Origin of the sequence: Niastella vici, assembly GCF_002077945.1 — a bacterium.
GTDB lineage: Bacteria > Bacteroidota > Bacteroidia > Chitinophagales > Chitinophagaceae > Niastella > Niastella vici.
The window spans coordinates 288358-403700 of sequence record NZ_LVYD01000013.1 but is presented as its reverse complement, the minus strand read 5'-3'; the positions used below and the strand labels follow the sequence as shown (position 1 = coordinate 403700).

Below are 115343 nucleotides of genomic sequence, written 5' to 3'. Positions count from 1 at the left end.
CACACCAATGTTTGCGGCATAGCTTCAAGAGATACAGTAAAGGCTGCCTGGGATGCTGCCCTGGCCGGCGACCCCGAAAGCGCCTTTGGCGGTGTACTGGTTTGTAATAAGACCATAGATAAAGCAACTGCCGATGCCATCAATGAAATATTCTTTGAAGTATTGATTGCCCCCGCTTTTGCTGATGACGCCCTGGCGGTATTAAAATCAAAAAAGAACCGCATTCTGTTACAGCAAAAAACAACGGCAAGCCGTCCCAATCAATATAAATCGGTGCTTAATGGTGTGCTGGCGCAGGGAGAAGATAAAGGCAATTACCTGGAATGGAAGGAAGCTGGCGGCCGTGAAAGCAATACTGCCGAAAGAACTGACCTGGTATTCGCCAACATCGTTTGCAAACACCTGAAGTCAAATGCCATTGCCCTGGTTAAAAACAAACAACTGATCGGTAAAGGTTGCGGACAAACCAGCCGTGTTGATGCATTACGCCATGCGCTTGAAAAAGCCCGTCAGTTTGAATTTGATCTGAATGGCGCCGTGCTCGCCAGCGATGCATTCTTCCCGTTCAATGACTGTGTTCAACTGGGTCATGCGGCCGGTATCACTGCCTTTATTCAGCCCGGTGGTTCCGTACGCGATAAAGACTCTATTGAATATTGCCAGCAACATCAGTTAGCGATGGTAATGACCGGCATCAGGCACTTTAAACACTAGCATTTCTGTTTAAACCTACATACACGTTCCAGGCTTCAGGACATATTTCCCGAAGCCTGGAATTTTTGTTTACGGCAGTAATTACACCTCATCATAATACGCATCCCAGTACACGGTCTCTTTCATAAACAATTCAAATAGCTCGCGCCAACCGGCAAATAATGGATCGGTGCCTAAAATATAGTTGTGCCAAATGGGAATAAAAACGCCTTTACAGCCTTTTACCCGCTCATAGTACTGGATGAGCTCGTTATAGGTTTGCTGCGGGTTTTGCTTTTGCTCAAACAGGGAGTTGGCATCCATAAAGCAAAACGGATAGATCATCAGCGAAGTAGCTTCTTCTTTTTCCAGGTCGTACCAGTAAAACGGGGAACATACCGAGGCCCTGAACCCGTTTATACTGCCATACCCCATGGAGAAATCTTTTTCAATACCCGCCTGTATGAGTTGCCTGTAGGTAACAGGGAGGGAGAAACGAATATAATGTTGCCGGCTATGTACTATCTTTTTATCACCCACCACTTCCAGCCATTCCAGCTCTTCTTTTAACAGCCTGGCATCGTCGCCGCTTTGCCACGAAGGATGCGCCCCCAGGTGATAGGCATCGGCATAATAGCTTATGAGATCACGAAAGGCTTTACTTTGACAGGGCGTGTTCTTATCGTAGCGGGCCGTTCTTTTTGCGGTCAGAAAAAAGAAATAAGGCTTCAGCCGGCAGTACAAATGCCAGGCATCGAGCCATTCAAAACAATCGTATGGATCTCTTTTCTTCCCTTTTAATACCAGCCACCTTTCCTTTACCCTTGCCCACTCTCCTTTACAGATCGAATTCACAAAACCACCTAAAGTTCGCATCCATCCTTTATGCAGGTACGACCAGGCAATGTCGATATCATACGTTAATACGCATTTGAACTGGTTCTGTTTAAAAACCAGGTCAGGAAATTTGAATTGCAAGACTTTTTTGAATGATTGCAGCCAGTAATTAACCAATGGTTGCGGTAAGAAGTGTTCGCGAAAGGCCAGCGAATTGGTATGCGCATAACGGCCATACTCATCTTTTTGATGGGGCAGGTATTCCTCGTACCGGCTCAGCAGGTAAAATGATGCGGCAAAAATGTCGAACGGGAAATCGCCCTGCGTTTCAAAAAATGCTTTATGAAAATTGATCTCAAAACATTCCACTGGCAGTTGCCGGATACCCGTTTCAAAAAGCAGGGGTGCATTGCGTAGGAAGAATTCTCCTTCAGAAAACTCCTGCTGTGAATAGTTTAAACGGGGCCTGGCTGATGCTTTGAAATACGCCTCATCGGTAGTTATTTCTATCGCTTCATCAAATAGCTCCTTCCCAATAAAATCAATAATATATTGTAGCCGGGAGGTATTGGTATGGGTATAAAGAAGTAGCATCAGATATATGCAAAATAAAAAAGTCAACTGTAAAAGTTGACTTTTAGAAATTATTTTTAAATGGTCACTTTTTACTTTCTTCCTTCTCCCGCCACATTTGATTAAACGTTTTCCCGGCAAAGTTCAGGTCGGCCCGGTTGGTGGTCCAGCCCTTAAAGACCTTATTTACCATCCAGTTCTTTAATTTCTGATTGCCCATGTTCATCATGCCCCGGTGCAGGCTGGCCTGTTTCCAAACCTTCCAGGCTACTTTTTCGCCCCAGGGGGCGGTGCCTTTCTCCACGGCATCGTGCCGGTTCTCGAGCAATATTTCATGCAGGTTGATCTTTACAGCGCACACTTCGGTACAGTTTCCACATAATGAGGAAGCGTAGCTCAGGTGTTTCCATTCGCCCATGTCTTTCAACTGAGGCGTAATAACTGCACCAATGGGACCGCTGTAGGTGGTTTCATACGCATGACCGCCAATGTTCTTATACACGGGGCAGGCATTTAAGCAGGCGCCGCAACGGATGCAGTACAAACTTTCCCGGGTTCTTTCATTGGCCAAAATGTTGGTACGGCCGTTATCGAGCAGTATCACATACATTTCGTCGGGCCCATCGGGCTCGCCCGGCTGGCGTGGACCTGAAATAATGGTATTGTACGAAGTGATCCACTGACCGGTACCGTAGGTTGCCAGCAATGGCCAGAACAAAGCCAGGTCATTCATGGAGGGTATCACCTTTTCAATACCGGTAATAACTATATGCGTTTTAGGAAAAGCATTGCTCAAGCGGGCATTTCCTTCATTTTCACTAACAGCTATACCGCCAATATCGGCCAAAATGAAATTGGCGCCGGTAACGCCTACTTCAGCCTGCACATATTTTTCGCGCAATACATCCCGGGCTACCAGGGTCAATTGCTCGGCCGATAAATTAGAGGGCACGTGCAATTTCTCGGCAAATAATTTGGCGATGTCTTCCCGGCTCTTGTGCATGGCCGGCGTAACAATGTGATACGGCGGTTCGCCATCCAGCTGTTGAATATATTCTCCCAGGTCAGTCTCCACGCTTTCAATGCCATGCTCTTCGAGGTGATCGTTGAGGTGAATTTCTTCGGTCACCATACTCTTGCTCTTCACGACCGTTTTGCAATTCTTCGCCTTGCAGATCTTCAAAACGGCTTCCACAGCCTGTTTGGCATCCTCGGCCCAGATCACTTTTCCGCCGCGTTTGGTTAAATTGGCTTCAAACTGCAGCAGGTGCTCATCGAGCTTTTCAATGGCCCGCCATTTTATATTCTTGGCCCGCTCACGCGCCAGATGCACATCAGTAAACTGTTTTTTACCCAGTGGCACACTGGCATTATACTTACCTATATTGAAATTTACTTTCCGCCGGTGATCCAGATCCGCAGCCTTAATGGTGCTTTTTGCCATGAAAGAGGAGGAGTGCTCGCTCATGCTAATTCGTGGTTTTAAGTTCGTAGTTCAGAGTTTCTTAATTCCGGTATCTTATTTTTCCTTCCCGGTATAATATTCAGTGGCCGCTTTTTCCAGGGCTTTATAAAAATCTTCGCCGTATTTGCGAACAATGGGTTCTTTCAGGAATTTGTATACCGGCACTTTTAATTTTTTCCCCAGGGAGCAGGCGGGGCTGCATAAGGTGGGGCGGGGTTCGTAGTTCATACGGTCGTATTCGCCCCTTTTGCCGGTTTTTTGAATGATGGGAAAGAAATGGCAGCTTATGGGTTTCTTCCAGCCTATAACTCCATCATTATAAGCCTGTTCAAAGGCGCATTTAATAATGCCTTTTTCATCGCGCGACCCGTATACACAGATCTCGTTATCGCCACCCAGGGTGGGCGTTACCCAGCCAAATTCTCTATGATAAACATATTTACCCTTTCGCTCAATTTCTGCAATTGCGGCCGGGGTGAGGTAGGGTTTTACTTTTTCGAACAGGTCAACCATGATATCGAGCTCGGCATCTTCGAGCGGTGCGCCGGCATCGCCTTCCTCACAACACCCGCCTTTACATTTGTTAAGGTCGCACACAAACTGGGCCTCGGCTATTTCATCACTGATCAACACTTTGTCTACTACTATCACGTAAAAATGTTTTAAAGCGCAAAATTAAACATAAAGAAGCATATTGGGGGTTCATAACTTTCCTGCCATAAATCGCCATATGGCGTTTTTACGCAGAACGGCAACTATTTCCACCTGAATGTGCTAATGAGGTGCTTCATATCGTCCTGTAAAAAGTTGTTTACCACGTTGAGCGAATCTTCATTGGGACTGGCATCAAAATATAAAGCGCCCCGTAAAAAATGCTTAACCGAGTCGGTAACGAAAAACTGTTTGGCAGTGGCGGCATTGCCACCTACTGAAAAAAATACTCCACTTACCCCGTTGGCGGTATGCATGGGCGAATCAACGATCTCGGTAGCCCGGGTAGTGTGTTTGTAGGTCATATTGTAGGCGTCGTTCACCAGCTTGTTCAGCTGGTTTTTCCCAATTTCTTTATAACTGATATAGATCTTTCCGTTAAACCGGGGAAAGTCGATATTGATCCAGTAAGGATTTTCGGGCCTGGCCTCAAAGAAGGTAGAATCCTTTAAAATGGAAGCATATACCGGGTATTCAAAGGTGTAGGGGTAGCCGGGCTGCTCGAACACCTTGTATTCATGTTTGGGAAAGTCAATTTTAAAATATCCTTTGGGCCTGGGCGAATACGGACTGTTACAGGCTGCCACTAAAATCAGCAATACAAAAAAGGAAATGTTCTTTATCAGCGATGTTTTCATTCGAAATATACTATTAGGCCTTCCCTCGGTTCCTCTTGTTTCGCCCTCGGCAGCAAGCCAACCGGCAAAAGAGGTGACGACAGGATAGCGTCTTTATTTAACTGGTTAACCTTCTCCCCAATTGCTAGCTCACCTGCTTATCCTGCTTTATATTGATGGTCACTTTTATTTTACGAATGCGGTTACGGTCAACCTCCAGGGCTTCAAAATCAAAATCGCCCACACTGGCGGTGTCGTTCACTTTGGGAATTTCACCAACCAGTTCAAGCATTAAACCGGCCATTGAATCGCTGTCGCCTTTTACCGCATCAAATGTATCTTCCTGCAGGCTCATCATTTTGCAGGCATCATGTATCATGGTACGGCCTTCAAAAATGTAGGTATGGTCATCTACCTTCTTGCTGCCGGTCTCTTCTTCATCAAATTCATCCCTGATGTCGCCAATGATCTCTTCAAGAATATCTTCGAGGGTAACAATACCGCTGGTTCCGCCAAATTCATCAACAACCACGGCAAAGTGGATGTGCCGGGTTTGAAATTCTTTCAGCAGGTCTTCAATATGTTTTTGCTCATGCACAAAGAATGGGGGCCGAACCACAATATGCCAGTCGAAATTATCAGGCTCGTTCAGGTGTGGCAACAGGTCTTTTGTATGTACAATGCCAACAATATCGTCGAGGCTTTTGCGGTAAACCGGTAAACGGGAATAATGCAGTTCTTCTACTTTTCTTTTCAGCGCCTGAAAACTGGCCTCGTATTCAATTCCGTTCACATCGAGGCGGGTGCGCATGATCTGCTTAACGGTAATATTGGGAAATTTATAAATACCGGCCAGGATGCGTTGTTCTTCTTCTTCGTGTATGGTGCTTTTGATGGCCTGTTCCAGTTGCTGGTGGGTGTAAGCGCGGGATGCCTTGCCCCCAAACAACGATTCAACGGTATCGGATACCTTCAGTAACCATACCGAGATACGTTTGAACATATAAAAGACCACTTCAACCAGGAAACTGGCTTCATAGGCCGAGCGCAGGTTATTTTGCGAGGCGCGTACTTTAGGCAGTATTTCGCCAAATAAAATAATGAGGAAAGAAATGATGACCAGTTTAATGCCATACCCTACCCACATGGATACGTTACCGGGTTTTATGATGAGCACCTGGTCAATAAAGAAGTTGGTGAGTATGATCACGCCTATGTTCACCAGGGTATTGGCTATCATTAAAGAAGTCTGTAAGGCCCTGGGTTCTTCGAGCAGGGAGGCAATCCTTTTCCAGCCGGTGTCCTGCTTGGTCTTAAGCATGTTAATATCCCGGTAAGTAAGCGAAAAGAAAGCCATTTCGGCGCCGGAAATAAAAAAAGATAGCAGTAATAACACCAGCACTGCAGCAGCCAGCAGCGTGGTAGCCTGTACATTGGTCACCATCAACAGTAGCTTATTCACATACTCTGATCCAAAAATCAACAAAGGCTTATCCAAAATCGGGGGTTTTCATGAAAAAAATGATCGTCATCTCGAATTATATCCCTGCCATTACATCATTACCCAACAAAGTTAATCAGAAAGGGGCCGGTTAAAAGCAATCTACAAACCTTTTAATCGGCCCCCTGCTGAACTTATTTTTGAACTGCAAAAATAATAGTATGAGTTAGAATGGCAAATCCTGGGATGGGGTATCACTTATGGGTGGTATATCGGCACTGTTAAAACCTTCTATATTTTCACCATGCGGTGTTGTAGTACCATGCTGGCCATGGGTAGCATCGGCCCTTTTATCCAACATTATAAGATTATCTCCTACGACTTCTGTTGCAAATTTTTTATTGCCTTCCTTGTCTTCCCAGCTGCGTGTACGAAGCCTTCCCTCAATATATACCAGGCTGCCTTTGTGTAAATATTTCTGCGCCAGCTCTGCCAATCCTCTCCAAAGCACCACAGTATGCCATTCTGTTTGAGAAATGAGCTTGCCCGATCTGTCTTTAAATGTTTCGGTGGTTGCCAAAGGAAATTTTGCTACGGCAATATGTCCCTCAAGGTGCTGTGTATCCGGGTCCTTTCCTAAATTACCAATTAGCATTACCCTGTTTACTCCTCTCATAGATGGGAAATTTGATGTTAATAATCGTCTGCGCCTTATTATTCCTTTTTAAAGTTAAATTTTTTAATAGAAAAAAAGAGAAGTTTTTTAGGCTATTATGACCGGGAAACCCATTGGTAGCGCCTTTCACAAATAGTATGGTTTTTACCATGTATGATTGCCACCCATAAATGTGCTGGCAGGGGAATATGATCGGTTATAAAGATTCCTAACGGCGTTAGAACAGTTGGGCCGGGGCGGCCGGTTCGCCCAAAAAGGTAGTAATAAACCGGGGGAAAGCATATTTTGCCAGCTGTTTCTTATCAATCAATAGGTAATCTTTCAGGGAAGGCAATGTTTCGGGCGCTTTTATTTTAACAAACCGGCCATGAATAGTTTGATGTGTAAGCTGCTGCCGGTAAAGCCGGCTGATGCTTTCTATTTGGCAGGGCTGCCCGTTCACCAGTTTTTTCAAAAAAGGAAGCTTTATGGTAATATCGTCAACAGCGGCGGTCGATTCAAACAATACAAACTCAAACAAATTTTCCCATATGTCCTTACCCGTTCTTTGCCGTATATACCATTTGCCTTTGCATTCTATGATGAAGTAATAGAACCAGCGTTCTTTGCGTATAATGGCTTTTTGCTTTACCGGTAGCTGGCTTACCGTATTTTGTTTAAGTGCCGCACAATCTTTTTTCTGAACACAATCATTGCACAACGGGTTCTGCGGTTTGCAGATCACGGCGCCAAAGTCCATGATGGCCTGGTTATAAATGCCGGGCGCATCTTGCTGTAACAATGACTGGGCAAGCGTTTGAAACTCCTTCTTACCTGCAGTTGTATCAATAGGTGTGGTTATACCAAAATAGCGGGCCAGTATACGTTGCACGTTACCATCTACTACTGCATGCGGTGCATTGAACGCAAATGAAGAGATCGCTGAAGCGGTATAAGGCCCTATGCCGGGCAATGCTTTTATTTCATCATAAGTAGCAGGAAACTTTCCTTTATGATCACTGGCAATTTTACGGGCTGTTGCAATAAGATTCTTACAGCGGCTGTAATAACCGAGCCCTTCCCACATCTTAAAAACTTTTTCTTCGTTTGCTTTTGCCAGATGAAGAATTGTTGGAAACGCAGCAATGAATTTTTCATAATAGCTCCATCCCTGTTCAACTCTTGTTTGTTGCAGTATAATTTCACTCAACCATATTTTGTATGGATCTTTCTCTCCTTTCCAGGGCATTGCTCTTGTGTTACTGCTTTTATTCCACTGTAATAACCTACGCGTAAAATCAGGTTTCATCTGAAAATTCTAATTTTTTTTTGGCCAGATAGAACTTACCATCCCGATGTATCGGGATGGCCGTTCCGGCTGAAAATTCCTTGTTTTTTTACCATTCCGGTCGACCAGGAGGCCTTTTTTCATCCCCGAATGGCCGTATGGAAGCTGGTTTTATCAAAACTGAAAAAAATTGCTAATACTTGTTTTGCGGCCGTTTAGCTTCATAACAAAATGAAAATGAACAACTTTGGTATAAAAACGGGCACGAAAATTGTTTAAAATTCATTTTCAATTGTTTATACTTTTCTTGCAAATGTGAAAATTTACCGTTAATTTCATTAAAGAATTGATTTAGTGTAGATTGCCTTTGACATTCCTATGAAAATTTTTTTCGAAAAATAAAAATTTGTAAACCCGTAAAAATTCATGCGACATGAGAAAGGCAGACCTCGTTAACCAAATATCGGAAAAAACAGGTATACCGAAGGTTGATGTGCTGGTTACGCTGGAGACCATGTTCAAGGAAGTAAAAGACACCTTGTCCCAGGGCGAGAACATCTACATTCGTGGATTCGGCAGCTTTATCACTAAGAAGAGAGCTGCTAAGATCGGCCGTAATATCAAGAAGAATATTGCGGTGCACATACCTGAACATTTTATTCCTGCGTTCAAGCCAGCTAAAGAATTCGTTGCAGAAGTTAAAAAACTGCAATCTGTAAAAGAAGATCAGCCAAACCCGGATGATGAGATGTAAATTTGCTGCTTAAATGATTTGATTCTTGAAAAAGCAGCAATTGATCCTGGTAGGCAGTGGAGTTACACTCCTGTGTCTGATCTACTTTTTTGGCAAAACCATTCCCCCTAAAAAAAACCCTGGTGCTGTTGCAGCAGCAACCGGTGCGAAGGAAATAAGTTTTAATACCATCCTGGAGGCATCCAAACAGCAATTGAGCGCTGCCCAGCAAGCTTATGTTGCCCAGTTGGAAACAGCTGTAGTGCGCGGAGATGTAAAAGAACAGCAGGTTAAGGTTTATAAACAGCTGGCTGAATTCTGGAAAGATTCGGCTCATTTACTGCTTCCCTACGCTTATTATTCTGCACAGGCCTCTAAATTGGAAAATTCTCAAAAAAGTCTCACCTTTGCTGCCCAATTCTTTTTAGAGGGTATACGCCGACAGGATAACCCTGAGTTACAGCGGTGGATGGCAACAGAGGCTAAAGAGTTATTTGAGAGAGCTTTACAGATTGCGCCAAATAACGATTCGTTGAAAGTTGGGTTAGGTAGCGCGATCCTTTTTGGCAACCTCGGCGAAGGCCCCATGGAAGGAATTATGAAGATCAGGGAAGTGGCAGAACGGGACCCGGAAAATATGTACGCACAATTTATGCTCGGGTTGGGCGGTATGGTATCGGGGCAGTTTGATAAAGCGATCGACCGCCTGTTGAAGGTGGTGCAACACCAGCCAGATAACGTTGAAGCGATCTTAATGCTGGCCGACGCCTACGAACAACATAAAGACAAGGCAAATGCAGTGAAATGGTATCAGGAGGGCAAGAAGCATATCAGCAATGCCGATGTTGTGAAAGAAATTGATGAACGGATAAAATTACTTGGTAATAAATAATTAAACCTTTCCGGTAAAAGACATTTTAAACAGTATTATTTAATCTTAAACTCATTGGTGTTATATGCCTTGTGGTAGAAAAAGAAAGCGTCATAAAATAGCAACGCACAAGCGTAAAAAAAGACTTAGAAAAAACCGGCATAAGAAGAAGAACCGCTAGTTTTATCTTCTTGAAAAAGGTCGCGCCAAACGGCGAGGCCTTTTCCTTCTTTCGCTGAATCTAGTTATGTTGTCATTTATTACAGGCTACCTGCATTAATGATGTTTCTGATACCTGACAACTAATTCCTCTTCAGCACCTTTCCTTGTAGTGATGAGAATGGTTTAGACGGTATAAAGACAGTACGCTTGAATAAGGAACTAATTATAAATGCAGCGCCTCAGGGGGTGGAAATCGCCCTATTAGAGGACAAAAAGCTCGTGGAATTGCATCATGAAAAAGCTGATGCAAGTTTCGCGGTGGGAGACCTATATCTTGGAAAAGTTAAAAAACTCATCCCCGGCTTAAATGCTGCATTTGTGGATGTAGGTTTTGAAAAGGATGCCTTCCTCCACTACACTGACCTCAGTCCATATGCCCGCTCATTATTGAAGTTCACCCAAATAGCTATTAACGACAATAGCCCGCAGGGTTTTAACTTCGCTACCTTCCAGGTTGAGCCGGAGATCATAAAGACTGGTAAGATCAATGAAGTACTGAGCGGCAAGCCGAACATCCTGGTGCAGATCTTAAAAGAACCCATCGCAGCCAAAGGCCCCCGCCTTAGTTGCGAAATTTCGCTGCCCGGACGTTTCGTTGTCATTACTCCATTTAATGATATCGTAGCCGTTTCGCGCAAGATCCACTCTGCTGAGGAACGGAAACGGTTACAGAAAATAGTGGAAGCTATTAAACCAAAGAACTTTGGGGTAATAGTACGTACAGCTGCTGAAGGAAAGAATACCGCCGAATTGCACGAAGACCTGGCCGAACTTGTTGAAACCTGGCAAACCATTCAGGGAAACCTGAAAGGTGCAGTAGCCCCCGCCAAAATATTGAGTGAGCAAACCAAGACCACCAGTATTTTACGCGACCTGCTGAACGAAGATTTTAACCGCGTGGTGGTGAACGACCGCAATATCTATAACGACACCCGCAACTATATTCAGCGTATTGCCCCCGAAAAAGCCGACATCGTTTCCTATTATCATAACGGACTGCCCATATTCGACCAGTATGGTATTACCAAACAGGTAAAAGCTGCTTTTGGTAAAACCGTTAACCTGCCCAGCGGCGCCTACCTTATTATTGAACACACAGAAGCCTTACACGTCATTGATGTGAACAGCGGTTACAAGAGCGTTGGCAACAACCAGGAACAGAATGCCCTGGAAACCAACCTTGAGGCAGCCGCCGAAATTTCGCGTCAGTTACGCCTGCGCGACCTGGGTGGTATTATCGTGGTTGACTTTATTGATATGAAGCTGCCCGATAACAAAAGGAAGCTGCTGGAGGCTATGGAAGAATGTATGCGCCCCGACCGGGCAAAGCATGCTGTACTGCCCATCTCCAAATTCGGGTTAATGCAAATTACCCGGCAGCGCATGAAACCTGAGGTAAATATCAATACCCAGGAAGTTTGTCCCAGCTGCGCCGGTACAGGTAAAATCTCTTCTACCCTGCTGCTGGAAGATGAAATTGAAAAGAACCTCAGCTATCTTATTACCCATCAGCACAAAGATCTTACGCTGGTTGTACATCCCATTATGCATGCCTACCTTACCAAAGGTTCCATGTTTAAATCGAAACAATGGAAATGGCGATGGAAATACGGCCAAAAGGTCAAGATCAGGGAGAATACCAATTACCACCTCACTGAATTCCATTTCTTCGACAAGCACGATGATGAAATAAAGCTTTAAAGGTGAATGGTCAATGGTGAGTGCCCGCCCGGATGATCCATTCCGTCGGGATCAATAACTGCTCAATGCGGTTTGTCCTGCCTGTTCATCCTTTCCAGGGTCTTGTTAGCCCAGGACCAGGGAGGGTTATGCCCTGTAGCAAATAAACATTTGCTGTTGCCCATTAACTCTACCAGCCGGTGAAGGCCGGTAAAAGTTCCTCATATATAAAAAAGGTATATTAAAGTATTGTGGGAGATTCCGCCCTTGGGGTACCTATATAAAAAACAGGATCGGGTAAGAAATTACCCGATCGAAATATAAAACCAGAAAGGCGTAGGGAAAAAAGTGAATCAGACAAGTCAAATCTACCTCTTAAACACATACGGCAAAGTATAAATTGATAAGTGTGCAGTTTTGGCAATAACTGCGTAGTTATGGTCGATAAGTGTGCAGCCGAAATTCCAAAATTACCTAGATCGCTGCTTTTTGTATTCGCTCAACAGCCCCTTGGGCGCCTTTTCAGCCTCTTTAATTGATGCCGCGTAAATGTTAATGTTTGTTAAAATAAAAAACCCGCCGCGCCTGGCGAAGCTTCAGCGAAGCAAGGCCATTGAACGGCGGGGTTCATCATAACCCACATAACCAATCTTACATTTTTATGGTAGAGACCTCATTTTCCGCTTCTGGCGAATATTGAGGCCGGATAGCTGCATTTCCCCGCCAGCTGGCGGGGTTGGGGTTAATCCCTGCTCCTGCTTCCGCCCAGGAATATAAATATATATTGTACCAGGGTAGCTATAGAAGCCAGGGCAGCCACCACATACGTTAAGGCAGCCCATTTTAGCGCGTCCTTTGCCTGCGGGTATTCCCGGTCGCTGGTAATGTTCGACCGGTTTAACCAGGCAAGGGCACGGCGGCTGGCATCGATCTCAACGGGCAGCGTAATTACTGAGAATAAGGTAGTTAGACCAAAAAGTATAATACCTATCAGCAGTAAGGACGGAAAGGCCTTTATCATAATTACCCCCAGCAGCAATATCCATTGCACAATACCGGAGCTGAACATCACTACCGGAACCAGCTTGCTACGAAGCGTTAACCATTGGTAGGCAGAGGCATGCTGCACGGCGTGGCCGCACTCGTGGGCTGCTACAGCCGCAGAAGCCACTGATATACCATTATATACGTCAGCACTCAGGTTTACCGTTTTGGTAGTTGGGTCGTAGTGGTCGCTCAAAAAGCCGTCGGTTGATACCACTTTAACATCATATATACCGTTATCACGTAACATTTTCATTGCCACTTCGCTACCCGTTAAACCGGCCGATATGGGCACCCGGCTGTACTTCGCAAACTTGCTTTTCAGTACACCGGACACCAACATACTGATCACTAAAAAGAGGATGGAAATCACAAAAATTGATGGTGTCATTTTTCTCGCTTATTTATTAAATAGTAACAATAATCTATCAAATCAGTTACCAATTAATTTGAGTAATTTTTACGCCATTTTTAGTCAGAAATCGGGGGCCTTTTTGTCATTCTGTTAGCGTATAATCGCAGTGGGCTGACATTTTATCACGAGGCTTTTGGCAATATTCTTAAAATTCCTTTAAAATTTGATTATCAATGCCTTATGGCACTAAAATGCTAAACATGCTATTCATTATTAAGGCGTTGGAATTTATTCACAACCCCAAAAAATAATTTTGTTATGTGGCGCTTATTTGTAATTTAGTGCAAGAATTTAATGGGTTAGTAAGTAAAGGGTCAACAGCAATGTTGGCCTTTTTACTTTTAAAAAAATCCCCCTGTTTTTACCCCCCTTTTTGCCGCCTTTTTCCATCATTTTTTACCGCAAAAAAATCGGCGTTGTAATCACCGGTTGTTCATCACTACCACATACCCTCAACGCTGTTTTTCAGCTTCATCAATTTTTACAACATGATACTTTGTATTAAAAATCATCCATTATCAACATCCTCATCACATCAATGACTATTTTCAATGCACTACTTTAATTACCGGTGTGGTTTTCATTAACTTTATCGCATGGCTAAAGTTAAAACAGCATTCTTTTGTTCGAATTGTGGATATGAAAGTGCCAAATGGGTTGGAAAATGTCCATCATGTGGTACATGGAATACGTTCGTTGAAGAAGTTCTTTCAAAACCCTCATTAAAAAAAGAGAACGGATGGGATGATTACAATGAAGAAACAAAATCAATACGCACCATTGCATTACACACCATCACCAGCAGTGAACAGATACGCATCACTACAACAGATGCAGAATTAAACAGAGTACTAGGCGGCGGCATTGTACCGGGCAGCATAGTATTGATCGCCGGTGAACCTGGCATTGGTAAATCAACGTTGTTCCTGCAAAACGGATTACAGTTAAAAGATAAAAGAGTGTTATATATCAGCGGTGAAGAAAGCGAGCAACAAATAAAAATGCGCGCCGACCGGCTGAAGATCCAGAACGATGACTTCTACCTGCTTACTGATACATTAACACAGACCATTTTTCAGGAGATCAGGAAATTAAAACCACACCTGGTCATTGTTGACTCCATTCAAACCATTCAATCGCCTTATATTGATTCGTCACCCGGAAGCATATCCCAGATCAGGGAATCGGCTGCAGAATTCCAGCGCTTTGCCAAGGAAACCAATACGCCTGTGTTCCTGATAGGTCATATTACAAAAGACGGCAGCATTGCCGGCCCCAAAATACTGGAGCATATGGTTGATACTGTGTTGCAGTTCGAAGGCGACCGTCATTATGCCTATCGTATTTTGCGAACGATCAAGAACCGGTTTGGCAGCACATCGGAATTAGGGATCTATGAAATGACCGGCGCCGGCATGCGTGGCGTAAATAATCCGAGCGAAATACTGATGACGCAAAAAGAAGATCAACTCAGTGGTATTGCCATTGCAGCCACCATTGAAGGTATGCGTCCTTTACTCATTGAAGTGCAGGCACTGGTTACCCAATCGGTCTACGGTACTCCGCAACGCACGGTATCGGGTTTCGATCTGCGACGTTTACAATTGCTGCTGGCAGTACTCGAAAAAAGAGGAGGCTTCCATTTCGGCGTAAAAGATGTTTTCCTGAACATTGCCGGCGGGTTGAAGGTAGAAGACCCTTCCATCGATCTCGCCGTTCTTTGCGCTCTCCTGAGCTCCTATGAAGATGTTCCCTTACCGCCTCATATTTGTTTTGCCGGCGAAGTGGGGTTGAGTGGCGAAGTGCGGGCCGTTCACCGCATTGAACAACGGATAGCAGAAGCCGAAAAGCTGGGCTTTGAAAAGATCATTGTTTCGCGGTACGGACAAAAATCAATTGCGCAGTCGGGCGCCAATATTGAAGTAGTGCCTATGGGTAGGGTTGAAGAAGTTTATCAATACTTATTTTAAAGAAATTGAAAAGGCCTGAGGGGTAGCAGTGAAACAACTGCTTATGCTTAAAAACCCATTACATCCCTTATTACATCTTTTTATTCCACATTGCTGCCCGGGCTGCGGCAGTGATATCATGAGCCGGCAACAGGTGTTATGCATGCATTGCATTAACCAGTTGCCGGTAACAGGTTTTCACGATCACGCAGGCAACCCGGTGGAGAAAATTTTCTGGGGCCGCATGCCGGTGACCAGTGCAGCCAGTTACCTGTATTTTTCAAAAGACTCGCTGCTGCAACACATTGTTCATGAATTGAAATATAAAGGCAATAAAGAGCTGGGACTTTTTATGGGCCGTAAAATGGGCGCAGCATTGTTGCAGACCCATCGTTTTAGCGGCATAGGCGTTCTGGTGCCATTACCGCTGTTTAAAGCCCGGGAAAGAAAACGGGGGTATAACCAGGCACAGGTGTTGTGCCAGGGCATGGCGCAGGTATTATCGCTTCCTGTGCTTGATAAGGCGATCGGCCGGCAGCAATCGAGCGAAACGCAAACGAACAAGAACCGCATTAACCGCTGGCTGAACATGCAGGGAAAATTTGAATTGCAGGATCCCAATGCTATTGCCGGTAAACATATCTTACTGGTCGATGATGTAATAACCACGGGTGCCACCCTTGAAGCATGCGGCCAGGAACTGTTAACTGCCCCGGGTACGCGATTAAGTATTATGACAATGGCTTATACGGTAAAGTGAACACATATATTGAATGGTGAGTGGTGAATAGCTCGCGAATATTGAGACTAATACCCAATCTTGCGCCGTCTGATTTTTTTTGCCGATTGCCCCTGCCCATGAACCTTCCGCAATATTGTGTTTATCGCAACGTTAAGTCAAACGATATGGCCAACCGGCCGGTTTTATGTGTATCTGAAAACGTGTATTTTTACAGGAACATGAAATATATACTTGTTGCCATACTGCTTACCAGCATTTTGATATCCTGTAAAAAGGAATCATTTATTACCAGCAGCACGGCAAGGCTGTATACCAGCGCCGATACCCTGCATTTTGATACTGTTTTTACCACAACCGGTTCAACCACCCGGTTCTTCCGCATATATAACGATAATAACCAGAAGCTGCGCCTGAGCAAAGTATCCCTGCGCGGCGGCAGCGCTTCTTTTTTCAATATCAACGTTGACGGCACACCCGGACCCGAAGTAAGCAATATTGAAATGGATGCCAACGACAGCATTTATGTTTTCGTGACTGTAAAAATAAACCCTACCGCTGCCGACCTGCCATTCGTCGTGCAGGACAGCATCCTGATCGATTATAACGGCAATGAACGATGGGTGCAACTGGAGGCCTGGGGACAAAACGCCAACTTCTTTCGCTCAAAGGTGCTTACTGGTAACGTAACCTGGACCAACAACAGGCCCTATGTTATTACCGGTGGTTTACTGGTTGATCAAAACGCCACCCTTACCATTGAAAAAGGTTGCCGCGTTTATATGCATGCCGATGCACCCCTGGTGGTTGACGGAACCTTAAAGGTTACGGGTGAAAAATACGACAGCACCCGGGTGGTATTTAAAAGCGACCGGCTCGATGATCCTTACCGCGACTTTCCCGGCGGCTGGCCAGGTATTTATTTCCGCGAAACAAGTAAAGACAATACCCTTCAATATGCAAAGATCCTGAACGCCTATCAGGGTGTTATAGCCGCAAAACCATCGGTGAACAGCAATCCCAAAGTACTGCTCAGCGAATGTGTCGTTGATAATTGTTACGATGCCGGCATTCTGGGTGTACAATCTTCTATAAAAGCGCAAAACTGTTTGGTGAGCAATTGCGGTAAAAATGTATTGCTGGGTTATGGCGGCACTTATGATTTCTCCCAATGTACCATTGCCACTTATTCAAATTCTTACCTGCTGCATAAAGATCCCGTTCTTGTTGTAACCAATTACACCAAAAGCGGGAACACTGTATTGACCGACAACTGTACGGCCAGTTTTACAAATTGTATTTTCTGGGGTGAAAATGGAACAGTAGATGATGAAGTAGTGACCGATAAACAGGGCAGCACACAGTTCAATGTTACGTTCGCAAACTGTTTGTGGAAGATAACAAAAAACAAACCAGCCAACGTAACTACCAGCGGCACCATTCTTCAAAATAACCCGCCTTTATTCGACAGTATCAATACCCAATTGAGAATTTACAATTTCCGCCTGCGCGAAGGATCGCCGGCCCTCGACAAGGGAACCATTACAGGCCTTACCATTGACCTCGATGGCGAGCTGCGCAATGTGGGGGCGCCTGATCTGGGTTGTTATGAAAAACATTAAGCCGGTGCGTATGAATGCCTGCCGGCCGTAGCGAAACGAATATGGAATGAGTGGGTTCACGAAATCCGGCGGTTTGCTTCGGGTAGCGTATTGCCATTTGCTGCAATTTTCCTGTTGGAACCGGTTCCTGTATTAACGGTGTTTCTTTTCCAATTCCCTTTCTGAATTTTTCCCCCGCCTGCCATTTGTCTTATAATAATTCCCCGTCTTAGCCACCTGCCTGCAACGCAGAATGGCTCGCATCCCGTCTTATAACTGCAATCTGTTGCAAATGGCGTTATTGGCTATTGCATTAGCATAGCCTGTCCCAACTTGGTCGGGATAGCTTCCTGGCAAACCCTGGCCTTACCGTTAACCATTATTTTGCATGGAAGCAACCAATTTAGCAGCATCTTTGTATAGTACAAAGCAGCCAGATCTTACACTATTACTTTAAATTTTATCAATTATGATACGTTTATTGCTTGTTTCCCTGCTATTTATTGCCGCGCCTTCTATTTACGATTTCAAGGTTCCCGCCCTCGATGGCAATGGCACCATTGATTTCAGTAAGTACAAAGGAAAAAAGATCATGATCGTTAATACGGCTTCCAAATGCGGTAACACCCCCCAATATTCCGACCTTGAAAAATTATACGAGCAGTATAAAGACAAACTGGTGATCGTGGGTTTCCCGGCCAATAATTTCGGCAGCCAGGAGCCAGGTAGCAACAGCGAGATCGGTGAGTTCTGCAAAAAGAATTATGGCGTAACCTTTCCCATGGCCGAAAAGGTTTCTGTAAAAGGCGACGATATTCATCCCCTTTTCAAATACCTGGTAGCCGAAGCAGAAAAGAAAGGTTTTACTGATCCAATTAAATGGAACTTCACTAAATTCCTGCTCGATGAAAAAGGTAACCTCATAACAGTGATCCATAACAAAACAAAAGTGACCAGCGAAGAGGTGACCAAATATCTTAACTAAGATTATTGTTTATAGTTAGGCTGATCAAAAAGGGTATACTAACAGGATAGATGTTGAAACTTATGCCATTAGCGGGTTTCAGCATTTTCTAACCTTTTTGGTCAGCTTATTTTTTTGGGTTGAACCGGAGCGCCTGCCAGCTGCAATACCCATACGCCCCGGCTAATAGTTTAAGCCATAATACACTTAAGGGTTTACCCTAATATTTCATCTGGCAAATCAGGCACAAAATCGATTTTAAGTGTCGTTTGAACGAATAAAGTTCCCGTTGCGGCTTTATATGAGCAATTTTGAGCCAACAATCCAATATCAGTTTAAACATCCGGTATCCGAAGAGAACCAGTCCAATATCCGAAAAGCTGATCCAATATCCGTTGCAGGAAGGAAATGCCTGCATGAAAGATCCGTTAAGGAACGAATCCTAATCCGATGAAAACCAGATCTATCCACTTTTCCTGAACTCTTATGAAAGTGATCCTGTTCCTTAGAAAACTATTAAGAGTTTAGCCGTCAAAAGTATTTGGAGAGCCCGCCCACCGGTGGGCTTTTCTATTCTCTACCCAGCCCGCCAGCTGGCAGGGGCAAACAGTACCGGCCGACTGGGGATTTGTTGCAGTTTACAGGCTCCCGGTTTCACCGTTTCACCTTTCACATCCCCAGCTTTGCTGCGGGCAGGCAAGCATTCACCGTTTCAACATTCACATCCCCAGCTTGCTGCGGGCTGGCAATCATTGACCCTTTCACCAATTACCATAGTGCCGTGCTGCGGGATTAGTTTATTATCAAATTAGCACATTCCGCATTCTACAACATGTCCCCACTTTGTCGGGATTCTGCTTAACTTCGCCCCGCATGTTATTCAAAAATGTTATCGGTCAGGCAGATGTAAAATTGCATCTGGCAAATATGGTTCAACATAACCGGATCAGTCACGCCCTTTTATTTCTCGGAAAAGAAGGATGCGGCGCCCTGCCCCTGGCTATTGCATTTGCCCAATATGTTGTTTGCGAAAAGGTGAACCGTAAGGCAGCCGCGGCCCCGGCCGGTGCTTCGCTGTTTGGGGAGGAACCGCCAGCGCCCGCGCAAAGTGGTGCCGGCCCGCTCGATTCCTGTGGCGAATGTCCTTCCTGTGTGAAGATGCAGCAGCTCATGCACCCCGATATCCATTTTTCGTACCCCGTAATTCCCCGCAAATCGGGCGACAAGCCGTTGAGTTCAGATTATATCAGCGAATGGCGGGAGTTTATTGCCAAATATCCCTATGGTAATTCCTACGACTGGCTGCAATTCATTGGGGCCGAAAACAAACAGGGGAACATTACCGCCTATGAATGTAATGATATCATTCGCAAGCTTTCGCTCAAAAGTTTTGAAAGCGGCTTTAAAATACTGGTGATGTGGATGCCCGAATACCTGGGCAATGAAGGAAATAAGTTATTGAAACTCATAGAAGAACCACCACCCAATACCTTATTTGTGCTGGTGGCTGAAAATGAATCGCTGATACTGCAAACCATTTTATCGCGCACCCAGCTGGTTAAAATACCTGCCCTTACCCACCAGGATATTTCCAATGCTTTGATTACCAGAGGTAATGTAGCCGAAGGCACGGCGGGGCAGATCTCCCTCATCGCCGAAGGTAATTACCGCGAAGCCCTGCAGCTGATGCAACATGCCGATGAAGACTGGCAATCGCTGTTGCGCGAATGGCTCAATGCCATTTTAAAGAACGGTCCCATAGCCCAGGTAAAATGGATTGAAGAAGTGAGCAAGCTGGGCCGCGAAAAGCAAAAGCAATTTCTGCGCTATTTCACCCACCTGCTCGAACAGGCCATTCGCCTGAACGCCATGGGTCCCGAAAATGTTCACCTGCCCGAAAAGGAAAAGGACTTCGCCGGCCGGCTGAACAAGATCGCCGCCTTCAACCAGCAGCAGGCCATTATTGAAGAACTTGATAAAGCCTCCTATTATATTGAACGGAACGCCAATCCCAAAATGCTGTTCCACGCCCTTACCATTAAATTATACCACATTATTGCCGCCAAAGAAGTAATTACGGTTATTTAGTAGGTCAAAAACCAGCTGTCAACAATCTGATTTTCATTGTACCCGCTCATTAAGCGGGGGCATTGGCTTGCGCCTGCCGCGTTTTCAACCCAAATCATTCGCATAGTAATTTTCGGCCCATCGATCAATAATGGGGTTAGTTTGGCGTGTATTTGGGGTAGATCCTGAAAAAGATCAAATAAGGAATAAACAAAGACCACACAGGGACCTGATAAAGGAAATGTTCTTATCCTGTCTTTGTTTAGTCTTTGTCAGGTCTTTGGTTGGTCTTTGGTTGATTACTTCTCAAATACTCCACAAATAGAGCCTGACCCAGGGGCCAGGCTTGCATTAATTTTCCACCTCATGACTCTTTGACTTATTTGACTTTTTGTCCTATATCATAACGAACCCCTTTTGACGTTAATAACTTATATTTGTAAATCGGCCTGTTAAGCAGGAAGCAGAAATAGTGTGTGGTTGGGGTTGCATGCGAGCAGGATTTCTATATTATATAAGTTATCTTATTTCGCTATATTATTCATAAATGCGTCTTATTCAGTTCGTTATACTTTTATAACGGGTAGCTGAACGAGTATTGGCGCACGCCGGTTTGCCCCGGAGTAATGTATAATACCCTGCCTTTATTTCTGCATGCGTTTTCCGGCCGACAATTAATAAATTATTGTAAATCGTTAATCCTAAATAGAGAATGGGATGTAGTTCATGCGGAACTGGCGGCAAGGTAGCCGGCTGTAAAAGCAATGGCGGATGCAGCACGGGCGGTTGTAACAGGATGAATGTGCACGACTGGCTGAGTAACCTGCCATTTAGCGATCCTTCGGGAAGCTGTAAGATCGTGGAAATAACCTTCAATAACGGAAGCCGGAAAGACTTCTTTCGAAATACCACTGTTCATGTTTTCGAAAAAGGCGACCTGGTTGCCGTGGAAGGCGTCAGTGGGTTCGATGTAGGCACTATAAACATTACCGGCGAAATTGTTCGCCTGCAAATGAAGAAAAGGAATGCCGACGAAACCGACCCCGACATCAAGAAGGTTTTACGCCGCGCCACCGATAAAGACATTGAGATCTGGCAACAAAATAAAGACCGCGAAAAAGAAGCCCTCATCAGGGCCCGGGCCATTGCCCGCCAGCTGAACCTCGAAATGAAGCTGACAGAGGTGGAAATTCAGGCCGATGGCCGCAAAGCCACCTTCTTTTATATCGCCGATGACCGGGTCGATTTTCGCGAATTAATTAAAGTATACGCTAAGGAATTCAGGGTTAAAGTAGAAATGCGGCAAATTGGCGCCCGTCAGGAAGCTGCTAAAGTGGGTGGAATTGGCAGTTGCGGCCGCGAACTGTGCTGCAGCACCTGGTTAACTGATTTTAAATCGGTAAACACCACTGCCGCCCGCTATCAGAACCTGTCGATCAACCAAAGCAAACTCAGCGGCCAGTGCGGCCGGTTGAAATGCTGCCTCAATTACGAGCTCGATATTTATCTCGATGCCTTACAGCATTTCCCCGATAATGCCGACACCTTACAGGTACAAAAAGGCACGGCCATCCTCATAAAGAAAGATATTTTCAAAAACCTCATGTGGTATACCCTGCCCGATAGCAATAAGCAGTATCCGCTGACCATTGAACGGGTAAGGAAAATAAAACAGGCGAATGACCACAACCAGGTGCCCGATGAACTGGAAGCGGTTGATGTAACCACCCAGAAACCCAAAGAGGTGGAACCCGAATTTGTGGATGTGGTTGGGCAGATCAGCTTACGCAGTCTGGAAAGGGCCGAGAAAAAGAAACGGCACCATCACCATCAACAGAAGGAACAACCGCGTCAGGGTGGTGGCGGACAACAACAGCAAAAAGATCACTCCCGCCAGGGTCAGCAACAAAAAGAACAGTCACGCCAGGGTGGTGGACAGCAACAGCAGCAACACCGCCGCGATAACCGCCCAAATGATAAAAAAGGGGGTGGCGACAGAAGACCCAATCAACCCAGGAATCAACAACGGGATGACAGGGGGAAGAAGGACTAATTTTACCAATTTGGTAATGCCTGCTCACCTTTTTCGCCGGGTTGGCGGAGAAGGGGCAATAATGGATAATGGTGAATTTGATCATCCGCCGTTAACCTCTTGCTAATTGGCTATTGACTATTGACGTGTTTTTGTATTTTGCTACTAAATTTTAACTCTATAACTATGGCTCTGTTTAAGTCCGGTAACCCTGTATTAAATGAAGATACTTTCTCGAAAAGCTACTCCTATACAGATAACCAGGTGATGACCGTAAAAGGAACACTGAACAAATTCGGTATCCTTTTCCTGCTTACTTTGGCTAGCGCTGGTTACGCCTGGAAAATGGTTTATTCGGGTGTTGATATTATCACATATATGTGGGTAAGCGTATTTGGTGCATTAGGCTTGGCCCTGGTCACAAATTTTAAAAGAGAATGGTCACCTTACACTGCCCCGGCATACGCCCTGGTAAAAGGTTTTGCAATAGGTGGCATTTCAGCTATATATGATTTTTCGTTTCAGAAATATGCGCCCAACCTTATATCAAATGCCCTTATGATAACATTTGGTGTGGTGGCCGCCATGTTCCTGTTGTATAAATTCAACATCATTAAGGCTACCCCGCTCTTCAAAAAAGTAATTATAACAGCATCACTGGGAATATTCTTTTTCTATTTAATAGCTATCGGCCTGCACTTTGGCGGTATAGATATTCCCTTTTTGCATGAAGGCAGCACATTCGGAATCATCTTCTCTTTAGCGGTGGTAAGTATCGCCGCACTGAGATTGATACTTAATTTCGACCTCATCGAAAACGGTGCTAACATGGGCGCTCCCAAATATATGGAATGGTTTGGCGCCTTCGGGTTACTGGTAACCATAGTATGGTTGTACCTCGAAATTTTGCAATTGTTGGCTAAATTGTCTAAGAGAAATTAAACTTCCGCGAAAGCGCATTAATATTAAAGGCCGTCCGGGTTGAACCGGACGGCCTTCTTATTTATAGCGAACTTCTTATATCCTATTTCTTACATCCTACTTCGCCTTCTTCTACCAACCATCACCATCCAGCATATTCCCTAAACCTCCCAATATACTTCCTTCTTCTTTACGGCCACCAGCTGAACCATAAGTTAAGATGCGGCTGGCCAGGCGGCTGATGGGCAGGGTTTGGATCCATATCTTACCGGGGCCACGCAGTGTGGCAAAGAACAAACCTTCTCCACCAAACAGGGTGTTTTTTATACCACCTACAAATTGAATATCGTAATCAATGGTTTGTGTATACGCTACTAAACAACCGGTATCTATACGCAGCAATTCGCCCGGCTGCAAAACTTTTTCAAATACGTGACCACCGGCATGTACAAAGGCAAAGCCATCACCTTCCAGCTTTTCCATAATAAACCCTTCCCCGCCAAATAAACCGGTACCCAGTTTACGCTGAAACTCTATACCTACACTAACTCCTTTGGCAGCGCACAGGAACGCATCTTTTTGTGCAACGACCTTTCCTCCCAGTTCCATTAGATCAAGCGCAATGATCTTACCGGGATAAGGTGAAGCAAAGCTCACCCGCTTTTTGCCCTGACCCGCATTGGTAAAAGCAGTCATGAATAAACTTTCACCGGTTAACATCCGCTTGCCGGCCGACACCAGCTTACCCAATAAACCCTGCTGGGGCTTTGAACCATCACCAAACATGGTTTGCATTTGAATGCCATCATCCATCATCATAAAGGCGCCGCTTTCAGCAATGGCGGTTTCACCGGGATCGAGTTCCACTTCCACATATTGCATCTCTTCCCCGTAGATCTTGTAATCTATTTCGTGATTTGTACGCATGTCAGTCTGTTTAAAGTTTTATTAATTAGGTTATAGTTGTTTTTGCCGACTGTTGATTAGGTTAGTCGCAATTTAATAATAATCGTTTCACAGCAACCTGATAATTTTTTTGGGTAGAATCGCCTCCCGATAGCTATGGGACGCAAGCCCCACCAAATTGATAAATGGTTTGGAACCTCCATAACAATTCCTTTACCTTGTACCTTACTTAACAAAAATTACATATATGAAAAGAGCCATATTTTTATTGGCTACCACCCTGCCCTGCCTGTACAATGAGGTGATAGCACAGGCAAAACTGGTTGAAAAGATCACCCGGCAGGGTACCGAGCTCGTTATTCCTTATGAAAAATATATGCTGGCCAACGGCCTCACGGTGATAGTGCATGAAGATCACAGCGATCCCATTGTGCAGGTTGATGTTACTTATCACGTTGGTTCGGCCCGCGAACAGATCGGCAAATCGGGGTTCGCCCATTTCTTCGAACACATGATGTTCCAGGGCAGCGATCACGTAAAAGATGAAGAACATTTTAAAATGATTACCGATGCGGGCGGAACCCTGAACGGTTCTACCAACCGCGACCGCACCAATTATTACGAAACAGTTCCTTCGAACCAACTCGAAAAAATGCTCTGGCTCGAAGCAGACCGTATGGGCTTTTTGCTCGATGCTGTTACCCAAAAGAAATTTGAAGTACAACGGGCTACCGTAAAAAATGAGAGAGGACAGAACTATGATAACCGCCCCTATGGTTTGGTAAGTGAAGTGGCCGCCAAAAACCTGTACCCGTACGGGCACCCCTACTCGTGGTTAACGATCGGGTATATTGAAGACCTGAACCGCGTTGATGTAAACGACCTCAAGAATTTCTTCCTGCGTTGGTATGGCCCTAATAACGCCACCGTAACTGTAGGCGGTGATGTAAAGACTGCCGACGTTATTAAGCTGGTTGAAAAATATTTCGGTTCCATTCCCCGCGGTCCCGAAGTAAATAAAGCAGTAGTGCCGGCAGTAACGCTCGATAAAGACCGCTATGTTTCCTATACTGATAATTACATCAGGCTGCCCCTGCTGAATATTACCTTCCCCACTGTGCCCAACTTTAATAAAGACATGCAGGCGCTGGCCTGTTTGGCGCAAATACTGGGGCAGGGCAATACGTCCATTTTATATCAGCAACTGATAAAAACACAGCTGGCCCTGCAAGCCAATGTATACAGTCAGTTGAATGAGCTGGCCGGAGAATTTATCATCAGGGTGATTCCCATGCAGGGTAAAACCCTGGCCGATATGGAAAAGCTGGTACGCGCTTCACTGGATAGTTTTGAAAAACGCGGCGTTACCGATGAGGACATTGAAAAATTCAAAGGCAGTTCCGAAGCGCAATACATCAATGGTTTGCAAAGCGTATCGGGTAAAGTGTTCCAACTCGCCGCTTTTCAAACACTGGCCGGTAACCCCAATATGATTGGTCCCCTGCTTAAAATGACCGACGCAGTGACCAAAGAGGATGTAATGCGTGTGTACAATCAATACATAAAGGGAAAACATGCTGTTATCGTAAGCGTGCTGCCCAAAGGCCAGGAAAATGTTATTGCAGCAGCCAATAATTATGAAGTTGATAACAGCCATTACACGGCCCCCGATTACGGCTATACCGGTTTAAAATATACGAAAGCCACCGATAATTTCGATCGCAATGTACACCCGGGCAATGGCCCCAACCCGCTTGTAAGAGTACCGGCCTTCTGGCGCAAGGACCTGCCCAGCAAGATCAAATGCATTGGCGCTGAAAATAATGAACTGCCAACTGTGACATTGATCATTTCAATGCCAGGCGGTCATTTATTGCAAGCGAAAGACACTGCTAAAATTGGTTTGGCCAGCCTGTTTGCCGATATGATGAATGAAGACACTAAAAATTATACGGCCGAGCAAATGACCATTGCGCTGGAAAAACTGGGCAGCAGCATTGAAGTAACCAGCAGCCGCGATGCCATTGTGTTCACCGTTGAAGCGCTTAAAAAGAATATCGATAAAACACTGGAGCTGTTGCAGGAACGGTTATTCAATGCAAAGTTCACCGAAACAACCTTTAACCGCTTACAGCACCAAACCCTTGAAAGCTTAAAACAATCAAAGACCCGCCCGGCTGTAGTGGCCGATGACGTAATTGCCGTGGTAAATTATGGTCCCGATAATATATTGGGGATGAACGAAAGCGGTACCGAAACCTCCATAAAGAACCTCACCCTGCAGGATGTACAAAATTATTACAACAATTACATCACTGCCAGTAACACCAAAGTAGTAGTGGTGGGCGATATAAAACAAAATGAAATACTGCCCAAACTGGCTTTTTTGAACAGGTTGCCTAATAAAGCTGTTGAAATTCCTTCGGTAATAGCCCAACCCATAGCCGTTGATAAATCAAGAATATACCTGGTAAATATTCCCCGCGCCGCACAAACCGAATTCAGAATAAGTAATGTTACCGGTTTAAAGTATGACGCTACCGGCGAATATTACCGTACCAACTTAATGAATTTTGCTTTAGGCGGTGGTTTCAATGGCCGGGTGAACATCAACCTGCGCGAAGACAAAGGCTGGACCTACGGCGCCCGCACCCTGTTCAATGGCGATCAATATACAGGCGATTTTACCTTTACCTCAGGCATTAAAGCCGATGTTACCGACAGCGCTTTAATAGAAGTGATGAAAGAACTGAAGACCTATGTCACTGATGGTATTAAGGATGATGAGCTGGTATTTATGAAAAATGCCATTGGTCAACGCGACGCCCTGCGATATGAGACCGGTACCCAGAAAGCCGGTTTTATTCAACGGATGCTGCAGTATAATTTACCTGCCAATTATGTTGATCAGCAAAACAGGATACTGCAACAAATTACCAAGCCCGAAATAGATGCCCTGGCTAAAAAATATATTCACCCTGAAAAAGTGAACATTGTGCTGGTGGGCGATAAAGCACGTATTCTGCCCGGTTTACAAAAAACAGGATACGAGATAGTAGAATTAAATACAGATGGAAAACCGGTTGAAGGAGATGGGAAGAAAGGATTTTAAGTGAATTGATAAGCAATAAAAAAGGCGCCCCGGCTCTGCCGGGGCGCCTTTTTTATTGCAGGTTTTTCGTTTTACTTCTTAGAACCAGCTTCCGATAAACGCCTCATTCACTTTTTCTTTCTTACCAGCCAGCTTTCTTCTTCTGCGGCTTACTTTATAGTTATGCCTGAACATGGTAATGAACATCAGCGGTATAAACAGGAATATTAATGGTGGAATACCGGCCATTGAGATCCATTTACCGCCATACATATTGCGCATGGGTCTTTTTAACCGTTCTGCGATCAGGTACATCGCCGGAAGGATCAGCAGCGTCATAAAGAACGCAAAAGCCAAACCGAAGATGATGGTCCATGACAATGGTTTCCAGAACACCGCGTTATCGCCACCAAAGAAGATATGCGGATTTAATTCTGCGAATAACTTAACAAAATTAATATTGAAACCAATCGCCAGCGGTATTAAACCCAATATGGCGGCCATAGCAGTTAACAATACCGGAATGATACGTGTTTTACCGGCCTGCACCAATGCTTCTCTTGTTTTTAACCCGCGCGCTCTTAACTCATCAGTGAACTCAATAACCAGGATACCGTTCTTTACCACAATACCCGCTAACCCTACGATACCCAAACCGGTCATCAGTACGGATACTTCCATTTTTGTGATGGCGAAACCTAACAGCACACCAATTACACTGAAGATGATCTCGGTTAAAATGATCACCGGTTTGCTCACTGAGTTAAACTGAATTACCAGGGTGAACAAAATGATCATCAGGGCAATCACCAACGCTTTCAACAGGAAGGCGCCGGTTTCGGCCTGTTGTTCCCCTTCACCGGTTTGTTTTATGGTTACATTGTCACTCTTTTGTTTAAAGTTGTCGATGTAGCCGGCCAACACCTGGTTTACAGCTGTAGGGGTGGTTACATTCATCAACACATTTGACCGCAGGGTAATTACGCGTTTCTGGTTCTTCCGTTTTACACTACCCAGCGTGCTGGTGTAATCAACTTTAACCAGTGAGCTAATGGGCACATGTTTCACTGCACCGCCACCCGCCATATCGCGGAAGGTAATGTTCATGTTCAGCAGATCGGCCAGGCTTTTGCGTTGAACTTCGAGGTTACGCAGCTGGATCTTGTATTCATCTTCCCCATCTTTTATTTTCGATACTTCACGACCGAATACCGCTGTTCTTATTTCCTGTCCTATTTGTGCGGTAGAAACGCCTTCAATCAATGCCCGTTCGCGATCAACGGTAAAGGTGACCTCAGGGTTTGAAAGGTCTACGTCCATTTTCAGCTCTTCCACACCAGGTACCTGTATTGAATCGAGATAATTCTTTAACGATACGGCTGTTTTAATGAGATCATCAAAATTTTCACTGGATACTTCAATGTTAATTGGAGGATCTGTAGGCGGACCACCTTTTTCCTGGTCAACCGAGATCTCAGCGCCGGGTATACCCTTTATCGCTTTACGGATATTATCCATGTAAGGTCTTGTAGCTATCCCTTCACGCTTTTCAAATTCAACAAACGATATCTGGATACGGCCGAGCTCGGGTCTGGTACTTCTGTCCCCGCTTTGCGGATCGCCCGCGCCCACGGCCACGTTACTGATCACACTTTCCACCACCGGGTTTTTCTTGCCATGGTCCATACCCAGTACCTGGTAAACTTTTGTCTCCAGGGTTCGGGTAATAGAATCGGTATATTCCACGTCGCTACCCACCGGCAGTTTCAGGTAAACATAGATCTGGTTAGGATCGCCCTGTGGGAAGAACACCACCGGAACTTTTCTGGCATTAAAGAATGCAAACGTGAGTAGTAACAATACAAAAGTGCTCAGCAACAAATATACAGGCCGCCATCCTTTAAGCGCCCAGCGCAAAGCGGTTTCATAGTGTCCCATGATCCAGGGCAGCGCTCTGTTCTGGAACCCATGAATAAGATCATCGAGCACAAACCGGTTCAACAGAATAAGCAGCATGATAAATATCAGGAGGTTACCCATGAAGGTAAATCCGGCTACATCAAACAGCACACCTATTGTTAATGGGATCCAGAAAGAAGGCTTTCTGAAGATCGCCGACTTGGATTCTTTGGCGCCTTCGGGATGGTTCATAAAGTCAACCGCAAACACCGGGTTCATGAGGAAGGCCACCACCAACGATGCTGTTAACGTAAAGATCAGCATGGCGGGCAGGTAGATCATAAACTTACCAATGATACCGGGCCAGAACATGAGTGGGAAGAAGGGCGCCAGCGTGGTAACGGTACCGGCCAGCACCGGTACAAACACTTCACCGGCAGCCATCATGGCCGATTTTTCGGCTGTAAGGCGGCCATTGCCCTGTACGAAGATGCGGTGCGTATTTTCGATCACCACAATAGCATCATCCACAATAATACCCAACCCGAATAACAACGCAAACAGTACGATGAAATTGAGGGTAACGTGTGTACCTATCATAAGATCGGCCGCCGGCAAAAACACAAAGGCCACAAACATACTCAGCGGTACCGATAGGGCCACAAAGAAGGCATTGGTAACACCCATGAAGAACATGAGGATGATCAATACCAGCAGAAAACCAATAACGATGGTATTTACCAGGTCGTTGAAGGAGGTACGCGAGGCTTTACTTTGATCGCCCGTCAATACTACATTAAGGTTCTTGGGAAACTGTGTTTCCTTCATTTCATCAACCACCCTCTTTACATCGTCTGTTGTTTCAATCAGGTTCTCCCCGGCACGTTTGATGATATTCAGGGTTATTACCGGTTTGCCATCGAGGCGGGCATAGCTTTCCCTTTCTTTGGTAGTGTCCTTAATTTCAGCAATATCTTTCAGGTAAATAGGAGCGCCGCTTGTATTGCGTACGATCACCTTTTTAAGATCGTATTCAGTTTTGAACTGGCCCTTTAACTGCAGGGTACGCTTCATGCTGCCTACATCGAGTAAGCCGCCTGAAATATCCATATTCTCACGGGAAACTGCACCGGCAATATCATCGAATGTGATATTAGCACTGCGCATCTTGTAGTTGTCTACATTGATCTGGAATTCCCGTTCAGGTGCACCAACAATATCAACCCGGTTCAGCTGAGGTAATTCTTCCAGCTTGTCCTGCATGTCATCGGCATATTTCTTCAGCCTGGGCAAGTCAAAGTCGCCGCTCAGGTTAACATACATGATCGGTTGTTCAGAAAAGCTTACTTCCATTACCGATGGTTCTTCGGTAAGGTCGGTGGGCAGGTCTTTCTTGGCCTTGTCAACCGCATCCTTTACTTTTTGCAGGGCTACATCAGTTTCTACATCGGTGCTGAACTCCACCACAATGGCCGAATAGTCCTGTACCGAAGTACTGGTGGTCTTTTTGATCTTGGCACCGGTAATACCCTTGATCTCTTTTTCGATAGGGTTGGTTACCAGGTTCTCGATGTCTTTGGGTGAGTTACCTACATAGATCGTTTGCACGTAAATGGTAGGGATCACAATATCGGGGAACTGTTCTTTGGGCAGGGTAAGGAACTGGTAAATACCGCCCAAACTAAAGAACAGCATCACCAGGTATATCGAAGTCTTGTTCTTTATACTCCAGGTTGTTGGCCCAAAGTTCTTGAACTTGTCTGTAATATTTTCTAAAACACTCATAGAATGAATTTGGAGGTGTAAGTCACTAAATACCTAACTATTTGGCATCTGTAATGATCAGCTGGCCATCGTACAGGCCCTGGAAACCATCGGTGATCAGTACATCGCCTGCAGCCAAACCGTCTTTAACTTCCAGTGTATCGCCATACAGCTGTCCAACGGTAACCGGCTTTTTCTTTGCTACTTTCTTTCCATTTTCGGTGGTGGCTATCATTACAAATTTTCCTTTTTCATCATTCTGAATGGTATTGATGGGTATAGTGATAGCATTGGGTACCGCATAATCCTGGATGCGAAGCATGGCGATCTGGCCGGGACGGAAACCTTCATTGCCCGGTATTCTTCCTTCGATATAAAATGACCGGGTATTTAAATCGATCGCTCTACCGGCTACAGATACTTTTGTATTGAGCTTTTTATTATTATCCTCGGGCAGGGTAACGATCAGGTTGGTTCCTTCATGCACTTTTGTTTGATAAGCTTCCGGCACATTGGCGGTCACTTTTAAGCTACTGGTATTTACAATAGTAATGCCCACCTGGCCGGCCGATGCAGCTGAAAAAGTTTCGCCTACCCTGATATTCACCAGCTCTGCCACACCCGACATTTCTGCATATATATTCGTCATACTCAGCTGCTCTTTAAGCATGTCGATTTGCCTTTCCAGATTGTCAACATTGCTTTTTGCATTTAACAATTCCACTTCGGTGCCGATCTTTTGGTCCCACAGGTTCTTACGGCGTTCATATATTGTTTTGGCCAGGTTTAACTGCACATTGGCCTGATCAATTTGCTGACGATAGATAACATCATCAAGTTTCATTAATAATTGGCCTTTTCTAACAACATCACCCTGCTTTACGTAAAGTGCTTTAACCATTCCACCCTGTCCGCGGGGGGTTACAACGCCTGCGTCCTGCACAATGATCCTGCCCTGCAGATCAATATAGTGAGTGAAGGCCCCTGTTTTTACTGGCGATAACACTACCAGTTTTGGTTTTTCGGGTCGCTTGAAGCTGGTATCTAACTTTGCGATCTCCTTTTCGAGGCTGGTTATTTCTTCTCCTGTTTTTGTCTGTTCTGCTTTCAGTTTTTCCAGTTTGGCTTTTTTCTGGTCAAGCTCGCTCTGGCCGCACGCTGCCAATAAAAGAACTGCTGTAACTACGCCAATTATGTTATACGTACTTTTCATATCAAATAATTTATCCGTTGATTGCATTTGTTGGTTTAGAGTTTTATAGAGTATGGATTATAGTTTTCCAATGGCTTTCAGGTAATCGATGCGTGCTATAATGGCATCGTACAGGGCGTTGAAATAATTGGTTTGTGCCTCGCGCATATCCGTATCTGCATTAGTGATCTCGAGGTTTGAACCCAGTCCCTGCTCATATTTGATCTTGGTTTGGTTGTACACCGCTTCGGCCAGTTGCATGTTCTTCGTTTGCTCATCCATAGTGATCAGCGCAGTGCGGATATTGATGCGTGATTGCTCAACTTCATTGTTGATCTGGTTCTTCAGCCCCTCTATGTTATTCTGGGTCTTTTGCAATTCGAGTTTGGCAGATCTTACTCTTGCATCCTTTGCAAATCCATCGAAAATGGGCACATTGATCTGTAACCCGATGTAAGCGGTGGGGTACCAGGGTTCGCCACCTTTAAAAAAGTCGAACTTTTGACGCTGTGCCATCCGGTTGTATGAACCGGTGAGCGATACGGTAGGTATATAAGTGTATTTGTATCTTTTAATATTGTAAGTATTCAGCTTTTCAACGGCTTTTAAATACTGATATTCCTGCCGGTCATCAAAACGCACACTATCTGCCAATACATTATCGCGTAAAAAAGATTCTGATAATGTATCTGACAGGCTCAGTTGATATTTTACCGGCATACCCATCAGGTATTTAAGGCCCACATAACCCGTTGACAGCTGGTTCTCCACTTTAGCTTTCTGTGTTCTCAGGTTCGATAAGGTAACGGTCACTTTATCTACATCCAGTTTTTCCTGGAATCCGTTCTCATATAAAGCCTTTGTATCGTGCAGTAATTTTTCGGCACGGGCAATATTGGCATCCAGTAAGGCAATTTGCTTTTTCCCAACTACCAATTGATAATAGATCTTATAAACGTTGGCCTTGATCTGTTCCTTTGTAACTGCTACATTCTTTTCTGCATATTCAATAGAAGCGGCTCTTGCCTGTAACCCAACAAATACCTGGCCGTCGAATAATACCTGGTTCAGGGTTGCGCCGTAAGTGCCGTTGTATTTTGTACCAAACCGTACCGCCTGAAAGGTGCCTGGCTGTCCGCCAAAGAACTCAGCAGGTATTAATTGCGTGGGCAGCTTCAGATAATCTGTAACATTTATGCTTCCTGAAACTTGCGGGTATGCTGCAGCCGTGATTTCCCTGTTTGTTTGCAGCTGAATTTCAACATCCTTTAAAGCGTTCTGTACATTAACACTGTTTTTAAGGGCATATTCTACTGCCTGTTGGGCCGTGAACGAATATGTTTGCTGTGCCAGAGCTGGTCGCAATAAGCCTGTTAATACAACCACCAGAGCTATCCTATTTATGCTTGCCGGTTTCATTTTCATAGTGCTTTGCATTTTTATTTCTATGCTGTTGATATTTTAAGATCAGTTTATGGCCTTTCAGGGACGCAACCCCGTATACATAATGTTCAATGATGGCTTTGGTAACATCTGATAATTTATACCGGGAAGGCGGGTACAGGTCTATGTTAAAGGGGATCATCATCGAATCTAACCTGAACTTTGAGATAACATCTACATCTATATCAGGGCGGTACAGCCCTTCTTTTACCCCCCACTCCAGGTTTTTACGAATGATCTGTAACAGGAATTTATTTTTATGTTCCATAAACCGCTGGTATGCCCGAATATGGAATTTCTCCATATCATATAATACCATGGGGTTCATATTACTCAGCTGCTCCATCAACTGATCAACCGTTAAAAGGATCTCTTCAATGGCATCCTTTGCATTTTCACCGCACTTGATACAATCCTGCTGCATATCCTGTACCTCATCTTCCACAACCGCATCAACCAGCTCATTTTTATCGGTATAATACTGATAAATGGTTTTCTTCGACATGCCCAACTGATTGGCAATATCATCCATGGAAACAGAGCGAATACCATACCGCAGGAATAACTCCTTCGCTTTTTCCCGGATCCGCACTTTTGTGTTTGCTTCTGTTGTCATAATAATCGGGCACAAAACTATAGAAACTTTCAGCGTTACCAAAGTTTCCATCCTTTTTTTAAGCCGCCGCTAACAAAATTGATTACACGTACAATTGTTTGTTCATTGATTAAAATGGCTATAGTACAGGATTTGTGCGCTTCCCCTATCTTTGCCTAACCGATTGCTTTCCAGACCAAAACAGGCAACTTTACACAAGGTTATTTTACAAGCCAGTATAAGTGGTTTACTTTTGGGAAGCAAAAAGCAGCAATACATGACAACTCCACATATATTTAAAAAAGCAATACAATTTTTCCTGCAGGGGCTAATTATTTTAGCTCCTATAGCGATTACTATTTATGCGGTTACCGCACTGTTTAATTTTATTGACAATATTCTTCCCAGCCTCATTGGGTATTTTTCGCCCGACCTGCTGGGCGTAGACGCCAACGGCAATCCTAAAAAAATACCGGGACTGGGATTTATACTTGTAACCCTCATCGTTATACTGGTAGGTTATATCTCCTCTTCCTTCATTGTAAGCAAGCTGGTTGACCTGTTTGATAAAGTCCTGGAACGCACACCCGGTATCAAGATCCTGTATTCAACCGTAAAAGATTTCTTTGAAGCTTTTGCCGGTAATAAAAGGAAATTTGACAAGGCGGTGCTGGTAAGCGTTGAAGCGACCGATGTATGGCAGATCGGTTTTATTACCCAGGAAGAAGTGCATGAGTTTGGCTTGCAGGAATATGTAGCCGTATACGTTCCGCAATCCTATGCCTTTGCCGGCCGCCTGTATTTTGTAAAGAGCGACCGGGTTCGTTTGCTTACTGATATCAGCTCAGCCGAAGCCATGAAATTTGCCATTTCGGGCGGCGTTACTGAAATTGATGATGACAGTGTAACGCACAACGCCAAACGCGAAACTCCGAAAGCTTAAAGCCAATCATATCTTGAAAGTGACCTCGTTCGCTTTTTGAATGGGGTCATTTTCATTTACATTAACCGACAAATACCGGCTCCGGGAGCTCCCTGCTTCTATCTTTGCAGCTGTTTGCCCGTTATTAAGCTTGCCCGCTATGAAGAAGCTACTACTCATTGCCCTGGCGGTATTGTGCAGTCATTATCTTTACCCCTGGGGGTTTTATGCCCATCGCCAGATAAATTATTATGCGGTCTTTATGCTGCCACCCGAAATGATGGCGCTGTACAAACCCAATATCCAGTTCCTCAGCGATCATGCCGTTGACCCCGACAAAAGACGGTATGCCGTAGCCGCAGAAGGCGCCCGCCATTATATCGACATCGATCATTACGGCACTTACCCCTTTGATTCATTGCCCCACAGCTGGCCAAAAGCCCTTGAAAAATATGGCAACGATACCCTGCAGGCCTATGGTATTGTTCCCTGGTATATTCAAACTATGATGTTCAGGCTTACCGCAGCCTTTAAAGCAAAAGACCAGGTGAAGGTCCTGAAACTCTCGGCCGATATAGGCCATTACATAGCCGATGCACATGTGCCCCTGCACGTTTGCAGCAACCACAACGGCCAGCTCACCAACCAGCAGGGTATTCATGCCTTCTGGGAATCGCGCATCCCCGAACTGCTGGCTGCCACCTCCTGGAGTTTTTTGATGGGAAAAGCTACCTATATTGAGCACCCGGGTGCTTTTATTTGGTCGCGGGTGCTGGAAAGCGCTGGTGCGGCGGATAGTGTGCTGCGTATTGAACGCGAGCTTACGGCCCGGTTCTCCCCCGATCAAAAATATTCCTTTGAACCGCGCAACGGCCTGCTCATAAAACAATATGCTACCGCTTACTGCCTGGCTTATGATCAACAGCTCAATAATATGATCGAACGCCGCATGCAACAATCGATAATGGCTGTGGCCTCCTGCTGGTATACCGCCTGGGTAAACGCCGGCCAGCCCGACCTGAAAACGCTCACCAACCAGCAGTTCAGCGAAGACGATCGCCGTGAATTTGAGGAACTGAACGCCGCCTGGCTAAAAGGAACCATAAAAGGCAAAGATTGTGATTAGTTCATAATGAATTAGTTAAACGGAACCAGCAAAATTCGCCCCGGCTATAGTCCCGTTAATTGAATACTTTTGCACTCCTTCTAATTTAAGTACGAAACAATGATGCATAATTTTAACTCGGGGCCCAGCATTCTGCCCCAGGAAGTATTCAAACAAGCCAGCGAAGCCATTTTAAACTACAATAATTCCGGTTTGTCGATCCTGGAGATAGGTCACCGCACCGATCTGTTTCAGGCTGTGATGGATGAGGCCATTGCCCTGGTAAAAGAATTGATGAAGCTCGACGATCAGCATGAAGTATTGTTCCTGCATGGCGGCGCTTCCACCCAGTTCTTTCAAATTCCCATGAACCTGTTGAACGATAATGAAATAGCCGCCTACACCGATACTGGTACCTGGTCGGCCAAAGCTATAAAGGAAGCCAAAATATTCGGTCACGTAGAAGTGGTTTGCAGCGCCAAAGAAAGCAACTACAACCACCTGCCCAAACAATTCACCGTTCCTAAAACGGCCAAATACTTTCACCTCACCACCAACGAAACCATTCATGGTGTTCAGTGGCACGACTTTACGCCCTTTTTTGAAGCCGGCGTACCCCTGGTAGCCGATATGAGCAGTGATATCCTGAGCCGGCAAATGGACTTTAATAAATTCGATCTTATTTATGCCGGCGCCCAAAAGAACGTTGGCGCGGCCGGGGTAAACCTGGTGATCATTAATAAGAACATCCTGGGCAAAGTGAACCGCAAACTCGCTTCCATGATGGACTACCGCAATCATATCGAGAACGGTTCCATGTTAAATACGCCTCCGGTATTTGCTGTATACGTGTGTATGCTTACCCTGCGCTGGTTGAAAAACCAGGGTGGCGTGGCGGCTATTGAAAAGATCAATAACCAGAAAGCGCAACTGCTGTATAACACCATCGACAGCCTGCCGGTATTCAAAGGCACTGTGATCAATAAGGAAGACCGCAGTATTATGAATGCCTGCTTTACAATTGAGAATGCCGATCTCGAAAAAGAATTTCAAACACTTTGCAAGCAGAATGGGATGGTAGGAGTAAAAGGCCATCGCAGCGTGGGCGGTTTCAGAGTATCGCTGTACAATGCCCTGCCTATTGAAAGTGTGCAGGTGCTTACCAGCCTAATGAAAGATTTTGCTGAGAAGAAAGGGTAAACACCCCACCTTCGCCAGTTGGCGAAGAGCAAGGGAATCCCGGCCCGGGGATTTTATGATCGGGTATTAAAACAGGTTAATAAATTCGCAATTCAAAATTTAATCAGGTGCCGTCAATTTCTCCCCACAAATCGGGAGGTTAGGGTAGGCACCGCTTAATAAATTCTCAATAATGGCTAATATTTCTCCTTTTAAAGCCCTGCGCCCACGTCCCGAGTTGGCCAGGCAGCTTGCTTCCCGTCCTTACGATGTGCTGAATTCAAAAGAAGCCCGTGAAGAAGCGGTTGGCAATCCATATTCGTTCCTGCATATAACCAAATCAGAGATCGATTTGCCCGAGGATATCGATATTCACAGCGAGCCGGTATATGAGAAAGCAAAAGAGAACATCGCCGCATTTATTCAACGGGGCATTTTGTTCAGGGAAGACAAACCCTGTTATTATATATACCAACTGATAATGAATGGCCGCAGCCAAACCGGTTTGGTAGCTGCCAGCTCAGTTGATGATTATGAAAATGACATCATCAAAAAGCATGAGTTCACCCGGCCCGAAAAAGAGAAAGACCGCATTAACCATATAGCCACTACCGGCGCCCAAACCGGTAATGTTTTCCTGGCGTACCGCAACAACGCCGAAATGGATACGCTGATTGAAAACTGGAAAAACACCCACACGCCGGTGTATGATTTTGTAGCCGATGATGCCATCAGCCATACCATTTGGGTCATCAATGACGATGCGGCCATTGAAACTGTTACCAACCTGTTCAAAAACAAGATCCCGCAAACTTATATTGCCGACGGCCACCACCGTGCCGCTTCGGCCGCCAAAGTGAGAAAAGCATTGGGTAATAAAGCCCAGGAGGAAGCAGATCATTTCCTCACCACCCTGTTCCCCTCAAACCAGTTGTATATTATGGATTACAACCGGGTGGTGAAAGACCTGAACGGACTCACTGAAGCCGCTTTACTCGAAAAACTGGCAGCGTCTTTTACCATAGAAAAGGCCAGCAGCGCCGTTTCACCGGCCAAATTGCACCAGTTTGGCATGTACCTCAAAGGCCAGTGGTATACCCTCACCGCCAAAGAAGGCACCTGGAGCAACGACCCCATTGGCGTGCTGGATGTAACCATTCTGTCGAACCTGGTACTGGACCCCATTTTAGGCATTAAAGACCAGCGAACCGATAAAAGGATCGACTTTGTAGGCGGTATTCGCGGACTGGGTGAACTGGAAAAAAGGGTGAACAGCGGCGAAATGGCTGTAGCAATCAGCCTGCACCCCGTTACCATTCAGCAGTTATTCGATATTGCCGACAGCGGTAATGTAATGCCCCCGAAAAGCACCTGGTTCGAACCCAAATTACGCGATGGGTTGCTTACGCACCTGATCTACGGTTCAGAAGGTTAAACAGGAGCATTTTGTTATACAGGAGTAATCCTGGTCGAAAATAAATGAAGTAAGAAGTAGGAAATAAGAAGTACGAAGAGCCTGTATTTCGATTTTCCTACTTCAGACCTCAGACCTCCGATTTCGAGCATCCGCCCAATTCGAGGCCTGAAACAGCAAAGCGGCTCCCGCCTTCGGGTTCTTCCTACTTCCTGCCTCTTACTTCCTACTTCAGAACTTCCCTGCCAGGAACTTTAACTTTCTGCGAAACTTTCCTTCTTTTCCAGCTATGCTACTTCCCTTATCTTTGGTCCCGTATGAAACATCTTTTACCAGTTGTAGGATTATTGTTTGTCGTAAATCTGACCCAGGCCCAGCAGGAGCCCGCCGGTGATGTTAAAACAGTTCAGGAAACTGCTAAAAATTATATGAAGCAGGGCGATTATTCCAACGCCGTTCTGGTGCTGAACAGGGCTTTACAGAGCAACGCCGATAACCTGGAATTGCAGAAAGACCTCACGTTCGCCTATTACCTTAACCGTGATTATGTGCACGCCCTGGAGGTAGCCCAAAAATTCCCCGACCGGCAGGATGCCGATGTGCAAAGCTTTCAATTACTGGGTATGGTGTATAAAGCCATTGAAGAAGTAAAGGATTGCGAAAAAATGTACAAAGCGGCCCTGAAGAAATTCCCCAATAGCGGCACCCTGTACAGCGAATATGGCGAAATGAAATATACCAAAAAAGATTACGCCGAAGCCATCAAAATTTGGGAAAAAGGCATTGAATCGGACCCTGGTTATTCAGGTAATTATTACAACGCCGCCAAACATTATTATTTTACTACCGATAAGGTTTGGGGCCTGATATACGGAGAGATCTTTGTAAACCTCGAAAGCTATTCGAAACGTACCGCAGAGATCAAGAATGTATTACTCGATGGCTATAAGAAATTGTTTTCCGATGTTAACCTTACCAAAGATCAGGATACAAAGAATGAGTTTGTAAAAGCCTATTTCGATATCATTAAATCACAATCTTCATTCATCGGTTCTAACGGCGTTACGCCCGAAACTTTATCGGCCGTTCGCACCAAATTCATCCTTGACTGGTATGCGAAAAACGCCACACGTTTTCCCTTCCGCCTGTTCGAATATCAGCAGCAATTGTTAAAAGCAGGGATGTTCGACGCATATAACCAATGGGTTTTTGGCACAGCCGCCAACCTGCCGGCGTATGAAAACTGGACCAAAACTCACCAGGAAGAATACAACAAGTTTGATTATTTTCAGCACAACCGGGTTTTCAAATTACCCGCGGGTCAGTATTATCAATCAGTAAAATAAATTAATTAGTCCCCCGGTACACCGGGGGACTTTTTTTATTAGCGCAGATTTGTTAAATTCAATCAATGCAAGTCCCGGGGGGAACCGCTTGCCGTTTCCACAATCATTTGCCGGGCTCAAAAAACAACATCTATGACCGAACCCAAACGATTATTCGATTGCCTGCAGTACCGTTTAAAAACAAAGCCATTGACCGATATGCTGGCGGCAAAGGAAAATGGTAAATGGAAAACATACAGTACCGAAGAAGTAAAGACCACCGTTGATAAACTCGGGGCCGGTTTATTGAACCTGGGTATCCAGTGCGGCGATATGACCGCCGAAAAGCGCGATAAAATTGCCATCCTTAGCAAGAACCGCCCCGAATGGATAATGCTCGATCTGGCTGTTCAGCAAATTGGCGCCATTCTTACGCCCATTTACCCCACCATAAATGTGCAGGACCTGGAATTTGTGTTAAATGATGCCCAGGTAAAAATTGTATTTGTAAACGACGAAGAGCTTTTCCATAAAGTATTAAGTGTAAAAGACCGCGTTCCCTGCCTGCAGGAGATCTATACTTTTGAACACGTGGCCAATGCCCGCCATTGGAAAGACATTTTGCAGCTGAGTGATGAAGCAGGTATACAAAAAATTCAAACCATTGCGGCCAACATCGATTACGAAGACCTGGCCACCATCATATATACCTCAGGCACCACAGGAACACCCAAAGGCGTTATGCTTTCGCACAAGAACATCCTGAGCAATGTAATGGCCTGTTATCCCTGTTTGCCCGATTTTCAGAATATGCGGGCGCTCAGCTTTTTGCCCCTGAACCATATATTCGAACGAATGATCTCCTATTTTTACCTGTACAGGGGAATAGCGATCTATTATGCTGAAAGTATGGATACCATCGGCGACAACCTGAAGGAAGTAAAACCCGACATCTTCACCACCGTTCCCCGCCTGCTCGAAAAAGTGTACGACCGCATTATGGCCAAAGGCGCAGAGTTAACCGGTTTGAAAAGAAAATTATTCTACTGGGCGCACGACCTCGCTGCCCGGTACGAGATCAATAAACCAATGGGCTTTAGCTATAACATGCAACTGGCCCTTGCCAACAAACTCATTTTTAGCAAATGGCGCGAGGGCCTGGGCAATAACCTGAAATGTATTGTTAGCGGGGGCGCTGCCTGCCAGGTTCGTTTAATACGCATATTTACCGCAGGCCGCATACCGGTGCTCGAAGGCTATGGTTTAACTGAAACCTCGCCGGTGATCAGTGTAAACCGTTTTGAAGCGCATAACCGGATGTTTGGTTCAGTTGGCCCATTGATCGATAATGTAGAAGTAAAGATCGCCGAAGACGGTGAAATACTTTGCAAAGGCCCCAACGTTATGATGGGCTATTACAAACGCCCCGATCTTACCGCAGAATCAATGAGCGGCGAATGGTACCATACCGGTGACATTGGGATGTATGTAGAAAATAAATACCTGAAAATTACCGATCGCAAAAAAGAATTGTTCAAAACCAGTGGTGGTAAGTACGTAGCGCCACTGCCCATTGAGAACAAGCTGAAAGAATCAATTTATGTAGAGCAGATCATGGTGGTAGGCGCTGAAAAGAAATTTGTAGGCGCGCTCATCATTCCGGCATTTCCGGCACTGAAAGACTGGGCCCGTAAACAGGGCATTGCAGATATGCCCAATGAACAGCTGATAAAACAACCCAAAGTAATTGACCTGTTCAATGAGCTCGTACACAGCTTCAACAAATTCTTCAACCACGTAGAGCAAATAAAAAAGTTTGAACTGCTGCCACACGAATGGAGCATTGAAACCGGTGAAATGACGCCCAAGCTGAGCATTAAACGAAAAGTGGTGATGGAAAAATACCGCGATTCTATTGAGCACATTTATGCATAAATAATTGAGTAAGTTAATAAGGGGGTGGCAGGTTAACTTGCCACCCTCTGTTGTTATACAACAAAACTGCCTGTAGCTATTTTAGGACGAAACACAACTCCCATTGTGGGAATACCTTCAGGAAAGCTTCGGTCACGCTTCGGTCAAGCTTCGGTTACGCTTCGCTTATCCCGGATTGGGAAATGCGGGTAAAAAAGTGGGGAATTGCATCATCTGATCCAGTTCAATTACCGCAAACTGCATCTGTTTTATACTACTGTTCTACAGGAAATTTGTAAAAGAACGCAGGAAACGGGTTGTTAGCCCATTTGATGCGGCGCAACTTTATACCTGACAATAAGTAGTTATGAAAAAAGAAGCATTATTAACAGAAGAAAGAACACTCGACCCGCAGGATTGGTCAACCCTGAATGAGCTGGGCCACCGCATGCTCGATGATCTGTTCTATTACCTTGAAACTACCCGCCAACGCCCGGTATATACAAAACCAACAGCAGCAGCCCTGGCCAGTATGCAACAGCCCGTTCCCGAACAGCCCCAGGACGCAAAGGCCGTGTATGAAGAGTTCTTCAATCATGTACTTCCCTTTAACATCAACAATATTCATCCGCGCTTTTGGGCATGGGTACAGGGTGGCGGCACCCCGTTCGGTATGCTGGCCGATATGCTGGCCTCGGGCATGAACGCCAATGTAAGCATTGGTGACAGTATGCCCATGTATGTAGAGAAACAGGTACTCGACTGGTCGAAAGAAATGATGGGGTTTCCGGAAACAGCAAGCGGGTTGCTGTTGAGCGGTGCTTCCCTGGCAAATATCACAGCACTGGTAGTGGCCCGGCATGCTGCCAACCGCGACATTAAAACAAAAGGCTTGCAGTCGGTTGCCGGCCCACTCACGGTGTACGGTTCTTCCGAAACGCATAATTGTGTATTGAAAGGGGTAGAAGTGATCGGTATTGGCAGCGACAATTTCCGCAAGGTTCCCGTTGATGCCGATTACCGCATTCGTACCGATGAATTGCGGCGTATGCTCCTGGAAGATAGAGCGGCCGGTTACATTCCGTTTTGTATAGTGGGCAATGCCGGCACCGTAAATACTGGCGCCATTGACCCGCTCAATGAGCTGGCGGCCATTGCAAAAGAACACAAACTATGGCTGCATGTAGATGGCGCGTTTGGCGCTATTCCCAATTTGTTGCCTGAATTTGCAGACAGCCTCAAAGGCCTGGAGCTGGCCGATAGCTTATCGTTCGATTTTCATAAATGGTTGTATGTGAATTATGAAGCGGCCTGTGTGCTCATACGCGACCCGCAGCTGCACAGGGAAGCATTTGCATCGGCCGTAAACTATTTAACCCTGCACGAGCGGGGACTGAGTGCAGGTCCCGACGGGTTTAACAATTTTGGTATGGAACTATCGCGGGGCTTTAAGGCTCTGAAGATCTGGATGTCGTTAAAGCAAAATGGGTTGGAAACCTATCGCACACTCATCAGGCAAAACCTGCAGCAGGCTCAATACCTGGCCGAACTGGTACAAATGCAACCGGAGTTGGAATTGCTGGCGCCTGTGCCATTGAATATTGTTTGCTTTCGTTTTAATCCGGGCAACTACATCACAAAGCAATTGAATGAGCTGAACAGGGAAATATTGATGCGGCTGCACGAACAGGGCATAGCGGCCCCTTCCTATACGGTATTGAACGGAGAATACGCCATCAGGGCGGCCATTACCAACCACCGCAGCCGGTTCACTGATTTTGAATTGCTTGTAAATGAAACAGTACGGCTCGGGAAGGAATGCCTCCTGACCACCTAAAGGGGGAACCAATTCCAGTTCCAGATGGCCGATTACTTTTCGCCCATTGGGCCTGAGCGCCTTGCCCACCGAAACCCAGGCATAGGAGGGCAGTTGAAGGGTTGCCTGTTGGCTTTTTTCGGGTTATCTTTACAGCCCCAAATGACTTGTAGCACAAAATAAATTTTTAGTATATGGAACTTACCGACGAGATATTAGTTCAGAAAACTACCAAATCGAAGTTACCGGAAGTAGATTTTAATAAACTGGGATTCGGGAACTATGTATCCGATCACATGCTGATCTGCAACTACGCCAATGGCCAATGGCAGGCTCCCCGCATTATTCCTTTTGGTGATATTACTGTAAGTCCAACCACTTTGGCATTTCATTACGGACAATCAGTGTTTGAAGGTTTGAAGGCTTTCAGGCTCGATGATGGCCGCATTAACCTGTTTCGCGTGCAAAAGCATTATGAAAGAATGCTGCGTTCACTTAACCGCATGTGCATGCCAGGCATACCCGAAGAAATATTTGTTGAAGGTTTACGCCGCCTCATTGAAGTAGATAAAGACTGGTTACCCGCACAACCCGGTGTTAGCTTATACATTCGTCCGCTGATGTTTGCCAGCGAGGCCAAATATGGCGTAAAGATCTCTGATGAATATTGCTTCATCATCTTTACCGGTCCGGTTGGTCCCTATTTCTCACAACCACTGAAATTAAAAGTAGAAACCGAATATACAAGAGCTGCCAAAGGCGGAACCGGTTCTGCCAAATGTGCCGGCAACTATGGTGGCGCTTTCTACCCTACTCAAAAAGCAAAAGAAGCGGGATACGACCAGGTTTTATGGACAGATGCCCGCGAAAATAAATACATTGAAGAATCAGGTATGATGAATGCCATGTTCGTCATCGATGGCGTACTGGTTACTCCGCCCACCAGCGATTCTATCCTGGCAGGTGTAACCCGCGATTCTTTATTAACGCTGGCTGCCGACCTGGGTATTCCTTATGAAGCCCGCCCCGTAGCCCTGGCCGAGCTGGAAAATGCGTTCAGGCATAATACCATCACTGAAGCATTTGGCGCAGGTACAGCCGCTGTGGTAGCACCTATTGCCACCATCCATTTAAATGGCATCGATCATCATTTACCGGCTTATAACGACAACTCCATTATGTTCCAGTTGAAGAATAAAATGGAAGCCATTCGCAAAGGCCTGGATGAAGATAAACATGGCTGGAATTTTCTGTTCTAGATCATATTTTACTATATAATTTTTTAAAAAAAGGCCCCGGTTTCACCGGGGCCTTTTTTATTTGTTTGTTACCCCGGCTATGGTTTTAGGCAATACCCTATCTTTGAATTCAACCTATAATTTTTCATTATGCCTAAAACCATCATTATAACAGGCGCTAACGGCAACCTGGGTACTGCAGTAGTAAAAAAATTCCTTGAACAGGATTTTAAAGTAATTGCGGTTGACCATTCGGGTAGCCATTTGGGGTTTGCCGACAGGAATCCCCAGTTTGAGCTGCATGCCGTAGAACTTACCGATGAAACAGATAGCGAAACATTCGTGAAAGAAGCAGCCAGCCTGTACGGCAATATTGATTGTGGCGTATTGCTGGCAGGCGGTTTTGAAATGGGCGGTATCGACAGTACCAACATTACCGCATTAAGAAATATGTTCACCCTGAATTTTGAAACAGCTTATAATATTGCCCGGCCTTTATTTCAGCACATGATGCAGAACGGCTATGGGCGGCTGGTGTTTACCGGCGCTCGCCCCGGCCTGCAGGCCGAAGAAGGTACCAATAAAATTGCCTATGCTTTAAGCAAATCACTACTATTTAAACTGGCAGATATTTTAAATAAAGAAGCCAAAGGTAAAAATGTAACCGTGTCGGTAATTGCACCAAGCACCATTGACACAAAGCCTAACCGGGATAGCATGCCGAAGGCAAATTTTGAGAACTGGGTAAAACCTGAACAAATAGCCGAGGTACTTGCCTTTATTTGTTCCGACAAAGGCGATATACTAAGAGAACCGGTATATAAAGTTTACAACAATGCATAAAAAAATAAGATGAGTTGTTCAATCTTTAACAACTCATCTTATGTATCTCAACTCTGCGTGCTTAACAAAGCTTTCTTCCCACAATATGTGGGATGTACGGAATTAAACACACATGGCTTTATTACCATTCAACATGTTTTCTGCATAAACTTTAGGGCTATAACTCCAAAACACTATTCCAACCTGTAACACCATCTGGTTCGCGGAACTGATTCTCAATATCCTCAGCCCACATACGTTCGTCAATAAAGAATTTGTAATGATATTTACCCCGGGGCAACATTGGTATTTCTATACTCCAAAATCCATTCTTGGTGGGTCGTAACGTTAACTGGTCATGGGCCCAGTTATTAAAATCTCCCGCGAGAGAAATTCTGTTTGCACAGGAATTCTTGATGTGAAATTCAATACACTTCTTCCTCTTGTTTACGTAAGGGGATTGGTGGTGTTTCATTGTGCCCTCCTTTTTTGGTTGCCTAAAAAATGTTGTTTTCTATACAGAATTTTTTTGCAGCTTTCACAAGGTTATCGACACGGGACATCAAAGAATAAATAATGGATCAAAATCAAGGCAAATTGAACGAGTAAGGCAAAGATATCAGCTTAAGGATTTTACTGGCCTGTCACAAAAGGTACGACCTTTTGAAAAATTATAAAAGTATTTACAGTATTATTTTTCTGTTTAACCAATTAAATCTTTATCCTATTGTTTATCAATAAAATTCATTTTACTACAGCCCGTACAATTAATCCTGGGGTAACATTTATAAAATGTATTTCATTCAATTTTTCTATCCCATGATTGTAATCAGCTGTAAAATGATTGCTAAACCGTTTTGAGTAACTCCTACGCATTATCCTACCAAATTACTTTAGTGTTGCATCAATGATCATACTGGCAGAGATTTCAGGTGGGTGTTATTTTCCGGCGGTCAGTTGTTGCTTTTCGGGAACGTTATGTACAAAACTATCGAGGTGGTGCTTCAGGTAATTAATATCTTTTTGCAGTTGCAGGTTTACGGATAAAACAGAATCGTTCTGCAACATTAATTTGTTGTTTGAGTCTGTTAACTGTTCATTTTTCCGGTGAAGCCTAAGGGCTATTACCAGAAAAACTATGCCCCCTATAGCGAGGCTCCGGAAAACATAGACTGTTTGGTTCCTTTTCATTGAAATAGTACTCAAATATGCTTTATTACCGTTAAACGCTAATTAAAGGGGAATTAAAAAGCAATTAAACAAATGGGAATACCCTTAAGGTTTAGCCGCAAAAGCCTTTAATGAAGGAAGTACGATCGTAAAAACCGTTCCGGTATGGGGAGATGACTGCACTTTGATGTCGCCTTTATGCAAATTGATGATCCGTTTGGCAAGCGGCAGCCCCAGCCCAAAGCCTTCTATAGGCGAAGCATTGGCGCTGCGATAAAATGGCTGGAATATATTTTCGGCTTCTTCTTTCGTAATGGTATCGCCGTAGTTTTTAAATTGTACAATTACGTTATCATCTTCGAATAACAAATTAACCATTACATGATGGTCAGATGAAAATTTACAACCATTATCGGCAATGTTACGCAGGGAACTGTACAACAGGTCGCTGTTGCCAAATACCAGGAAAGCTTTTTCATCGTCGGGAAAGTCGCCGAACTGCAGTATCACTTTATACGCTTCACTGTTCTTTTGCACATCGGCAGTTACCTTTAACAACACTTCATCGATACGCACTTCACTGAGTTCGATACTTCCCTGTGAGCCGGTCTTTGCAATTTCGAGAAGGCTTTTGGTAAGCTGTTGCATTTGCTGCACGTCTTCATGCACTGAATATATCACCTGTTTATATTCTTCAGTGCTTCTTTCTTTTTGCAGGGTTACATCGAGCTGGCTCGAGATGGAAGTAAGCGGGGTCGATAGTTCATGCGACGCGTTGGAAATAAACCGCCGTTGTATCAGGAACGATTCCTGCAACCGGTCGAGCAGGTCATTAAAGGTGTTCGCCAGCTGGTTCAGTTCGTCCTGCGTGCTGCCGGCCTGTATATGTTTCGACAGGTTTTGCGAAGTAACATGATTTACGTCATGTATGATCTGTTTAATGGGTTTAACCAGTTGTAACGAGAAAGCATAGCCTACTGCCAGGGCAACCGCAATACCTATGAACAAACAAACAAGTAACAGATCGCGCAGGTCTTTCAGGCGCTCCCAGCCGTCTGCATCATACCCGGCTACTACCACAATAATACGGCTGCGTTTATCGGTATAATGGAAGGCCAGCACATCACGTTTACCGGCCGAATAAGATACTTCGTGTTTTAACCGGGCCTGTTTCAGTATCTCCTTATTGGGTATTATAGAATCGATATCGGGAACATTATACTGATACACCGGTTGATCGAGATAGTTAAAGATCGCCACGCTTTTCTGGGTGAGCGTAAATGCCGACGCCGAATCCATATGATAGAGGAATGCCCGGCTGCTGTCATTATCACCTAAATAAGAAAAAAGCTGTCCGTCGTTATTAGCGCGGCCTTTCAGGCGCTTTTTAAATGTTTCCGTTCGTTGCAGGGCGGTAAAATAATGAACAGATATACTTAATGCCAGCAGTATAATGGTAACCAGTAAGGCAAAAAGCGCAGTTATTTTAAATTTGATCTTCAATCTATGGGTTTTCTTTCAGTATATAGCCCATGCCTACCTGGGTATGAATAAGCCGGGTGTCAAAATCTTTATCCAGCTTTTTACGCAGGAAGTTTACATATACATCGATCACGTTGGTCTTTGTATCAAAATCTATATCCCATACATTCAGGGCAATATCTGCACGGGATACCACCCGGTTCTTGTTCCGTATCAGGTATTCGAGCAACTGGAATTCCTTGGCGGTAAGCGAAATGGGCTTATCGGCCCGCGTTACTTCCTTACTGTCGAGGTTCATGGTAAGATCGGCCACCTTCAGAATATTACCGGTAGGAATATTATGGTAGATCCTTTTTAATAATGCCCGTATACGCACTAACAGTTCCTTGAAATCGAATGGCTTTACAATATAATCATCGGCACCGGCATCAAAACCTTCAATTTTATCAGCGGTAGTGTTAAGGGCCGTTAACATTACTACGGGAATACGTTCGCTGTGCCGCCGTATTTCCTTGCACAGCTCATAGCCGTTCAAACCGGGCAAATTGATATCGAGGATGATGAGATCGAACGGGTAGGTCTCGAACAATTTTTTACCAATCAGGCCATCATAGGCTACTTCAACATGATAGTTTTGTTCGGTAAGCCCTTTTTTTAATGACTCAGCTATCTTTTTTTCATCTTCTACCAGTAAAATTTTTATTTCTTCCATAGCCAAAAATTCATGGTCGCAAAATTCACAAATAATAAAGTTACCGGGTATGTGTTTCCACTATAAGTAATTAAAAGTAAATTAAAATTCCCAAATCAAAAACCCAAGACTTTTGTGAACCAGGATGCCGAAGTAAGAAGGATGTAGGAAGATGAGAAAATAATTTGCAATTAGGAATCCCGCTAACTTCATACATCTTCCTTCTTACTTCTTACTTCATTAAAGGCAGCCAGTCGATCATGCGGGTGGTAAAACCATACTCATTATCGAACCAGGCAATCAGCTTTACATGGTTGCCCACTACCGAGGTAAGCGTACCGTCGATAACACAGGAATGGGTATTTCCTTTAATATCGAGCGAAACCAGCGGGTCTTCGGTATACTCTATAATGCCTTTATAATCGTTTTTAGCGGCTGTAGCGAACAAGCGGTTTATTTCCTGGCGCGAAGTATCGTGCTGCAGTTGAATGGTAAAATCGGCCATGGCGCCATTAGCTACCGGTACCCGGGTCGATACCGAGGCGATCTTGTTTGCAAGGGCAGGTAATAACCGCTCAAGCGAATGTTGCAGATCAATTTCTACCGGTATAATAGACTCCGCAGCAGACCTTCCGCGCCTGAATTGCTTATGCGGCGCATCAACCAGTTCCTGACGCGAGGTATAGGAATGTAAAATATTACACTGTACCGATTTTATGCCAATGGCATTCAAAATATATAATATATGTGTTGAACAGTTGGTCATGCAGCCGCCTGGCGAAATGATCGTTTCTTCCTTTGAAAGCGCATGTTGGTTAAAACCGTATACCAGCAGGGGAATATCGTTTGAACCGGTGGTTGACAACAACACTTTGCGGGCGCCGGCCATTAAATGCTGTTCGGCCCCGGCACGGGTACTAAAGCTTCCCGAACATTCGAGCACCACGTCTACGTTCAGGTCTTTCCAGGGCAGGGCCGCAGGTTTATCCTGTCTGAAGGCCTTTACTACTTTATCATTGGCTGCAATGGCTCCCGGTTGGTGGGTAATGGTGCCGGGGAAGGTGCCGTATACCGAGTCGTACTTTATCAGATAGGCCAGGTTATCGGCATCCATAATATCATTGACCGCAACCAGCTCAATATCGTCCCGGTCAATCAACCGTCTGAACAAAAGCCGGCCTATACGGCCCATACCGTTAATTGCTATTCTCATCATATAGTTTCTAAAATGAGTTGCAAATATAATCAACCGGTAAATGCAGAGTTACTATGGGATTTTTAAGGAATAAGCGTAACTAGCTGAAATACATGTCGAGGTCGCGCAGGGAAATGGGTTTTTCCCACACTTTGGTGACCGGCAGGCCATCTTTAATGCGGGGCGGGTTATAAGCGCTTAACAGGTGCAGTTTTATATTGGGATGATCCTTAATGATATTCTCAGCCTTTTCCCAACCCAGGCCATCAGGAAGGTTATTATCAAGAAATAAGATATCGGGCAAAAACTGATCTACCTGGCTAAGGCCATCCGAAAGCGTATAGGCAGTATGTACATCACAGTTTTTACGGCTAAGATAGGCCTTTATCAAAAGGCACAGATCCTTCTCATCGTCTATTATTAAAACCTTAAGTCGCTCTTTTGTCATGTTTTAGAGCTGAATTTTAAATACCCTGGGGAAATTGTTTCCCATTGATGAAAAATATAAAAAAAACAGGAATCCTGGGTCAGTGGTATAATTTTTTCCTCAAATTCCTGAAAACGTAAATGTATGACATCTAACACAAAAATCATTCTAGGGATGCTGGCCGCAGCAGCTGCGGGTGCAGCCATTGGTATTTTACTGGCTCCGGAAAAAGGCAGTGAGCTCAGACGAAAGATCAGGACCGGCATCGACGAAGTGATGGAAGATGTAGCCGAATTACTGGCTTTAGGCAAGGAAGAAATGAAGAATATGTATGCAGCTGCGGAAGAAGAAGTTCAGCATGGATTTGAAAATTAATGTACACAGTCTGATGTCAGCAGGTAGCTTATTTACAGGCCGGGATCTAAAAATACAACATGGAGAATTTAAACACCAAAGCAGCCAACCTTGCCAATAGTGTACAGGATATTGCACAAACTTATTATGAGCTGGCCCGCATCAATGTAGCACAGGCAGGCACAAAAGCTGTTGCCCGTGCTATTATTTTCTTTTTGTTTGGCGGCTTTATATTGTGTATTCTATTGTTAGCGGGTATTGGGCTTTCCCTGTACCTGGGCCATCTGTTGAAAAATGCCGCCGCTGGCTATTTTATCGTAGCTTTGTTTTACCTTTTAGTGTTTGTTGTGTTTTATTTGCTGCGCAGAAAGATCATCCTTCCATTTATCATGGACTTTATCGTTCGGAGAATTTATGACAAAACAGATAACGAGTTATAAAGAATTGTTACAGGAGAAAGCCAGGCTGAAAACATTGATGGCCGAGCAGGAGCTTCAGATCAAAGAAGACTGGCGCTCACTTAAAGAAGAATTAAAACCTGCGGCTGTCGTGGCTGGCACCATACGCAACCTGTTCACCCGTAAGCACGGTATTGGTATAGCACAGATTGGTGTTAACTTACTGGCCGATGGCCTTATTAAAAAGGTATTGCTGGCAAATACCGGCTGGCTTACCAAATGGCTTATTCCCTTCTTTATAAAGAATTACGCATCGCATTTGAGCGATGAACCTAAATCACTGTTGAATAAAATAAAAGCATTCTTTAAAAAGAATGGAAAGATGCATCATGATACACCTGAGACGCAGCCCGATCAGGAAACGGGAATGGATGCAGTTTGAAACCAAAAGCTGCGGATGTTCTCCACCACTTTTAATAAAGCATCGAAGCTGATAGGCTTTACCACATAACTATTGGCGCCGAGTTCGTAACAGCGTTTGATCTCTATTTCATTCTTGGTAGTGGTAAAAACAATAACGGGGATCTTTTTAAAAACGGGATGCTGTTTTAATTCTTTCAATACTTCCCGGCCATCTTTTTTGGGCATATTCAAATCGAGCAGAATAAAACCCGGGAGGGCTTTCTCTTCCATGTTGCTGCTCGCATATATATTATCGAGGTAATGCAGCACTTCTATCCCATTCTCTACAAAATCTATTCTTTCGGGAAAACCTATTTCCGAAAAGGCAGTTTGAAGCAGGTACCGGTCATCGGCATCATCCTCCGCAATAAGTATTGGCTGGTTGTTCATAATATCCACGCCTGTTTTTCCTTTCAATGTAAGAATTCAAAAGTAAGTTATTGTTAAGAGACATTAACCTTAAAATTTCCTTAAGAACACAAGCGAAGAAATAAAAAAAGTCCGGAAGGTGTCTGATAGTATCATTGACCCTTCCGGACTTTTGGTCTTTCCGGCTCCATGACTTGCTGATTTTATTCAACGTTAGTCGACCCGGCGAAAACCTCCTGCCACCAATGAGACCAGGAATAATATTATAAAAATAAAAAACAGAATTTTGGCAATGGAAGCTGCACCTGCAGCTATTCCGGTAAATCCGAAAACGGCTGCTATGATGGCCACCACCAGAAATATGACTGTCCAACGTAACATAAAATAAATTTTTGGTTAATAAATACATTTCCGTCACGCACTTACCGGTAATGCTGGTGCTCGCAATTCTTTACACACCGTACCGGCCTTCTATGTATAATTTGTAAAAATCATACCGCTGGCTCGTTTCCATCAGTTATTTTCAATAACACTCAGATAACGCTCCCCTGTTCAGGTAAAAAAAATTACAGCGTGTAGACTAAGTTCTACATTCTACTATTTTGCTTCAATATTTCCCGCGGGGGTACAATCTTTACAGAAGTACTGTTGGCTGCTTTAATTGCCGGTCGTTATAAAATGAGCGTATATAAGAAGAGAAATAGAAGGATTGTAACACCTAAATTTCAGGTTATGAAGAACAGCTATTTATTGCATATAGATGAGCAAACAACACAGGGCATACCGCTGGAAGACATCGGTTTTCTTTCTACATTCAAGGCGAATTTGCTGGAAGATATTCTGGCTGAGATCCAGGTTATTGAAATTACCTTATCGAACCCGGGCGCTAATACAGTGGCCGCGCTGGTAAAGATCGGTGCAAACAATGGCGAATTCACGGGTTATAGTGTAGCCATAAGGTGGGAAACTGCCATTACCAAAGCCTTTGAAAGCATAAGATACCATATTAGTCTTTTTGCTAATTCTCCGTTACAGGAAAATACAAATTAAACAAGGCCCCTTTATCTTCCCTGGCCGATGCCAGCACATAGCCATTATGATTGGTCATTACTCTTTCAACAATAGCCAATCCAATACCCTTGCCTTCATATTCAGACCCCGTATGCAGGCGTTGGAATATGAGAAATATTTTCTGACTGAATTCATTGCTGAACCCAATACCATTATCCTGTATGCTTATGCGGATAAAACTTTTTTTCATTAATTTTTTATCAATATGTGCCAGCTCTTCACCACTGGTTTGCACACATTGAATGGTAACAACCGGCGGTATGCCTGGTTTTCCAAATTTGATGGCGTTATCGATGAGCGCCTTGAACATCAGGTATAATTGCTTTTCAAAACCAGTGATAGAAGGCATTTGCCCAATATGAATGGTGGCCCTTTTTATGGCTATCTCCTGCTTCAGGTACTCAACCACCGATTGCAATAACTTATCAGCATCTACTACAGCCAACTCTTCACCACCACGCACCAGGTTAGCGAAATTCATCAGATCTTCGATCAATCCCTGCATGCGGCGGGCAGAATAATCAATTCGGGAAAGGATCATCTTTCCCTCATCATTTAACTGGTCGCGGTACTTCCATAGCAAGCGGTCGCTGAAGGTCCTGATACGCCGCAGCGGTTCCTGCAGATCGTGCGAAGTGGCAAATGCAATTTGTTCCAGCTCTATGTTATACGCATTCACCTCCATCATTTTCAACTCCAGTTGCTTTTGATATTTTGTGCGCTGCCGGTATTCTTTAAGAATAATAAGGAAGGATACAAAAATGATGACCGCCGCAAATAAAAATATGGCGGTAAAATACCGCGGCATACTCGATTCATATTCATTGACCGAAAATCTTTTTACCAGAGCCATTTCTTCATTCTGTATTTCCTTGAAAACCTTGCGCAGGCTATCCATATTATCCTTTGCATCCATAAGGCTGGTGCGCGATTTCATATATACACTGTGCTGAAAATGATCGATCAGATTATTCATCAGCAAACCCGCCTTATTCAGCAATTGTTGTTGCTTGCCATTATCAGCAATTAACCGCTTTAATGTATCATAACCGGGTTTTATATCATCGCGAATACGCAGATAGGGTTGTAAGAAAGCGCTGTCATTCGTTAACAGATAGCCTCGCTGAGCGGTTTCGGCCTCCTTGATATAATTTTCCAGCGCACTCGTTTGAAGGCTCACTTTATACGCGTGCTCAATACGACGGTTCTGTTCATTTGAACGAACATAACTCTCGTATAAGAGATAAGAAAGAGATACAGTAATGATAAGTGATAAGACGAATGCGGAAATAATAAAAAATAGTCTTCTTTTCATAGTGATTAGTTCTACAAATCGGGGATAATTTTCTACATTCCCCCTTAGCACTTTTAACAAACGCAACATAGTAAAAAAACGAACTAAGAACAACAACCTGTAACTCAACGCTCTAAAAAATATTTTCCTAATAACTTAAAGTGGAAAGCATCTTGAAGTTAATAAAGAAAAATGAACCCGTATGTTACAGCAGAACCTTGTGCAGAAACAGGAAACCAAAATATTGCCGCAACAGATACAACTACTCAATTTATTTCATTTAAATACACTGGAACTTGAACATCGTATTGAACAGGAATTAGAGGACAATCCATTTTTGGAAAAGAAAGAAGATGAGGAAGAGGCCAATGCTGACAAATTTGCAAAAGAGCAGGTACAGGATTATCAGGACTGGGACGAATATGGTTACGATGACATTCCCGACTATAAAATGGAATACAGCAATTACCTGCCCGACGAAGAAAAAACTTTCAGTCCCATGAAAGCTTCCACCGATTTCCGGGAAGATCTGAAAAAACAATATCGCCTGTGCTGCAACGACACAGATGAAATTTTGCTGGCCGATTACCTCATTGACTCCCTGAGCGACGATGGCCTCCTCGAGCTGCCGCTCGACAAAATAGCCGAGGAATATTCATTTTCGTGCAAAACCTGGCTGGAACCGGAAGCTTTTGAGCAAATACTCTATAATCTGCAGAAACTGGATCCCATTGGCATTGGAGCCCGCAGCATTTGCGAATGCCTGCTGCTGCAGTTAAGATCAATGAACGGCAAACGGCCCGATGTAATAAAGGCCATTTGCCTGCTCCAGGATCATTACCAGGACCTGCGCAACCGCAATATGGACAAGATCATGGAATGCCTGCAGCTGGAAGAAGATGAGTTAAAGATCATTCTGGAACTGGTGAGCTCCCTGAAAATGAAGCCGGTGGCCGAAGTACAGGAAGGCAGCACCCCCAATAGCCACATCATCCCCGATTTTCTGATAGTTCAGGAAGGTGATTACCTCGAAGTTTCCCTTTATAACCAGCGTTCATCCTCCCTTTTTATAAGCCGCGAATGGAAAGAAATAGTGGCCGACAGCCAGAAAAACAAAAAAGATGCGGCAGCGGCACAATATTTAAAGAATAAGTACCAGTCGGCACAATGGTTTGTAAGCGCCATCAGGCAACGCGAAGGCACCATGTTGCGCATTATGAAGGCCATTGTAAATATGCAGTACGATTATTTTCGCGAAGGCGATATAAAACTGCTTAAACCCATGATCCTTAAAAATATTGCCGATAAAACCGGTGTCGATATTTCTACCGTATCGCGTATCACCTGCAATAAGTATGTTGATACGCCTTTTGGCATGATATTGCTTAAAGACCTGTTCACAGAAGGTATCATCAATGAAAAAGGTGAAGCCATCAGTAATAAGGTTATACAGGTAGCCATAGAAGACGCCATTGAAAAAGAAGACAAGAAAAATCCGTATACAGATCAGCAACTCGTAACTATCTTAGCGAAAAGAGGGTTTTCCATTGCCAGAAGAACGGTTGCCAAATACCGTGAAATTTTACAAATACCGGTGGCGCAAATGCGTTCAATATGGGCATAGCAACGGCATTGTTAAAAAGATACTAAAATTTACGCGTTATTTCATTCCGGTGGTCCTGAAACAATCTATCATAAACTCACAGTAAAAAAGTAAATTTGAACATGCCGAAAATACTTGTAATCGACGACGACAGGGATATTTGCCTGTTATTAAAACGCTTTTTAACCAAGCATAACTACGAAGTGGCTGAAGTGTATGCCGGCAAAAAGGCTTTGGAACTGATGAATTCATTCACGCCCGATCTCGTTTTGTGCGATTTCAGGCTCGATGACATGGATGGCACTACTTTACTGGTGAAAATAAAGGAACAAATGCCCGACGTTCCGGTCATCATTATGACCGGTTACAGCGATATAAAAGTAGCTGTGGAAGTTATGAAACTGGGCGCATACGATTATATAGGCAAACCATTATTCCCCGATGAAATTCTGGTCACTATAAAAAAGGCGTTGCAGAATCAGGGTACTGCTACCACTGCCCAAACCACTACGTCAACGGCCCAGGCAGCCCCCACTTATACACCACCCGCCACCACCACTGATGAGCCGGTGAGTTACGACAACCGGGAAAAGAAACAACAGATCCTTATTTCGGGTGATTATATTTTTGGCGACAGTGAAGCTTTTAAGAAGATCCTGAAGCAAATTGACCTGGTAGCGCCTACCAACTACAGCATTATCATTTATGGCGAAAGCGGTAGTGGTAAAGAAGCCATTGCGCAGGAAATACATAAACGCAGCCGTCGTAAGGCTATGCCTTTTGTGGCCATTGACTGCGGGGCCATGTCGAAAGAACTGGCCGGCAGTGAACTGTTCGGTCATGAGAAAGGCTCGTTCACCGGCGCCCTGAATCAAAAAACTGGCAGCCTGGAAATAGCCAATGGCGGCACCGTTTTCCTTGACGAAATTGGTAACTTATCATACGACATTCAGGTTTCACTGTTGCGCGTGGTGCAGGAAAGAAAAATGCGGCGCGTTGGTGGCACCAAAGACATTGACCTCGATATTCGCATCATTGTGGCCAGCAATGAAAAGCTGTGGGATATTGCCCGCAAAGGAAAGTTCCGCGAAGACCTGTACCATCGTTTTAATGAATTCAGCATTGTTGTGCCGCCACTGCGCGAGCGCAAAGACGATATCATGGTGTTTGCCCGGCACTTCCTGCAGCAAACCAATAAAGAGCTGGAAAAAAATGTGAAGGGATTTACGAAGGAAGTGGAAGATATTTTCAGAAGTTATATCTGGTACGGCAACCTGCGCGAACTGAAGAATGTAATTAAACGGGCCACGCTGCTGGCCGAAGGAGCTTTTATTGAAGCGCATACATTGCCATTTGAAATATCGAATTTTACACGATTGCAATTTGATGAAGCGCCCGATACCACCTATTTACAGGCAGAACCCAAACAGGCCGCACCAACCCCTCCCATTCCATCACCAATTACCGAAGCGGAAATACCCCGGCCACATCCGCATCATTCACACAGCGAGCTATCATTAAAAAATGCAAGCATCGATGCCGAATATGAAACGATCATTGAAGCATTGAAGAAGTCAAATTTTAATAAGAGCAAAGCGGCTAAATTACTGAACATCGATCGCAAAACATTGTACAATAAAATGAAACAATATCAGGAGTTCAACAATCAGTAATATAATATATCACATATCGATCACCCTGTCGATGGGTAATTGTTAATAAGTCCAGGCTTTGATGGAACAACTAATAAACCAGGAGATTAACCCTCTGAAGCTTTTGTTTCAATCCAATAGCGGCAATGATGGGCTTCCGGATAAAATCACCGATTTTTTTCCGGCGATCGTCTATATTTATGATGCTGACACCCATAAGCTAAAGTATATCAACAGCAAGCTGACCGAGCTGCTCGGCTATTCATTTAATGACGTGCTTACCTGGGACAGCGACCTCATGAGCATTGTTCATAAAGACGATCAGGAAAATGTAAATAAGGAGCTCCAAAAGTTCAATGCGTTAAAGGATAATGAAAGCTACAGCTATACTTCCCGGTTAATCCAAAAGACCGGAACCTGGAAATATTTTCGTACCATGGGCACCGTGCTCAACCGCGATGCCAGGGGCAGGGCTGCCTCCATATTATTCATTGCCCAGGACGTTACCGAAGAAGTAGAGACCGGAAACCAGTTCAAACGTATTGATGAACTGTTTAACGACACCCAGGAGCTGCTCAAATTCGGGGTATGGGAATGGAGCGTGCCCGAAAACAGGATCACCTGGAGCAATGGCCTGTACAGGATTTTGGGTTACGATCCTAAATCAGAAAAAGACAAACTCAACATAACACCTGATTTTTATCTGCAGCATGTACTGGAAAGCGACCGCGACAAAGTGCTGTATAACAGGAAAGATCATCTTATTCATCACGAATATGATCTTTATTACAAGATACATGACCGCAATGGCCGTGTTAAAGACGTAAGGGAAAAAGCCAAAGTGTTCCGCAATGATAAAGATGAATTGCTGCGCGTAGTTGGCAGCACCATCGATATCACCGAACAATCACAATTGTACCGCGACCTGGCTTCCTATAAGGCTATGAAACAGGAAAATGAAGAATATCTGGATTATGGCACCTGGGAGGTTGAAGCCCGCACCGGAAACTTCTTCTGGTCAGATGGCATGTACCGCCTGTTCGGCTATGATCCGGATACAGACAAGAACAAAGTGATCGTGAACGAAGCGCTGTATCAGAAGCACATGAATGAGGAGCATTATGAAAAAAGCAGGTCATTTCTTGATGATGTAATAGCCAAAAAAGAAAAACCGGAGAATTTCGTTGCGGAATATGAGATCAAAACGAATGATGGCAGTTTAAAAAGAATAGAAACGTCGGGGAAATTATTTTATGACAGTGAAGGAAACTGGATAAAGACCATTGGCACCACACGCGACATTACCCGGTTGCATCTGTACCAGTCGAACCTGGAAGAAAAAATAAAGGACCTCGACCGTTCCAACAAAGAACTCGAAGAGTTTGCATACGTGGCTTCCCACGACATGAACGAGCCGCTGCGGAAGATCACCACCTTTATTGAACGCCTTGAGAGCAAATACAAAAACGAACTGGGGGCCGATGGCAAACTGTACCTCACCCGCATTGCCGCTTCGGTTGAGAACATGCGCCACCTCATAGATACCCTGCTCGAGTTCAGCCGCACAGCCCGCAGCAACCAGCCATTTACCGCCGTTGACCTCAACAGTATCCTAAAAGAAGTGCAAACCGATCTGGAGCTTAAAATTGAAGAAACCGTTTCAGCTATACATACAGATGCGTTACCGGTTATTGAAGCAATACCTTCCCAAATGAAACAATTGTTCGATAACCTGTTAAATAATTCCATCAAATTCAGGAAACCTGATTCCCATCCCAACATAACCATCCGGTGTTTACGATTATCGCGCCGGCAAAAAGAACAGCACCATCTCGACACCGGTAATACCTGGTTCAGGATCGATTTCGCAGATAACGGTATCGGGTTTGAACCGGAATACCGGGAACGGATCTTCCAGATATTTCAACGGTTACATGGCAAAACAGAATACCCCGGTTCGGGTATCGGACTGGCCATTTGCAAGAAAATTATCGACCAGCACAAAGGCCTTATTTATGCAACCGGCGAACCGGATAATGGCGCTACCTTTACTATAATATTGCCGGAACATCAATAAATTTATCGATGACAGTATCCAACTTACAGGCCCGCATTCTCATTGTGGACGATGACGAGGACGATTATTTAATTACCAGCGATCTTATTCGCAATATACCATCGTCGGGGTTCTCATTAACCTGGTGTTACTCTTACAAAGAGGCGCTTGATCAAATGAAAAGCCGGGCATTCGACATTTACTTTATCGATTACCGCCTGGGCGCCAAAACCGGTCTCGACCTGTTGAAGGAAGCCGTTGCCGCAGGCTGTGAAGAACCGGTGATCCTGCTCACCGGTAAAGGCAATCATACGGTTGACATGGAAGCCATGCGCGTAGGCGCCATGGACTACCTCGTAAAAGGCGAATTGAACGAAGAAAAGCTTGAACGCTCTATTCGTTATGCCCTGGAAAGATCGGCTTCTGTAAAAGCCCTCAGGGCCAATGAGCGCAAATACCGCAATATGTTCGAGCGGTCGAAAGATATGGTGTTCACCGCCGACCGGCAGGGCCGGTTCAAGGATGTGAACAGCGCCACCACCGACCTGCTGGGTTACACCAAAGAAGAACTGATGCTGATAAGCGTTTACGACCTCTTTATTCAGAAAAAAGAGGAAGAAAGGTTCAGGTATTACTTTGCCACGCGGCAGGAGGTAAATGACCTCGAAATAGAGATCCGCACCAAACAGGGCGAACACCGCATCTGCGTCATTTCCGCTTCCCTCGAATCGGATAATATTAACAAGGATTACATGCAGGGGATCGTACACGATATCACCAACCTGAAAAAAGCAGAAAAAGCAACCCTGCAAATTGAAAAGCTGGCAGCTGCCGGCCGTCTTGTTCGCACCCTGGCCCACGAAGTACGTAACCCGCTCAACAACATCAACCTGTCGGTTGAACACCTTCGCGAAGAAGCGGTTGAGGATAATGATTCTACCTATCTCGAGATCATTCAGCGCAACAGCAATCGCATTGGGGCACTCATTACCGAGCTGCTGAACTCATCGCGGCCGGCTGAAATGAAAATGGAATCGCATGTGCTGCAGAGCATCATGGATGAAAGCGTGCTCGATGCCATTGACCGGCTAACCTTACAGCGCATAAAACTGGAAATAAAATATCCCGATGTGCCGGTTATGGTAACTGTTGATAAGGAAAAATTAAAACTGGCGTTCTCGAATATTCTCATCAACGCCACAGAAGCTATAAACCATAAACAGGGAAGAATTTCAGTGGTCATACACCACGATCCCGACCCCAGCATTGTTATCAGTGACAATGGCTGCGGCATCAGTGAAGAAAATATCTCGCGCCTGTTTGAACCGTATTTCACTTCCAAACGCAATGGTATGGGGCTGGGCCTCGCAAGCACGCTGAACATTATACAATCGAACAAAGGCGCTATTGATGTGAAATCTGCATTGAATGTGGGAACTTCCTTCATCATTACCTTCCCCAAAAATGCCGAAGGAAGTGAGAAAATGAAAATAGAAAAACAGGAAAATGTTGAGTAACCGAGTTCTTCGACTCTGCTCAAAACAAAAACCCCGACGAAATACATCGGGGCTTTTCTTGAAATCCTCAAACCCGTATCGCTCAAAATCCTATTCCGATATATAATGAGATAGCGCTGTTCTTGGAGTCTTTTGTCAATTGTCCAGACAGGCTACCAGATTTTCCTATTTCCCGGAACCCGTAATTATAGCGGGCACCCAAAGTGAAATTAGAAATATCTATGCCAAACCCACCAGCTACACCATAGTCAAAACGATTGAAGTTTTCTGCATCGAGGTCAGTGATCTCATGTATAGTACCATCATCTTTCAGGTCTTTGATATTCGCAGCAGCGAGATAAGACACATACGGACCTACATGCACATTGAAATTTTTGGCAACGTTAAACACCGCCAGCACCGGTAATTCAATGTAATTTAAATTGAACCTGTACTCCCCTTTCCCTTCAACAAAATTGTTATACGTTTCCTTGGCGCCCTTGCTGGTGTACAACAATTCAGGCTGAATGGAAAAGCCCCGGGCAACAGGCAGCTTCGCAAAGAAGCCGGCATTGAAACCAACTTTCATGTTCTCATCAGATACATCTTTCACATACATATTGGTGAGGTTCACCCCTCCCTTGATACCAAATTTGGGCGATAAGGCCTTCTCTGCCGGTGTTTGCTGCTCCTGCGCAAGCCCTGCAGTTCCTGTTAAAAAAGCGGCCGATAATAAGGCAGCACACATAATCCTTTTCATAAGAAAAATTTTATAGGTTTCATTTCAGTTACTTGTTAAAATCCCGTGCCTTTGACTGAAACTCAGGCGGGTTCTATATTCAAAACATTTTCCCGTGGAAATATATCCTCATTCGTTGCCACAAATTGGTTAGTTTCTTTCATACCCACTATAGCAGGCACAATAATTTTTTATGTATCACAGAACCTAATTCACGATAGATATGAGTAAATTATTTAAATGGTCAAAAACGGTTTTCGTAGCCATGATAAATGTTTGTTTATTGTGCGGAGCAGGACATGTGTTCGACTGGATGCATTTTTTAGTGAACAAAACATCGCGTGCAGGCCGCAGAATAAAACGTATGTTTTAACCATTCACGAATAGGTATACCGGTATCATTTAAACGCAACCCCTAAAAGACAACGTTAATGAAAAAGCTCATCTTCCTGTTATTCCTTATCCTGCTCATTGCAGCCGGTATAGTTTACTACAAAAGATGGCGCCGCGATTTCCTCCATAAAAAAGTTCCCGAACTGGTATTCCTCAAATCGGATAGTTTATACCGCATCACTTACGATACTGTTGACATTGATGAAGTGGATGGAGAAATACTTATAAAAAACCTTCAACTTATTCCAGATACCACATACAAAAAAGCGACTGACAGTACTCTGCCGCGGAATTTATTACGTGTTACTGTTCCTGAAGTATACATCACCGGTGTACAAACAAATGCAGCAGTGATCAACAAACAGGTACTGGCCACCAGGATCAAACTGACCAGCCCCATGGTAACGATGTACCGCAGTCGCCGCGCGGCAACCGAAAAGGACACCACCCCCACAAAAGATAAAATATACCAGGTGCTGTTGCGCGGGCTGCAGAAGATCAACGTAGATACCATTCTTATTACCGATGCCGATTACCATATTTGCCGTTGGCCGAACGGCGACACCATTTTCAGCGCATCAAAAATAAACGCAACGCTTCATCATATAACCATCAGCGATAGCACCAGCACCGATACCTCGCGGGTGTTGTTTGCCGAAAATGCCTCACTCGACGTACATAAATTATTACTACGAAAACGCGACCATTTATACCACTACCAGTTTAACGGCATTGAGTTGCGCTCGGCCAACAGATCGTTTGCCATAAAGCATTTGCAAATTATTCCGTTACTGGGCGAAGCTGCCCATATGCGCGCCGTAAAATGGCAAACCGACCGGCTCGATTTTGACCTGTACAACCTGCTGTTCAAACAGGTAAATGTACAGGAGATCCTGAATGGTAATTTGATAGCTAATGAACTAACTGTCAAAAATGCGCAGTTCAAAGTATTTCGCGACAAATCGTATCCCATGAAAAAAGAAAGCAAGGTGGGACATTATCCGCAGCAGGAATTCTTAAAAGTGCCGGTTGATGTGGCCATAAAAAAAGTGGTCGTTCAAAATGGGTCTATAGAATACAAAGAAAAAGAAGTACTGACCGGAAGTAGCGGCGTCCTTGTATTTGATAACGTAAACGCCAGCTTATTGAATGTTACCAACCGCAGGAATAATAACGGAATTTGCACCATTCATTTCAATAGCCTTTTACAGGGTAAAATTCCGGTCAATGCAACCTTGCAGTTGTATTTGAACAGCAGTAATGGCCGGTTCACCCTGAACGGCTCCATGAAGGGCACAGATGCCACTATCTTCAACCCCTTAAGCAAACCCATGGCCCTGGTTGAAATAAACTCCGGCAATATCCACAGCCTCGATTTTAATTTGATGGGCGACGACCATAAAGCCAAAGGCATTATTCAATTGTTATACGACGACTTAAAGATCAAAATTTTAAAGCAAGAAGAAACAGCCGGGCCTTACAAGGCCAGAAAAATGATCTCGTTACTGGCCAATATAAAGATCATTAACGCCAATCCCGATGGAAAGAAACCGGTGCGCATAGTTACCGTTAATCATCAAAGGGATATTTACCGCACCTTATTTACGCTTATCTGGAAATCGATCTTTGAAGGCGCACAGAAAACAGTTGGCATAGATGGGAAACTGCCCGGAGGCTAGAAAGGATAACCAATAGCCAGATTGAATACCAGGTTATCACTCCGCCACTGGCTGCTGCCAAAATCAACCTGGTTCAGCACCCATCTTTTTCCCGGTTCCAGCCAGGGCTTACGTATGGGGAAGGCCAGATCGAGCCGCAATACCAGGAAGCTCAGGTCAAAGCGAATACCCACCCCGGCGCCTGCGGCCAGCTGGCTCATGAATTTACTGGTAAATTGAGCGCCCGGCTTGGTACTGTCTGCATTGAACAACCACACATTCCCGGCATCAACAAACACCGCGCCCTGCACAATGCCTGCCAACGGGAAACGCAATTCGGTGTTCAGTTCAAGCTTTAGATCACCCGGTTGCTCTGAAAGTAAACCAGAATCTTTTGGCGCCTCATAGGTACCCGGCCCAACCGAACGGCTTCTGAAGGCCCTGATGCTGTTATTACCACCCGAAAAGAATTGTTTTATATAAGGCAGCTGGTTCGAATTTCCGTATGGTATACCAATGCCCACCATTATACGATTGGCAAATACAGAGTTTTGCCCCACTTTGCGGTAATACCTGAAATCTGATTGCAAACGGGTGTATTCCGAGAACTGTGCACCGAATATTTTTGCCGTATCCTGTTTCCTGATATTGGCGCCGGTTACCGCGCCAGCTACATTGCCCGACAGATCGATGCCCCCGCTAAAGTAAAATCCGTTCGTGGGCTTATAGGTGAGCACGTTCGTATAGGTATAGGTGTAATCTGAACCCAGTATAAACTGCTTTTCGATGGCTTTTAACAGCGTGGGGTTCTTTAACGCACTGTCGTTGTATTCCGGGGTAACATTTATGGGTTGAACATAATTAATACTGATCGGGTTTAACTCATGTTCCTTTTGAATAGATTCCTTCCAGGTATAGCCATAACTGGCGCGGAAAGAATTCATGGTATACAGCTTTTGCCGCTGTAATACATCATAACCGAGCTTTATCGTTGTACGGGGCAAAAAGCCGCCTTTTGTATTGAAATTAAAGAAGGGCACCAAAAAGCGGGGGAACGAGAAAGAAGGTTCCAGCCCATACCGCAATGTATTGTAGCCCTGGAACTGACCACTGTATTGCACTTCAAAACCGGCCGATGCTTTTATCGTAAACAGCTCACCGCCGCGCAAGGCATTGCGGTTGCGCCAACTGATGCTTATGTTTGAACCGGTAAGGTTGTTCGATTTTGTATTGCCGTTCAACTCAGCACGCAGCGACTTCTTGGGCAGGCGGGTTAGATAATAATAAGCATTCAATTGCGCCGAATCAGCATTGGGCACCACTTCAAACCGGTTCTTTACGAATTTGAATATATTCATATTGATCAACCGGCTGATGCTGGCATTGTGATCGGTGCGGTTATACAAATCGCCGGGATCGAAAGCCATGGATTGCTGAAATAATTTGGGCTTGTAAATATTCCTTCTGTCAACTACGTAATACCCCTTATAATATTTTACATCTGCTTTACTGGTATCCATTTGACCCGGTTCCAGGTTGAAACCGGTATAGATCCATACATCCTTGATGCGAAATGCCTTTTGTGCTTCGGTTGGTGTGGTTGGTTTAACCGTTACAAAAAGGTCCACTTTATTATTACCTACCGTAGTATCTGCTTTTACAAGAATGTATTCAGGACTGAAAAAATAGAAGCCATTTTCCTTCAGGTAGTTGTCGATCCGTTGCCTTTCTGCTGTTATAACATCCAGATCGAAGGGGTTATTTGTCTTCAGCAGTGTCTTGGGCATTGTTTCCTGAACGGTTCTGTTCACTACCGATGTATCGCCCCTGAAGGCAACCTTTTGTATGTGGTATTGATCGCTTGTTCGACTATTATAATCGGCAGTTGCTTTTTTGCCTTTTACCGTGGTATCGCCCGCTACTTTTGCATTAAAATATCCCTTATTTATAAGATAGTTTTGCAATACCTGAACATTATGATCGAGGTTGACCGCGCTTAATAATACAGGTGGTTGGCCGAACCGGTCGCGCAGCCATTTGCCCGGAAACCGTTTGGCATGCGCAAATGTATTGTACACACTCAATTTAATTCGCAGCCCTAAAAATTTTGTATTAGGCACAGGCCGGGTAAGCGATACGAGCGTACTGCGCAGGGCCCTTTTCTTTTTGCCCGAAATGGCATTATCCTTAAAATTGATCTTCGCCCCCGTATACAATGCATCGCCGGGCGGCAGGTTCTTTGTGCTGGAACAGGCATAAAAGAATGTTACACACAGTACCAGCCATATACTATATGGTGTGCTAACTGTCTTCACGCTTTTCGACTTCCCTGTTTTCAGTTGATTGATTAGTTGTTTGTGGAGGCACGGGCGGCGGTTGCTGCTTTTTTTCCATCTCTCTTGCCCGTTGAATTCGCTGGCGTCTTTCTTCCCGGCCTTTTTTACCCAGGAACAAATTTTTAAACTTGTTATAATCGAGTGTAATGATAAACCCTACGCCGGTTTCAATGACGTATCCTTCAATGACACCCTCATATTCATTTTTGCGGTATGCCCTGAGCATATACCGCCGGTCCTGGCTCAGGCTATAATCCACGGCTACATTACCTGCAATATTGCTCGAGCTCCTGTTAGTGTTTTGTGAACCTTCCAGCTCAAAATTACTCCCCACAGTTACAGTCAGCCTGTCGTTCATTAACCGTTTCGACAACGCCACATTCATGTCGGTGCGGCTTTGCGCGTTCCCGGTTGAATAGTCTTCAAAAGAAGCTACATCGAAATTGATGTCAACTCCCTGTATCAGGTCGCCGGCCAGTTTGTTCAGCTGTTCGGTGAGTAATTTACTGGCGCTTTGCCGGGCAAAATATTCCGGGGTTAAACCGCCCGCACTGCTTTCAAACGGGTTCTCGCCAACAAACCGGCTCAACAACAATAAGGCAAATACCTGTTTATTCAATTCAGAGGGTTCCTGCCGCAACTGGGTAAGCCGGTAATTGATGGTAGTTGAAGTACCTTTAGAGATCTCGTTGCTTTCTTCGGGCAGCTGTATGTCGAAACTTACCTGGGGTTGTAATAATTCACCCTTCAACACCAGCAATACGTTAAACGGCAGGCGCTGCAGATAGGCATTGCGGGTAGTGGCTTCTTCATCAGCAACCTGGTCTTTTACCAGGTCAATAGGCGCCGCCTTTACGCTGTAAATAGCCGTAACATCCAGGTCGGCCTTGGTGGGTTCTCCATTCCACACGATCTTGCTCCCTTCCTGGATAATAAATTTCCGTTTTAATAAATTATAATTAAGTTCATAGGCCCCGCTGGTGATCTCGTATGAACCCGACAGGGTGGTTTTACCGCTTGGGTCAATACCACCAGTGAGCAATCCTTCACCCTGCATGCGAATGAAGTCGCCATTGCCTTCATCTACAATAAGACTGAACACCGCCTCTTTTTTAATTTCAACATTGGCCGAAATATCTATACCGCTTAAAGGCGATTTGTTCAGGGAATCGAAACCGGCCTTCATACTCGAAAATAAAGTATCGTTCTCTGGCGCATCCATATTTACAAACTGTACAATACCTTCCCGTTTTACTACAGCCGGGTCCTGCTGCGGCAATACCACGGTGACATTTGTTTTATCCGAAATGGTAATATTTCCATCTACCACCGGACTTTCGGCTGTTCCTTTCAGTTTCATATTGCTGCTGAAGATCAGCTTGCCATAGTACAGTCTGTTCTGTTGTTTGGTGCTGTTCATTGCCTGGAATTCGTTGGCCCGCACCGACAGATCGAACCGGTATTTAGCAAAATCGGTGGTATAAATCATACCATCGATCACCGCTTTGTTTTTGGCCGAATCTTCAAGCGTAAAGCTGTCGAACCTAATGCCCTGATTATTTACAGCTACCGTTTCATCTTCAATATGGAAATAGCTGTTGAGCATGCTTACATTAAAACTGGTTTGTTTGAAGTTCAGCCCTCCGTTCACATTATATTTACTGAATGTGCCCGACACATCGAACTGGCCGGTTATACGGCCCGAAGCATTTTTAATGGCGCCCATGGTGGCGCCTTCTATCGACGCCATATTGAGGGTATCGAGCGCCAGTTTAAACCTGAAATCATTTCCATTGACGGGTTTCAGATAAAAATCACCATTCACGGTTGCATGATTACCACGGCCGGTCAATACAATATCGGCATTGATAATATCGGGGGTGGTGTTCTTTGCTTTTACGATTATATTACCTACGGTATCGCGTTGGAAATTGAGGTTGCTGATGGTCATATCGCCCGAGAACATGGGTTGGGTGGTAAGATTATACAACAGGATCTGCCCATCGAGCGTTCCATCCACATCCAGCGAATCGGAGGTAACAAAGGCGGCCAGCGTTGAGATCTGGAAACTGGTAAAGCTGGCTTCCGCCGGCGCATTCAGCATATTGCCCCTGCTCTTTAAACTGAACTGCTGAAAATTGTGGTTCAGCATAAAATTGGTCAGCCTGATATCGTTATTTCCTATGTGTATCACATTATCCGGCGCCACGCTCCACAGTTCATAATTCAATAAAAGGCTATCGTTTTTCAGGCTTACATCATAGATGCCATATTGGGGTTGTTTCAGCATGCCCGGTATGGCATATTGTATGCGGCCGGTGCGGTCGTGAAAGCGGGTAAGAAAATCAACTTTATCATGGGCCGCATTGGCGCGAATAAAAGCCCTGTAAACGGTATTACCGCCAAATTGCAGCTGATCGAACGTGGTGTTGAGGGTTAATGCACTATCGTGGGTGCCAGCCTCCAGCTGCATATTATCGATTGCAAGGCCGTCGGCAACCAGTACAGGCATCCGCGCATTGGCCTGCCAGCCACTGTCGCTGGAAAAATGGGCCCGCAATACCAGGTTCTGAAAGCGTTTTAACATGGGTAACGCAATTTTCAATGCGGGGTTATCAGTAACATATACGCCCACTCTGAAATTATAGGGCGTTGTGGCAGGCGGCGCTTTTTGCGCCGGGGTTATGGAAAAATAAGGTTGTATGGCCTGTGAAAATATGTCGCCCAGCTGGGTTAATTTATACCTGCCGGCGATGCGTGCTTTTGCTATATCGCTCTCAATTGTTATGCGGCTGCTGTCACCCGGGTGTGCGGCTGTTATAAGAACGGTATCCAGCTGCAGGCGCTCGTTACCGGTCACCAGCAGGGAATGAATGATCTGGATATCGCCCTGTAAACTGTCGGGGTTGGTATTGGGCAGATCGGCGATTATCTTTCCGCGATAAATAACTTCCTGCGGCGTTAAATGAAGCGGTTTTGTTTTTATACTGTCTACCATTATATCGGCCGTAAGCGCCGGGCTTGCCAGCGCCAGGTTCACGGAGATATTGCCCGCCATACTAATATTTTCATCGGCAATACGCACGGCTCCTTTTGCCTGCTGATCTTTGATGGCAGCATCGAGGTTGATGTTGCGGTAATCATATTTTTGATAAACAACACTCTCCACGTTACCCTTTAAGGTTGCATCGGCCGATTGCTGCGTTAGTCCTTTACCCTGCACCTGTACATTGGCCGATACGGTTTGCAGGTCGGGATTTTTTAAAATGGCGCCAGCCTGTACTTCCTGCGCTTTTACCTGCATATTATAGCTGGCCGCATTCCTGTTCTGGTAATTGGCCATGGTGCCATTCAGGGCAATATTGCCCGAAGAAGTTTTCACCAGTACGTTCGTTTGCATTTGCTGCCCGTTCCCTTTAACAGTGCCGGTTACCTGCATGGTAGCAGGTATTTGAACCTGGGCCAGCACCGATTTGGGGAGGAATTTTTCGGCGTCTTTTCGTGTAGTTCGTAATTCATTGATCTTTATATCGCCATATAATTTCTCCATAGAAGGCAGGCCAACTATAGTACCCGATACATCGATCTTTGTATTGCCCCAACCCTGTACCTGTAATGTGCGGGCGGTGAGCCGGTTTACAAAGCCCTCCACATCGGCATTTATTCTGAGCACGGTACCGCCATCATTAAACACCGGTTGTTGTTTAAGCATCGGGGCAAAATAAAGAACGTCTTTAGTAGAAACATAGCTGCCTGGCAATACGGCTTTTACCTGAAGCCTGCCAATATCTTTCTGTACCGCTTCCAGCGATGGATAATCAAGGTGAATGGTATGTTTAATGCGCGTATGCGGGGTTTGAACCAACAGGCCATCGGCATACATTTTATGACCGGTATAAACAAAATCGCCCTGCAGTTGCTGCAGGGTGAACCCACTTTGTTCTTTAAACGCCGCTTCCTGTACAGAAGCCGTTATAGAATCGCCGTCCATGAAAAAATGATTGGCCTGCAAGCTTACGTCTTCTGCTTTCAAATGACCATAGTCGAGTACCTGTTTTTGCCTTGGCTGGTTTTCATCATCATACTGAAAAGATGTTTTCTGAATGTTTACATTCCGCACATCTACCAGCCAGCCCTGGTTCGCCACATCTTTGGCTTCCGTTTTTGCTTTTTCGGCTATCAGTTTGGTCGTTTCTGTTTTCCCCACCAGTACACGGGTGATGGTGTTTTGTACATTCACCCGGTCAAGCACGATGCGCCGCCCATTAAGATCGGCGGTATTGACCCGGGCATCCAGGCTTTGCAATTTTGCCTGGGTATACAGGGCCGATACATTATTGCGGTAATCGACATCGATGTTCGCCAGCCTAACCTGTTTAAGTTTGATGACCGGCATAGCCGCCATCGAGGTATCGTTGGCGATCACATCCGGCGCCGTTATCAATGGTTTATATTGATACAGGCGGGCAGTTAACCCGTTGAGGTCAATAACCGGCACATCGTACACCTGTTTATCCGGATCAAATTGATTAATATGACTATTGAAATGGTTCAGTTGAATGGCCCAGTCGTTTCCCGAAATGGTGTCGCGATATATAAAGCGGATATTGTCGAGATAAAGGTTATCGAGCCCCATTTTCAGCGCGGTGGTATCGGCGGGATTAGCCGTTTTTTTATTCTGGGTAACAAATGCATCTATAAGGAACTGAAAATTGAAAACGGTATCGGGCAGCTGCCGTTTTATTTTGGCTGTCATATTCTGCAGGCGCAGATCCCCGATCTGCACTTCATTGTGCAATAATTTAAACAGCGCAATGTTAACCTTGATGCGCCCGCCGTATAACAGGGTATCTTTTGTTTTGTCCTCCACATATACATTATCCAGCACTACAGAATTTGGAAAACCAATACGCAAACGGCCGATCTCGAAGCGGGTGCCCAGTTTATGCTGCAACCAGGCCTGCACCTTTTTGCGGGCAAGGTTTTGCACCGGTGGCGTTTGTACAAGGACTGCTATCAATAGCAGACCTACAAAGATCCACAGGAACACTTTAAGAGTAATTTTAACCGCTTTTTTCACATCGATAGCTTTAGCGAACTGTACGTTTCAACCCAAATACAAACCTTAAATACCTATGCCACGACCGGACTGGGATAGTGGGATTTATGGGATGAACCGGGATTAGGGATTTAAATAATTTGGAATATGGCCGCGAATCAGGAAATCAATGATCCCACACATCCCATAAATTAGATCTATCCCGGTTCAGGCTACCCCAGTCATATTTTTGATTCTCCTATCTCTTTGGCTTCATGCTTTATAATAAACACCGCCGTTTGGGTAGGCTTTATGCCGGCCCCGTGTTGTATGGCATATATCTTGGTGAATTCGGCCCCAAAATACAGGATCAGGGAAGAATAGTACACCCACACCAGGATCACGATAATGGAACCGGCTGCACCATAGGTTAGGCCCACGTTTGATTTACCGATATATAAACTGATCAGGAATTTGCCCAGCATGAACAGCAGGGCAGTAAATGCCGCACCCACAATAACATCTTTCCACCTGAGGGTAGCATCGGGCAGTACTTTGAAAATGATGGCGAACAGGGCAGTGATAACCGCAAAGATCAACACCAGGTTCAAAATATAAAACGCAATAATGGTAACGCTCTTAAAATATACCTGAAGTTTTTCATTTAGCAATTCCATTACTGCATTAATAGTTAGCGATACCAGTAATATGAAACCGCAGCTAACCACCAGTGAAAAAGAGATGAGGCGGTTGGTCAGAAATTTCAGCCAGCCCTTTTTGGGTTTGGCCCTTATGCTCCAGATATAGTTGATAGAACCCTGTATTTCGGTAAATACGCCGGTTGCGCCCAATATCAATAACACCACACCAATGATAGCAGCTACCACTGTTTGATCGTTATGCTGCAAATTGGCGATAATGCTTTGCACCTGCGCCGCAGCGGCGGCACCGATCAGGTTCTTTATTTCACCATACAACTTACCCTCCACGGCATCGCGCCCGAGAAAGATACCGGCAAATGAAATAATGATGATCAAGGTGGGTCCCAGGGCAAAAATGGTATAATACGACAGGGAAGCACTGAGCTTTATGCAATTATCGTTGAAGAACTCAGTGATCGATTGTTTAAAGATTTTCCAGGTATTTGCCATTATTCTAAAAATGATCATACCTGTTTAACAGTAAAAAGAATGTTCCTGTACTATCCGGGATGCTCAAATGGCATTTCCTGAGCAAAAACTTCTACATCCCGTTTCCCCCGTTTATGGCAAACGTTCTCAATCAGCTGATTTTGTTCGGTGGCAGGTTATTTTTATTGTTAACGGATATTACGCAACCTAAAATTTTTACCATGAGAAGTATACTTTATCTTATCGCAGTGATACTGATAATTGGCTGGCTGTTGGGTTTCTTTGTATACAGTGCAGGTGGCTTAATACATATTCTGATCGTACTGGCCGTTATATCATTAATTCTTGGCCTTATGCGCAGCACGCCTTAATTATCCTTCAAAATAGTAAGTCTCGATTAAAACCCGGTCCCCCCGACATGTCGGGGGGACTTTTTTTGCTATTCATCACCCACAAAAGAAAAGGCCTTCCCGACAAAGTCGGGAAGGCCTGTATCACGTATGTATATATAATGGAAAAAAGATTGGTCAGTTGATCATTAATTTCTCATTTCGCGATTCCACATCCAGGATGAATTTATACACGAATGGATCAGCGAGGGTACCGCAGCCATCAATAAGAGTACCTTTTACGCCATCAGATGTTTCAATTACATATAAAACTGCGCTGTCGTGTGGATCGCTAAAACCTTCAAACCGGAATGAGGTAATTACTTTTACTTCATTGGGACCGTATAGCTTCCGGGTGCTGGAAGACTCCAGGCCTTCCTTGGTTGCTTTAAAGTCTTCTTTGTATCCATCGTCTACTACCTTGCTCAAACATGACACCATGCTTTTTATGTATGGAGTAGATCTGTTGTAATCTGCTTTCATAGCCGTTCATTTACTTAATCATTTGATAATAAAAAATTACTGCCAGGCTTTTCATGCCATTTTTTACCAAAAAGTGTATTTATTTCCACACACGCATATTATTTTACCTTTATATTTTCAACAATTTTGGCGAATAGCCGACAAAACAAACAGGCCAGATAAGCGATCTTATCCGGCCTGCGTTTTTGCTCTACAGTACTAAAGCCACTATTTTTAAGCTTTTTATTTAGTTATTGCATGCACATCCCTATATTTTTTGATCATATCGTGTGCATTTTTCAAAGAAGCTTTTTGGCTTACGATCAACTGTCTTACGTCTGTGGGCAGCGGAGCATCTGACTCCAATGCATCTTCATAGGCGCGTTGAGCCGCATCTTCACCGTATTCACAGGAAGCCAGCAGTGCATGGCGGTCTTTTCCGGTAAACATATCTTTTACATTCATCCACGCCCTGTATATTTTACCCGATGCAGTGGTACCTGTTGCAGGTTCCCCACCCAGGCGGCCTACCTGTGAAGTTAGTTCAATGGCATTCTGACGGCTATCATCGGCCAGCCGTTCAAATATGGTACGAAGATCAACATCTACATTTTTGGTGTCTTCTGCAGCTCTGGTATAACCTGCAGTACGATCGTTATTGATCTGGATCAGATCGTTCAATACACCTACAACTTCTTTATTCGGATTCTGTGCCATATGTTCACATTTTTTAAGTTTGCTAATAGTTTTGTTTTAGTTTATCCAACGTGATGCATCACACGTAATTGAACAAAGGATAGCTTAAGCAAAAACGAACACCACGTCAGCATAAAACGATACTTATAAGCCTTAAAAAATTATTCCGCCTTGTTTTACAGGCAACTATGTTGAAAATTGTATTTTGAATGGGAAACCACTTCTACATTGAACCGATGGCATGGGAATTTGCACTTCTATACATGATATTATTATTCAGCTAATTTTAAATAGATAGTTATGGCCAGATATTCAAAAAAATCACAGAAATCAGTGAAGAGCGCCATGCATCGTAAGAAAAAAGGTACTTTAACCAGCGGCAGAAGCGGTAAAAAAGTAAAGAGCCGTAAACAGGCTATTGCCATCGGTTTATCAGAGGCCAGGAAGAAAGGCGCCAAAGTGCCGGCACCGAAGAAAAAGAAATCTGCGAAGAAGAAGAGTACAGCTAAGAAGAGGACCACAGCTACTAAATCTTCGGGTAGAAAAAGGACCACCAGAAAAAAATCAACATCGAGGTCATAGATAGTCGCCAGTTCTTCGTTCATAATTTTTAGTCGAAGTTTGAGGCGTGGCTGCCGTGTACATGCCGCCTCATCCGCCAATGGCCGGAGTCATATTTTTCTACTGACCCTTTACCATTGGCCACATAATGAAAGTCCGGAAAATACAACACTCTTGTGAGTGTAATATTTTCCGGACTTTTACCTTTCAGTCATCCATCGCAAAGGTCTTCAATAAATTTCATCAGGCTGTTCACTTGTTCCTTCCGCCTTAGAGTAGGAACAAAAAAAACCCGATGTAGAAACATCGGGAGTCCTTGGTTAAGGCCTGATTTGTAGCGTAAGTTTATAATGAGTTTATGTGATCTATTTTTTCCGGCTCCTGCTCACTTTCCCGTCCGTTACATTGCACCGGATGTATATATATTTTTATAAAAACTATGCCTAAAATTTTAAACGGGAACTGTTTGCGGGTGTAGAAAATACTTCCCATTCTAACTCAGATTTTGTGGAATGACTGTAGAATTTTCATCAAAACCTGCTCGTCTGCATGCAATCCGGTGCAATTCTGAACTTCATTCTGCTTATCCAGTTCTGTAAGGTATTTACTCAAACAATTCTCCTCGTATAAAGCTATCAGCCCGGGATGTACGTAGTATTTTTTACAAACAGTGCGGGTATTCCCCAACTTTATACTCACTTCATCGAGCGCTGCCACAATATTCTTCTTATTATCTGTCGCCGTAACTGCTTCGCCCATAGCTTTTAACGAGCGCAACAGGTTCAGCGAACCAGCCCAGGTCCTGAAATCTTTCGAGGTAAAGTCCATACCTGTGGCTTCCTTTATGTAATTGTTTATCATGCCCGAATCAACCGGATGTGCATTGCCATCCTCATCATAATACTGGAACAATTCCTTCCCCGGTATTTCGCGGCAGTTCTTTACAATGCGCGCCAGCCGTTTACTTTTAAGCGTTATATCATGGTTCACCCCCTTCTTTCCGGTAAAAGAGAACCGGATGGTATCGCCTGAAATAGCTACATGTTTGTCTTTCAGCGTGGTTAGGCCATGTGACCCGTTCTGTCTTTCGTATTCCCCGCTGCCGATCCTGATATAGGTACGTTCCATCAGGCTAATAACAGTGGCAATGACCTTTAATGCGCTCAGTTCTTTTTTATTCAGATCGGCTTCCAACCGGCTGCGTAAAGCCGGCAGGGCTTTCCCAAATTCATATAAGCGATGGAATTTCGTTTCATTGCGCAATAGCGACCATAATGGATGATAGCGGTATTGCTTGCGTTTGCGTATATCCAACCCGGTAGCCTGTATATGACCATTTGCCAGGGAACAGATCCACACCGAGCTCCAGGAGGGTGGAATGGCCAGACTGCGGATCCTGTTTATTTCTTCTTTATTACTCAGCACTTTCCCTTTGTACTGGTACATATAGCCCCGGCCTTTTTTGGTTCGTATAATGCCCGGTTGAGTATCTGATACATAAACCAGCTCGGCCAGGGTAGCAGCCTTTGCATAATCCCGGTATATTTTCAAATATTGCCTGTGCGTCACCACTTTTGCCAGCTGCCCCATCATTACCCAGTTTTATGTTTCTTTTTCAATAAATGCAGATTTTCTGCCTCATTTAGTGAATGTGAGCTATTCACATCATTTTCCTTTTCTGCCAGTTCGGATAGTTTTACATAGAACTTTCTGATGCGGTCCAGTTCCTCTTCAGTGAGGTCTTCAACAACTATCAGGCGATTGCTCGCTCTTTCATGACTGGCTATTAATTCATTCAGTTTCAACTGAATGGCTGTAGTTTCTTTATTCTGACTTTGCTGAATGATAAATACCATTAAAAAAGTAATGATGGTAGTTCCGGTATTGATCACCAGCTGCCAGGTATCGGAAAACCCGAAAATAGGCCCCGTAATACCCCATACGATAATTATGGCTGCAGCAATTATAAAAGCCAGAGGCGAGCCGGTTGCTTTCGTCACTTTATTCGACATCTTCTGGAACAGTAATGACAGCCTGTTCTTCGTTTTAGGTCGCATAACTTTAAGTATTTAGAAAAGCAGGAATGGGGACATTCCAACATTTAATATTCTAACATTAAATAAGCGAGGGATGAACAAAAAAAAGTCAGGCCAGGAATGGCCCGACACCAGTAGACCTTAAAAAACCCCTAAATCTATAACCAGAACTAAAAAAGTTATACCAGCCTTGTTATTTGAGGTATTTGTGTACTGTTTTTAATGAAATTCTAATAAGGCAACTTTTTATTCGTCCTCTCCTTCGCCTTCACTTCCTTCTTCAGTAGCCCCTTGTTCATTCACACTGCTTTCGGCAATGCTGGTAAGCAATTCATCTGCTTCCTTTTCTTCCTGTAACGTTTCGGCTAGCACATCGGCCACTTCATTCATACCGATGGTTTTTGCCAGTTGAACCAGACTACCATATGTAGCAATTTCATAATGCTCTACCTTTTGTTCAGCCATAATAAGGGCTACATCGCGGGTAGCGGTTTCTTCTTCAGTGTCTTCAATTATGCTTTGAGCTTCTTTTACCAGTCCTTCCATGGCCTCGCATTTTTTGGCTTTGGGAGTTTCACCCATCATTTTGAACACGTCTTCCAACCGGCTTACATGTTCTTCCGTGGCAGCCTGATGATCGCCGAAGGCATCGGCCAGTTCATCAGTTGTGGCGGCCTTTTGTAATTTGGGTAATTCCTTGACCAAATGTTTTTCGGCCCAATAAATATCCTGCAGCTCTTCTACAAAGAACTTTCTTAATAATGACTGGTGATCTTTTTTGCCTGTTGTTGTTTTGCTCTTATTGGTAGTACTCTTGGTTGCCCCTTGATTTTTTGAACTCCTTCCTCTTTCCATAACGCATTGTTTTGTGGTGATTAAAAACAGATTGTACTAACTGAATGATGAAAAATGGATGCCACGGTAAAGCATCTGCAGGGTATCAACAGAGAAAGTATGTGTAGAAAAAACTCTACGTGAAAAGGGTTCAGTTTCCCTTTATGGCAATTTCTCTTACTGGTATTGGATTTGAACTTTAACTAAGCTAAAACACACACATATGAGAGCCGCCAACAGTATATCTTTTTTACAGGATAAGATCCAGGGAATTGGCAGTGCGTTGTTTTATAATTTAGGAGGAGGCGTGTTAAAATTCCCGACAACTATCGTATCCATATTAAAAGTTGATGAAGTAGCGAATATCTGGTTTTTCACCAACCGGCCCGAACAACAGCTGAACGAGTTTGACCGGGAGTTTCCGGCCGACATGCAGTTCTACCGCAAAGGCAAAGGTTACTACCTTCAAATTACCGGTAAAGCATATATAATAGCTGATCCCGAAGAGTTGAACAGCATTATCGGGTTATCAGAAGATATAAAAGCAAAAGCATTTAAAGAAATGGTACTGGTGAAGTTCAAAATAGGCGCCGCCAAATATTATACGGTTCAGCCCCGGTTTGCCTATAAACATAACCTCATAGGATGGTTGAACCGGTTCTATAACTGGCTGTTCAAAGAACCCGTTCGCACTGAACCATACGTTTTTCAACCCCTTGCCCGCCTGGGATTTTAAGAATAATGGACTAATTTGTTGATCATGACTAAAGTCGGGAACAAGTTATGCTAATTTGCCAGTGCTTTCCGCCTTCGGCAAGACTTGCGCCTCCGCTAAAGCTTCAGTGGCACGCGGACGGCGGGCAAAGAAAAACCCTACAAAGCAATTAACTTCGCAGGGTTATTATTGCACGCCGACTTAGGGAACTTGAGTTTTATCCCGGTTAAAACCAGGACAAATTGTGCTGATGTTTGCCACATTAATATTCTGTATTTGCCATTTGCGATTTCTTAATGCTTCCCGGTGAGCAACCATGATGTTTCTTGAAGATCTCAATAAAATGGCTCACCTTTTCGTACCCCATCACTTCGGCCATTTCGTTTACCGAATAGGTTTTTTGTAACAGTAAGGTCCTTGCCAGTTCCATCTTTCTGTTCAAATAATATTCATAAACGCTTTTACCATAAATAAGCTTGAAATACCGCTTGAGTGTTGACTCACTCAACGCCACTGTTTTAGCAATGATGCTCATGCGCGGCGGCGATTTTTGCAGATTCGATAATAAAATAGCTTCCGCTTCTTTTACTTTCTCATAATACAGATCGATATGGCTGTTTGTTTTATCGGTTTCTTCGCGGGAAGCTGCGCTGAGAAAATCTTTTATCAGGATGCCCGCTGCGGAAAGCATATTGCTGGCGCCGGCTTCCGGAACGTATACACAATCGATCATCCGGCCTGCCACCTGACTGGTTTTTACCGTCATGGATTCAATCAGCAATGGCACCCCGTTATCGTCCATAACGCCATCATTAAAATACTGGGCAACGGGAATGTACCCAGGTTGCTGCTTCAACCAGTAAGCCGAAATGGAAAATTCGATCAATTGCACCGGCTGTTGCGCAGCCAGTTGCAAACCCGCATTTACCGAATCGGGCACCAGGGCAAACCGCCGCTCCCGCGCTTTATTAAATTGCTGATGCTGGTTCACCGTCTTCAACTCAACCGATTCAGGCGTTTGTATGCACAACAGGCTGTACCCGTTGTTGGCAATATATACCGGTAATGCTTCTTTTATAAATTCAACAGGTTTCGAAAGATAAAGGTCCCACACCCGCATATACAATCCGGCGTCGAGATGCCATTTTCTGATTTGTCCACGCCCCATTTCACCCGAAAACCTGATAAGGGTATTGCCTGCCGACAACTCCCCTTCTACTTCGTGGGCCAATTCTTTAAACGCATCGTCTCCCTCTATTTTGCTTACACGTATTGAATAGCTTTTCATACTTCTACTGGTTTTGATTATGATTTAAGGTTTTTAACAAGGTGCCCGCCAATAATCATCAGGCATTAAACCAAAGACTATATAATTACATACACCTGAGTACTTTTTATGAACCTTTGCTAATCAATTGTATTTGACCATTTGAGCAGAAACATTAATTACCGCTAAGCATTTTCCCTTAATTATAGGGTTAGCTGTTTATTGATTTGACTTTTATCAATTATCAGCCGATATAACTTGAACGTCTAAGTGTTTGTTGGCCCGATGCCGGTATTCTTTGAATGAATAGGGGTAAAAGAAACACACAAGGCGATCTAATTTTACCTCAGCAACGAACCACAAGTACATCATCCAATATTTGAAAGAAAACCAACCCCGGGAATTCCGTCGATCTCATTCCAATATTTCCTACCTCCATTAATCAATTCATTGAAGCCTACATGGCTTTACGTATGCAGGCAACAACCGCTGCATAGGTCATGAGTTATATTCTGTTCACCATAAACGCTTACAAGTGAAATCAAACTTTTACCTTATGTGGGTGCTTATTGCAGCACTTCCCTACCTTACCGTACCTGCTCAAACGCCTGCTGTGCAGAAAATGAATCAATCTAAAACTTTTCTTTCCAATAAAGAATTACCGGCTAACGCCGGCATCTCGCCGGGTTGGTATAGTGAAGCAGTTAAAAACATACAGCAACTCGAAGAACAAATAAACCCGGCTCGTCCCTATGGCTGCTTTACTACCACTAATACACACAACCGTACCGGGTATTATTTGTCACCGGCCGGTTATACAGCAGCAAACAGGCAACAAGCGGCCTGGCAGGTGGCGTTCCAGCTCAAAGGCATAGGACGCTCAGCCATACAATGGGCGCCCGGCCAGCAATATACGATCACTCATGCGGGCAACCGGTTGCAATACAATTATGATCATTTTCACGTAGAATATCTGAATAACAGGGATGGCTTACGCCAGAACTTTTTGGTAAACAGGAAAATGCCAGGCGATGGCGCACTTACGGTGTCCATTCAACCCGTTACTGACCTGCATGCCAGGTTGCTGAACAGTAACTGCCTGGCATTTTTTAATGCTGCCGATAAAATGGTGCTTGCTTATGAAGACCTGCATGTATGGGATGCCAATCAAAAAAAATTACCGGCCTCCCTGCATTTTAACACGGGTATGCTAACTATAGAAGTAGACGACAGCCAGGCAACCTACCCCGTTACCATTGACCCGCTGAATAAAACGCCCGAGTGGAGCACATCGGCCGATGGTCTTGTTAGCGGTCTTACCTCATTACAATTGAATTCATCATTATATGGATATGCGGTAACCGGTTTGGGCGATGTGAATGGCGATGGTTATGGCGATGCGGCCATCAGCGCACCAGGATTAACCAATATCATCAGTGGCAATGGCTCCCTCGCCAGCGTGGGTGCGGTGTTTGTGTTTTACGGTTCACCGGCAGGGTTAGCTACTACGCCGGCCAAAACATTACAACCGGGTACTGCGGTAGCCGGCGCCCTTTTTGGCACCAGTGTTGATGCAGGCGATGTAAACGGCGACGGCATCAATGATATTATTATTGGCGCGCCGCTCGATACCTATACCACTACCGCATCGGACATTCTGGGAACTACATCGGTTACGGTAAAAGCAGGAAAAGTATATGTATATCCCGGAAGCAATTCCGCCACTTCCAATCCAACGAATTTTATTGAAATTAAGCTACAGGGCACGGGTTTCTTCAGTACGGGCATAGCCGGTGTATTGCTTAGCAATGTATCGGTGAATGCCCTTTTTGGTTTTTCTGTAGCTGCCACCGGCGACCTCGATGGTGATAACAAATCAGATATTATTGTGGGAGCGCCAGGTTACCTGGGCGCCGGTTTAACGGCTGTTCAAAACGGGGCAGCCTTTGTTTATTATTCCGGAAATTTAACCACCACCACACCGGTGCAGTTGCAAACACCTTCGGCTTCCCTGTTAGGACTGGCCTCTTTTCCGTCGCTTACAGGAAGCGGTTTATTATTCGGCTTTAGTGTTGATGGGGTGGGCGATTTCAATAACGATGGCTATGCCGATGTAATAGCCGGTGCGCCCGCGGGGGCCGACCTTTCGTCATTGGGCGGTTTGCTGAGCGGACAGATCTTAAGCGGAACGGCCCATATTTATTATGGAACCGGTTCAGGTATCATCAACACAATTGGCACAACGCTGAAACCAACAAGTGGCAATTTGTTTTCGGATGCCGCCAATTTATTCGGCTATAAAGTAAAAGGCATAAAAGGTTTGGATGGGAACCGCAACGGTAATGTGGCCATTGGCGCGCCTACCGGCGGGTTGCTGTCAAACGCATTAAGTCTCACCATTCATAGTGGCAACGTTCACATCTTTAAAAAGCGCACGAGCTCACCAGGCGCCTCCGTTACGAGTGATCAGGTGCTGGAATCACCGCGCTCCTCCAGCCTGCTGTCGGTATTAAATACCCTTCATTTGAACGTGCTGTTTGGCGCGGCCATCGATAACGCCTATGATGTTAACTGCGATGGGTATACCGACCTGGTAGTGGGCGAGCCTTTATCATCGGGGGCAACATTGACGCAGTTGCAGGCGAATGCAGTAGGCGGTTCGGCCTATGTATTCCTGGGAAATTCAACCGGCACCTACAATGGCACGCCAGGGTATACCGCATCAACCGACTATGGCAGCGACTTTCTTTCGGTGAATGCCATTTCCCTGTTCGGATTCAGTGTTGCCGGTGTTACCGGCATAACAGGCCCAGGTGCTACCACCCGCATTCTTGTTGGCTCCCCGGCAGCAGCGCTTGATTTTGATAACAGCCTGTTGAATTTGGGGAGTACGCTCGGCCTGTTATACAATTTTACCGTGGGTGATAATGGTGTGGGCAAGTCATTTTTGTTCAACACACAACTGTGCGCAAGCGCCAGCCCTTTGCCGGTGGTTATTGAAGAATTTGGGGGAAAGGAACAAAACAACAACATTAATTTATACTGGAAAACCAGTCATGAAGAAAACCTGAACCGGTTTGAGGTAGAACGAAGCCGCGATGGCAGCCATTTTGAAAGCATTGGCATTGTATTTCCCTGGGAAAACTCAAATCACATCGATTACGCATTTTCCGACAAAAACGCCGATGCCGGCACTCAATATTACCGGTTAAAGATGATCGACAACAACACCGATTACAAATACTCGAACATTTTGACCTTCTCCATTACTGAACCCACCACCGCCCGCGTGGTAATAGCGCCCAATCCCATTGTCGACAAAATAAGTGTACAGTTCACGGGGCTAAAAGAAAACACTTATTGCATAGCGTTGCACAATGTGGCTGGCCAAAAATTTGTAGAGCAAACCATTCAGATTACCCGATTCAGACAAACCGTGTACCTGATGCGGCCTGTCTCGATGACACCGGGAATTTATTTTCTAACTGTATTTGGAAAGAACAATACTAAAATATCTTCAAACAGGGTTGTCGTTTTTTAAGTTAACAATTGAGAGAAGAGCCCCCTTTCGCGGGGGCTTTTCTATTTGTATATATGCAGGCAACCCGACATTCGCAAATGCATCATCAATTATCAGTGACACACAAACGAAATACATCTGACGGTTTGGCAACAGTCCAAAACAGGAGATTAAAATTGTAGATTAACCGTTACTGTAACATTTTTTGGTACGTTTAATGCTAACTAAGAAATCGAATAAATGTAGCGGAATATTTTTCTCACTTTAAAACTCCTTGGGCGTATATGAAAATTAACAAAGGCCTGAACCGCCGGACATTCTTGCGTAATGTCGGGTTGGCAGCTATGGGTGGGTTGGCAGGATGCTCTAAAGTATTACCTGAAATCACATCCCTTACACAGCATACAAATAATACCAATTCAAACGCTTCAACCACTGCAGGCACTTCAAAAAACAGATTGCCCAAATGGAAGGGCTTTAACATTAATGACTTTTTTCAACCAGACCCCTATTATGCAGGCGGCTCAACACCCGAAGAGTTCTTCAAATGGGTGGCCGATTGGGGATTTGATTTCATCAGAATGCCTGTGGCTTATCCCTACTATCTGAACCTGGAAAAATACCAGAAGTACATCCACAATGATGATGTATATAAAATAAATGAAAGCCGGGTGAACCAGATAGAGCAAACCATTTATCTGGCACAGAAATATAACCTGCATGTAAGCCTGAATTTACACCGCGCACCGGGTTACTGCGTAAGCACTGGCTATAATGAGCCATACAACCTGTTTAAAGAAAAGGATGCACAGGATGCATTTTGCTATCACTGGAGCTACTGGGCAAAGCGGTTTAAGAATACTTCAACCGGCAAGATCAGTTTTGACCTGGTGAATGAACCCTGTTATCGCGCAGATGTAAACGACACATCCTCTACAACCACTGCCATTCCCGGTTCTGTGTATCGTTCGGTAGCACAGGCCGCCGCGCAGGTAATAAGGGCAGAAAATTCCAATTATTATATTATCGCCGATGGCAACAATGGCGGCTCAGATGTGGTTCCCGAGCTGGCCGATTTGAACATTGCGCAAAGTTGCCGCGGATATACACCATTTGAGATCTCGCATTACAAAGCGCCCTGGGTATATGCTGATGCGGCGTACCAGCCAACGCCCTTGTGGCCCGGTACAGTTGGCGGCCGCTATTTCAGCCGCGCTACACTGGAAGAATATTACAAACCGTGGATTGAGATGGTAAACCAGGGCGTGGGTGTTCATTGCGGTGAATGCGGTTGCTGGAACCAAACGCCGCACGATGTATTCCTCGCGTGGTTTGGCGATGTACTCGACATACTCACCTCGAACGGGATCGGTTTTGCCTTGTGGGAACTGAAAGGCGATTTCGGGATCCTGAATTCAAACCGGGCCGATGTGCAGTATGAAGACTGGTATGGTTACAAACTCGATAAAAAATTACTTACCCTGATGCAAAGTAAATAAGTTGTTGTAGTGAATGGTGAATGGTCAATGGTGAATAGCTCGCGATTGTTCAAATTAATAAACGAACTTGCGCCGCCGTAAATCCATTGACCATTGACCATTGACCATTGACCATTGACCATTGACCATTGACCATTGACCATTGACCATTGACCATTGACCATTGACCATTGACCATTGACCATTGACCATTGACCATTGACCATTGACCATTGACCATTGACCATTGACCATTGACCATTGACCATTGACCATTGACCATTGACCATTGACCATTGACCATTGACCATTGACCATTGACCATTGACCATTGACCATTGACCATTGACCATTGACCATTGACCATTGACCATTGACCATTGACCATTGACCATTGACCATTGACCATTGACCATTGACCATTGACCATTGACCATTGACCATTGACCATTGACCATTGACCATTGACCATTGACCATTGACCATTGACCATTGACCATTGACCATTGACCATTGACCATTGACCATTGACCATTGACCATTGACCATTGACCATTGACCATTGACCATTGACCATTGACCATTGACCATTGACCATTGACCATTGACCATTGACCATTGACCATTGACCATTGACCATTGACCATTGACCATTGACCATTGACCATTGACCATTGACCATTGACCATTGACCATTGACCATTGACCATTGACCATTGACCATTGACCATTGACCATTGATCATTGACCATTGACCATTACTCCTGAGGCTTCACATTCATTGCTCCCAGGTAAATACTATCCGACTGCATGCTTCTATCTGCAGCTATAAAGGCGGCATACAGGTGATACACCTGGCCCCTCACCGCCGACAACTGTAATGTATCGGCACCCGTGTACCTGAGCAGTCCGGTTAATGTACTTATTGAAAATCCATTTTCAATATCGTAGGCAAGCAGCATTACCTGGTCGTACCGGTTTGAGCGGGAAATGGCCTCTGTACTCCAGGCAAACTGTACAACATGATTTTCAAGCAGCGTAGCCTGCATATTTTGCGGCAATGGCAATTCACCGGCACTCACCTTCACCAACGCCGGGTTAATGATAAGATCAGGCGCCACCCCTTCGAATGCATTCTTTAACAGGCACGACTTGGCAGCCAGATACCCTTCTACCGTTTCGGTATAGCCGCGAAAGCCTTCGCGTACAAATTTTGTAACAGGGCGCAACCATGCCTGCGCCATGGCCCATTTCTTCCGGTTGATCAGTTCTTTCTCCGAGGGCATTGACTTACGTTCTTTCGGTAACGACTTAACATAAGGCTTACCCTTCCAACTGGAGACAATCAGGTTACCAACTTTACCATTTACAGGGCCCAGACTGCCATATTTAAGACTTCCCATAACCGTAGTTTTTTGATTAGGTAAGTTAGTATTTAAAACGTATTCAAAATAAGATCAAACTATAACTTGATTAAGATCAAACAGGGACCTGATAAAGGCATATCCTTATCTTGTCTTTGTTTGGTCTTTGTTAGGTCTTTGGTTGGTCTTTGTTTGAACACCCGCCAAAAGCACGGGAACCAGGCGCCAAAGTATCGCTTGCGAGGTCTGGGCACCGCGAACGGAGCTGAAAACTTTGAGCTAAGAATTGCTGCCGCCAATCAGGAATTATAAACAGATCTGCGAACTTTGAACTGTAAACCGTGGCCTTCCACTATGGAATGGTTTCCGGCGACCAGGAACCTTTGCCCCAACCGCTTACCGCAAGATTATCAGCCACTTACCCGCATATATTCGCTTTTAGCCACTTATTTTACCATTCATCACACATACTTTACCGGCCGGCAAACAAAAGTTGCCGCTCGTGCCTGATTCTCTAAACGAAATGTTAACCCCCTTATACCTTTGGTATGTCAATCAAATAGGAGATACTTCTCCACCAACAATGAACCATTACTTAGAGTTTCTCTTCGCCCGTTACCGCCAAAGAGTAAAGCCACCAGCAATCATCCAATTTTAATCATCCAGGAAAAGAGCTACCGAGCTAACGCTGCTCAAACATTTTCCTATACAGCTGCTTGCTGTGTACCGGATTTTCTATGCTCAATTCAATTTGATGGAACGAAGCACACAAATTTTTCAATCGCTACATAAGGTTTTTGAAAAATCTTGCGCGCAGTTGCATCTGGCTTAAAAGCAATTAAATAGTTAGGAGATGAAATTAAAATGCTGGATCGGCCCCATAATAGCTGTAATAATTTTACTCACACTGCGACAGATGGTTTACAATTCGATGGCAAATGAACAACAACGGTCAGTAGTACCCGCAGTAACAGAATTAAAAAAGCCGGAGCTCAGTTCTCCCATGGCCGGTACCCGTTCACTCACTGACACCCTGCCCTTCTGATTTAATCAGCATTATAACAAGGCAGTAAAGCAATTGACATAACAGTGCAGCTGTTATGGGTGACCGTTCTATGCGCGGAAGCCTTCCTGCCCCTTCGATGGAGGGGGGAGAATGAAAGTTATTGTCCAGACCCATCGTATTGAATAACACTTAAAAACATACAACAATGGCCAACTTAGGAAAAAAAATTCTGTCGGCTTTCGTGGAGGTAAACGACGACCCAAAAAAAGAAGCGGAAAAGCCGGCAGCAACCAAACAGGTTTATACACCTGCCACTCCGCAACCAGCTGCCACCTTCACCCCCACAACTGCCAGCAACAGTTATGCATCAACGGGGAACAGCAAATTCGCCGCCTACTTTGAAAAGCTGTTCGAGGAAGCAAACATTCCGGGGCCCGATTACTTCGAGTTCAGTAAAATGACAGAAGCCATGCAGGCCGTTCCGGATGAACAGGTACGTTATAGTACAGCCTTTGCAGGCTTAAGCGTTCAGGGGCTCGATAAACAGAAATTATTATCAACCGCTGCCCAGTACCTGCAAATGTTGGAAACCGATGCCACCAACTTCCAGAACACCGTAGGCACTGCCTTACAGGAAAAAGTGCATGAAAAGAAACGGCAAATGGAAGAAAAAGCACAACGCATTCAACAGCTGACGCAGGAAATAAGCACGTTGCAAAACGAACAGCTGACCCTGCAAAGCGAGATAAAAGAAAATGAAGCGAAGATTGAAGCCAATACAGGCGGCTATAAATATGAGAGCGAAGCCATGAAGAGCCGGATAAACCGGGACATAGAAAAAATAAAACGCTATATACAATAAACTATTATAAAATGATAAACCCTATTCAAAAAGCAAAAACCCCGGGGTGGTTTGCTGAACCCAAGAACATGGCCACTGCTGTTATAGGCCTATCCTTATTTGCCGGTTTGGCGTACGGTTTTTTAACCTACGTACTGCCATGGCTGGTAACCGTAACCTGGAACCTGGTGAACCTGGTTATAGGCGGTGTGATCCTCAGCTTGCTGCTGATGATCGTAACCAATAAAAAATTCTGGCGGGCATTAAAATACTTTTCAGCATTCATCGCCAATTACACCATTGGCATTGCAATAGAATTGAATCCGTTCAATATTCTGCAGGCCAAAATTGAGCAGGGTTATAAGGATAGAAATACCTTATATCAACAGGCCGCCAAATTAAAAGGCAAACAAAGTGAGCTGGTCGACAAACTGACCGACAAGGAAAAAGAGTTGCAGCTGAACATACAAAAAGTAAGGATCCTGCAAGCCGAACAGGGAAAGAACAGTCGACAGGTTGATCTGTATGCAAACAATGTTTTGCGTTGCCGGGAGTACATCGACAATGTAACCCCCATAGTAGGCGACCTGAACAAGCTGATACAATTTGCCGATGCAGCCTATGAAGAGAGCGGTATTATGCTCGAAGATGCGAAGCTCGATCTGGAAGCCAAGAAAGACCTGTACTATTCAGTAACAACCGGTTTATCGGCCGTAACAAGCGCCATGAAAGCGTTCAGGGGCGATGATGAACTGAACCAGGATGCCGAAAAAGCCCTCGCCATATTGAAAGTGCAGATCGGTGAAAAGATCGGCCATATTAAATCGGCCATAGATGTTACCTCACGCTTTATGGACGACAAGGTACTGGAAGATAAAGCCAAAAGTGCCCAGGCTATTGAACTCATCAACCAGTTCAATAAAGACAACGACTTCAATTATACGCAAAATGCGTTGGAGAAGAATAGCGACAACGGCAAGCTGAAAGGGATCGCAACGCCCGACCGCTACAGAGGTCTTTTAGATTAAGCTCAACAGAATTAATGCCGATGAACGGAGCGTCGCAAGCGGTGCATAACCGGAGCGATGCAGCCGGTAACCCCATCCATGCCCTGTAAAAACCAAAACATTTAACAAACAATACAACCAACAACCCGGGCACTTAGCAAAATCTAAGTACTCAAAAAACATTCAACTATGGCAATGAAAATAAAACCCGCCGGAAAAATAGTAATAATCGCAGCAGTAGTAGCTGCAGGTATTTTAGGCGTAAGATGGTATCAAAACCGTCCCAAGGAAGTAAACGCATCTATTGAAGTAGGTAAAGTAGCCCTGCCCAATGCACCGGAAGCCTCCTTACAGGGCAACGCCGCTGTACAATTACCCCTTCCCGGTGATGAACAGGCCGTGAACGGGGGCACACAGATTAGCTGGGAACGCATGGCCTGGAATAGCCAGTTCAGCGGTATGTATGCTAACGGTGGCGTACGTACTACAAAAGGATCTTTGTTCGATAAAGCGCACCTCGACGTTACATATGTACGTCAGGACGACTGTAACAAACAAATGGCCGACCTGGTAAAATTCGCCAACGATTATAAAACCAATCCGAATACACCGGGCGTTTTGATCACGTTCATGGGCGACGGTATGCCGGCCTTTATGACCTCGCTCGCCAAAGAGCTGGACCCATTGGGTCCCGAATACCAACCCATTATTATACCGGTTACACACGGTAAATCGTATGGTGAAGACCAAATAATGGGCCCCACTTCCTGGAAGCAGGACCCGCACAACGCCGTGGGTAAATGCGTGGCCGGTGTGCTGCGCGATGGCGACATCAATATTTTGTTGAAATGGGCCGGTGACAACGGGTTAAAGGTAAACCCCGATGAAACCACTTACGACGGTAATGCCATCAACATCATTGCTGCCAATGACTTCCTCGATGCACCTAACAAGTACATCACCGGTTATACCGAAAAAAGGAAGCTGATCGTAAATGGAAAAACAACCGGTACCGACACCACGGTGAGTGTTGACGCCGTAGCCACCTGGACACCCGGTGACGTAAATGTCGCCACCAAAAAGGGTGGACTGGTAAGCATTGCCAGCACCCGTCAGTATGCATCGCAAATGAGTAACCAAACCATTGTCATTAAAAAATGGGCTTATGATCACCGTACCGATATCGAGAACATGATCATTGCCCTGGCCCAGGCCGGCGACCAGGTACGTTCGTTTAATGAAGCCAAACAATTTGCGGCTGAAGTAAGCGCCAAATTGTACCAGGAACAAAACGCCGCCTACTGGTTAAAATACTTCAATGGCGTGGAAGAAAAAGATATTCAGGGGTTGAAAGTGAACCTCGGAGGTTCTGCCGTATTTAACCTGAACGATATGGCCAATACCTATGGACTGGGCGACGATAAGGTTGACCGTTACAAAGCGGTGTACAACACCTTTGGTAACCTGATGGTGAAAATGTACCCTTCCATAATGCCCAGCTTTTTGCCCTATGAAAAAGCCGTTGACAAATCGTTCCTGTTCAGTGTGATCTCGAACCACCCCGAACTGTTACAGGGTAAGGCTATTGAAACAAAATATGCCGAACAGATCACCTCGGAAGTATCATCCAAATCGTACAGCATTGAGTTTGAGACCGGCTCTGCCAACATCAAACCCGGTTCGTACAGAATGCTGGATGAGATCTTTGAATCGGCTGTAGTGGCTGAAGGCCTGAAGCTGGGGGTGTATGGCCACACCGATAATAAAGGCAGCGACGTCGTAAACGTGCCGCTTTCACAAAAGCGTGCCGAAGCGGTAAAAGCTTACCTGATCAAAAAAGGCTTGAAACAAGATCAGATAGAAGCCAAAGGTTATGGCGCTGAAAAACCCATAGCCGACAACAGCACCGAAGCCGGCCGAAGCAAGAACCGCCGTGTGGAAATTGTGCTGGGTGAGTAGGCGGTGATTGGGAGATTTTGAGATCGGGAGATTTTGAGATTTTAAAATCTTCGGAATTGCCGGGAATTGGCAAATCCAGAAATCAAGAAATCCCGAAATCAGAAATCAGAAGTTGCTATCAGTATCATAAAAGCCGTGTCACCTAGGTTGTAGCTGGGGCACGGCTTACCCTTCGACTGCGCTCAGGGCAAGTCATGAGTGAAGCCAAAGAATAACCAACCAACTAAAAAACATGAAAAAGATCTTTCAACCATTTGCCACGGTCAACAAACAAACGGTGATGACTATGGTGGCCGTGCAGGTGGTTATTACCTTATTGCTATGGCATACGATGTCGGCCGGGTTAATACCCAAACCCGCCAAAGTAGCCAGCGCCTTTGTTCAATTGCTGGGCAGCAAACTATTGCTCGACAATATACTGGTAAGCCTGCTGCTTACTTTAAAGGCCATGTTGTACTCGATATTGATCACTTTGTTGTTTGCTTATTTATCAGTGTTGCCTTTTTTCAGAAGCGTGGCGTTGTTCATTGTGAAATGCAGGTACCTCACCCTTACAGGTTTGATATTCATTTTCACCCTGCTTACAAAAGATGGCAGCGAGTTAAAGTTATCATTACTGGTATTTGGTATTGTGCCCTTCTTTGTAACCTCATTTCTGTCGGTGATCGTGAATATTAACCCGCAGGAATATGAACTGTGCAAAACCCTGGGCTATAACAACTGGCAAACCCTGTACGAGGTAATTATCATTGGCAAAGCCGATCAGGTGTTTGAGATACTGCGACAGAACTTCGCCATTTCGTGGTTAATGATCACCATGGTAGAAGGGCTGAGCATGAGCGAAGGCGGTATAGGTACGCTGCTGATAAAATACAACAAGTACAACGACCTTACCAACGTACTGGCCCTACAGCTGGTGATCTTTGTGATTGGTTTATGTTTCGACTATTTACTGGGCACCATGCGGCACTGGTTGTTCCCCTATAGCAAATTAAAAGAAGTAAAAGCATCATGACACAACATACAAAAGAAGAAGTGCTGCTGCAGGCTACCGATGTGCAGCTCACCTTCGACCGGTCCATTTTGCGCGATATAAATTTTTGTATCAGGAATATTACCCGTCCCGGTGTTTTACAGGGACAGGTAGTTACCCTCATCGGCCGAAGCGGTATTGGTAAAACGCAATTATTTAAAATACTGTCGGGTTTGCAATCGCCTACATCGGGGCAGGTCACTATCAACAACAACAAACCGGTGAAGGCCGGTGATATGGGCGTTATATTCCAGAACTATTATTTATTTGAATGGAGAACCGTGCACCAATCACTGATGCTGGCTGCCAAAAAGAACAAGGCCCTGTTCGGAAGGGAAAAACAAACCATTGAACAATATGCAGAACAGTTTCAGTTAACCGGCCACCTGAACCTGTATCCGCAGCAATTGTCGGGCGGGCAGCGTCAACGTGTAAGCATTATGCAACAGCTCTTAAAGGGGTCCAACTTTATATTGCTCGATGAACCGTTCAGCGGGCTCGACGTATGTATGCTCGATAAAGCGGTGGAGATGTTATTGCAGGTTTCCCTGTCAGACGAATTGAAAACACTGATCATTGTATCGCACGATATCGAGAACAGTGTGGCCATTTCTGATACGGTTTACATTTTAGGGAATGAACCAGGTAAGGAAGGCGCCACTATTAAAAAGGAGATCGATCTTATTGAACGGGACCTGGCCTGGCAGAAGCATATTAAACAGGAAAGAAGATTTATGGAAACGATAGAAGAAATAAAAGCATGTTTGTAAAAAGAAAAGGCGGGCCCCATTGCTTTGACCCGCCTTTATTTAAGAGACATGATATTACTTTATAATCTTACAACCCAAACCGCCAGCCTACTTTAAATGCGATCCAGGAGGCAAAGCCGGCAGAACCGCCACGGGAAAAACCCTCATAGGCAATGCCCAGGTCCATGGGACCCAGTTTGGCGCCGGCGCCTATATCGGCGGTAAAACGAGAATAATCAGTATCGGTGGTTTTGTCTTTTATATGCGCCACGCCCGCATCGGCATTAATGAATAAGATATTAGCCGGAAAAAAATATCTGCGTAACCCTATCTTCATAGGAACATAGGTGATATTACCCACTTCTTTCGACTTCGCATTAAACACGGTATACCCAACAGTTCCCACCACCTTGGTTTTTCCGGGACCAATACCAACACCCGCATCGGCGCCTACACCAAAATTGTAATCATTCCTGAAACCGGTTTGCACCGGCGAGGCATATTGCCCATGGGCGAAAATGAAAAATAACTTTTGTGCAGCCGCACGATTATAAACTCCGCCAATCAGCAACAAGGCTAAAACGGTTAATGATCGAATGCCATATTTCATATTGGAAGGTATATATGTGAGTTGATGAAAATTTTATGCCATTATACGGATCTTACATAATCGTTAATTCACATGTATCTATTACTTATGACATCCAAGCAAGGCACTACCCCTATCCTCAAAAATAATTAACGTTTCTATAGGATATTGTTCATACTCCTATAAATGAAATTGGCGAAATATATTCGAAATTTAAGAATCTGTTTGAATACCCTGCTTTTTAGAAGTTTAACGCCCTGAAAAAGAAAGGCACATTGTAGTTTACCAGCACCGGCATAGGGATTAAAGTCTTCCACCCCTGAAAACAGGTGGGCAGAATTTGTATTGTATAAACTCATGATACAACTTTAAATCCATTACAATGAACTTCAACAAAGTGAACAACCTGGCAGGATGGGCGGTATGTGCCATAGCCTGTACCGTTTACCTGCTGACGATGGAGCCAACCGTTAGCTTATGGGATTGCGGTGAATTTATTTCAACTGCCTATACCTTAGGCATACCCCACCCGCCCGGCGCACCGCTGTTTTTACTCATTGCACGCCTGTTTATTATTCTCTTTGGCAACAATGCGCATACAGCCGCCCTTGCCGTGAACAGCATGAGCGCCATCGTGAGCGGCCTCACCATTTTGTTCCTGTTCTGGACCATCACACACTTTGCCCGTAAGCTGGTACAAAAAAATGAGGAACCACTTAACCGGCAATCAGTCTTTATGATCATAAGCGCCGGGGTAATAGGCGCACTCGCGTATACGTTTTCCGATTCATTCTGGTTCAGCGCTGTTGAAGGCGAAGTATACGCCTTGTCTTCTTTCTTCACCGCACTCGTATTCTGGGCCATTTTAAAATGGGAACGGCAGGCGCACCAGCCCGGTTCCGACAAATGGCTCATCTTTATTTTCTTTATGATGGGGCTTTCCATTGGCGTACACTTGCTGAACCTGTTGACCATTCCGGCCATCATTATGGTATATTACTTCAAAAGATTTAAAGTTACCCGGCGCAATACCCTGCTTGCTTTTTTAATTGGCTGCGCCATCACCGGCTTTGTGATGAAGTTCATTATTGTATACACCGTTAAAGGAGCCGGCGCCTTTGACGTTTACTTTGTGAATGAGCTGGGCACCCCATTCTTCGCCGGCTTTGCCTGCTTCTTCCTGTTAATAGCCGCCGGTATTGCCTGGGGCATACGATTCGCCAATAAAAGAAAATTACACTACCTGCAACTCGGCCTGTGGAGCAGCGCCTTTATGCTGCTTGGTTATTCCACTTACCTCACTACCATGATCAGGTCAAATGCCAACCCCGGGGTCGACATGTACAATATTGACAACCCCATTAACCTGGAAGGTTACCTGAGCCGCGAAAAATATGGTGACTGGCCTATTCTATACGGACCTGATTTCACTGATAAAGCACCTTTTGTAAAGACCGGCGAACAATATGTAAGAGGAAAAAACAAATATGAAGTAACCGGTTCGCGCTACAAACAGGATTGGGGTAATACGCCCTCTTCCCATTTATTCCCGCGCATGTATGATGCAGACAACGATCGCGGACAGGTAGATTGCTATCGCCAGTTTGCCGGGCTCGCTGCCGATGAAACGCCTACCATGGGCGACAACCTCAAATACTTTATGCGGTACCAGGCAGGTTGGATGTACATGCGTTATTTTATGTGGAATTTCGCCGGCAAACAAAATGATCTGCAGGGCTTCGGCAATCCGCGTGATAGTAATTTCATCAGTGGCATCGGCTTTGTTGACAATGCCCTGTATGGCAATCAACAAAAACTGCCCGATACCTCACGCATCACCAACAAGGCCTATAACCGGCTGTACATGTTACCGCTGTTGTTAGGCGTTGCGGGTTTATTGTTTCAATGGAAACGTAACCGCCGCGATCTGTTGGTGACCAGTTTATTGTTCCTGATGACCGGCCTCGCCATTGTAGTGTTCCTGAACCAGGCCGGTTACCAGCCCCGCGAACGCGACTATGCTTTTGTAGGTTCCTTCTACGCATTCGCCATTTGGATCGGGCTTGGTGTTCTATGGGTAAAGCAGGTATTTGAAAAGATCACCAAAACACCGGTAGCAGCTTACGCAGCAAGCGGGCTCTGTTTACTGGCCGTTCCGGTATTGATGGCGCAGCAGGAATGGGACGACCACGACCGCCATCAGAAAACCCTGGCGCTTGATTTGGCCAGAAATTATCTGGAAAGTTGTCCGCCCAATGCCATCCTGTTTACCGCCGAAGACAACGACTCCTATGCCTTGTGGTATGCGCAGGAAGTGGAAGGCATCAGAAAAGATGTACGCGTAGTAGTTAGTACGTTGATTGGAACTGACTGGTCAATAGACCAGCTGCGCTATAAAGTAAATAAAAGCGCGCCGTTCAACGTGGTGTTTACACCCGAACAGGTTGCCGGCGACAGGCTCAATGTAGTGTACTATTCTAAAATGCCGGGGTTTGAACCGGATAAATACTACGACCTGCACGACATGCTGAAAAATGTAGTTGGTAGCGATGACCCAAAATATACGACCATGTCGGAAGATGGGGATGTATACCATTTATTCCCGGTTCAGAAATTCAGCGTACCGGTGGATGTAAAAACAGTGACCGCCAATGGCACCGTACATGCCGGTGATAAAGTGGTGGATGCTTTGCATATAGACTTAGGCAATAAAACTTATTTGTTCAAGAATGACCTGGCTATATTGGCAGTAATTGCCGGCAACCAATGGAAACGGCCGATCTGTTTTGCCAATAGTGGTACGGCCCAGGACCTGGGGTTGGAAAAATACACCCGCCTGAATGGCCTCACCTATCAGCTGGTGCCAGTTGAAAACACCAACACCGGCGGTGTAAATACGGATGTTGCCTATAATAACATCATGCAAAAATTCGCATATGGCCATGCCAACAAAAAAGACGTTTACTTTGATGAAGAGAACCGCCGCCGCATGAACATCATTAAACTGGCACATGCGCAGGTAGCCCGCAGCCTGGCAGAATCCGGCAAAAAAGAAGAAGCACGCCGGGTGCTGCATCGCTACGACGACCAGGTGAGCGAGGCCAATATTCCTTATGGCATGACGAGCAACCGGGGAAATATGCACAATATTTATTCCCTGCAGTTCCTGGCAGCCTGTTATGCAGCCGAAGATGTTACCCTGGCAAAGAAAGTGGCCGCATCCCTGAAAAAAGATCTGCAGCAACAAATGCAGTATTACCAGTATCTTGGTGATGAAAATTATACCGCCGAACAGCTGGTGAACAATGCGTGGTTATTATTGCAGGGGAAAGGCGGTGAGTTGTCGAATAAACAGGCATCCTTTGCACAGGATATTGTTTCAACTTACCAGCTGCTGCAACAACTGGAGAAATGGTCACCCGGGTTTCAACCTAAAAAAGGCTTGCTATAGAATATACCGAACCCTAATTACTTCAAACCCATAAAAGAAATAGAGCCATCCGCAATTGCCGATGGCTCTTGTTTTTAGGACCCTTCAAAATAGTATCTTTTTAATTATCTTAATATCTGCTGAACCGGTAACGGCCCACAGAATTATTATTGTAATTGGTGGCTACAAACGAATTGTTATACACCTTCACGTTATCAAAATACATATCAATGACATCATCACCATAGTAGTTCGACACGTGAATTGATAAGTCCTGGTGCGAATTGGTGAAGTAAACGCCAAACTCATCATAATAGCCGGTGGTTATTGACCGCATTGACCAGGTGCCATCGAGGGTAGTACCATTTTCAACATATTTGGCGCGGCCATTATTATAGAAATAGAAAACGCCGCCTTCAACGCCGGTATTTACGGTGTACCAGCCGTAGGAATCTTTTTGAGCGGCGTCGGTAAGTACCCATGAACCGGTAATAGTGGGTTGTACATCGATAACAACTTTTGAACAGCTGGCAGCTACTGAAGCAATAGTGATCAATAAAAAGGTTAAGCGTAAAATTGGTTTCATGACCGGGTGTTTTTAAAGTGAATAAAGAGTGGTCGCTATTATGATCATCCATTTTGCTGCCGGTTTATTTAATGTTCACGCAAACCAAGCCATTTGTGAGATCGTTAACGTAGGATTTTTTATTTCTTTAACAATCAACCGATAAACTGTTAATTTGCATTGTTAAAATTTGTGCATGCGCAACCAATACCTTTTTATTGTTACCGTTTCTTTACTGATAGCATCCTGTGGAACGAAGTACAAGAACCCGCATATTGAAATACAAACCAATGTGGGTGATATTGAAGTGGAGCTGTATCCCGAGCAGGCGCCTAAAACCGTGGCGGCCTTTCTTTCCTACGTAAAAAAGGGCTATTATAATAACAGTTCATTTTACCGGGTGTTGAATGAAGACAACCAGCCATCCAATGCCGATAAGGCCGAATTAATACAGGGCGGCATGTACAAATCGAAACCTAAAGTGCATGATACGCTGGCGGGCATACCGCATGAGACAACGCAGCAAACGCATATACTTCATAAAAGAGGCACCATTTCTTTAGCGCGGCTGGCGCCGGGCACAGCTACCAGCGAGTTCTTTATATGCGTTAGCGATCAACCGGGTTTTGATTTTGGCGGGGAGAACAATCCCGATAAACAAGGCTATGCCGCCTTTGGCAAAGTGGTAAAAGGAATGGAGGTCGTAAACAAGATCTACAACATGCACGAAGACGCGCAATCATTTGACCCACCGGTACCAATTTTTGATATTATTCAGTTATAATGATGCGTTCTATGGAATTAACCTTTCCTTATAAACAAGCCCTGCAGCAGGAAGGCTATGCCATTATCGACAATGTATTCAATGAAGAGGAAGTGGCAGGCATTGTTGAAGCCATCAACAACATTGATACCAGTGGTACGGCCTTCCGCAAAACAAGCGACCTGTATGCCATCAGGCGTTTTATAAAAGAAGTACCAGCTATGGCGCCACTGTTATTTAACAGCAGAATGCAAGCTATCATTGATCAGCTTTTTGGAAATGACTATTCCCTGGTGAAATCAATTTACTTCGACAAGCCCGGGCAATCAAACTGGTTTGTAGCTTACCACCAGGACCTTACCATTTCAGCTGACCAGAAAATGCAGCTGGAAGGATATGAACAATGGACCGTTAAGAACGATCAGTTTGCTGTACAGCCACCCCTTTCTTTACTGGAGAATATTTTCACGATCAGAATTCATCTCGATGATACCGATGAAAATAACGGCGCCCTGAAAATAGTTCCCGGTTCGCACCGCAAAGGCATCTACCGTCCTGAGACCATTGACTGGAGCAGGGAGAAAGAAGTGATCTGTAAAGTACCCCGTGGCGGTGTTATGATCATGCAACCCTTATTATTGCATGCTTCGAACAGAACCGTCAACAATAACAAAAGAAGGGTGATACACCTGGAATTTAGCAATCAGCAATTGCCAAACGGACTGCAATGGGCCGAATATCTTGCTGTAAATAACTTTCCCGCATCTGCATAACAAGGGGTTTTCCATTAAGAAAATAAATATCTAAAAAAGGTCAGGTAAACACTTGCACTATTAAAAATTGCTTGCCAAATTTGTAAAGCACACAACGTTATTTATTCCCTGCACATTTAATTGCCCCGGATACATTTCCAATTTCCTTACGCACATTTGACTTTCTGATCAATTCCAATTTTCAGGATTAACCACCCTTGTATTCGTCTGTTATTGGCCCATGCCAATAAGCAAATCCGTATTATCATTCGTTCATTATAAAATCAACCCGTACCAATGAAAATTTTCTATCTGCTTTTAGAACTGGCCTGCATTGCCGTTACCTGCGTTGTAAGTGCTATCATGTATTTGAAAGGTGAATACAATTTAAGTAGCCTCCTGATATTAACCTCTCTTATTTCACTGACCCTGTGGGTAAAATCGAACGGCCTGCTGGAGGATAAAAAAATAACTAACGATGCGAGCCCGCAAGAAGCTCACTGAAAAGGTGTGCATGATAACCTTTACCATCTAATCAATTTTTCGATCAGTCATTACCGGCAACCGCTTTAGCCCTGTATGTGTTGCAGCTACAGGTGCTAAAGCCGGTAATTGCTCAATACCTCATAGCAGTATTGCTTTAATCGCTTTTTAATTTTCCCGTCCCTGTAATTTTCCTCCCATCTTTTCGACTTACAGCCTTTCGGAAGAATTTCATAACTTATAAGGTGTGAAAAGATCCCATAAATACAGCGCCTCAGTTTTTTTCGCAAACGCTAAGGTGGAAACAAGGAACTGCGAACTGTAAACTTTGAATTATGAATACCACCATACAATTGCATGTCAATGGCAAAATGCATACGGTGCAGGTTGACCCTGCCACCCCATTATTGTATGTTTTAAGAAATCAACTCGAATTGAACGGTCCCAAATATGGATGCGGCTTGCAGCAATGCGGCGCCTGTATGGTATTGCTCAATGGCAAGGCAGAACCCAGCTGTATGCTGCCGGTTGCTGCTGTTACCAACAAGAAGATAGTTACCCTTGAAGGTTTGGTTCAGCCCGATAACACCCTGCATCCCGTGCAGGAGGCATTTGTGCATGAGCAGGCCGCACAGTGCGGGTATTGCATGAACGGAATGGTTATATCTGCCGTGGCCCTTTTAGCAGAGAATCCCAATCCCGATGAAGCAGCCATTTGCGCCGGTTTGCAACGGGCGCTCTGCCGCTGTGGCACACAAAGCCGCATCATAAAAGCAGTGAAACGGGCTGGTGTTGGCAAACGCTGATCTATTCCAATAACTATTGAATATTCATTATAGCCGGTATGAATAGAAGAAATTTTTTAAAGAACACTGGTTGCCTGGCCATCGGGTTCAGTTTGCAGGGACCACATTTTGATCTCCCTTCTCCCATGCGGCAGGACCTTCCTGAAAGCATCAAAAGACACCCTAATATCAATGCCTGGCTCGAAGTGCTGGCAGATGGACGGGTGCGCATTTTCACCGGCAAGCTGGAACTGGGCCAGGGTATAAGCACCGCTATAGAACAGGTGGCAGCGGAGGAATTAGACCTGCCCATGGAAAGTGTTGAGATAGTACTCGCCGACACAGCCCGAACCCCTGATGAAGGCTATACCGTAGGCAGCGGTTCTATTGAACAAAGCGCCATGGCAGTTCGCTTTGCAGCAGCAGCGGCCCGGCAAAAATTGTTGGAACTGGCAGCACAACAGCTTAACACACCTGTAAACCAGCTAACGATCGAAGACGGAAAGATCAGTACAAAAGCAGGAGATCATGTTGTTACGTTTAACCAGCTATTGAATGGTAAACAAATAACTGATAAAGTGCAGGCGCCTGTTACCCTGAAACCGAAAGAAGAATACAAACTGGTGGGCAAGGCTATTCCGCGCAGCGATATCAACCGTATGGTACGGGGCGAAACGCATTTCATTCAGGACCTGCGTTTCCCCGGTATGGTATATGCCAGCATTGTGCGCCCGCCCGCTTATGAAGCGAAGCTGTTGCAACTGGATGAAAAAGCTTTGCAAAAGAATAATCCCGGCGTTCTAAAGACAATAGTAAACGGAAGTTTTGTTGGCATTATCGCCGGGGAAGAATATCAGGCACTAAAAGCGCAACGATGGGTGCAGCAGCACAGCCAGTGGAGTACCGGTTCAAACTTGCCTGCCGGCGCCAACCTTATTGATCACCTAAAAACATTGCCGGCAAAAACCGAACGGATAACCGAAAAAGGCAGCCTTCCAACCGATAACTCTACCTTAATAAAAGCACAGTACTTCAAACCCTATCTCATGCATGGTTCTATTGGGCCATCCTGCGCCCTGGCCATTTATGAGCAGGACCGCCTGCATGTATGGTCGCATTCACAGGGCATATACCCCTTACGCGATTCCCTGGCCGCCCTGTTAAAGATCCCTGCTGAAAAGATACATATTACCGGCGTACCCGGTTCGGGTTGTTATGGGCATAATGGTGCCGATGACGTAGCAGCAGATGTAGCCTTACTGGCCATGGCCTACCCCGGCAAACATATAAGGCTACAATGGACGCGTAGTGACGAACATGGCTGGGAACCATATGGCAGCGCCATGATCATGGAAGTGGCGGCTACGCTCGACCCTTCAGGCGCTATCAATAGCTGGCAATACGATCTTTGGTCCGATACGCATGGCATTCGTCCCAGTGGAGAAGCCAACAACCTGCTGGCGGCGCAAGCTTATTCCAACCCCTTTAAAGGAAATTCCGGTTATAGCGGTGGAATGAATAGAAATTCTGAACCTTATTATACGATCCCTAACCAGCAGGTAAATGCGCATTTTTTCAAAGGGCCGTTGCGCACCTCAGCCTTGCGCAGCCTTGGCGCATATGCCAATGTTTTTGCTATTGAATCGTTCATGGATGAGCTGGCCGAAAAAGCGGGTAAAGATCCATTCACTTTTCGCCTGATGCATTTACAGGATAACCGGGCCAAAGCAGTGATCCGTAAACTGCAGGAAATGATCGCTGCCGGCAGACCCGCAACAGGCACCGGTGTTGGGATCGCCTTCTCCCGGTATAAAAATTCTTCATCGTATTGTGCCGTGGCGGCGCAGGTGTATGTTGCCTCCACAACAGGGACCATACAGGTGCAAAAAATGTGGGCAGCAATTGATTCGGGCGAGGTGATCAATATCGACGGACTGATCAACCAAACGGAAGGCGGTATGATACAATCGGCCAGTTGGACCATTATGGAACAGGTTCAGTTTGATGCACAACACATAACCAGCCGCGACTGGGTATCGTATCCTATAATGCGTTTTAACCAGGTTCCTGACGTAGAAGTAGCCGTATTGGATCAGCCCAATGAAAAGGCGATGGGGGCCGGAGAAGCGGTTCAGGGCCCGGCAGCAGCGGCCATTGCCAATGGGGTATACAAGGCCTGCGGCCAGCGGATCAGGCATTTACCCATCATAAAAGAAATGGCAAAAATGTAATGTGTATTAAAAGCGTATTAAATAAGTAATTAAACATGCCTACAATTTTACATGCATTGTTTATTATATTAATACTTAATTATTTATAAAGTATTTCCCGCTCTTTGCTAAACAAACCCCTATTTTCAGGTACTCGTTGACATATATCAAATAATAAAGGTTTCCCTTTATATTTTTTCTGCTTTTATACAATTTTTTCCTAATTCACGAGGTTATACATATTGACTTCGGATTCCCGATGCACATGAATCCGTAAAAATCCGAAGTACAATAATTGGTTAAGGTATGATACAATTCAAAGTAAAGAGTAGCACTTTGAAGAAGGGATTCTTCTGTCTATTCGTACCCGCGATGTTTTTTCATGAACATCTGTCTGCACAACTATCCGGTTACACGTATGGAAAAACTATCACCATACAAGGTTCCAAAATTTCAGGAACAGTAACCAATTTCCCCGTATTGATCAGTTTAACTGATAACAATTTAAGAACAACCGCCAATGGCGGACATGTTCAAAATGCAAGCGGGTATGATATTGCGTTTACACTGACCGATTGCAGTACCATATTACCCATGCAGATTGAAAAGTATACCGCCAGCACCGGAGAGCTGGTAGCCTGGGTAAAGCTGCCAACGCTTACCAGTGGCAGTAATCAAATTATTTATATGTTCTATGGGAAAACGGGTGTATCAACTGACCCATCCACTACAAACGTATGGGACGCCAATTATATGGGGGTATATCATTTTAATAGTAGTATTACTGATGGCACATCCAACGCTAGAACCCTTACAGAACCAGGCCTTGCTACCGCCAATTTAACAGGCAGCAAGATTGGTGATGGGCGCCGGCTGGCTAATGGTCCCTCGTTTGTTTCATCAGCATCAGGCGCGTATCTGCAGTTGCCAAGCAACATCTTCAATACTGTAACGGATTTTACTTTTGAAGGCTGGGTATATCTGGAAACGGTGAATACTAATTGGGAACGTATTTTTGATTTTGGCCGCAATACGAACTTCAACATGTTCCTTTGCCCCAGTATTGGGGGCAATGGGATAAAACGTTTTGCTATAACTATAGGTGGTAATGGCACTGAAAAACAGGTATCTTCAACCACTTCAACCGGCACCGCGGCCTGGCATCATTTTGCCGTGACCATCACTGCTTCTACTAATACTGGTGTTTTATATTTTGACGGAGCTGCCGATGCTACCAACAGCGGAGGTATAACCCTTACCCCAAGCAGCCTGGGTTCAAACACCGGGAACTATTTTGGCCGGTCGCAATATGCCGCCGATGAAGGGCTATATGGCAACTTTGATGAGTTCAGGATCTCAAGCACCAACCGCAGCGCCGGTTGGATAACCACCTCTTATAACAATCAGAATAGCCCGGCAACATTTTTTACCGTATCAGCGGAAACAGCAGGCGGCGCCTTGTGTTCTGTGCTTCCTTTAAAAGTCACGGCATTTGAAGCCAGCCCAATGCAGGATGGAACCGTATCAATAAGCTGGGTGGCCGAACAGGAATCAACCGGCGATAAATATATAGTGGAAAGATCAGCGAACGGCACCACCTGGGAAACCTTGAAGACCATTGCGGCTATTGGCAGTACCGGTGCGCAGAAATATGTTACCCAGGACCCGAGCCCAATATACCCGGCCACCTGGTATCGCATTCAACAGGTAGGAAGTGGTAACACTATTACCTATACGCAAACGGTAACTGCAAAGCTGGATGCCAGCCTGATGAACAGTAGTTTTATTGCAAGTCCTAACCCGGCCAGCCAAACTGTTACTATCAGGTTCCAGGAAAATGCATTGCCGCAAAATACCCAGGTTGAATTATTGAGCAATACAGGCATCAGGATACCTGTTCAACCCAATTACAATGGAAATACTATTTCAATGAAACTACCCATGCTGGCGAATGGAGTGTATTTCCTGAATGTATATATCAAAGGCTATAAACATTCCAGAAAATTATTGATCGTTCAATAAAAAAATAAACCCAATCAGGCAGACCACATGAAATTCCTATACCCATTACCGCTGTAAATGCTAACCAACCATTAAAAAAGCAGCAATGCCTTTTTAATCCCGCTCAGGCGGGATTTTTTTATTTCATTCAGTCAGGTGGGCAAGCTTAACGATATCCTTTACTTCCAGCACCCGTTTTTCGTATCCTTTCCCGGTGACATTGACCATGGCCTGCCCTACCTCCTGAAGGGTGCAAACAAAATTTGGGAACAATGGTCTGAGAACCGGATACAGCCAGGCAAAAAATTGATAGCCTTTCAAGGTATTCTTTAAGCCTTTGGTAGGCCGCATAAAACCGGGCCTGAACATATAGGCGGCTTTAAAAGGCAGTTGCATCAGGTCATTTTCAGTTTGGCCTTTTACGCGGGCCCACATTAATTTACCATGTTCAGAACTATCGGTACCTGAGCCGGAAACATAGCAAAAGGTCATGCCGGGGTTTTGATCGGCCAGGATGGTAGCCATATGCATGGTAAGATCATATGTAACATGGTGATAGTCTTTTTCCTTCATACCCACAGAAGAAACGCCGAGGCAAAAATAACAGGCGTTATATCCTTTCAATTGATCTTTAACAGGCGACAGATCAAAAAAATCACTGTGTAGTATTTCTTTGAGTTTGGGGTGTATTACACCGGCGGTCCTTCTGCCGATGACCAGCACTTCTCCCACTTCAGGATGCAACAGGCATTCATGCAGTACCCCTTCGCCCACCATTCCGGAAGCACCGGTTATAATTGCTTTTATTTTCATATAATGATTATCCGATATAATTATATTGATAAAACAGATAGTTAATCTGCTTTGTTTATTGCATAGCAGCTTTCCGCTATATAATACAGCGATTTAAAAATAATACCTGATCATAGTTTAGACAATAGTAGAAGAGGCCGTCAAACAAATGACAGCCTCTTCTTTATGTTTTCACGTGATGATGAATACTTTCGGGTAGGGGTTTGTGTATAAATTTTTTAAATTAAGTTGAATAATTGCGATAATAACCGGTAACTGTTAAACCGGTCATCCCGGCTTTCGGCAAAAGTAGAGAGGATGATCTCGGGTACTTCCAGTTCTGCAGCCAGGGCAATTATTTTTTCTTTTACTACATCGGGTGTTCCTATAATGGTACGCTGCCTGTTAAATAAAACCCGTTGCCACTCATTTTCGGTATAATTATATTTTTTAGCCACTTCATATGTAGGTATTTCATCATACCGGCCTTTTTCAAAGCTCAGCAGGCGGTAATCCATAATAGCCCGTACCTGTTCAGCCTTTTGCTCATCTTCTGAACAGAAAGCAAAAACACCCGCGCTGGCTTTAGGAGCTTTCAACTGCGCTGATGGTTTGAACCGTTGTTTGTAAATAGCGATTGCTTCTTTTCCGCCAACAGGATTAATGAATTGCGCATAACTGAGGGCCATGCCGCTGTGCGCAGCAAGATAAGCACTTTCACCACTGCTGGTAAGCATCCACATTTCAGGAACCGTATCGATCTGAGGTATGGCCCGTACTTTACCCTGAATGTTATTATAGTTGGGATTATCTGTGAGGAAGTCCTGCAGATCGCTGATCTGTTGAATGTATTCCTGCGGATCAAACGTATTGGAAGGATTTAACAATTGAGCAGTGATGCGGTCGCCGCCGGGTGCGCGGCCAACGCCGAGGTCAATACGCTGCGGATACAATGCTTCGAGCAGCTTGAAATTCTCCGCCACTTTTAAGGTGCTGTGATTGGGCAGCATAATGCCACCCGAACCCAGGCGAATGCGTTTGCTTTCGGCGGCCAGCCGGGCTATCAGTACTTCTGGGGCGGCGCCGGCCAGGGTAATGGTGTTATGGTGTTCGCTCAACCAGTAGCGGGTATATCCCCATTCATCGGCCAGGCGCACCAGCGCTATGGATTCCTGTAAAGCTTCGGCAGCATTGCTCCCCCGCCTGATGGGCGTTTGATCAAGGATACTTAATTGTAAAGACATCCTATAATAACAGGGGAAGCGGCAAAAGGTTTACCCGGGTATTTCTTCAGGCGGGAAAATCAATAAATGCGGGCGGTACCTGGTCGGTAAGCCACACGCCATTGTTTGATAAATAGAATGTATGTCCTTTTTCATGCATCACCAATGCCTGAATGATGAGGAGAACCGGTTTACCATGGCGCTGGCCAACCTGTAAGGCGGTTTCTTTTACAGCGCTTAAATGCACATGATGCCGACCTACTCTTTGTATTCCATGCTGGCGGATGGCCGCTATATTTTTTTCAGCGGTTCCATGAAACAATACAGCTGGTGGCATTTGAGCCGGTAAATTCAGGTCAACCTCAATACTATGTCCCTGGTTTGCGCGAATGCGCGTTTTATCATCATTAAAAGCAAAGCGCTTTTTATCATTGGTATCCACAATGATCTGCAGGGTGGCAAAATCGAGCGGGATACCTTGTTGGTTGATCTTTTCAATGAGCTCAGGTAGACTGGCCCAACCCTCGGGATCGAGGGTGAGCCCGATATGTTCGGGCTCATGCCGCAATACCAGGCTCAATAATTTACTTATATGTTTTAATTGTTTTTCCATAACTATAGTTTACTAAAGGCCCATTGCTTTCGACAGGCGATCGCAAAGGTCTTTTATATCATTACTTCTTTTGATCTCATTGATCCATTTTTCGGGAATGGAGTCAAAACCGTAGTACAGGCCGGCGAGGCCGCCGGTTACTGCTCCCGTTGTATCAGCATCGTTACCAAGGTTAACAGCCATCAGAACGGCATCGGGATAATTTTCTGTGGAGAGAAAACAATACATGGAAGCTTTCAGGGTGTTCATTACATACCCGAATGAAGGAATGTTATTAATATCCTGTTTTGTTATATCTTCTTTCAACAGCGGTGCAAAAAGGTCAATTTCAGACTGCATAATTTGCTTGTTCACGATGAAACCAAACACCGTTGTTGCAGTATTCTTATAAGCCGTTTGCTTATCGCACCCCCTTAATAACTCAAGCGCAAACTCAAGGTAGTAAAAACAGGCAATCACCGAACGTATATGACCATGTGTTACTGACGACACGTCTTTAATGATCTCATACCGTTTTTCCAGGTCAAGATCACGGATATAAAACAGCAATGGGATGATGCGCATTAATGAACCATTGCCATTACAATCTTCATCAAAGTCACCCGCTAACGAGGGTCTTGATCCCTTTTTTAAACGGCCAATGGCGCGGTGCGTGGTCATTCCAATATCAAACACCTCGCCACCAGCAGTCCAGTATCCTTCATTACGCCATTGAATAAAGCGGAAGCCCAGGTCATTCAAATCATATCCCTTGCATAATGATTCTGCCAGACAAAACGTTAGTGAACTATCATCTGAAAAAGTACCTGGAGGTTGATTATGGCTTTTATAACCTATAAAATCTTTTATGGGTTCAAGCTTCAATCTTTCTCGGCTTGTAAATTCGGCCGGCACACCCAGGGCATCACCAATGGCTACGCCAAATAATGCGCCGTGAATGGGGGTTGTTTTCATGGCTATTTCATTTTTGCTTTATTTAAAGATCATACACAGTTACAGGAATTTCTTTCATTGCCAGCTCCCTGACAATGATCGGTTCCATTTTATCCCAGGTTCCGCCCGCCAAACCGCATCCTATCCGGGGCATATGTATAGAAGCTTTTATTTCCTTAGCATAGGCTGCTACTTTTGAAAGCGCCTTTGCAATAGCATCGTATCGCACCGGTGGGTTACCTTCCTTGTCGGTTTTTTTGTCCCGTTGCCCGATCATATTCGCCACCCATATGCTTTCCTCTACCCGCACAAAGATTACTTCACCTAAAGAGAAATTTTCTTTAGAATGATACCACTTTCTAAATTCCCTTTCCGGCTCCGGCCAACGTTTAGATATCGCCACCACAAAACCTTTTCCCCAACCACCGATATCATTACACACATGCACAATGATCTTGTTGCTATCACCTAAAGGCTGAGTAGCATCACCTTTAACATAGTTAATGAGTTCCATAAAATTTGAGTTAGAACCTTTTCCTAAAAGGCTCGATGATACTTTCCTTGTTTGTTTTCACCGCAAATACAATCCGTTTGAACTGGTTCGCAAACGGTCCTGCCAATGCTTCGCGAAACAACTCAGCTATTTCTTCGGGGTCGTTCTGAAACACACCGCACCCCCAGGCCCCTAGCACCAGCGTTGTATGTTGGTAGTGCAAACAAAGCGCTAATAGTTTTTCTATCCTTACTTTCATTACAGGCATGATCTTATCTTCCTTACCGGCTTCCTGCCTTCTGACAACACCTGCATTTACTGCGGGGGAAGTAACAATAGTTGTACAGACGAGCTTATCCAACACCTTGCCGCCTTCATCTTTGAGTATGGGCACATTGGGGGAATAGATCATATGATCTGAATACAAACAGGTACCTAGCGCCCGGTGATATTCGTAATATTCCATTGCCTGTAACAAACAGGGATACAACCCTGTTGCCCTTGCAAGGCATTCTTCCTGTGCCAATGCGCCGCCCAGAAAGCCACCACCTGGATTTTTCGCCGAAGCGAAATTCAAACACAATACATCCTGTACCCCTTCTTCTTCCAACCGGCGCGCTGCATCCAGCGTAGTTTCATTGGTTACTTCATATTGGGTTTGAAAGTTGTTTGCTATTTTACTATTGGCCCGCATTTCCTCCAACTCATCCGGTTTAAACAAGCGGGTATTGTCAACCGCATTTTTCTGGATCGTTGTTATATCTACCTGATCCCCTTTACTATTTGTATAATTTCCTTTTTCAAGTATTTCGAGCGTGTCTTTTGCTATCTCGATTCTTCTACTCTGTCTCATTTTAATTTTTGTTATGCCACCGGCACTTCTTTCACAACCACTGCCCGTTCTTTCACCTCTTCGAAGCTTACAGTGTTGATTATTTCTCCATTTTCAAATACTGTGATCATTTGATCTTCGTATCCGTTTTCCGTTTCCTTTCTTACAGTTTGATATCCGGCATCTGTACGGATCAATTTTAACTGCCCGGCTTTTGATGTTTTAAATGACTGCACCAGTTTTCCGTGTGAATCCACTTCTACAGGATGTTTCTGAACATCTACAGGTTTACCATTTACTTCGGCATAAGAACATTTAAAGGCAAACTTCTGCGTATCCCTGTCGACCTTTTGCAGTAATGCCCCGCCCATACCCAACACCAGGTTCTCGGCACTGATGCCATTTACTTTCAGGGCGCCATAAATACTGCGGATAGCCTGTACATTAACACCATCGCCCTGTAATACCCGTACCTGTGGTGGTAATACCTTGTATCCTTTTTCATTGATGGTATAACCGAATTTGTTCAACAGAATATCAAACACCCGCAACAGGGTAAATACGGGGTCCCCACTATCCGGACGAATTACCAGCACACCATCTCTTTTCAACACCAGGTCTTTTAATTCGGTTCCCCAGTATTCACTACATGCTCTGAAGATGTCGAATGAATCTGATACGCAGGCTACGATACCGGTTGGAAAGGTCTTCAATATGTGTTTGAAAACTTCCAGTTCGCCTTTTTCACCCAGTAATGTACAAACCGAGTGCTCGGTTGCTGGTACTGATACCCCATATACTTTTTGCGCATCATAATATCTTTTCGCCATCACACTACCCATGAGGGTATCGCTACCCATAAAATTGATCAGGTGGGCTGCACCGCCCAAACCAGCGCTTTCTACTGAGCTTACACCACGGAACCCAAAATCATTCAGCACAAAATCAATAGCAGGCTTTGATGCCTCGGCTGCTGTTTCTTCGAAATACTCTTCTACTATCTTTCTCACCTCACGTGACAGGGTTGCTACGGTACAGGGATACCACACTTGCATTAATAATGTTTCGAGAAAGTTAGATAACCAGAAACATTCGGGATCGGTATTTTCAATGGTCATCAATACATTGTTCACAGGCACCACAGTTCCTTCAGGCACTGCCTTGATACGTACCGGTAACCTGCCATTGTATTTTTTAACGATGTAATCAAACTTGCTGCGGTCAAATACATCTGTGCGGCCAAACACCTGTGTTAAAAAGCTTTCGGCTTCATCGATCTTTTCTTTGGTGATCACATTGCCTTCGAGATAATATTTCAGAAAATATTGCAACCCAAAGAAAATAGTTTCATCAAATTGTCCACCCCGGCTTTCGAGATAAGAATAGATCTTTGTTGTACCGGGATAGTATAATTTATGGTGAGAATATTTATAAGCATCGGCCAGTAATACTATGTTTTCCTGCGTTTTCATATGATGTAAAGTTAAATTGTGAAGTAAGGGTTGTTATAAGGCTATAGAAATTACACGTTTATATTTTTCAATAACAGATTTACCAGAACGTGGTGTTCCCTGACGATGGTCCCCTGTTGCATCATGGCATGCAATTCCTTTACCGGGAACCAGGCCAGCTCTTTCAGATCGTCATTTGCCTGTGCATGTCCAAACACCCATTGGGTTTTAAATAACAAGGTAACTATCTTATCTTCTTCAGAACGATAACGCCAGTCATCTATTTTGGCAGAACCTATATATTGCATGGCATTCACTTCCAGATCGCCACATTCTTCCTGTAATTCCCGGCGGGCTGCGGCTTCATATGTTTCATCGGTAGGGTCAACAAATCCACCCGGGAAACGCCAGCATGGTGAATTATGTTTTTTCCCAAGCAATACTTGCGTATCACTATCTTTCAGCACGGCTATATCAACGGTTGGATAAACTTTTGAGTATGTATTCTGATAAGCATAATTAATACCCATTCTGAAATCAACAGTATCAAGCACTTTATCACCGTTGTCATTGCGGATAGCCGTAGCAGAATGATCCCCGAATTCGGGTAAGGCTACTACCTGCAAATGACCGCTGTAATAATTAATAAAGCAATCGCGGCTGCCATATAAAATAAACGATTCCTGCGGAAAGGTATTTTGTAACAGGGCATCTAACTGTTTGCTCCATGCCTCATCTGAGGGATGATCGCTCAGGGGAAGCACCATAAGCTCCGGCGCATATTGTTTTAATAATCTTTCGCGGGTATAAAAGTCGAACGGATTGCGGCGACTGCCTTTAACCGGCGATACGCCCAGTACTACCACTACTTTATTGTGTTTTGACCTGAGTTCGTCCAATAAATATTTATGTCCATCGTGCAAATAGGGGGTCTGGAATCTAGCTATAATAACACCAGTTGCTTTCATTTTGCGTTATTTATACGCAAATTTATAACGGAGTTTTGAAATCTCCAAATTTTGCGTGAATATTACGCAAAATAAAAGTCATCCCTGTTAGTGATGCCGGTATAAGAATATGACAAGCTCCTGAAGCAATTCTACTCTTTGGGGACTGTTTAAAAAATCAGGAAATACATCCTCTGTAAATTCATTTATTTCAATAGCTGTATTTATTGATACTGAACCATTTAATTGTATTTGCCAGGGGAAATAAAAGGTATTATCCCTATTAGAATTATTTCCAATAACTAATCTTTCATTTTTAGCATTTACAAGAATGAATTCTGTTCAGGTACCCTAGTGGAAATTACATCACTCAAAAATAAAAGGTGCGGGGAACGTCACCAATCAGAAAGGTGATTTTTATATCTCAAAATTAATCCCCTCTTTCACCAGTTCCTGGTAGCGTTTTTTATTGAACTGGTACATTTTGCCGGGGCGGCCCTTTCCTTCACTTTTGGCGTATTCGTCGGTTTCATCGAGGATGCCCAGGGCGAGCACCTTTTTGTAGAAGTTACGGCGGTCTATATCGCGGTCGAGCAGGGTGATATACAAATTTTCGAGGTCAGCAAACGGAAATTTACGATCGAGCAGTTCAAAACCTATAGGCTGGTACCTGATCTTCGTACGCACCCGTTCAATGGCCATGTTCAATATTTTCTTATGATCAAAGGCCAGTGAAGGAAGGGATTTAAAATTGAACCATTGGGCATTTTCTGCATCGGTGCTGGCCTTCAACTGCTGAAACTGACTGCTTTTCACCAATGCAAAATAAGCAACTGAAATTACCCGCTTCCGTGGATCACGATCGGGGTCGCCAAACGTATATAATTGTTCCAGGTAATTTACTTCTATACCCGTTTCCTCGCTCAATTCCCGGCGTACCGCTTCTTCCAGCGACTCCTCGGGCAACACAAAACCACCCGGAATGGCCCACGCATTCTTGAATGGCGGATATTTCCGTTGAATAAGTAATATCGATACGCCTTCACTCTTGGAATACCCGAAAACGATGGCGTCGACTGCTACCTTGATTTCTGAACCGGATCCTGACATGGAGTGCAATATAAAACTTTCGGCTGTAGTACCAACCTATACTGGCCAAACTGTATCTTTAACGCAAATCTGTTCCATGTACCTGTTGATTCCCGGCCGCCATCAGTTGCTCACCCAATTCCAGTTCCAGTATATTCAACGCCTTATTCAGGAAGGGGCGAAAAACGAAAAGGATGTATTTGGTAACCCCATTGAAAATAACCAAAAAATTGAAGCGGTATTGTTTGCCGTTACCTCGGCCAACCATTCCAATACCCGGCGTAATCCATTGCCTTTCTACCTGCGTGCTATCGCCATTGAAGCCTTCGGCAATGCGCTTCCGGTTCCAACCTATATGTATGGCATCGACGACGTTGCACAGGTACCTGATTTCGCCGAATATACCCTCAAACGGATCAGGCACGACAGTGAAGGGCAGTTCCATTGTACCCCATCAAATACTTTAGTGATCTGTTCTACACCGGTATTGAATATGTATCACCAGCTTGGTTTTACCATTCTTCCGGCCGAACTGCAGACTATTTCTACCTGGCAACATCATACTGCCATGCCCTGGGATATTGTAGAGCAAATTGCCAAAAGCGACCAATGGCAAACAGATGCCTTTGTTCACCAACATATGCACCCGGCTTCTTTTAACGTTTGGCAGAAATATAAACGGGGCGAAAAAGTGCAAATGCTGTTCAGGGATGCTATGATCAGCAGCGACGGCGACCTTACCGAAACCCGCGACTATAATGTTTACGTTCGGCAAATGGATGAAATTGCCGAAATGAAATACCATGATACCGCCCCCTTTATTCAACCCGGCCGTATTGGCGATATCGGCTGTGCAGTTGGCTCCTGGATCAAACTGGCCTGTAAGGACGAACGCCTGCGCGAATCAGATTTTTATGGCATCGAAGTTTCCCGCTATCTGTATGTATTATGCCAGCAACGAAAAGAAAACGGAGAATTTGTGAACCCGTTTGTATTCTTCTCGCAAAAAAATGCAGTGACCGGCCTTGTGTTTGAACCAAACTCCATGAACACGATCCATACTTCTTCCCTTACGCATGAAATTGAATCGTATGGTAGCCGTGCCGATCTGTTACAATTTATTCAAAACCGCTACGAAGAGCTGGCGCCTGGTGGCGTTTGGGTGAACCGCGATGTAGTAGGCCCCGATAATAAAGAACAAACCATTTATCTATGGCTCAATGATGCAGATGGTGATAATGAAGATCCCTACAAAATGATTGAGGATAAAGAAGCCTTTTCTCATTACCTCGCCGGCTTATCGACCTATGCGCGCTTTCTGCGTTTCGCCCGTGATTTCAGGAAACAGGAAGGCTATGTACTGAATTATTCAACAATAACCATTAACCAGGTAAACTATATAATTGCCTCTTTACGGGATGCGATGGAATTCTTAAGCCGGAAAGATTATACCGACAACTGGCAAAGTGAAATGCATGAAACTTTCTGCTACTGGGATTTTTCAGAATGGAAAGCTCATTTACAGCAGGCTGGTTTTACCATTCATCCTTCTTCCAAAGCATTTACCAACGACTGGATCGTTAATAACCGCTGGAAAGGAAAAGCTGAATTGTATCTTATGAAAGATGGCCGGCTAGCATTTCTGGATTACCCAGTCACCACCATGTTTTTAATTGGCGTAAAAGCTTAATAGCTCTTCCTTATCTTCGATGCAGCAATCCTTAATTTTCTGCAGGCGATGAAAATAGTTCGTTGGTCATTATTGCTGTTAACAACGTTGGTGGCTGCATGCCGGCATCAGCCAAAACCACTTTCTTTCTATTACTGGAAAACGCAGTTCACACTGAACGATTATGAAAGAAGCGTACTGAAAAATAATGGGGTTAAATCGCTGTACGTACGATACTTTGATGTTGATCTTAAACCGGAAGACAACCAGCCTTCACCGGTATCTCCTGTTCATTTGGATACTGCGATGCAGGGGTACCGCATTATTCCCGTTGTTTTTATCAGGAACAGAACATTCGAACGATTGCAGCCGGCCGACATTCCCACTTTAGCCCAACATGTGTTCGCCCTGGTTGCTCAAATAAACCAATCGCAGCATATTGCCACAACAGAAATTCAATTCGATTGCGACTGGACCGAACGTACCCGCGATAAATTCTTTCAATTCATTCAGCAATACCGGGCTATTACGTCTCAAACGATCTCTTCCACCATTCGCTTACACCAAATAAAATATAAAGACAAAACAGGGGTTCCACCGGTCGATTACGGCGTATTGATGTATTATAACATGGGCGCCATTAGCGGTG

The 115343-nt window shown here is 44.7% G+C and carries 94 protein-coding genes (2 of these 94 only partly in view); 48 read left to right on the top strand and 46 right to left on the bottom strand.

Features of this window, described 5'->3' with window-relative positions; genetic code table 11:
* On the top strand, positions 1-714 hold the end of the coding sequence (gene purH, locus A3860_RS07295) for a bifunctional phosphoribosylaminoimidazolecarboxamide formyltransferase/IMP cyclohydrolase (protein ID WP_173820184.1). 807 nt of this gene lie to the left of the window's left edge; the window shows 714 of its 1521 coding nt (coding positions 808-1521); its start codon lies off the left edge, out of view; its stop codon occupies positions 712-714.
* An 81-nt stretch (positions 715-795) separates the two neighbouring features.
* Here purH and A3860_RS07290 read toward each other — a convergent pair whose 3' ends face one another.
* The 7 genes from A3860_RS07290 to mutY all read right to left on the bottom strand — a co-directional run bounded on the left by A3860_RS07290 (position 796) and on the right by mutY (position 8301).
* Positions 796-2124: a DUF7033 domain-containing protein gene (locus tag A3860_RS07290; RefSeq protein ID WP_081145889.1), complete on the bottom strand. Its 1329-nt coding sequence runs from the start codon at positions 2122-2124 to the stop codon at positions 796-798.
* A gap of 64 nt (positions 2125-2188) precedes the next feature.
* On the bottom strand, positions 2189-3571 hold the full coding sequence (locus A3860_RS07285) for a LutB/LldF family L-lactate oxidation iron-sulfur protein (RefSeq protein ID WP_081145888.1): 1383 nt from the start codon (positions 3569-3571) through the stop codon (positions 2189-2191).
* 51 nt (positions 3572-3622) lie between these two features.
* The gene (locus A3860_RS07280) at positions 3623-4219 is read right to left on the bottom strand and encodes a DUF3109 family protein (protein ID WP_081145887.1); all 597 of its coding nucleotides are present in this window, start codon (positions 4217-4219) and stop codon (positions 3623-3625) included.
* Between the two features lie 104 nt (positions 4220-4323).
* Positions 4324-4917 carry a gliding motility lipoprotein GldD gene (gldD, locus tag A3860_RS07275; RefSeq protein WP_081145886.1) on the bottom strand — a complete coding sequence of 198 codons (594 nt, stop codon included), beginning with the start codon at positions 4915-4917 and terminating at the stop codon, positions 4324-4326.
* 124 nt (positions 4918-5041) lie between these two features.
* A complete protein-coding gene (gldE, locus tag A3860_RS07270; RefSeq protein WP_081145885.1) occupies positions 5042-6394 on the bottom strand; it encodes a gliding motility-associated protein GldE in 1353 nt (450 codons plus the stop codon).
* 169 nt (positions 6395-6563) lie between these two features.
* Positions 6564-7013 (bottom strand): single-stranded DNA-binding protein, encoded by a 450-nt coding sequence (locus tag A3860_RS07265; RefSeq protein ID WP_081145884.1) that lies wholly within the window; start codon positions 7011-7013, stop codon positions 6564-6566.
* 217 nt (positions 7014-7230) lie between these two features.
* Entirely contained in the window at positions 7231-8301 is a 1071-nt protein-coding gene (mutY, locus tag A3860_RS07260; RefSeq protein ID WP_081145883.1) for an A/G-specific adenine glycosylase, read from the bottom strand.
* 412 nt (positions 8302-8713) lie between these two features.
* Here mutY and A3860_RS07255 point away from each other — a divergent pair, with 412 nt between their 5' ends.
* The 3 genes from A3860_RS07255 to A3860_RS07245 all read left to right on the top strand — a co-directional run bounded on the left by A3860_RS07255 (position 8714) and on the right by A3860_RS07245 (position 11807).
* A complete protein-coding gene (locus A3860_RS07255; RefSeq protein WP_081145882.1) occupies positions 8714-9034 on the top strand; it encodes an HU family DNA-binding protein in 321 nt (106 codons plus the stop codon).
* 25 nt (positions 9035-9059) lie between these two features.
* Positions 9060-9905, top strand: coding sequence for a tetratricopeptide repeat protein (locus tag A3860_RS07250; RefSeq protein ID WP_081145881.1), 846 nt, complete (start codon positions 9060-9062; stop codon positions 9903-9905).
* Positions 9906-10253: 348 nt separating this feature from the next.
* Positions 10254-11807, top strand: coding sequence for an Rne/Rng family ribonuclease (locus A3860_RS07245; protein ID WP_081145880.1), 1554 nt, complete (start codon positions 10254-10256; stop codon positions 11805-11807).
* Between the two features lie 721 nt (positions 11808-12528).
* On the opposite strand, the gene A3860_RS07240 is transcribed toward A3860_RS07245, so the two are convergent.
* Positions 12529-13221 (bottom strand): zinc metallopeptidase, encoded by a 693-nt coding sequence (locus A3860_RS07240; RefSeq protein WP_081145879.1) that lies wholly within the window; start codon positions 13219-13221, stop codon positions 12529-12531.
* Between the two features lie 620 nt (positions 13222-13841).
* On the opposite strand from A3860_RS07240, the gene radA reads away from it, so the two are divergent.
* The 7 genes from radA (at position 13842) to A3860_RS07205 (ending at position 23539) form a co-directional block, all read left to right on the top strand.
* Entirely contained in the window at positions 13842-15215 is a 1374-nt protein-coding gene (radA, locus tag A3860_RS07235) for a DNA repair protein RadA (protein ID WP_081145878.1), read from the top strand.
* 43 nt (positions 15216-15258) lie between these two features.
* Positions 15259-15954 carry a ComF family protein gene (locus A3860_RS07230; protein WP_081145877.1) on the top strand — a complete coding sequence of 232 codons (696 nt, stop codon included), beginning with the start codon at positions 15259-15261 and terminating at the stop codon, positions 15952-15954.
* Between the two features lie 200 nt (positions 15955-16154).
* Entirely contained in the window at positions 16155-17555 is a 1401-nt protein-coding gene (locus A3860_RS07225) for a choice-of-anchor Q domain-containing protein (protein WP_081145934.1), read from the top strand.
* A gap of 448 nt (positions 17556-18003) precedes the next feature.
* A complete protein-coding gene (locus A3860_RS07220; protein ID WP_081145876.1) occupies positions 18004-18519 on the top strand; it encodes a glutathione peroxidase in 516 nt (171 codons plus the stop codon).
* Positions 18520-19371: 852 nt separating this feature from the next.
* On the top strand, positions 19372-20586 hold the full coding sequence (locus A3860_RS07215; RefSeq protein WP_081145875.1) for a DNA polymerase III subunit: 1215 nt from the start codon (positions 19372-19374) through the stop codon (positions 20584-20586).
* Between the two features lie 691 nt (positions 20587-21277).
* On the top strand, positions 21278-22618 hold the full coding sequence (locus A3860_RS07210) for a PSP1 domain-containing protein (RefSeq protein ID WP_081145874.1): 1341 nt from the start codon (positions 21278-21280) through the stop codon (positions 22616-22618).
* A gap of 165 nt (positions 22619-22783) precedes the next feature.
* Positions 22784-23539, top strand: coding sequence for a Bax inhibitor-1/YccA family protein (locus A3860_RS07205; RefSeq protein ID WP_081145873.1), 756 nt, complete (start codon positions 22784-22786; stop codon positions 23537-23539).
* A 111-nt stretch (positions 23540-23650) separates the two neighbouring features.
* Here the strand turns inward: A3860_RS07205 and A3860_RS07200 are convergent, their stop codons facing one another.
* Positions 23651-24445 carry a TIGR00266 family protein gene (locus A3860_RS07200; RefSeq protein WP_081145872.1) on the bottom strand — a complete coding sequence of 265 codons (795 nt, stop codon included), beginning with the start codon at positions 24443-24445 and terminating at the stop codon, positions 23651-23653.
* A 226-nt stretch (positions 24446-24671) separates the two neighbouring features.
* Here A3860_RS07200 and A3860_RS07195 point away from each other — a divergent pair, with 226 nt between their 5' ends.
* The gene (locus A3860_RS07195; RefSeq protein WP_081145871.1) at positions 24672-27536 is read left to right on the top strand and encodes a M16 family metallopeptidase; all 2865 of its coding nucleotides are present in this window, start codon (positions 24672-24674) and stop codon (positions 27534-27536) included.
* A gap of 78 nt (positions 27537-27614) precedes the next feature.
* Here A3860_RS07195 and A3860_RS07190 read toward each other — a convergent pair whose 3' ends face one another.
* From A3860_RS07190 to A3860_RS07175, 4 genes are read right to left on the bottom strand one after another with little or no spacing between them, the layout of a single operon-like run.
* Positions 27615-31199, bottom strand: a complete 3585-nt coding sequence (locus tag A3860_RS07190) for an efflux RND transporter permease subunit (protein WP_081145870.1) — start codon at positions 31197-31199, stop codon at positions 27615-27617.
* Between the two features lie 37 nt (positions 31200-31236).
* Entirely contained in the window at positions 31237-32391 is a 1155-nt protein-coding gene (locus A3860_RS07185) for an efflux RND transporter periplasmic adaptor subunit (RefSeq protein ID WP_245843490.1), read from the bottom strand.
* A gap of 57 nt (positions 32392-32448) precedes the next feature.
* Positions 32449-33795, bottom strand: coding sequence for a TolC family protein (locus A3860_RS07180; RefSeq protein WP_081145868.1), 1347 nt, complete (start codon positions 33793-33795; stop codon positions 32449-32451).
* On the bottom strand, positions 33767-34429 hold the full coding sequence (locus A3860_RS07175; protein ID WP_158085160.1) for a TetR/AcrR family transcriptional regulator: 663 nt from the start codon (positions 34427-34429) through the stop codon (positions 33767-33769). Before A3860_RS07175 ends, A3860_RS07180 begins: the two co-directional genes overlap by 29 nt.
* A 256-nt stretch (positions 34430-34685) precedes the next feature.
* Between A3860_RS07175 and A3860_RS07170 the strand changes: the two genes are divergently transcribed.
* From A3860_RS07170 to A3860_RS07130, 9 genes are all read left to right on the top strand, one after another.
* Positions 34686-35351 (top strand): DUF502 domain-containing protein, encoded by a 666-nt coding sequence (locus A3860_RS07170; protein WP_081145866.1) that lies wholly within the window; start codon positions 34686-34688, stop codon positions 35349-35351.
* A 139-nt stretch (positions 35352-35490) separates the two neighbouring features.
* Positions 35491-36456 carry a zinc dependent phospholipase C family protein gene (locus tag A3860_RS07165; RefSeq protein ID WP_081145933.1) on the top strand — a complete coding sequence of 322 codons (966 nt, stop codon included), beginning with the start codon at positions 35491-35493 and terminating at the stop codon, positions 36454-36456.
* A gap of 99 nt (positions 36457-36555) precedes the next feature.
* Positions 36556-37635, top strand: a complete 1080-nt coding sequence (serC, locus tag A3860_RS07160) for a 3-phosphoserine/phosphohydroxythreonine transaminase (protein ID WP_081145865.1) — start codon at positions 36556-36558, stop codon at positions 37633-37635.
* Positions 37636-37807: 172 nt separating this feature from the next.
* The gene (locus tag A3860_RS07155; protein WP_081145864.1) at positions 37808-39049 is read left to right on the top strand and encodes a DUF1015 domain-containing protein; all 1242 of its coding nucleotides are present in this window, start codon (positions 37808-37810) and stop codon (positions 39047-39049) included.
* Positions 39050-39345: 296 nt separating this feature from the next.
* Positions 39346-40374 (top strand): tetratricopeptide repeat protein, encoded by a 1029-nt coding sequence (locus tag A3860_RS07150; RefSeq protein WP_143773982.1) that lies wholly within the window; start codon positions 39346-39348, stop codon positions 40372-40374.
* A gap of 132 nt (positions 40375-40506) precedes the next feature.
* Positions 40507-42288 carry an AMP-dependent synthetase/ligase gene (locus A3860_RS07145; RefSeq protein WP_081145862.1) on the top strand — a complete coding sequence of 594 codons (1782 nt, stop codon included), beginning with the start codon at positions 40507-40509 and terminating at the stop codon, positions 42286-42288.
* Between the two features lie 346 nt (positions 42289-42634).
* Positions 42635-44104 carry a pyridoxal phosphate-dependent decarboxylase family protein gene (locus A3860_RS07140; RefSeq protein ID WP_081145861.1) on the top strand — a complete coding sequence of 490 codons (1470 nt, stop codon included), beginning with the start codon at positions 42635-42637 and terminating at the stop codon, positions 44102-44104.
* A 173-nt stretch (positions 44105-44277) separates the two neighbouring features.
* Positions 44278-45342, top strand: coding sequence for a branched-chain amino acid aminotransferase (locus A3860_RS07135; RefSeq protein WP_081145860.1), 1065 nt, complete (start codon positions 44278-44280; stop codon positions 45340-45342).
* Between the two features lie 129 nt (positions 45343-45471).
* Positions 45472-46164 (top strand): SDR family NAD(P)-dependent oxidoreductase, encoded by a 693-nt coding sequence (locus A3860_RS07130; protein ID WP_081145859.1) that lies wholly within the window; start codon positions 45472-45474, stop codon positions 46162-46164.
* 157 nt (positions 46165-46321) lie between these two features.
* Here the strand turns inward: A3860_RS07130 and A3860_RS42245 are convergent, their stop codons facing one another.
* The 6 genes from A3860_RS42245 to A3860_RS07105 all read right to left on the bottom strand — a co-directional run bounded on the left by A3860_RS42245 (position 46322) and on the right by A3860_RS07105 (position 51129).
* Entirely contained in the window at positions 46322-46618 is a 297-nt protein-coding gene (locus A3860_RS42245) for a hypothetical protein (protein WP_081145858.1), read from the bottom strand.
* 464 nt (positions 46619-47082) lie between these two features.
* Complete coding sequence (locus A3860_RS42065; RefSeq protein WP_262497285.1) at positions 47083-47211, bottom strand: hypothetical protein; 129 nt, start codon at positions 47209-47211, stop codon at positions 47083-47085.
* A 207-nt stretch (positions 47212-47418) separates the two neighbouring features.
* Positions 47419-48816: a HAMP domain-containing sensor histidine kinase gene (locus tag A3860_RS07120; RefSeq protein ID WP_081145857.1), complete on the bottom strand. Its 1398-nt coding sequence runs from the start codon at positions 48814-48816 to the stop codon at positions 47419-47421.
* Position 48817: 1 nt separating this feature from the next.
* Complete coding sequence (locus A3860_RS07115; protein ID WP_081145856.1) at positions 48818-49507, bottom strand: response regulator transcription factor; 690 nt, start codon at positions 49505-49507, stop codon at positions 48818-48820.
* A gap of 211 nt (positions 49508-49718) precedes the next feature.
* The gene (locus A3860_RS07110) at positions 49719-50702 is read right to left on the bottom strand and encodes a type I glyceraldehyde-3-phosphate dehydrogenase (RefSeq protein ID WP_081145855.1); all 984 of its coding nucleotides are present in this window, start codon (positions 50700-50702) and stop codon (positions 49719-49721) included.
* Positions 50703-50781: 79 nt separating this feature from the next.
* Positions 50782-51129: a response regulator gene (locus tag A3860_RS07105; protein ID WP_081145854.1), complete on the bottom strand. Its 348-nt coding sequence runs from the start codon at positions 51127-51129 to the stop codon at positions 50782-50784.
* A 123-nt stretch (positions 51130-51252) separates the two neighbouring features.
* Here A3860_RS07105 and A3860_RS07100 point away from each other — a divergent pair, with 123 nt between their 5' ends.
* Genes A3860_RS07100 through A3860_RS07090 form a run of 3 tightly spaced genes read left to right on the top strand, consistent with a single transcriptional unit; the run spans position 51253 to position 52302 of the window.
* Positions 51253-51483, top strand: a complete 231-nt coding sequence (locus A3860_RS07100) for a YtxH domain-containing protein (RefSeq protein ID WP_081145853.1) — start codon at positions 51253-51255, stop codon at positions 51481-51483.
* A 59-nt stretch (positions 51484-51542) separates the two neighbouring features.
* Positions 51543-51902: a phage holin family protein gene (locus A3860_RS07095; RefSeq protein WP_081145852.1), complete on the top strand. Its 360-nt coding sequence runs from the start codon at positions 51543-51545 to the stop codon at positions 51900-51902.
* Entirely contained in the window at positions 51877-52302 is a 426-nt protein-coding gene (locus A3860_RS07090) for a hypothetical protein (RefSeq protein WP_081145851.1), read from the top strand. The genes A3860_RS07095 and A3860_RS07090 overlap by 26 nt, the downstream gene beginning before the upstream one ends.
* On the opposite strand, the gene A3860_RS07085 is transcribed toward A3860_RS07090, so the two are convergent.
* Both A3860_RS07085 and A3860_RS07080 read right to left on the bottom strand, forming a co-directional pair.
* Positions 52275-52712: a response regulator gene (locus A3860_RS07085; protein ID WP_081145932.1), complete on the bottom strand. Its 438-nt coding sequence runs from the start codon at positions 52710-52712 to the stop codon at positions 52275-52277. The genes A3860_RS07090 and A3860_RS07085 overlap by 28 nt on opposite strands.
* 192 nt (positions 52713-52904) lie before the next feature.
* Positions 52905-53072, bottom strand: coding sequence for a DUF1328 domain-containing protein (locus A3860_RS07080; protein WP_081145850.1), 168 nt, complete (start codon positions 53070-53072; stop codon positions 52905-52907).
* 351 nt (positions 53073-53423) lie between these two features.
* Here A3860_RS07080 and A3860_RS07075 point away from each other — a divergent pair, with 351 nt between their 5' ends.
* Positions 53424-53741, top strand: a complete 318-nt coding sequence (locus A3860_RS07075; protein WP_081145849.1) for a hypothetical protein — start codon at positions 53424-53426, stop codon at positions 53739-53741.
* Here the strand turns inward: A3860_RS07075 and A3860_RS07070 are convergent.
* Positions 53710-55077, bottom strand: coding sequence for a sensor histidine kinase (locus A3860_RS07070; RefSeq protein ID WP_158085159.1), 1368 nt, complete (start codon positions 55075-55077; stop codon positions 53710-53712). The genes A3860_RS07075 and A3860_RS07070 overlap by 32 nt on opposite strands.
* 181 nt (positions 55078-55258) lie before the next feature.
* On the opposite strand from A3860_RS07070, the gene rpoN reads away from it, so the two are divergent.
* The 4 genes from rpoN (at position 55259) to A3860_RS07050 (ending at position 61884) form a co-directional block, all read left to right on the top strand.
* A complete protein-coding gene (gene rpoN / locus A3860_RS07065) occupies positions 55259-56680 on the top strand; it encodes an RNA polymerase factor sigma-54 (RefSeq protein ID WP_081145847.1) in 1422 nt (473 codons plus the stop codon).
* Between the two features lie 101 nt (positions 56681-56781).
* Positions 56782-58332 carry a sigma-54-dependent transcriptional regulator gene (locus A3860_RS07060; protein WP_081145846.1) on the top strand — a complete coding sequence of 517 codons (1551 nt, stop codon included), beginning with the start codon at positions 56782-56784 and terminating at the stop codon, positions 58330-58332.
* A gap of 103 nt (positions 58333-58435) precedes the next feature.
* On the top strand, positions 58436-60388 hold the full coding sequence (locus tag A3860_RS07055; protein WP_158085158.1) for a PAS domain-containing sensor histidine kinase: 1953 nt from the start codon (positions 58436-58438) through the stop codon (positions 60386-60388).
* 8 nt (positions 60389-60396) lie between these two features.
* On the top strand, positions 60397-61884 hold the full coding sequence (locus A3860_RS07050; RefSeq protein ID WP_081145844.1) for a hybrid sensor histidine kinase/response regulator: 1488 nt from the start codon (positions 60397-60399) through the stop codon (positions 61882-61884).
* Positions 61885-61966: 82 nt separating this feature from the next.
* On the opposite strand, the gene A3860_RS07045 is transcribed toward A3860_RS07050, so the two are convergent.
* Positions 61967-62623: a porin family protein gene (locus A3860_RS07045; protein ID WP_081145843.1), complete on the bottom strand. Its 657-nt coding sequence runs from the start codon at positions 62621-62623 to the stop codon at positions 61967-61969.
* Positions 62624-63033: 410 nt separating this feature from the next.
* Between A3860_RS07045 and A3860_RS07040 the strand changes: the two genes are divergently transcribed.
* Entirely contained in the window at positions 63034-64674 is a 1641-nt protein-coding gene (locus tag A3860_RS07040) for a DUF748 domain-containing protein (protein ID WP_081145842.1), read from the top strand.
* On the opposite strand, the gene tamL is transcribed toward A3860_RS07040, so the two are convergent.
* From tamL to A3860_RS07025, 3 genes are all read right to left on the bottom strand, one after another.
* On the bottom strand, positions 64671-66968 hold the full coding sequence (tamL, locus tag A3860_RS07035) for a translocation and assembly module lipoprotein TamL (protein WP_081145841.1): 2298 nt from the start codon (positions 66966-66968) through the stop codon (positions 64671-64673). The genes A3860_RS07040 and tamL overlap by 4 nt on opposite strands.
* Positions 66955-72069 carry a translocation/assembly module TamB domain-containing protein gene (locus A3860_RS07030; RefSeq protein WP_143773980.1) on the bottom strand — a complete coding sequence of 1705 codons (5115 nt, stop codon included), beginning with the start codon at positions 72067-72069 and terminating at the stop codon, positions 66955-66957. Before A3860_RS07030 ends, tamL begins: the two co-directional genes overlap by 14 nt.
* 200 nt (positions 72070-72269) lie before the next feature.
* The gene (locus A3860_RS07025) at positions 72270-73196 is read right to left on the bottom strand and encodes a YihY/virulence factor BrkB family protein (RefSeq protein ID WP_081145839.1); all 927 of its coding nucleotides are present in this window, start codon (positions 73194-73196) and stop codon (positions 72270-72272) included.
* Positions 73197-73378: 182 nt separating this feature from the next.
* On the opposite strand from A3860_RS07025, the gene A3860_RS40455 reads away from it, so the two are divergent.
* Positions 73379-73528, top strand: a complete 150-nt coding sequence (locus A3860_RS40455; protein WP_143773979.1) for a lmo0937 family membrane protein — start codon at positions 73379-73381, stop codon at positions 73526-73528.
* 156 nt (positions 73529-73684) lie between these two features.
* On the opposite strand, the gene A3860_RS07015 is transcribed toward A3860_RS40455, so the two are convergent.
* The 6 genes from A3860_RS07015 to A3860_RS06990 form a co-directional block, all read right to left on the bottom strand.
* Positions 73685-74029: a hypothetical protein gene (locus A3860_RS07015; protein WP_081145837.1), complete on the bottom strand. Its 345-nt coding sequence runs from the start codon at positions 74027-74029 to the stop codon at positions 73685-73687.
* Positions 74030-74251: 222 nt separating this feature from the next.
* On the bottom strand, positions 74252-74725 hold the full coding sequence (locus tag A3860_RS07010) for a ferritin-like domain-containing protein (RefSeq protein WP_081145836.1): 474 nt from the start codon (positions 74723-74725) through the stop codon (positions 74252-74254).
* Positions 74726-74976: 251 nt separating this feature from the next.
* Positions 74977-75309, bottom strand: coding sequence for a hypothetical protein (locus A3860_RS42430; protein ID WP_158085157.1), 333 nt, complete (start codon positions 75307-75309; stop codon positions 74977-74979).
* A gap of 454 nt (positions 75310-75763) precedes the next feature.
* Positions 75764-76858, bottom strand: a complete 1095-nt coding sequence (locus tag A3860_RS07000; RefSeq protein WP_245843489.1) for a DNA topoisomerase IB — start codon at positions 76856-76858, stop codon at positions 75764-75766.
* Positions 76858-77322 (bottom strand): low affinity iron permease family protein, encoded by a 465-nt coding sequence (locus A3860_RS06995; protein ID WP_081145833.1) that lies wholly within the window; start codon positions 77320-77322, stop codon positions 76858-76860. The genes A3860_RS07000 and A3860_RS06995 overlap by 1 nt, the downstream gene beginning before the upstream one ends.
* A gap of 225 nt (positions 77323-77547) precedes the next feature.
* On the bottom strand, positions 77548-78156 hold the full coding sequence (locus A3860_RS06990; RefSeq protein ID WP_081145832.1) for a YciE/YciF ferroxidase family protein: 609 nt from the start codon (positions 78154-78156) through the stop codon (positions 77548-77550).
* Between the two features lie 202 nt (positions 78157-78358).
* Between A3860_RS06990 and A3860_RS06985 the strand changes: the two genes are divergently transcribed.
* On the top strand, positions 78359-78871 hold the full coding sequence (locus tag A3860_RS06985; protein ID WP_081145831.1) for a hypothetical protein: 513 nt from the start codon (positions 78359-78361) through the stop codon (positions 78869-78871).
* Positions 78872-79112: 241 nt separating this feature from the next.
* Here A3860_RS06985 and A3860_RS06980 read toward each other — a convergent pair whose 3' ends face one another.
* Positions 79113-80138, bottom strand: a complete 1026-nt coding sequence (locus A3860_RS06980; RefSeq protein ID WP_081145830.1) for a helix-turn-helix domain-containing protein — start codon at positions 80136-80138, stop codon at positions 79113-79115.
* Positions 80139-80673: 535 nt separating this feature from the next.
* Here A3860_RS06980 and A3860_RS06975 point away from each other — a divergent pair.
* Complete coding sequence (locus A3860_RS06975) at positions 80674-83658, top strand: T9SS type A sorting domain-containing protein (protein ID WP_081145829.1); 2985 nt, start codon at positions 80674-80676, stop codon at positions 83656-83658.
* A 263-nt stretch (positions 83659-83921) separates the two neighbouring features.
* On the top strand, positions 83922-85136 hold the full coding sequence (locus tag A3860_RS06970; RefSeq protein WP_081145828.1) for a glycoside hydrolase family 5 protein: 1215 nt from the start codon (positions 83922-83924) through the stop codon (positions 85134-85136).
* A gap of 49 nt (positions 85137-85185) precedes the next feature.
* Here A3860_RS06970 and A3860_RS06965 read toward each other — a convergent pair whose 3' ends face one another.
* Entirely contained in the window at positions 85186-85860 is a 675-nt protein-coding gene (locus A3860_RS06965) for a hypothetical protein (RefSeq protein WP_158085156.1), read from the bottom strand.
* Positions 85861-85873: 13 nt separating this feature from the next.
* Positions 85874-86518, bottom strand: coding sequence for a DUF6266 family protein (locus A3860_RS06960; RefSeq protein WP_081145826.1), 645 nt, complete (start codon positions 86516-86518; stop codon positions 85874-85876).
* Between the two features lie 1172 nt (positions 86519-87690).
* Between A3860_RS06960 and A3860_RS06950 the strand changes: the two genes are divergently transcribed.
* From A3860_RS06950 to A3860_RS06930, 5 genes are all read left to right on the top strand, one after another.
* Positions 87691-88347: a kinetochore Spc7 family protein gene (locus A3860_RS06950; RefSeq protein WP_081145824.1), complete on the top strand. Its 657-nt coding sequence runs from the start codon at positions 87691-87693 to the stop codon at positions 88345-88347.
* Positions 88348-88358: 11 nt separating this feature from the next.
* Positions 88359-89354, top strand: a complete 996-nt coding sequence (locus tag A3860_RS06945; protein ID WP_081145823.1) for a hypothetical protein — start codon at positions 88359-88361, stop codon at positions 89352-89354.
* Between the two features lie 168 nt (positions 89355-89522).
* Positions 89523-91292 (top strand): OmpA family protein, encoded by a 1770-nt coding sequence (locus A3860_RS06940; protein ID WP_081145822.1) that lies wholly within the window; start codon positions 89523-89525, stop codon positions 91290-91292.
* Between the two features lie 232 nt (positions 91293-91524).
* A complete protein-coding gene (locus A3860_RS06935) occupies positions 91525-92307 on the top strand; it encodes an ABC transporter permease (protein ID WP_081145821.1) in 783 nt (260 codons plus the stop codon).
* A complete protein-coding gene (locus tag A3860_RS06930; RefSeq protein WP_081145820.1) occupies positions 92304-93095 on the top strand; it encodes an ATP-binding cassette domain-containing protein in 792 nt (263 codons plus the stop codon). Before A3860_RS06935 ends, A3860_RS06930 begins: the two co-directional genes overlap by 4 nt.
* Before the next feature lie 67 nt (positions 93096-93162).
* Here the strand turns inward: A3860_RS06930 and A3860_RS06925 are convergent, their stop codons facing one another.
* On the bottom strand, positions 93163-93684 hold the full coding sequence (locus tag A3860_RS06925) for a hypothetical protein (protein WP_081145819.1): 522 nt from the start codon (positions 93682-93684) through the stop codon (positions 93163-93165).
* Positions 93685-94045: 361 nt separating this feature from the next.
* Between A3860_RS06925 and A3860_RS06915 the strand changes: the two genes are divergently transcribed.
* On the top strand, positions 94046-97114 hold the full coding sequence (locus A3860_RS06915; protein ID WP_081145817.1) for a glycosyltransferase family 117 protein: 3069 nt from the start codon (positions 94046-94048) through the stop codon (positions 97112-97114).
* A 109-nt stretch (positions 97115-97223) separates the two neighbouring features.
* Here the strand turns inward: A3860_RS06915 and A3860_RS06910 are convergent, their stop codons facing one another.
* Positions 97224-97679, bottom strand: a complete 456-nt coding sequence (locus A3860_RS06910; protein WP_081145816.1) for a hypothetical protein — start codon at positions 97677-97679, stop codon at positions 97224-97226.
* Positions 97680-97854: 175 nt separating this feature from the next.
* Here A3860_RS06910 and A3860_RS06905 point away from each other — a divergent pair, with 175 nt between their 5' ends.
* The 6 genes from A3860_RS06905 (at position 97855) to A3860_RS06880 (ending at position 104673) form a co-directional block, all read left to right on the top strand.
* Complete coding sequence (locus tag A3860_RS06905) at positions 97855-98442, top strand: peptidylprolyl isomerase (protein ID WP_081145815.1); 588 nt, start codon at positions 97855-97857, stop codon at positions 98440-98442.
* 11 nt (positions 98443-98453) lie between these two features.
* Positions 98454-99194, top strand: coding sequence for a phytanoyl-CoA dioxygenase family protein (locus tag A3860_RS06900; RefSeq protein WP_081145931.1), 741 nt, complete (start codon positions 98454-98456; stop codon positions 99192-99194).
* A 276-nt stretch (positions 99195-99470) separates the two neighbouring features.
* Positions 99471-99677 carry a hypothetical protein gene (locus tag A3860_RS06895; protein ID WP_081145814.1) on the top strand — a complete coding sequence of 69 codons (207 nt, stop codon included), beginning with the start codon at positions 99471-99473 and terminating at the stop codon, positions 99675-99677.
* Positions 99678-99991: 314 nt separating this feature from the next.
* Positions 99992-100462, top strand: a complete 471-nt coding sequence (locus A3860_RS06890) for a (2Fe-2S)-binding protein (protein WP_081145813.1) — start codon at positions 99992-99994, stop codon at positions 100460-100462.
* A gap of 38 nt (positions 100463-100500) precedes the next feature.
* Positions 100501-102672, top strand: coding sequence for a xanthine dehydrogenase family protein molybdopterin-binding subunit (locus A3860_RS06885; protein WP_081145812.1), 2172 nt, complete (start codon positions 100501-100503; stop codon positions 102670-102672).
* A 285-nt stretch (positions 102673-102957) separates the two neighbouring features.
* On the top strand, positions 102958-104673 hold the full coding sequence (locus A3860_RS06880; RefSeq protein WP_081145811.1) for a DUF2341 domain-containing protein: 1716 nt from the start codon (positions 102958-102960) through the stop codon (positions 104671-104673).
* A 123-nt stretch (positions 104674-104796) separates the two neighbouring features.
* Here A3860_RS06880 and A3860_RS06875 read toward each other — a convergent pair whose 3' ends face one another.
* The 9 genes from A3860_RS06875 to A3860_RS06835 form a co-directional block, all read right to left on the bottom strand.
* Complete coding sequence (locus A3860_RS06875; RefSeq protein WP_081145810.1) at positions 104797-105465, bottom strand: NAD-dependent epimerase/dehydratase family protein; 669 nt, start codon at positions 105463-105465, stop codon at positions 104797-104799.
* Positions 105466-105683: 218 nt separating this feature from the next.
* Entirely contained in the window at positions 105684-106688 is a 1005-nt protein-coding gene (locus A3860_RS06870) for an LLM class flavin-dependent oxidoreductase (protein ID WP_081145809.1), read from the bottom strand.
* 46 nt (positions 106689-106734) lie between these two features.
* A complete protein-coding gene (locus tag A3860_RS06865) occupies positions 106735-107280 on the bottom strand; it encodes an RNA 2'-phosphotransferase (RefSeq protein ID WP_081145808.1) in 546 nt (181 codons plus the stop codon).
* A 12-nt stretch (positions 107281-107292) separates the two neighbouring features.
* Positions 107293-108234, bottom strand: coding sequence for an ADP-ribosylglycohydrolase family protein (locus A3860_RS06860; protein WP_081145807.1), 942 nt, complete (start codon positions 108232-108234; stop codon positions 107293-107295).
* 22 nt (positions 108235-108256) lie between these two features.
* Positions 108257-108727, bottom strand: a complete 471-nt coding sequence (locus A3860_RS06855) for a macro domain-containing protein (RefSeq protein WP_081145806.1) — start codon at positions 108725-108727, stop codon at positions 108257-108259.
* A 10-nt stretch (positions 108728-108737) separates the two neighbouring features.
* Positions 108738-109559 (bottom strand): TIGR02452 family protein, encoded by an 822-nt coding sequence (locus tag A3860_RS06850; RefSeq protein WP_081145805.1) that lies wholly within the window; start codon positions 109557-109559, stop codon positions 108738-108740.
* A gap of 11 nt (positions 109560-109570) precedes the next feature.
* The gene (locus tag A3860_RS06845) at positions 109571-111010 is read right to left on the bottom strand and encodes a nicotinate phosphoribosyltransferase (protein ID WP_081145804.1); all 1440 of its coding nucleotides are present in this window, start codon (positions 111008-111010) and stop codon (positions 109571-109573) included.
* Between the two features lie 50 nt (positions 111011-111060).
* A complete protein-coding gene (locus A3860_RS06840; RefSeq protein ID WP_081145803.1) occupies positions 111061-111957 on the bottom strand; it encodes an NUDIX domain-containing protein in 897 nt (298 codons plus the stop codon).
* Positions 111958-112353: 396 nt separating this feature from the next.
* Positions 112354-113046, bottom strand: a complete 693-nt coding sequence (locus tag A3860_RS06835; RefSeq protein WP_081145802.1) for an NUDIX hydrolase — start codon at positions 113044-113046, stop codon at positions 112354-112356.
* A 76-nt stretch (positions 113047-113122) separates the two neighbouring features.
* On the opposite strand from A3860_RS06835, the gene A3860_RS06830 reads away from it, so the two are divergent.
* Entirely contained in the window at positions 113123-114715 is a 1593-nt protein-coding gene (locus A3860_RS06830; protein WP_081145930.1) for a class I SAM-dependent methyltransferase, read from the top strand.
* A gap of 48 nt (positions 114716-114763) precedes the next feature.
* On the top strand, positions 114764-115343 hold the 5' portion of the coding sequence (locus tag A3860_RS06825) for a hypothetical protein (RefSeq protein WP_081145801.1). The gene runs 431 nt beyond the window's last position; 580 of the gene's 1011 nt are visible here — the first part of the coding sequence; it begins with the start codon at positions 114764-114766; its stop codon lies beyond the right edge, outside the window.

What these genes read in the sequence shown, in the direction of transcription:
- A3860_RS07050 (WP_081145844.1), top strand. Translation starts at nt 60,397, where the DNA reads ATGACAGTATCCAACTTACAGGCCCGCATTCTCATTGTGGACGATGAC.
- radA (WP_081145878.1), top strand. Translation starts at nt 13,842, where the DNA reads ATGGCTAAAGTTAAAACAGCATTCTTTTGTTCGAATTGTGGATATGAA.
- mutY (WP_081145883.1), bottom strand. Translation starts at nt 8,301, where the DNA reads ATGAAACCTGATTTTACGCGTAGGTTATTACAGTGGAATAAAAGCAGT.
- A3860_RS07085 (WP_081145932.1), bottom strand. Translation starts at nt 52,712, where the DNA reads ATGAACAACCAGCCAATACTTATTGCGGAGGATGATGCCGATGACCGG.
- A3860_RS07180 (WP_081145868.1), bottom strand. Translation starts at nt 33,795, where the DNA reads ATGAAAATGAAACCGGCAAGCATAAATAGGATAGCTCTGGTGGTTGTA.
- A3860_RS07200 (WP_081145872.1), bottom strand. Translation starts at nt 24,445, where the DNA reads ATGCGTACAAATCACGAAATAGATTACAAGATCTACGGGGAAGAGATG.
- A3860_RS07060 (WP_081145846.1), top strand. Translation starts at nt 56,782, where the DNA reads ATGCCGAAAATACTTGTAATCGACGACGACAGGGATATTTGCCTGTTA.
- A3860_RS07155 (WP_081145864.1), top strand. Translation starts at nt 37,808, where the DNA reads ATGGCTAATATTTCTCCTTTTAAAGCCCTGCGCCCACGTCCCGAGTTG.
- A3860_RS07265 (WP_081145884.1), bottom strand. Translation starts at nt 7,013, where the DNA reads ATGAGAGGAGTAAACAGGGTAATGCTAATTGGTAATTTAGGAAAGGAC.
- A3860_RS07175 (WP_158085160.1), bottom strand. Translation starts at nt 34,429, where the DNA reads ATGACAACAGAAGCAAACACAAAAGTGCGGATCCGGGAAAAAGCGAAG.
- A3860_RS06865 (WP_081145808.1), bottom strand. Translation starts at nt 107,280, where the DNA reads ATGGAAAAACAATTAAAACATATAAGTAAATTATTGAGCCTGGTATTG.
- A3860_RS07135 (WP_081145860.1), top strand. Translation starts at nt 44,278, where the DNA reads ATGGAACTTACCGACGAGATATTAGTTCAGAAAACTACCAAATCGAAG.
- A3860_RS06945 (WP_081145823.1), top strand. Translation starts at nt 88,359, where the DNA reads ATGATAAACCCTATTCAAAAAGCAAAAACCCCGGGGTGGTTTGCTGAA.
- A3860_RS06870 (WP_081145809.1), bottom strand. Translation starts at nt 106,688, where the DNA reads ATGTCTTTACAATTAAGTATCCTTGATCAAACGCCCATCAGGCGGGGG.
- gldD (WP_081145886.1), bottom strand. Translation starts at nt 4,917, where the DNA reads ATGAAAACATCGCTGATAAAGAACATTTCCTTTTTTGTATTGCTGATT.
- A3860_RS07090 (WP_081145851.1), top strand. Translation starts at nt 51,877, where the DNA reads ATGACAAAACAGATAACGAGTTATAAAGAATTGTTACAGGAGAAAGCC.
- A3860_RS06900 (WP_081145931.1), top strand. Translation starts at nt 98,454, where the DNA reads ATGGAATTAACCTTTCCTTATAAACAAGCCCTGCAGCAGGAAGGCTAT.
- A3860_RS07140 (WP_081145861.1), top strand. Translation starts at nt 42,635, where the DNA reads ATGAAAAAAGAAGCATTATTAACAGAAGAAAGAACACTCGACCCGCAG.
- rpoN (WP_081145847.1), top strand. Translation starts at nt 55,259, where the DNA reads ATGTTACAGCAGAACCTTGTGCAGAAACAGGAAACCAAAATATTGCCG.
- A3860_RS06850 (WP_081145805.1), bottom strand. Translation starts at nt 109,559, where the DNA reads ATGAGACAGAGTAGAAGAATCGAGATAGCAAAAGACACGCTCGAAATA.
- A3860_RS06915 (WP_081145817.1), top strand. Translation starts at nt 94,046, where the DNA reads ATGAACTTCAACAAAGTGAACAACCTGGCAGGATGGGCGGTATGTGCC.
- A3860_RS07045 (WP_081145843.1), bottom strand. Translation starts at nt 62,623, where the DNA reads ATGAAAAGGATTATGTGTGCTGCCTTATTATCGGCCGCTTTTTTAACA.
- A3860_RS06835 (WP_081145802.1), bottom strand. Translation starts at nt 113,046, where the DNA reads ATGTCAGGATCCGGTTCAGAAATCAAGGTAGCAGTCGACGCCATCGTT.
- A3860_RS06970 (WP_081145828.1), top strand. Translation starts at nt 83,922, where the DNA reads ATGAAAATTAACAAAGGCCTGAACCGCCGGACATTCTTGCGTAATGTC.
- A3860_RS07115 (WP_081145856.1), bottom strand. Translation starts at nt 49,507, where the DNA reads ATGGAAGAAATAAAAATTTTACTGGTAGAAGATGAAAAAAAGATAGCT.
- A3860_RS06985 (WP_081145831.1), top strand. Translation starts at nt 78,359, where the DNA reads ATGAGAGCCGCCAACAGTATATCTTTTTTACAGGATAAGATCCAGGGA.
- A3860_RS07285 (WP_081145888.1), bottom strand. Translation starts at nt 3,571, where the DNA reads ATGAGCGAGCACTCCTCCTCTTTCATGGCAAAAAGCACCATTAAGGCT.
- A3860_RS07205 (WP_081145873.1), top strand. Translation starts at nt 22,784, where the DNA reads ATGGCTCTGTTTAAGTCCGGTAACCCTGTATTAAATGAAGATACTTTC.
- A3860_RS07100 (WP_081145853.1), top strand. Translation starts at nt 51,253, where the DNA reads ATGACATCTAACACAAAAATCATTCTAGGGATGCTGGCCGCAGCAGCT.
- A3860_RS07240 (WP_081145879.1), bottom strand. Translation starts at nt 13,221, where the DNA reads ATGACACCATCAATTTTTGTGATTTCCATCCTCTTTTTAGTGATCAGT.
- A3860_RS07145 (WP_081145862.1), top strand. Translation starts at nt 40,507, where the DNA reads ATGACCGAACCCAAACGATTATTCGATTGCCTGCAGTACCGTTTAAAA.
- A3860_RS07255 (WP_081145882.1), top strand. Translation starts at nt 8,714, where the DNA reads ATGAGAAAGGCAGACCTCGTTAACCAAATATCGGAAAAAACAGGTATA.
- A3860_RS07215 (WP_081145875.1), top strand. Translation starts at nt 19,372, where the DNA reads ATGTTATTCAAAAATGTTATCGGTCAGGCAGATGTAAAATTGCATCTG.
- A3860_RS07110 (WP_081145855.1), bottom strand. Translation starts at nt 50,702, where the DNA reads ATGATGAGAATAGCAATTAACGGTATGGGCCGTATAGGCCGGCTTTTG.
- A3860_RS06905 (WP_081145815.1), top strand. Translation starts at nt 97,855, where the DNA reads ATGCGCAACCAATACCTTTTTATTGTTACCGTTTCTTTACTGATAGCA.
- A3860_RS06925 (WP_081145819.1), bottom strand. Translation starts at nt 93,684, where the DNA reads ATGAAATATGGCATTCGATCATTAACCGTTTTAGCCTTGTTGCTGATT.
- A3860_RS06960 (WP_081145826.1), bottom strand. Translation starts at nt 86,518, where the DNA reads ATGGGAAGTCTTAAATATGGCAGTCTGGGCCCTGTAAATGGTAAAGTT.
- A3860_RS06860 (WP_081145807.1), bottom strand. Translation starts at nt 108,234, where the DNA reads ATGAAAACAACCCCCATTCACGGCGCATTATTTGGCGTAGCCATTGGT.
- A3860_RS07220 (WP_081145876.1), top strand. Translation starts at nt 18,004, where the DNA reads ATGATACGTTTATTGCTTGTTTCCCTGCTATTTATTGCCGCGCCTTCT.
- A3860_RS06975 (WP_081145829.1), top strand. Translation starts at nt 80,674, where the DNA reads ATGTGGGTGCTTATTGCAGCACTTCCCTACCTTACCGTACCTGCTCAA.
- A3860_RS07070 (WP_158085159.1), bottom strand. Translation starts at nt 55,077, where the DNA reads ATGAAAAGAAGACTATTTTTTATTATTTCCGCATTCGTCTTATCACTT.
- A3860_RS07165 (WP_081145933.1), top strand. Translation starts at nt 35,491, where the DNA reads ATGAAGAAGCTACTACTCATTGCCCTGGCGGTATTGTGCAGTCATTAT.
- A3860_RS42065 (WP_262497285.1), bottom strand. Translation starts at nt 47,211, where the DNA reads ATGTTGCAGAACGATTCTGTTTTATCCGTAAACCTGCAACTGCAAAAA.
- A3860_RS07095 (WP_081145852.1), top strand. Translation starts at nt 51,543, where the DNA reads ATGGAGAATTTAAACACCAAAGCAGCCAACCTTGCCAATAGTGTACAG.
- A3860_RS06840 (WP_081145803.1), bottom strand. Translation starts at nt 111,957, where the DNA reads ATGAAAGCAACTGGTGTTATTATAGCTAGATTCCAGACCCCCTATTTG.
- A3860_RS06875 (WP_081145810.1), bottom strand. Translation starts at nt 105,465, where the DNA reads ATGAAAATAAAAGCAATTATAACCGGTGCTTCCGGAATGGTGGGCGAA.
- A3860_RS07290 (WP_081145889.1), bottom strand. Translation starts at nt 2,124, where the DNA reads ATGCTACTTCTTTATACCCATACCAATACCTCCCGGCTACAATATATT.
- A3860_RS06940 (WP_081145822.1), top strand. Translation starts at nt 89,523, where the DNA reads ATGGCAATGAAAATAAAACCCGCCGGAAAAATAGTAATAATCGCAGCA.
- A3860_RS07150 (WP_143773982.1), top strand. Translation starts at nt 39,346, where the DNA reads ATGAAACATCTTTTACCAGTTGTAGGATTATTGTTTGTCGTAAATCTG.
- A3860_RS07230 (WP_081145877.1), top strand. Translation starts at nt 15,259, where the DNA reads ATGCTTAAAAACCCATTACATCCCTTATTACATCTTTTTATTCCACAT.
- A3860_RS42430 (WP_158085157.1), bottom strand. Translation starts at nt 75,309, where the DNA reads ATGAACGAAGAACTGGCGACTATCTATGACCTCGATGTTGATTTTTTT.
- A3860_RS07225 (WP_081145934.1), top strand. Translation starts at nt 16,155, where the DNA reads ATGAAATATATACTTGTTGCCATACTGCTTACCAGCATTTTGATATCC.
- A3860_RS06845 (WP_081145804.1), bottom strand. Translation starts at nt 111,010, where the DNA reads ATGAAAACGCAGGAAAACATAGTATTACTGGCCGATGCTTATAAATAT.
- A3860_RS06895 (WP_081145814.1), top strand. Translation starts at nt 99,471, where the DNA reads ATGAAAATTTTCTATCTGCTTTTAGAACTGGCCTGCATTGCCGTTACC.
- A3860_RS07015 (WP_081145837.1), bottom strand. Translation starts at nt 74,029, where the DNA reads ATGAAAGCAGATTACAACAGATCTACTCCATACATAAAAAGCATGGTG.
- A3860_RS07190 (WP_081145870.1), bottom strand. Translation starts at nt 31,199, where the DNA reads ATGAGTGTTTTAGAAAATATTACAGACAAGTTCAAGAACTTTGGGCCA.
- A3860_RS06880 (WP_081145811.1), top strand. Translation starts at nt 102,958, where the DNA reads ATGATACAATTCAAAGTAAAGAGTAGCACTTTGAAGAAGGGATTCTTC.
- A3860_RS07025 (WP_081145839.1), bottom strand. Translation starts at nt 73,196, where the DNA reads ATGATCATTTTTAGAATAATGGCAAATACCTGGAAAATCTTTAAACAA.
- A3860_RS06990 (WP_081145832.1), bottom strand. Translation starts at nt 78,156, where the DNA reads ATGGAAAGAGGAAGGAGTTCAAAAAATCAAGGGGCAACCAAGAGTACT.
- A3860_RS07040 (WP_081145842.1), top strand. Translation starts at nt 63,034, where the DNA reads ATGAAAAAGCTCATCTTCCTGTTATTCCTTATCCTGCTCATTGCAGCC.
- A3860_RS06965 (WP_158085156.1), bottom strand. Translation starts at nt 85,860, where the DNA reads ATGATCAATGGTCAATGGTCAATGGTCAATGGTCAATGGTCAATGGTC.
- A3860_RS06830 (WP_081145930.1), top strand. Translation starts at nt 113,123, where the DNA reads ATGTACCTGTTGATTCCCGGCCGCCATCAGTTGCTCACCCAATTCCAG.
- A3860_RS07130 (WP_081145859.1), top strand. Translation starts at nt 45,472, where the DNA reads ATGCCTAAAACCATCATTATAACAGGCGCTAACGGCAACCTGGGTACT.
- A3860_RS06950 (WP_081145824.1), top strand. Translation starts at nt 87,691, where the DNA reads ATGGCCAACTTAGGAAAAAAAATTCTGTCGGCTTTCGTGGAGGTAAAC.
- A3860_RS07185 (WP_245843490.1), bottom strand. Translation starts at nt 32,391, where the DNA reads ATGAAAAGTACGTATAACATAATTGGCGTAGTTACAGCAGTTCTTTTA.
- A3860_RS06885 (WP_081145812.1), top strand. Translation starts at nt 100,501, where the DNA reads ATGAATAGAAGAAATTTTTTAAAGAACACTGGTTGCCTGGCCATCGGG.
- A3860_RS07210 (WP_081145874.1), top strand. Translation starts at nt 21,278, where the DNA reads ATGGGATGTAGTTCATGCGGAACTGGCGGCAAGGTAGCCGGCTGTAAA.
- A3860_RS42245 (WP_081145858.1), bottom strand. Translation starts at nt 46,618, where the DNA reads ATGAAACACCACCAATCCCCTTACGTAAACAAGAGGAAGAAGTGTATT.
- A3860_RS06930 (WP_081145820.1), top strand. Translation starts at nt 92,304, where the DNA reads ATGACACAACATACAAAAGAAGAAGTGCTGCTGCAGGCTACCGATGTG.
- A3860_RS06935 (WP_081145821.1), top strand. Translation starts at nt 91,525, where the DNA reads ATGAAAAAGATCTTTCAACCATTTGCCACGGTCAACAAACAAACGGTG.
- A3860_RS06910 (WP_081145816.1), bottom strand. Translation starts at nt 97,679, where the DNA reads ATGAAACCAATTTTACGCTTAACCTTTTTATTGATCACTATTGCTTCA.
- A3860_RS06890 (WP_081145813.1), top strand. Translation starts at nt 99,992, where the DNA reads ATGAATACCACCATACAATTGCATGTCAATGGCAAAATGCATACGGTG.
- A3860_RS07080 (WP_081145850.1), bottom strand. Translation starts at nt 53,072, where the DNA reads ATGTTACGTTGGACAGTCATATTTCTGGTGGTGGCCATCATAGCAGCC.
- A3860_RS07105 (WP_081145854.1), bottom strand. Translation starts at nt 51,129, where the DNA reads ATGACAAAAGAGCGACTTAAGGTTTTAATAATAGACGATGAGAAGGAT.
- A3860_RS06980 (WP_081145830.1), bottom strand. Translation starts at nt 80,138, where the DNA reads ATGAAAAGCTATTCAATACGTGTAAGCAAAATAGAGGGAGACGATGCG.
- A3860_RS07000 (WP_245843489.1), bottom strand. Translation starts at nt 76,858, where the DNA reads ATGATGGGGCAGCTGGCAAAAGTGGTGACGCACAGGCAATATTTGAAA.
- A3860_RS07170 (WP_081145866.1), top strand. Translation starts at nt 34,686, where the DNA reads ATGACAACTCCACATATATTTAAAAAAGCAATACAATTTTTCCTGCAG.
- A3860_RS07010 (WP_081145836.1), bottom strand. Translation starts at nt 74,725, where the DNA reads ATGGCACAGAATCCGAATAAAGAAGTTGTAGGTGTATTGAACGATCTG.
- A3860_RS07075 (WP_081145849.1), top strand. Translation starts at nt 53,424, where the DNA reads ATGAAGAACAGCTATTTATTGCATATAGATGAGCAAACAACACAGGGC.
- A3860_RS40455 (WP_143773979.1), top strand. Translation starts at nt 73,379, where the DNA reads ATGAGAAGTATACTTTATCTTATCGCAGTGATACTGATAATTGGCTGG.
- serC (WP_081145865.1), top strand. Translation starts at nt 36,556, where the DNA reads ATGATGCATAATTTTAACTCGGGGCCCAGCATTCTGCCCCAGGAAGTA.
- A3860_RS06855 (WP_081145806.1), bottom strand. Translation starts at nt 108,727, where the DNA reads ATGGAACTCATTAACTATGTTAAAGGTGATGCTACTCAGCCTTTAGGT.
- A3860_RS07195 (WP_081145871.1), top strand. Translation starts at nt 24,672, where the DNA reads ATGAAAAGAGCCATATTTTTATTGGCTACCACCCTGCCCTGCCTGTAC.
- A3860_RS06995 (WP_081145833.1), bottom strand. Translation starts at nt 77,322, where the DNA reads ATGCGACCTAAAACGAAGAACAGGCTGTCATTACTGTTCCAGAAGATG.